General features: G+C 65.3%; 116 protein-coding genes and 2 tRNA genes (1 of these 118 only partly in view). 70 read left to right on the top strand and 48 right to left on the bottom strand.

What is annotated here, in order from left to right:
• Positions 1–264, bottom strand: the 5' portion of a protein-coding gene (locus ACROSR_RS06570; RefSeq protein ID WP_432683294.1) for a hypothetical protein. 15 nt of this gene lie to the left of the window's left edge; only the first 264 of its 279 coding nucleotides appear in the window; its start codon is at positions 262–264; the stop codon falls past the left edge of the window.
• Here ACROSR_RS06570 and ACROSR_RS06565 point away from each other — a divergent pair.
• Complete coding sequence (locus tag ACROSR_RS06565; RefSeq protein ID WP_432683292.1) at positions 263–1,618, top strand: hypothetical protein; 1,356 nt, start codon at positions 263–265, stop codon at positions 1,616–1,618. The two genes, ACROSR_RS06570 and ACROSR_RS06565, sit on opposite strands and share 2 nt — an antisense overlap.
• Before the next feature lie 19 nt (positions 1,619–1,637).
• On the opposite strand, the gene tspO is transcribed toward ACROSR_RS06565, so the two are convergent.
• The 7 genes from tspO to ACROSR_RS06530 all read right to left on the bottom strand — a co-directional run bounded on the left by tspO (position 1,638) and on the right by ACROSR_RS06530 (position 9,963).
• Positions 1,638–2,114, bottom strand: a complete 477-nt coding sequence (gene tspO / locus ACROSR_RS06560) for a tryptophan-rich sensory protein TspO (protein ID WP_432683290.1) — start codon at positions 2,112–2,114, stop codon at positions 1,638–1,640.
• A gap of 143 nt (positions 2,115–2,257) precedes the next feature.
• Positions 2,258–4,762, bottom strand: coding sequence for a translation initiation factor IF-2 (gene infB / locus ACROSR_RS06555; protein ID WP_432683288.1), 2,505 nt, complete (start codon positions 4,760–4,762; stop codon positions 2,258–2,260).
• Between the two features lie 4 nt (positions 4,763–4,766).
• On the bottom strand, positions 4,767–5,390 hold the full coding sequence (locus ACROSR_RS06550; protein WP_432683286.1) for an RNA-binding protein: 624 nt from the start codon (positions 5,388–5,390) through the stop codon (positions 4,767–4,769).
• 24 nt (positions 5,391–5,414) lie between these two features.
• Positions 5,415–7,028 carry a transcription termination factor NusA gene (nusA, locus tag ACROSR_RS06545; RefSeq protein WP_432683284.1) on the bottom strand — a complete coding sequence of 538 codons (1,614 nt, stop codon included), beginning with the start codon at positions 7,026–7,028 and terminating at the stop codon, positions 5,415–5,417.
• A 4-nt stretch (positions 7,029–7,032) separates the two neighbouring features.
• Positions 7,033–7,608, bottom strand: coding sequence for a ribosome maturation factor RimP (gene rimP, locus ACROSR_RS06540; protein ID WP_432683282.1), 576 nt, complete (start codon positions 7,606–7,608; stop codon positions 7,033–7,035).
• Positions 7,609–7,739: 131 nt separating this feature from the next.
• Entirely contained in the window at positions 7,740–8,726 is a 987-nt protein-coding gene (locus ACROSR_RS06535) for a P1 family peptidase (RefSeq protein ID WP_432683280.1), read from the bottom strand.
• A gap of 19 nt (positions 8,727–8,745) precedes the next feature.
• Complete coding sequence (locus tag ACROSR_RS06530) at positions 8,746–9,963, bottom strand: multidrug effflux MFS transporter (protein ID WP_432683278.1); 1,218 nt, start codon at positions 9,961–9,963, stop codon at positions 8,746–8,748.
• Between the two features lie 189 nt (positions 9,964–10,152).
• On the opposite strand from ACROSR_RS06530, the gene ACROSR_RS06525 reads away from it, so the two are divergent.
• From ACROSR_RS06525 to ACROSR_RS06495, 7 genes are all read left to right on the top strand, one after another.
• On the top strand, positions 10,153–11,685 hold the full coding sequence (locus tag ACROSR_RS06525) for an acyl-CoA carboxylase subunit beta (protein WP_432683276.1): 1,533 nt from the start codon (positions 10,153–10,155) through the stop codon (positions 11,683–11,685).
• A 94-nt stretch (positions 11,686–11,779) separates the two neighbouring features.
• The gene (locus ACROSR_RS06520) at positions 11,780–12,115 is read left to right on the top strand and encodes a hypothetical protein (RefSeq protein ID WP_432683274.1); all 336 of its coding nucleotides are present in this window, start codon (positions 11,780–11,782) and stop codon (positions 12,113–12,115) included.
• Positions 12,109–12,510 (top strand): DUF6497 family protein, encoded by a 402-nt coding sequence (locus ACROSR_RS06515; RefSeq protein WP_432683272.1) that lies wholly within the window; start codon positions 12,109–12,111, stop codon positions 12,508–12,510. The genes ACROSR_RS06520 and ACROSR_RS06515 overlap by 7 nt, the downstream gene beginning before the upstream one ends.
• Before the next feature lie 223 nt (positions 12,511–12,733).
• The gene (locus ACROSR_RS06510) at positions 12,734–12,877 is read left to right on the top strand and encodes a hypothetical protein (RefSeq protein ID WP_432683270.1); all 144 of its coding nucleotides are present in this window, start codon (positions 12,734–12,736) and stop codon (positions 12,875–12,877) included.
• An 84-nt stretch (positions 12,878–12,961) separates the two neighbouring features.
• Positions 12,962–13,318 (top strand): hypothetical protein, encoded by a 357-nt coding sequence (locus ACROSR_RS06505; RefSeq protein WP_432683268.1) that lies wholly within the window; start codon positions 12,962–12,964, stop codon positions 13,316–13,318.
• Between the two features lie 106 nt (positions 13,319–13,424).
• On the top strand, positions 13,425–15,425 hold the full coding sequence (locus tag ACROSR_RS06500; RefSeq protein WP_432683266.1) for an acetyl-CoA carboxylase biotin carboxylase subunit: 2,001 nt from the start codon (positions 13,425–13,427) through the stop codon (positions 15,423–15,425).
• Between the two features lie 4 nt (positions 15,426–15,429).
• Complete coding sequence (locus tag ACROSR_RS06495; RefSeq protein ID WP_432683264.1) at positions 15,430–15,948, top strand: hypothetical protein; 519 nt, start codon at positions 15,430–15,432, stop codon at positions 15,946–15,948.
• Positions 15,949–15,961: 13 nt separating this feature from the next.
• On the opposite strand, the gene ACROSR_RS06490 is transcribed toward ACROSR_RS06495, so the two are convergent.
• Complete coding sequence (locus ACROSR_RS06490; RefSeq protein ID WP_432683262.1) at positions 15,962–16,408, bottom strand: DUF4174 domain-containing protein; 447 nt, start codon at positions 16,406–16,408, stop codon at positions 15,962–15,964.
• Between ACROSR_RS06490 and ACROSR_RS06485 the strand changes: the two genes are divergently transcribed.
• The 6 genes from ACROSR_RS06485 (at position 16,407) to ACROSR_RS06460 (ending at position 21,108) form a co-directional block, all read left to right on the top strand.
• Complete coding sequence (locus ACROSR_RS06485; protein WP_432683260.1) at positions 16,407–16,577, top strand: hypothetical protein; 171 nt, start codon at positions 16,407–16,409, stop codon at positions 16,575–16,577. The two genes, ACROSR_RS06490 and ACROSR_RS06485, sit on opposite strands and share 2 nt — an antisense overlap.
• 51 nt (positions 16,578–16,628) lie before the next feature.
• The gene (scpA, locus tag ACROSR_RS06480; RefSeq protein ID WP_432683258.1) at positions 16,629–18,758 is read left to right on the top strand and encodes a methylmalonyl-CoA mutase; all 2,130 of its coding nucleotides are present in this window, start codon (positions 16,629–16,631) and stop codon (positions 18,756–18,758) included.
• A 74-nt stretch (positions 18,759–18,832) separates the two neighbouring features.
• Positions 18,833–19,438 (top strand): VOC family protein, encoded by a 606-nt coding sequence (locus ACROSR_RS06475; RefSeq protein WP_432683256.1) that lies wholly within the window; start codon positions 18,833–18,835, stop codon positions 19,436–19,438.
• Positions 19,435–19,914 carry a GNAT family N-acetyltransferase gene (locus ACROSR_RS06470; RefSeq protein ID WP_432683254.1) on the top strand — a complete coding sequence of 160 codons (480 nt, stop codon included), beginning with the start codon at positions 19,435–19,437 and terminating at the stop codon, positions 19,912–19,914. The genes ACROSR_RS06475 and ACROSR_RS06470 overlap by 4 nt, the downstream gene beginning before the upstream one ends.
• Positions 19,915–19,958: 44 nt before the next feature.
• The gene (locus tag ACROSR_RS06465) at positions 19,959–20,669 is read left to right on the top strand and encodes a TerB family tellurite resistance protein (RefSeq protein ID WP_432683252.1); all 711 of its coding nucleotides are present in this window, start codon (positions 19,959–19,961) and stop codon (positions 20,667–20,669) included.
• A 49-nt stretch (positions 20,670–20,718) separates the two neighbouring features.
• Positions 20,719–21,108: a hypothetical protein gene (locus tag ACROSR_RS06460; protein WP_432683250.1), complete on the top strand. Its 390-nt coding sequence runs from the start codon at positions 20,719–20,721 to the stop codon at positions 21,106–21,108.
• 52 nt (positions 21,109–21,160) lie between these two features.
• On the opposite strand, the gene ACROSR_RS06455 is transcribed toward ACROSR_RS06460, so the two are convergent.
• The 5 genes from ACROSR_RS06455 to ACROSR_RS06435 all read right to left on the bottom strand — a co-directional run bounded on the left by ACROSR_RS06455 (position 21,161) and on the right by ACROSR_RS06435 (position 26,980).
• Positions 21,161–22,696 (bottom strand): Ppx/GppA family phosphatase, encoded by a 1,536-nt coding sequence (locus tag ACROSR_RS06455; RefSeq protein WP_432683248.1) that lies wholly within the window; start codon positions 22,694–22,696, stop codon positions 21,161–21,163.
• Between the two features lie 82 nt (positions 22,697–22,778).
• Positions 22,779–22,964, bottom strand: a complete 186-nt coding sequence (locus ACROSR_RS06450) for a hypothetical protein (protein WP_432683246.1) — start codon at positions 22,962–22,964, stop codon at positions 22,779–22,781.
• A 53-nt stretch (positions 22,965–23,017) separates the two neighbouring features.
• Positions 23,018–25,192, bottom strand: coding sequence for an RNA degradosome polyphosphate kinase (locus ACROSR_RS06445; RefSeq protein WP_432683244.1), 2,175 nt, complete (start codon positions 25,190–25,192; stop codon positions 23,018–23,020).
• Positions 25,193–25,238: 46 nt separating this feature from the next.
• Positions 25,239–25,913: a P-loop NTPase family protein gene (locus ACROSR_RS06440; RefSeq protein ID WP_432683242.1), complete on the bottom strand. Its 675-nt coding sequence runs from the start codon at positions 25,911–25,913 to the stop codon at positions 25,239–25,241.
• Positions 25,913–26,980, bottom strand: coding sequence for an AI-2E family transporter (locus ACROSR_RS06435; RefSeq protein ID WP_432683240.1), 1,068 nt, complete (start codon positions 26,978–26,980; stop codon positions 25,913–25,915). The genes ACROSR_RS06440 and ACROSR_RS06435 overlap by 1 nt, the downstream gene beginning before the upstream one ends.
• 145 nt (positions 26,981–27,125) lie before the next feature.
• Between ACROSR_RS06435 and proS the strand changes: the two genes are divergently transcribed.
• The 5 genes from proS (at position 27,126) to ACROSR_RS06410 (ending at position 33,517) form a co-directional block, all read left to right on the top strand.
• Positions 27,126–28,481 carry a proline--tRNA ligase gene (gene proS, locus ACROSR_RS06430; protein ID WP_432683238.1) on the top strand — a complete coding sequence of 452 codons (1,356 nt, stop codon included), beginning with the start codon at positions 27,126–27,128 and terminating at the stop codon, positions 28,479–28,481.
• Between the two features lie 196 nt (positions 28,482–28,677).
• The gene (locus ACROSR_RS06425) at positions 28,678–29,967 is read left to right on the top strand and encodes a lipoprotein-releasing ABC transporter permease subunit (RefSeq protein ID WP_432683236.1); all 1,290 of its coding nucleotides are present in this window, start codon (positions 28,678–28,680) and stop codon (positions 29,965–29,967) included.
• On the top strand, positions 29,960–30,643 hold the full coding sequence (locus tag ACROSR_RS06420) for an ABC transporter ATP-binding protein (protein ID WP_432683234.1): 684 nt from the start codon (positions 29,960–29,962) through the stop codon (positions 30,641–30,643). The genes ACROSR_RS06425 and ACROSR_RS06420 overlap by 8 nt, the downstream gene beginning before the upstream one ends.
• Before the next feature lie 79 nt (positions 30,644–30,722).
• On the top strand, positions 30,723–31,124 hold the full coding sequence (locus ACROSR_RS06415; protein ID WP_490166893.1) for a DUF4864 domain-containing protein: 402 nt from the start codon (positions 30,723–30,725) through the stop codon (positions 31,122–31,124).
• Positions 31,125–31,225: 101 nt separating this feature from the next.
• Positions 31,226–33,517 carry a glycosyl hydrolase family 28-related protein gene (locus ACROSR_RS06410; protein ID WP_432683230.1) on the top strand — a complete coding sequence of 764 codons (2,292 nt, stop codon included), beginning with the start codon at positions 31,226–31,228 and terminating at the stop codon, positions 33,515–33,517.
• 30 nt (positions 33,518–33,547) lie between these two features.
• Here ACROSR_RS06410 and ACROSR_RS06405 read toward each other — a convergent pair whose 3' ends face one another.
• A complete protein-coding gene (locus ACROSR_RS06405; protein WP_432683228.1) occupies positions 33,548–34,207 on the bottom strand; it encodes a hypothetical protein in 660 nt (219 codons plus the stop codon).
• Between the two features lie 114 nt (positions 34,208–34,321).
• Between ACROSR_RS06405 and ACROSR_RS06400 the strand changes: the two genes are divergently transcribed.
• Positions 34,322–34,639 carry an antibiotic biosynthesis monooxygenase family protein gene (locus ACROSR_RS06400; protein ID WP_432683226.1) on the top strand — a complete coding sequence of 106 codons (318 nt, stop codon included), beginning with the start codon at positions 34,322–34,324 and terminating at the stop codon, positions 34,637–34,639.
• Entirely contained in the window at positions 34,639–34,926 is a 288-nt protein-coding gene (locus ACROSR_RS06395) for a DUF5665 domain-containing protein (protein WP_432683224.1), read from the top strand. Before ACROSR_RS06400 ends, ACROSR_RS06395 begins: the two co-directional genes overlap by 1 nt.
• Before the next feature lie 17 nt (positions 34,927–34,943).
• Here ACROSR_RS06395 and ACROSR_RS06390 read toward each other — a convergent pair whose 3' ends face one another.
• Positions 34,944–35,381 carry a low molecular weight protein-tyrosine-phosphatase gene (locus ACROSR_RS06390; protein WP_432683222.1) on the bottom strand — a complete coding sequence of 146 codons (438 nt, stop codon included), beginning with the start codon at positions 35,379–35,381 and terminating at the stop codon, positions 34,944–34,946.
• A gap of 41 nt (positions 35,382–35,422) precedes the next feature.
• On the opposite strand from ACROSR_RS06390, the gene ACROSR_RS06385 reads away from it, so the two are divergent.
• The gene (locus tag ACROSR_RS06385) at positions 35,423–36,115 is read left to right on the top strand and encodes an NAD-dependent deacylase (protein WP_432683220.1); all 693 of its coding nucleotides are present in this window, start codon (positions 35,423–35,425) and stop codon (positions 36,113–36,115) included.
• Here the strand turns inward: ACROSR_RS06385 and ACROSR_RS06380 are convergent.
• The 3 genes from ACROSR_RS06380 to rpmB form a co-directional block, all read right to left on the bottom strand.
• Complete coding sequence (locus ACROSR_RS06380) at positions 36,112–36,594, bottom strand: copper chaperone PCu(A)C (RefSeq protein ID WP_432683218.1); 483 nt, start codon at positions 36,592–36,594, stop codon at positions 36,112–36,114. The genes ACROSR_RS06385 and ACROSR_RS06380 overlap by 4 nt on opposite strands.
• A gap of 40 nt (positions 36,595–36,634) precedes the next feature.
• A complete protein-coding gene (locus ACROSR_RS06375; protein WP_432683216.1) occupies positions 36,635–36,982 on the bottom strand; it encodes a hypothetical protein in 348 nt (115 codons plus the stop codon).
• 124 nt (positions 36,983–37,106) lie between these two features.
• Entirely contained in the window at positions 37,107–37,397 is a 291-nt protein-coding gene (rpmB, locus tag ACROSR_RS06370) for a 50S ribosomal protein L28 (RefSeq protein ID WP_432683214.1), read from the bottom strand.
• 201 nt (positions 37,398–37,598) lie between these two features.
• On the opposite strand from rpmB, the gene ACROSR_RS06365 reads away from it, so the two are divergent.
• Entirely contained in the window at positions 37,599–37,994 is a 396-nt protein-coding gene (locus ACROSR_RS06365; protein ID WP_432683212.1) for a (R)-mandelonitrile lyase, read from the top strand.
• Positions 37,995–38,009: 15 nt separating this feature from the next.
• Here the strand turns inward: ACROSR_RS06365 and ACROSR_RS06360 are convergent, their stop codons facing one another.
• From ACROSR_RS06360 to ACROSR_RS06330, 7 genes are all read right to left on the bottom strand, one after another.
• The gene (locus ACROSR_RS06360) at positions 38,010–39,056 is read right to left on the bottom strand and encodes a threonine aldolase family protein (protein ID WP_432683211.1); all 1,047 of its coding nucleotides are present in this window, start codon (positions 39,054–39,056) and stop codon (positions 38,010–38,012) included.
• Complete coding sequence (locus ACROSR_RS06355) at positions 39,056–39,535, bottom strand: YcgN family cysteine cluster protein (RefSeq protein WP_432683209.1); 480 nt, start codon at positions 39,533–39,535, stop codon at positions 39,056–39,058. The genes ACROSR_RS06360 and ACROSR_RS06355 overlap by 1 nt, the downstream gene beginning before the upstream one ends.
• Positions 39,532–40,470: a bifunctional riboflavin kinase/FAD synthetase gene (locus ACROSR_RS06350; protein ID WP_432683207.1), complete on the bottom strand. Its 939-nt coding sequence runs from the start codon at positions 40,468–40,470 to the stop codon at positions 39,532–39,534. Before ACROSR_RS06350 ends, ACROSR_RS06355 begins: the two co-directional genes overlap by 4 nt.
• 41 nt (positions 40,471–40,511) lie before the next feature.
• A complete protein-coding gene (locus ACROSR_RS06345) occupies positions 40,512–43,856 on the bottom strand; it encodes an efflux RND transporter permease subunit (RefSeq protein WP_432683205.1) in 3,345 nt (1,114 codons plus the stop codon).
• 5 nt (positions 43,857–43,861) lie between these two features.
• A complete protein-coding gene (locus ACROSR_RS06340; protein ID WP_432683203.1) occupies positions 43,862–45,322 on the bottom strand; it encodes an efflux RND transporter periplasmic adaptor subunit in 1,461 nt (486 codons plus the stop codon).
• Positions 45,323–45,428: 106 nt separating this feature from the next.
• Complete coding sequence (gene moaB, locus ACROSR_RS06335; protein ID WP_432683201.1) at positions 45,429–45,971, bottom strand: molybdenum cofactor biosynthesis protein B; 543 nt, start codon at positions 45,969–45,971, stop codon at positions 45,429–45,431.
• 8 nt (positions 45,972–45,979) lie between these two features.
• Positions 45,980–46,813 (bottom strand): uracil-DNA glycosylase, encoded by an 834-nt coding sequence (locus ACROSR_RS06330; protein ID WP_432683199.1) that lies wholly within the window; start codon positions 46,811–46,813, stop codon positions 45,980–45,982.
• Positions 46,814–46,981: 168 nt separating this feature from the next.
• On the opposite strand from ACROSR_RS06330, the gene ACROSR_RS06325 reads away from it, so the two are divergent.
• The 8 genes from ACROSR_RS06325 (at position 46,982) to mscL (ending at position 52,504) form a co-directional block, all read left to right on the top strand.
• Positions 46,982–47,923: an aspartate carbamoyltransferase catalytic subunit gene (locus ACROSR_RS06325; protein ID WP_432683197.1), complete on the top strand. Its 942-nt coding sequence runs from the start codon at positions 46,982–46,984 to the stop codon at positions 47,921–47,923.
• Entirely contained in the window at positions 47,920–48,450 is a 531-nt protein-coding gene (locus ACROSR_RS06320) for a hypothetical protein (RefSeq protein WP_432683195.1), read from the top strand. Before ACROSR_RS06325 ends, ACROSR_RS06320 begins: the two co-directional genes overlap by 4 nt.
• A gap of 20 nt (positions 48,451–48,470) precedes the next feature.
• Positions 48,471–48,899, top strand: coding sequence for a hypothetical protein (locus tag ACROSR_RS06315; RefSeq protein ID WP_432683193.1), 429 nt, complete (start codon positions 48,471–48,473; stop codon positions 48,897–48,899).
• Positions 48,896–49,504: a YqhA family protein gene (locus tag ACROSR_RS06310; RefSeq protein ID WP_432683191.1), complete on the top strand. Its 609-nt coding sequence runs from the start codon at positions 48,896–48,898 to the stop codon at positions 49,502–49,504. Before ACROSR_RS06315 ends, ACROSR_RS06310 begins: the two co-directional genes overlap by 4 nt.
• A 153-nt stretch (positions 49,505–49,657) precedes the next feature.
• Positions 49,658–50,971 (top strand): dihydroorotase, encoded by a 1,314-nt coding sequence (gene pyrC, locus ACROSR_RS06305; RefSeq protein WP_432683189.1) that lies wholly within the window; start codon positions 49,658–49,660, stop codon positions 50,969–50,971.
• The gene (gene plsY, locus ACROSR_RS06300) at positions 50,971–51,579 is read left to right on the top strand and encodes a glycerol-3-phosphate 1-O-acyltransferase PlsY (protein WP_432683188.1); all 609 of its coding nucleotides are present in this window, start codon (positions 50,971–50,973) and stop codon (positions 51,577–51,579) included. Before pyrC ends, plsY begins: the two co-directional genes overlap by 1 nt.
• Positions 51,580–51,613: 34 nt before the next feature.
• Entirely contained in the window at positions 51,614–51,982 is a 369-nt protein-coding gene (locus ACROSR_RS06295; RefSeq protein ID WP_432683186.1) for a DUF805 domain-containing protein, read from the top strand.
• A gap of 90 nt (positions 51,983–52,072) precedes the next feature.
• Positions 52,073–52,504 (top strand): large conductance mechanosensitive channel protein MscL, encoded by a 432-nt coding sequence (mscL, locus tag ACROSR_RS06290; RefSeq protein ID WP_432683184.1) that lies wholly within the window; start codon positions 52,073–52,075, stop codon positions 52,502–52,504.
• Between the two features lie 15 nt (positions 52,505–52,519).
• Here mscL and ACROSR_RS06285 read toward each other — a convergent pair whose 3' ends face one another.
• From ACROSR_RS06285 to ACROSR_RS06275, 3 genes are all read right to left on the bottom strand, one after another.
• The gene (locus tag ACROSR_RS06285; RefSeq protein ID WP_432683182.1) at positions 52,520–52,903 is read right to left on the bottom strand and encodes a PAS domain-containing protein; all 384 of its coding nucleotides are present in this window, start codon (positions 52,901–52,903) and stop codon (positions 52,520–52,522) included.
• Between the two features lie 232 nt (positions 52,904–53,135).
• Positions 53,136–53,212: transfer RNA gene (locus ACROSR_RS06280), tRNA-Pro, on the bottom strand.
• A gap of 91 nt (positions 53,213–53,303) precedes the next feature.
• Positions 53,304–54,170, bottom strand: a complete 867-nt coding sequence (locus tag ACROSR_RS06275) for a branched-chain amino acid aminotransferase (protein ID WP_432683180.1) — start codon at positions 54,168–54,170, stop codon at positions 53,304–53,306.
• Between the two features lie 169 nt (positions 54,171–54,339).
• Between ACROSR_RS06275 and ACROSR_RS06270 the strand changes: the two genes are divergently transcribed.
• From ACROSR_RS06270 to ACROSR_RS06180, 19 genes are all read left to right on the top strand, one after another.
• Entirely contained in the window at positions 54,340–54,837 is a 498-nt protein-coding gene (locus ACROSR_RS06270) for a MarR family winged helix-turn-helix transcriptional regulator (RefSeq protein WP_432683178.1), read from the top strand.
• On the top strand, positions 54,834–55,535 hold the full coding sequence (locus ACROSR_RS06265) for a response regulator (protein WP_432683177.1): 702 nt from the start codon (positions 54,834–54,836) through the stop codon (positions 55,533–55,535). Before ACROSR_RS06270 ends, ACROSR_RS06265 begins: the two co-directional genes overlap by 4 nt.
• Before the next feature lie 147 nt (positions 55,536–55,682).
• A complete protein-coding gene (locus ACROSR_RS06260; protein ID WP_432683175.1) occupies positions 55,683–55,811 on the top strand; it encodes a hypothetical protein in 129 nt (42 codons plus the stop codon).
• Positions 55,812–55,867: 56 nt separating this feature from the next.
• Complete coding sequence (leuC, locus tag ACROSR_RS06255; RefSeq protein WP_432683173.1) at positions 55,868–57,271, top strand: 3-isopropylmalate dehydratase large subunit; 1,404 nt, start codon at positions 55,868–55,870, stop codon at positions 57,269–57,271.
• Positions 57,271–57,876: a 3-isopropylmalate dehydratase small subunit gene (leuD, locus tag ACROSR_RS06250; protein ID WP_432683171.1), complete on the top strand. Its 606-nt coding sequence runs from the start codon at positions 57,271–57,273 to the stop codon at positions 57,874–57,876. The genes leuC and leuD overlap by 1 nt, the downstream gene beginning before the upstream one ends.
• Before the next feature lie 13 nt (positions 57,877–57,889).
• Positions 57,890–58,963: an endonuclease/exonuclease/phosphatase family protein gene (locus tag ACROSR_RS06245; RefSeq protein ID WP_432683169.1), complete on the top strand. Its 1,074-nt coding sequence runs from the start codon at positions 57,890–57,892 to the stop codon at positions 58,961–58,963.
• Positions 58,964–59,055: 92 nt separating this feature from the next.
• Positions 59,056–60,162: a 3-isopropylmalate dehydrogenase gene (leuB, locus tag ACROSR_RS06240; RefSeq protein WP_432683167.1), complete on the top strand. Its 1,107-nt coding sequence runs from the start codon at positions 59,056–59,058 to the stop codon at positions 60,160–60,162.
• A gap of 205 nt (positions 60,163–60,367) precedes the next feature.
• On the top strand, positions 60,368–60,841 hold the full coding sequence (gene rplO / locus ACROSR_RS06235) for a 50S ribosomal protein L15 (protein ID WP_432683165.1): 474 nt from the start codon (positions 60,368–60,370) through the stop codon (positions 60,839–60,841).
• Positions 60,842–60,953: 112 nt separating this feature from the next.
• Positions 60,954–62,330 (top strand): preprotein translocase subunit SecY, encoded by a 1,377-nt coding sequence (secY, locus tag ACROSR_RS06230; protein WP_432683163.1) that lies wholly within the window; start codon positions 60,954–60,956, stop codon positions 62,328–62,330.
• Positions 62,327–62,905: an adenylate kinase gene (locus ACROSR_RS06225; protein ID WP_432683161.1), complete on the top strand. Its 579-nt coding sequence runs from the start codon at positions 62,327–62,329 to the stop codon at positions 62,903–62,905. The genes secY and ACROSR_RS06225 overlap by 4 nt, the downstream gene beginning before the upstream one ends.
• Before the next feature lie 265 nt (positions 62,906–63,170).
• The gene (gene rpsM / locus ACROSR_RS06220; protein ID WP_432683159.1) at positions 63,171–63,539 is read left to right on the top strand and encodes a 30S ribosomal protein S13; all 369 of its coding nucleotides are present in this window, start codon (positions 63,171–63,173) and stop codon (positions 63,537–63,539) included.
• A gap of 15 nt (positions 63,540–63,554) precedes the next feature.
• A complete protein-coding gene (gene rpsK / locus ACROSR_RS06215) occupies positions 63,555–63,956 on the top strand; it encodes a 30S ribosomal protein S11 (protein ID WP_432683157.1) in 402 nt (133 codons plus the stop codon).
• Positions 63,957–64,070: 114 nt separating this feature from the next.
• The gene (locus ACROSR_RS06210) at positions 64,071–65,087 is read left to right on the top strand and encodes a DNA-directed RNA polymerase subunit alpha (protein ID WP_432683155.1); all 1,017 of its coding nucleotides are present in this window, start codon (positions 64,071–64,073) and stop codon (positions 65,085–65,087) included.
• Positions 65,088–65,224: 137 nt separating this feature from the next.
• Complete coding sequence (gene rplQ / locus ACROSR_RS06205) at positions 65,225–65,644, top strand: 50S ribosomal protein L17 (RefSeq protein WP_432683153.1); 420 nt, start codon at positions 65,225–65,227, stop codon at positions 65,642–65,644.
• Between the two features lie 176 nt (positions 65,645–65,820).
• A complete protein-coding gene (locus ACROSR_RS06200; protein ID WP_432683151.1) occupies positions 65,821–67,128 on the top strand; it encodes a replication-associated recombination protein A in 1,308 nt (435 codons plus the stop codon).
• A 217-nt stretch (positions 67,129–67,345) separates the two neighbouring features.
• The gene (locus tag ACROSR_RS06195; protein ID WP_432683149.1) at positions 67,346–68,953 is read left to right on the top strand and encodes an ABC transporter substrate-binding protein; all 1,608 of its coding nucleotides are present in this window, start codon (positions 67,346–67,348) and stop codon (positions 68,951–68,953) included.
• Between the two features lie 201 nt (positions 68,954–69,154).
• Positions 69,155–70,111 (top strand): ABC transporter permease, encoded by a 957-nt coding sequence (locus ACROSR_RS06190; RefSeq protein WP_432683147.1) that lies wholly within the window; start codon positions 69,155–69,157, stop codon positions 70,109–70,111.
• A 13-nt stretch (positions 70,112–70,124) separates the two neighbouring features.
• Complete coding sequence (locus ACROSR_RS06185) at positions 70,125–71,363, top strand: ABC transporter permease (protein ID WP_432683145.1); 1,239 nt, start codon at positions 70,125–70,127, stop codon at positions 71,361–71,363.
• 5 nt (positions 71,364–71,368) lie between these two features.
• Positions 71,369–73,066 (top strand): ABC transporter ATP-binding protein, encoded by a 1,698-nt coding sequence (locus ACROSR_RS06180; RefSeq protein WP_432683143.1) that lies wholly within the window; start codon positions 71,369–71,371, stop codon positions 73,064–73,066.
• A gap of 397 nt (positions 73,067–73,463) precedes the next feature.
• On the opposite strand, the gene carB is transcribed toward ACROSR_RS06180, so the two are convergent.
• On the bottom strand, positions 73,464–76,775 hold the full coding sequence (gene carB, locus ACROSR_RS06175; protein ID WP_432683141.1) for a carbamoyl-phosphate synthase large subunit: 3,312 nt from the start codon (positions 76,773–76,775) through the stop codon (positions 73,464–73,466).
• A 235-nt stretch (positions 76,776–77,010) separates the two neighbouring features.
• On the opposite strand from carB, the gene ACROSR_RS06170 reads away from it, so the two are divergent.
• Positions 77,011–78,129, top strand: coding sequence for an aminodeoxychorismate synthase component I (locus tag ACROSR_RS06170; RefSeq protein ID WP_432683139.1), 1,119 nt, complete (start codon positions 77,011–77,013; stop codon positions 78,127–78,129).
• A gap of 18 nt (positions 78,130–78,147) precedes the next feature.
• On the opposite strand, the gene ACROSR_RS06165 is transcribed toward ACROSR_RS06170, so the two are convergent.
• Positions 78,148–79,380: a class I SAM-dependent methyltransferase gene (locus ACROSR_RS06165; RefSeq protein WP_432683137.1), complete on the bottom strand. Its 1,233-nt coding sequence runs from the start codon at positions 79,378–79,380 to the stop codon at positions 78,148–78,150.
• A gap of 248 nt (positions 79,381–79,628) precedes the next feature.
• Here ACROSR_RS06165 and aspS point away from each other — a divergent pair, with 248 nt between their 5' ends.
• Positions 79,629–81,404: an aspartate--tRNA ligase gene (gene aspS, locus ACROSR_RS06160; protein ID WP_432683135.1), complete on the top strand. Its 1,776-nt coding sequence runs from the start codon at positions 79,629–79,631 to the stop codon at positions 81,402–81,404.
• Positions 81,405–81,473: 69 nt separating this feature from the next.
• On the opposite strand, the gene ACROSR_RS06155 is transcribed toward aspS, so the two are convergent.
• Complete coding sequence (locus tag ACROSR_RS06155; RefSeq protein WP_432683133.1) at positions 81,474–82,175, bottom strand: response regulator; 702 nt, start codon at positions 82,173–82,175, stop codon at positions 81,474–81,476.
• Positions 82,176–82,324: 149 nt separating this feature from the next.
• Here ACROSR_RS06155 and mce point away from each other — a divergent pair, with 149 nt between their 5' ends.
• Positions 82,325–82,729 (top strand): methylmalonyl-CoA epimerase, encoded by a 405-nt coding sequence (gene mce, locus ACROSR_RS06150; protein ID WP_432683131.1) that lies wholly within the window; start codon positions 82,325–82,327, stop codon positions 82,727–82,729.
• On the top strand, positions 82,729–83,013 hold the full coding sequence (locus ACROSR_RS06145) for a DUF1467 family protein (protein WP_432683129.1): 285 nt from the start codon (positions 82,729–82,731) through the stop codon (positions 83,011–83,013). The genes mce and ACROSR_RS06145 overlap by 1 nt, the downstream gene beginning before the upstream one ends.
• On the opposite strand, the gene ACROSR_RS06140 is transcribed toward ACROSR_RS06145, so the two are convergent.
• Positions 82,979–83,686, bottom strand: coding sequence for an EI24 domain-containing protein (locus ACROSR_RS06140; RefSeq protein ID WP_432683127.1), 708 nt, complete (start codon positions 83,684–83,686; stop codon positions 82,979–82,981). The two genes, ACROSR_RS06145 and ACROSR_RS06140, sit on opposite strands and share 35 nt — an antisense overlap.
• Complete coding sequence (locus ACROSR_RS06135) at positions 83,683–84,261, bottom strand: nitroreductase family protein (protein ID WP_432683125.1); 579 nt, start codon at positions 84,259–84,261, stop codon at positions 83,683–83,685. The genes ACROSR_RS06140 and ACROSR_RS06135 overlap by 4 nt, the downstream gene beginning before the upstream one ends.
• 114 nt (positions 84,262–84,375) lie before the next feature.
• On the opposite strand from ACROSR_RS06135, the gene ACROSR_RS06130 reads away from it, so the two are divergent.
• Positions 84,376–84,630 (top strand): DUF167 domain-containing protein, encoded by a 255-nt coding sequence (locus tag ACROSR_RS06130; RefSeq protein ID WP_432683123.1) that lies wholly within the window; start codon positions 84,376–84,378, stop codon positions 84,628–84,630.
• A gap of 89 nt (positions 84,631–84,719) precedes the next feature.
• Here the strand turns inward: ACROSR_RS06130 and trhO are convergent, their stop codons facing one another.
• Positions 84,720–85,631: an oxygen-dependent tRNA uridine(34) hydroxylase TrhO gene (trhO, locus tag ACROSR_RS06125; protein WP_432683121.1), complete on the bottom strand. Its 912-nt coding sequence runs from the start codon at positions 85,629–85,631 to the stop codon at positions 84,720–84,722.
• A gap of 106 nt (positions 85,632–85,737) precedes the next feature.
• Here trhO and pncA point away from each other — a divergent pair, with 106 nt between their 5' ends.
• The 3 genes from pncA to ACROSR_RS06110 are packed head-to-tail and all read left to right on the top strand — an operon-like array spanning position 85,738 to position 87,748.
• The gene (gene pncA / locus ACROSR_RS06120) at positions 85,738–86,334 is read left to right on the top strand and encodes a bifunctional nicotinamidase/pyrazinamidase (protein WP_432683119.1); all 597 of its coding nucleotides are present in this window, start codon (positions 85,738–85,740) and stop codon (positions 86,332–86,334) included.
• 51 nt (positions 86,335–86,385) lie between these two features.
• Positions 86,386–86,973, top strand: a complete 588-nt coding sequence (locus ACROSR_RS06115; RefSeq protein WP_432683117.1) for a uracil-DNA glycosylase family protein — start codon at positions 86,386–86,388, stop codon at positions 86,971–86,973.
• Positions 86,963–87,748, top strand: coding sequence for an SseB family protein (locus tag ACROSR_RS06110; RefSeq protein ID WP_432683115.1), 786 nt, complete (start codon positions 86,963–86,965; stop codon positions 87,746–87,748). The genes ACROSR_RS06115 and ACROSR_RS06110 overlap by 11 nt, the downstream gene beginning before the upstream one ends.
• An 8-nt stretch (positions 87,749–87,756) precedes the next feature.
• Here the strand turns inward: ACROSR_RS06110 and ACROSR_RS06105 are convergent, their stop codons facing one another.
• The 10 genes from ACROSR_RS06105 to ACROSR_RS06060 form a co-directional block, all read right to left on the bottom strand.
• The gene (locus ACROSR_RS06105; protein ID WP_432683113.1) at positions 87,757–88,689 is read right to left on the bottom strand and encodes a 2-hydroxyacid dehydrogenase; all 933 of its coding nucleotides are present in this window, start codon (positions 88,687–88,689) and stop codon (positions 87,757–87,759) included.
• 3 nt (positions 88,690–88,692) lie between these two features.
• Positions 88,693–89,832 carry a rod shape-determining protein RodA gene (gene rodA, locus ACROSR_RS06100; RefSeq protein WP_432683111.1) on the bottom strand — a complete coding sequence of 380 codons (1,140 nt, stop codon included), beginning with the start codon at positions 89,830–89,832 and terminating at the stop codon, positions 88,693–88,695.
• A complete protein-coding gene (gene mrdA, locus ACROSR_RS06095; RefSeq protein WP_432683109.1) occupies positions 89,829–91,772 on the bottom strand; it encodes a penicillin-binding protein 2 in 1,944 nt (647 codons plus the stop codon). Before mrdA ends, rodA begins: the two co-directional genes overlap by 4 nt.
• Positions 91,769–92,311 carry a rod shape-determining protein MreD gene (locus tag ACROSR_RS06090; protein ID WP_432683107.1) on the bottom strand — a complete coding sequence of 181 codons (543 nt, stop codon included), beginning with the start codon at positions 92,309–92,311 and terminating at the stop codon, positions 91,769–91,771. The genes mrdA and ACROSR_RS06090 overlap by 4 nt, the downstream gene beginning before the upstream one ends.
• A complete protein-coding gene (gene mreC, locus ACROSR_RS06085) occupies positions 92,304–93,221 on the bottom strand; it encodes a rod shape-determining protein MreC (protein WP_432683105.1) in 918 nt (305 codons plus the stop codon). Before mreC ends, ACROSR_RS06090 begins: the two co-directional genes overlap by 8 nt.
• A 33-nt stretch (positions 93,222–93,254) precedes the next feature.
• A complete protein-coding gene (locus tag ACROSR_RS06080) occupies positions 93,255–94,301 on the bottom strand; it encodes a rod shape-determining protein (RefSeq protein ID WP_432683103.1) in 1,047 nt (348 codons plus the stop codon).
• Positions 94,302–94,454: 153 nt separating this feature from the next.
• Entirely contained in the window at positions 94,455–95,756 is a 1,302-nt protein-coding gene (gene hisD / locus ACROSR_RS06075) for a histidinol dehydrogenase (protein ID WP_432683101.1), read from the bottom strand.
• Between the two features lie 105 nt (positions 95,757–95,861).
• A complete protein-coding gene (locus ACROSR_RS06070) occupies positions 95,862–96,332 on the bottom strand; it encodes a DUF2948 family protein (protein WP_432683099.1) in 471 nt (156 codons plus the stop codon).
• A complete protein-coding gene (gene murA / locus ACROSR_RS06065; protein WP_432683097.1) occupies positions 96,329–97,597 on the bottom strand; it encodes a UDP-N-acetylglucosamine 1-carboxyvinyltransferase in 1,269 nt (422 codons plus the stop codon). Before murA ends, ACROSR_RS06070 begins: the two co-directional genes overlap by 4 nt.
• A 5-nt stretch (positions 97,598–97,602) precedes the next feature.
• Entirely contained in the window at positions 97,603–97,788 is a 186-nt protein-coding gene (locus ACROSR_RS06060; protein ID WP_432683095.1) for a hypothetical protein, read from the bottom strand.
• A gap of 87 nt (positions 97,789–97,875) precedes the next feature.
• Here ACROSR_RS06060 and ACROSR_RS06055 point away from each other — a divergent pair.
• Together ACROSR_RS06055 and ACROSR_RS06050 are read left to right on the top strand one after the other, a co-directional pair.
• Positions 97,876–97,950, top strand: a tRNA-Thr gene (locus tag ACROSR_RS06055).
• 90 nt (positions 97,951–98,040) lie between these two features.
• Positions 98,041–98,337, top strand: a complete 297-nt coding sequence (locus tag ACROSR_RS06050; protein WP_432683093.1) for a DUF6538 domain-containing protein — start codon at positions 98,041–98,043, stop codon at positions 98,335–98,337.
• 142 nt (positions 98,338–98,479) lie between these two features.
• On the opposite strand, the gene glmM is transcribed toward ACROSR_RS06050, so the two are convergent.
• On the bottom strand, positions 98,480–99,820 hold the full coding sequence (gene glmM, locus ACROSR_RS06045; RefSeq protein WP_432683091.1) for a phosphoglucosamine mutase: 1,341 nt from the start codon (positions 99,818–99,820) through the stop codon (positions 98,480–98,482).
• Between the two features lie 347 nt (positions 99,821–100,167).
• Between glmM and ACROSR_RS06040 the strand changes: the two genes are divergently transcribed.
• Positions 100,168–101,016, top strand: coding sequence for a matrixin family metalloprotease (locus ACROSR_RS06040; RefSeq protein ID WP_432683089.1), 849 nt, complete (start codon positions 100,168–100,170; stop codon positions 101,014–101,016).
• Positions 101,013–101,462 (top strand): hypothetical protein, encoded by a 450-nt coding sequence (locus ACROSR_RS06035; RefSeq protein ID WP_432683087.1) that lies wholly within the window; start codon positions 101,013–101,015, stop codon positions 101,460–101,462. Before ACROSR_RS06040 ends, ACROSR_RS06035 begins: the two co-directional genes overlap by 4 nt.
• 18 nt (positions 101,463–101,480) lie before the next feature.
• Here the strand turns inward: ACROSR_RS06035 and ACROSR_RS06030 are convergent, their stop codons facing one another.
• Positions 101,481–103,787, bottom strand: a complete 2,307-nt coding sequence (locus tag ACROSR_RS06030; RefSeq protein WP_432683085.1) for a DNA topoisomerase IV subunit A — start codon at positions 103,785–103,787, stop codon at positions 101,481–101,483.
• Between the two features lie 111 nt (positions 103,788–103,898).
• On the opposite strand from ACROSR_RS06030, the gene ACROSR_RS06025 reads away from it, so the two are divergent.
• The 5 genes from ACROSR_RS06025 to ACROSR_RS06005 all read left to right on the top strand — a co-directional run bounded on the left by ACROSR_RS06025 (position 103,899) and on the right by ACROSR_RS06005 (position 107,699).
• Positions 103,899–104,726 carry an SDR family NAD(P)-dependent oxidoreductase gene (locus ACROSR_RS06025; RefSeq protein ID WP_432683083.1) on the top strand — a complete coding sequence of 276 codons (828 nt, stop codon included), beginning with the start codon at positions 103,899–103,901 and terminating at the stop codon, positions 104,724–104,726.
• A gap of 90 nt (positions 104,727–104,816) precedes the next feature.
• A complete protein-coding gene (locus ACROSR_RS06020) occupies positions 104,817–105,023 on the top strand; it encodes a twin transmembrane helix small protein (protein WP_432683081.1) in 207 nt (68 codons plus the stop codon).
• Positions 105,024–105,027: 4 nt separating this feature from the next.
• Positions 105,028–105,600: a cob(I)yrinic acid a,c-diamide adenosyltransferase gene (locus tag ACROSR_RS06015; RefSeq protein ID WP_432683079.1), complete on the top strand. Its 573-nt coding sequence runs from the start codon at positions 105,028–105,030 to the stop codon at positions 105,598–105,600.
• Between the two features lie 414 nt (positions 105,601–106,014).
• Positions 106,015–106,773: an electron transfer flavoprotein subunit beta/FixA family protein gene (locus tag ACROSR_RS06010; protein WP_432683077.1), complete on the top strand. Its 759-nt coding sequence runs from the start codon at positions 106,015–106,017 to the stop codon at positions 106,771–106,773.
• On the top strand, positions 106,773–107,699 hold the full coding sequence (locus tag ACROSR_RS06005) for an electron transfer flavoprotein subunit alpha/FixB family protein (protein WP_432683075.1): 927 nt from the start codon (positions 106,773–106,775) through the stop codon (positions 107,697–107,699). Before ACROSR_RS06010 ends, ACROSR_RS06005 begins: the two co-directional genes overlap by 1 nt.
• 58 nt (positions 107,700–107,757) lie before the next feature.
• Here ACROSR_RS06005 and ACROSR_RS06000 read toward each other — a convergent pair whose 3' ends face one another.
• The gene (locus ACROSR_RS06000; RefSeq protein WP_432683073.1) at positions 107,758–108,597 is read right to left on the bottom strand and encodes a DUF6473 family protein; all 840 of its coding nucleotides are present in this window, start codon (positions 108,595–108,597) and stop codon (positions 107,758–107,760) included.
• Positions 108,598–108,759: 162 nt separating this feature from the next.
• Between ACROSR_RS06000 and ACROSR_RS05995 the strand changes: the two genes are divergently transcribed.
• The 3 genes from ACROSR_RS05995 to ACROSR_RS05985 form a co-directional block, all read left to right on the top strand.
• On the top strand, positions 108,760–109,635 hold the full coding sequence (locus ACROSR_RS05995) for a 3-hydroxybutyryl-CoA dehydrogenase (RefSeq protein ID WP_432683071.1): 876 nt from the start codon (positions 108,760–108,762) through the stop codon (positions 109,633–109,635).
• Positions 109,636–109,750: 115 nt separating this feature from the next.
• Entirely contained in the window at positions 109,751–110,398 is a 648-nt protein-coding gene (locus tag ACROSR_RS05990) for a hypothetical protein (protein ID WP_432683069.1), read from the top strand.
• A gap of 102 nt (positions 110,399–110,500) precedes the next feature.
• The coding region (locus tag ACROSR_RS05985; RefSeq protein WP_432683067.1) for a GTP-binding protein at positions 110,501–111,120 on the top strand (620 nt) is incomplete at its 3' end.

Below are 111,120 nucleotides of genomic sequence, written 5' to 3'. Positions count from 1 at the left end.
TGGCGTCGCGGGCTTTCTGAAGGGCGGATACCCATGAATGCCGCGCGGTTTAATCATTCCCTCCAAATACGGCGCATCCTCCCACGGACGGGGAAAATGCCAAGTGGCCGCACGAAAGAAAGATAACAGCAGGACCTCGGTATCGCCCAAACGGATCGCGAGACCGCCGGTGTTTTTTTCGCGGACTGTGACAAAAGAGTTCCCCGAACCTGGAAAATCTGCAATCATCGCGAAAAAGGTAATGTGACATGCGATACTGGCCATGACCGATATCTTGGGAACGGTGGGGGATGACAGCCTTCCCGGCACGGAGGGGGATGACGTCTTTCTTCCGGGGGCTGGGACCGACACCATCGACGGGTCTGGCGGCTTCGACATCGTCTCTTACGCTGATGACGATGCCAGCCGGACGCAGGGTATCGTCGTCACCTACAGCAGTAAGGCCACGGCGAATGTGACCGACGGGCTGGGCGGCACCGACGGGCTGACCGATATTGAACTGACAGAGGGCACGCGGTTCGATGATGCCTTCACTGGCGCCGAGGGCACGCAGTGGTTTCGCGGACTGGATGGCGACGATTTCTTTGACGGCGGCGACGGGATCGACTGGGTGTCATACGCGACCGCGGCCGACAATGGCGGCACATCCGGGGTGACCATAGACCTTGGGGCGAACGAAGGCACCGATACCTTCGGCGCGACAGACACGTTCATCGAAATCGAGAATATCGAAGGCTCGATCTATGACGACGAGATCACCGGCGCCCCCGGCGTGGATCACCATTTCATGGGCGGCGAAGGCAACGACACCCTGACAGGTGCCGATGGGGACGACCTGCTGAAGGGCGGACCGGGCGACGATGTCCTGCGGGGCGGTCTGGGCGATGACACGCTGGACGGTGGCGAAGGGACCGACACGGCGCTCTATGCCGGCGCCGAGGGCGATTATGAGATTACGGTCAACGACGGCTCGATCACTGTGTCCAGCAGCACGGCACCGGATGCGGGAACCGACACGCTGATCGGAATCCTGCAAGAGAATATCATCTTCGACAGCCCGCTCCCGCCACCCCCACCGCCACCGGAGGAACCCGACACGTTCAGTGTCGATGTGACCGTGGCGACCCCGTCGGGCAGTCCGGTGGATGCCCTGCCGTTGACCTTCACCCCGGACGCGGGCGCGGATGTGACCGAGCTGACCGATGCGACCGGGCTTGTCGCGTTCGAGATCGACAGCGGCGCGTCGGGACGGATCGACCTTCTGACATCCTTCAGCACGGGGACGTCGGGGATCACGGCGGGCGACGCCTTGCAGGTTCTCAGGATCGCGGTAGGTCTGGATCTGCCAAGTGGTCCGGCATCGCCGTTGCAACTGATAACGGCCGACGTCAACCGCAGTGGTGAGGTGACGGCGGGCGATGCGCTGGAAGTCCTGCGCGCAGCCGTGGGGCTCGAGTCGACCGGCGCAGGCGACCACGTCCTGATCGACGAGTCCGTTGATCGGTCGGGCATGACATCCGTCAGTGTCGACTACGACACCGGCATTCCGATCATGGGGGTCTCGAACGATGTCGATCTGTCCCTGACCGCCGTGCGCCTGGGGGATTTTGGGGCCTGACCGCCGCCAACGCCCGCGATCACCCGGTCACCGTCTCGGGGCCCCCATCGCGATTGCGCTGCCAGACCGAAACATTCAGTGCGAATGCATAGGTGCCCCAGGCCAGATACGGCACCATCAAACCGGCCGCGAGCCAGTCTTGCGTGGCGAATGCCAGTGTCGTCGCCACCACGGCGAGCCAGAGCAGACCGATGATGACCACCCCCGCCAGGATACGGTGGAGGCCAAAGAAAACCGCCGACCACAGCGTGTTGATGCAGATCTGCAACCCCCAAAGCGCGATAGCCACGACGCTGCCCTCATACATGCCGACACGCGCCGCCGCGACCGACATGGACAGGTAAAGCACCGCCCAGATCACCGGAAACAGCCGGTTCGGCGGGGTCCATGCGGGCTTGTCGAGGCCACGGTACCATGCACCCGGCCGAAACATCGCGCCCGCCGCGCCCGGCACGGCGCAGGTCGCTATGAATATGAGGAACAGCACCACGTCCATGCCGGATCTCCTTGCATGAGGTTCAGCCACGCTAACCGCAGGGCACGGACGTATCAATCACAATTCAGTGTCGGGGGCACGACGTGGAAACAACACGGGGCAGCCCCGAAGGCTGCCCCGTGTATCGGTCATGATGGGCCGTGTCAGGCGAGCGTGCGCGTGAATTCCTCACGCTCGAAGATCTCGATGACATCGCCTTCGCGGATATCCTCGTAGTTTTCGAACGCCATGCCGCATTCCTGACCCGAGATCACCTCGGTCACTTCATCCTTGAAGCGCTTGAGCGTTTTCAGCGTGCCCTCGTGGATCACCACGTCGTCGCGCAGCAGGCGCACCCCGGCAGACCGGCGCGCGATGCCCTCGGTCACGAGACAGCCGGCGACCTTGCCCACCTTGGTGACCTTGAACACCTCCATGATCTTCGCGTAGCCGATGAACTTCTCGCGGACTTCGGCGCCCAACAGGCCGCTTGCCGCGGCCTTCACATCGTCCACAAGGTCGTAGATCACCGAATAATACCGGATCTCCACGCCCTTCTGGTTGGCGCTGTTGCGGGCCGGGGCGTTGGCACGGACGTTGAAGCCGATGACCGGCGCGCCCGATGCCTCGGCAAGGTTGATATCCGATTCGGTGATCGCGCCGACACCCGAGTGCAGCACGCGGACGCGCACCTCGTCGTTGCCGATCTTCTCGACGGCCTGCACGATCGCCTCGGCAGAGCCCTGCACGTCGGCCTTGAGCACGACCGGCAGTTCCTTGAGGTTCTCGGTCGCCTTGGCGTTGGCCAGAAGCTGTTCCAGCGACGTGCCGGCGCCGACGGCGGCGCGCTTTTCCTTGGCGGCATTGGCGCGGTATTCGGCGATCTCGCGTGCCTGGGCCTCGGCCTCGACCACGTTGAGAACGTCCCCCGCCTCGGGTGTGCCGTTGAGACCCAGAACCTCGACCGGGACCGATGGTCCGGCCTCGTCCACACGCTCGCCCCGGTCGTTGATAAGCGCACGCACCTTGCCGTACTGCTCGCCGACGACGAAGATATCGCCTTTGCGCAACGTGCCCTTCTGAACCAGAACCGTGGCCACGGGGCCGCGGCCGACATCCAGTTGCGCCTCGATCACGGCGCCCTCGGCGGCGCGGTCGGGGTTGGCCTTGAGTTCGAGGATCTCGGCCTGCAGCGCGATCGCCTCGAGCAGTTCGTCAAGACCCTGACCGGTGACCGCGGACACCTCGACATCCTGCACGTCGCCCGACATCGCCTCGACGACGACCTCCTGACGCAGCAGGTCGGCGCGCACATGGTCCGGATCGGCCGCGGGCAGATCGACCTTGTTGATCGCGACGATCATCGGCACCCCGGCGGCCTTGGCGTGGTTGATCGCCTCGATCGTCTGCGGCATGACCGCGTCGTCGGCGGCGACGACCAGCACCACGATATCCGTCACATGTGCCCCGCGCGAACGCATCGAGGTGAACGCGGCGTGACCCGGCGTGTCAAGAAAGCTGAGCACCGCGCCGCTCTCGGTGGTGACCTGGTAGGCCCCGATATGCTGGGTGATGCCACCGGCCTCTCCGGATTGCACCTTGGCGTCGCGGATCGCGTCCAGAAGCGACGTCTTGCCGTGGTCCACGTGGCCCATGATGGTGATCACGGGTGGCCGCGGGTGCAGCGATTCGGGCGTGTCCTCGACGGCCTCGATCACCTGCTCGACATCGGCGTCGCTGACGCGCACGACGCGGTGGCCGAATTCCTCGATGATCAACTCGGCGGTGTCGGCATCGACCGACTGGTTCTGTGTGACCATCATGCCGTTCTGCATCAACGCCTTGACCACGTCGCTCACGCGTTCGGCCATGCGGTTCGCCAGTTCGGAGACAACGATGGTTTCGGGCAGCTGTACGTCGCGGACCACCTTTTCGCGGTCCTGCGCCCCGCCCATGGCCTTTTGACGCGCACGCTCCTGCTTGCGCTTCATCGCGGCCATGGATTTGTGGCGTCCACCGCCTTCACCGCCCGAAAGCGCCTGATTGAGCGTCAGCTTGCCAGAGCGGCGGGCGTCGTCATCGCCACGTCCCTTGCCGCGCCCCTTGGACTTGGCGTCCTCGTCGCGCTTGCGTGGTGTCGGGGCCTGCTTCGACGGCGTCTGGCGCGCGGGGGCCGGCTCGGATACGGGTTCTGCCTTGGCGGGCGCAGCCGCGGCCTTGTCGGCAGCGTCCTTCTGGCGTGCGTCCTCTTCGGCCTTGGCGCGGGCGCGCTCCTCGGCGTCGCGCTGTTCGCGCTCCTTCGCCTCGGCTTCTTCGCGCCGACGCTGCCGTTCTTCCTCGCGGGCCTTTTCATTGGCCTCGCGCTGCGCGGCCTCTTCGGTCTCGCGCGCCTTGGCCGCCTGAAGCGCCTTCATGCGGCGTTCCATCTCGGCATCGGAAATCCCGGCGGGGCGCTTGGAAGAGCTCGACTGGGGACCGGATTTCCCGGCACCGCCCGCGCCCGTACCGCCGGATGTGCCGGCGGCGGGCTTGGGCGCGACCACGCGCTTGCGTTTGGTTTCCACCACGACGTTCTTCGTCCGGCCATGGCTGAAGCTCTGCTTCACGTTCCCCGGCCGGGATCCGCTGCCACGTACGCCCAAAGGTTTCTTTCCGTCGTTGTCGCTCATGCTTCTACTTTCCTTTCCGGCGCGCAATCTCGCCGTCCGAGACGCGCAGACCTTTCAGTCTTGCGGCGTCCTCTACAACACGTTGTGACAAACCGCCAGCGTCCAGTGCGGCGTGGATCACGGTTTGTCGGCCAAAGGCCCGGCCCAGCTCGGCGGCGGACAGCCAGCCAATGAAATCGCCCCGATAGGGGGTGCTCAGTTTCGACTTGCCCCGTTCGGAGCCATCGCTGGCCTGAATCAGCACATGCGCCTCTTCGCCGGTCAGCTTCGACTTGACCTTTTCGTACCCGCAGACGGCACCGCCACCCTTGCGGGCAAGGCTGATCAGGTTGACCACGCGCTGCGCCAGCAGGGTCTCGACGTGATCTGTCAGCCCCTCGGGCACGGTGACCGCCTGCTTTGCCGCGCGCGAGAAAAGCCGTTTCTGCGCGGCCTTGTCCAGCGCCGCACGGTCCGCCGAAACCCAGATGCCGCGTCCGGGCAGCTTTTCCGCCAGATCGGGGGCGATCTGGCCTTCGGGGCCGATCACGAAGCGGATCAGCCCATTCTTCGGCTGCACCTCGCCCGTGGCGATGCACTTACGCTCTGGACCGTCGCTTCGGTCTTTGGATTGCCCGCCGCGCCCCATCTGATACTTCCGAGACCTGATAAATCAGGCCTCGGCCTCCGCGGTTTCGTCTTCGGTGGTCTCGTCGTCCGTCACCAGATCGTCAGGGTCCACCCAGCCCAGCATGACGCGCGCGGTCATCACCATATTTTGCGCTTCCTCGAGAGAGACGTCAAATTTTTCCAGAAGCCCTTCATCCTTGACACGCTCGCCATTCACCGTCGTCCAGCCGCCGGCGAGTTCCCAGTCGGCACAGGTCGCGAAATCGTCCAGCGACTTGACGTCGTCCTCGGCCAGTGCCTGCACCATCTGCGGGGTCAGCCCCTCGAACTCGATCAGGCTGTCCTCGGCGCCAAGCTCGCGCGCCTTGGCAAGGGCGGCGGCGGTCTGTGCTTCAAGCACGTCACGCGCGCGGGCCTGCAATTCCGCAGCGGTGTCGTCATCGACGCCGTCGATCACCAGAAGCTCGTCCAGCTCTACATATGCGACCTCTTCCAGCGTCGTGAAACCCTCGGCGACCAGAAGCTGCGCGAAAAATTCGTCCAGATCGAGCGCCTCCATGAAGAGACCCGTGCGCTCTTCGAATTCCTTCTGGCGGCGTTCGCTGTCCTCGGCCTCGGTCATGATGTCGATGTCCAGCCCCGTCAACTGGCTGGCAAGCCGCACGTTCTGGCCGCGCCGCCCGATGGCCAATGACAACTGATCCTCGGGGACCACCACCTCGATGCTTTGCGCGTCCTCGTCGATCACCACTTTCGCGACCTCGGCGGGTTGCAGCGCGTTGACGAGGAACGTCGCCTGATCCTCGTTCCACGGGATGATGTCGACCTTCTCGCCCTGAAGCTCGTTGACCACGGCCTGCACTCGGCTGCCCCGCATGCCGACGCAGGCGCCGACCGGATCGATAGAGCTGTCATGGCTGATCACCGCGATCTTGGCGCGGCTGCCGGGATCGCGCGCCACGGCCTTGATGTCGATGATGCCGTCATAGATTTCCGGCACTTCCATGCGGAACAGTTCCGCCATGAACTGCGGCTCGGTGCGCGACAGGAAGATCTGCGGCCCGCGCTGTTCGCGGCGCACGTCCTTAACGTAGCAGCGGATGCGGTCGTTGGGGCGATACGCCTCGCGTCCGATCTTCTCGTTGCGGCGCAGGATGCCCTCGCCCGCGCCGACATCGACGATGACGTTGCCGTATTCCTCGCGACGGACGACACCGTTGATGATGGTGCCCGCGCGATCCTTGAATTCCTCGTACTGGCGGTCGCGTTCGGCCTCGCGCACGCGTTGCAGGATCACCTGCTTGGCGCTTTGGGCGGCGATCCGCCCCATTTCCACCGGCGGCACCTCTTCGGTCAGCGTGTCGCCGACCGATGGGTCCTCGAGGTATTGCTTTGCCTGCTCGACGGTCAGTTCCGCCTGGTAGTTCTCCAGCTCGTCATCCTCGACCACGGTGCGGACGCGGGTGAAGGTGGCGCGCCCGGTCTTGCGGTCGATCTTCACCCGGATGTCCATCTCGGCCCCGTAGCGGCTCTTGGCAGCGCGGGCGAGGCTTTCCTCCATCGCTTCGACCACGAGGGCCGGGTCGATCATCTTTTCGCGCGCCACCGCTTCCGCGGTCTGCAGCAGCTCAAGCTGGTTGGCCGATGTGATAGCCATGGTTTCAGTCCTCCTCGGAACCGCTTTCGGTTTCTGTCTCGTTGGGCGTGTCATCGTCGATGACGCCCGCCGCCTTGCGCTGCCGCAGCATCTCGCGGATCAGATCGTCGGTCAGCACCAGCTTGGCGTCGTTCAGCCAGTCGAATTCCAGCCCGATCGTGCCCTCGGCGACGTTGATCAGCACTTCGTTGCCCTCGACGCCGGCCAGCATGCCCTTGAAACGCTTGCGCCCGCCGACCTGTTCGGCGGTCTCAAGCTTGGCCTCGTAGCCCTCGAACGCCTCGAAATCCTTGAGCCGCGTGAGCGGACGGTCGATGCCGGGGCTGGAGACTTCAAGCGTGTAGGTGTCGGTGATCGGCTCTTCGACATCCAGCACCGCGCTGACCGCCGTGCTGATATCTCCGCACTCGTCCACCTCGATGCCGCCGTCGGGCCGGTCCGCCATGATCTGCAGCAACGGCTCCTTGCCGCCCATGAGCCGCACGCGCACAAGTTCGAACCCCATGTCCTCGATCACCGGGGCGATGATCTCGGCAATGCGGCGATCCATTGCGGCCTTGGCGATCAGGTCGTTGCTCATGGGTTCCAGACACAAAAAAACGGGCGCGCGGCCCGTCACACTCTCCGGTGGGACTTTCGGAGTGGACCCGAAAGCGCCGCTGATGACGGGTCTATACGCCTCATGGGCGGTATCCGCAAGGGGATTCTCGGTCAGCCGAACCGCGCCTGCCACGCGGGCGGGCCGTCGACGGTGTCTGGTGCGGCGGCGAAGATCGCGCGCGCCACGGCGCGGGCCATCACGCAGGCGGCCGCGTGTCCCAGTGTGACCTGACCGGCGATGTCGGGGGCGGGCCGCGCCCCGGTCGCGGCGGCGAATATCAGGTCGCCATCCATCAATGTGTGCGACGGCACGAGCGCGCGGGCGAACCCGTCATGCGCGGCCGTGGCCAGCCGCCTGCATTGCGCCTTGGTCAGCGCGGCATCGGTGGCGACAATCCCGATGGTGGTGTTGGCGTGCGGGGTCAGCTTGGTGGGGGCCGTCATCGGGTCGGGCGCCTCCGGCGCCGGGCCAAGGCCACCGAACTCGGCGTTCTGCTCGAACGGTGCGGCCCAGAAATGCGGCCCGCCGCCCACGGTCGCCGAGCCAAGCGCGTTGACCGCCACCAGCGCGCCGATGGTGGAGCCGTCCGGCAGCATTGCCGAGGCCGAGCCCAGCCCGCCGCGCAAGGTGGCGGTGGTCGCGCCCGTGCCCGCGCCGGTGCTGCCGATCCCGAAATCGGCCGCGGCGGTGTCCAATGCCGCACGGCCTAGCGCCTTCCACGGGTTGTCCGTCCAGCCCGTGTCGCTGCCGTCGCGCAGGTCGAACAGGATCGCGGCCGGTACGATCGGCACTCGCGCGCGCCCCACGGCAAAGCCGCGCCCGGCGGCCCGCAGCCCCTCGGCCACGCCCGAGGCCGCGTCGAGCCCGAAGGCCGATCCGCCCGACAGGACCAGCGCGTCGACCTCCTGCACCACATGTTCGGGGGCCAGAAGGTCGGTCTCGCGTGTGCCGGGCGCGCCGCCCATCACATGTACGCCGGCGGTGAAGGGCGCATCGCCGGTCAGGACCGTGACCCCGCTGCGCAGTCTTGGGTCGCTGGCGTTGCCGATGCGCAGCCCCGCCACGTCGGTGATCAGGTTGCGCCGGTCATGTGCCATCGTCCGGCTCCTTCACGTTTTAGGCCAGCGCCAGCCGGCGTTCGCGGCGGATGACAAGCGAGATGACGACCACCGCCGCCATTGCCGTGGCGAACATGATCCACAACAATGTCAGCGCCCCCGCCCCAGGCGTCAGCAACGCACCGGCCAGGGCCGACAACGCCGCGCCGAAACCGATCATCATCGCGCCCGACAGACCGCTCGCGGTACCCGCCAGATCGGGCCGGATCGACAGCGCCCCCGCCGTGGCGTTGGGGATCACCATCCCGTTGCCGAGCCCCATGAAGGTCATCAGCCCGAAGAACACCAGCGGCGATCCGAACCCGAGACGAAAGAGCGCCACGTTGAGCCCGATGCCCGAGGCGTTGAACAGCGCACCCCACAGCACCATGCGGTTGACACCGAACCTGGTCGAGAACCGGCCCGAGGCGAAATTTCCGAGAAAATATCCGATTGCCGGGGCCCCGAAAAGCACGCCAAGCAGTGCGGGTGACAGCCCGAACACCTGATCGCCGACGAAGGGCGCGCCGCCCAGATAGGCGAAGAACGATCCCGAGGACAGTCCCGCCGCCAGTGCGTAGCCCCAGAAACGGCGCGAGGTCAGCAGGGCGGGGTAGTCGCGGAACTGCTGCATCAGGGTGCGCCCGGACAGCGGCGCGGTCTCGCCCAGGTCGCGCCAGCACAGCGCAAATAGCATGCCACCCAGAATGAACAGCGCCCAGAAATTTGCCTGCCATCCGAACGTCTCGTCGAGGATGCCGCCAAAGGCCGGGCCGATCATCGGCACGACCGCCATGCCCATCGTGACATACCCGATCATCGACGCGGCGCGATCCTGGGGCACCATGTCCCGCACGATGGCACGCGACAGCACCATCGCCACGATGACGCTGGCCTGCAACATGCGGAAGGTCAGGAAGACATAGACATTCGACGCCATGAGGCAGCCGAGCGTGGCCAAGAGGAAAATGCCGATCCCCCACAGGATCACCGGGCGGCGCCCCCACCGGTCCGAGATCGGCCCCATCAGCACCTGCAGGACAGCGTTCACCCCAAGGTAAAGCGCCACCGAAAGCTGGATAAGCCCATAGCTGGTGTCGAAATACGCGACCATACCCGGTAGCGAGGGCAGGAAGATGTTCATGGCCAGCGCCGATAATCCCGCAAGCAGGATCAACGTCGAGATGTGCGGTGGCGTGGTCCGGTCAAGGTATCGGACCCGAGGTTCAGATTTCATCCGGCGCAAGATAGGGGGGCGCTGCGCAAGTGTCCATGTGTTGCCGCGGGCAATCTGCGCGACCCGTCTGGTTTGCGAATTTGCACATATTCATTCGTGAATTCGCATGCTTTTGCAAATTTGCCGAATTCTGTTTGGCCTTGCGCCCTGCAGCCTCTATGGTCCGTATATCAAGGACAGGGGAGTGCCATGAAGGATATTCTGGAGGAACTCGACAGCCGCCGGGCCGATGCGCGGCTCGGGGGCGGTGCGGCGCGCATCGAGGCGCAGCACGGTCGCGGCAAGCTGACCGCGCGCGAGCGCATCGAGCTGTTGCTCGACGAGGGCAGCTTCGAGGAATTCGACATGTTCGTGGCGCATCGCTGCAACGATTTCGGGATGGAAAAGAACCGCCCCTACGGCGACGGGGTGGTGACCGGCTGGGGCACGATCAACGGGCGGCAGGTCTATGTCTTCAGCCAGGATTTCACCGTGCTCGGCGGGTCGGTCAGCGCCACCCACGCCCAGAAGATCTGCAAGATCATGGACATGGCCGTGGAAAACGGCGCGCCGGTGATCGGCATCAACGATTCGGGCGGCGCGCGGATCCAGGAAGGCGTCGACAGCCTGGCCGGCTATGGCGAGGTCTTCCAGCGCAATATCGAGGCGTCGGGCGTCGTGCCGCAGATAAGCGTCATCATGGGGCCCTGCGCGGGTGGCGCGGTCTATTCGCCGGCGATGACCGATTTCATCTTCATGGTGAAGGACAGCTCGTACATGTTCGTGACGGGGCCCGATGTTGTGCGCACCGTCACCAACGAACAGGTGACCGCCGAAGAGCTGGGCGGCGCGCTGACCCATACCCGCAAAAGCTCCGTGGCCGACGCGGCCTTCGAGAACGATGTCGAGGCACTGGCCGAGGTGCGGCGGCTGGTGGATTTTCTGCCGCTCAACAACCGCGAGAAGCCACCGAAACGGCCATTCTTCGACAAACCGGGACGGGTCGAGGACAGTCTCGACACGCTGATCCCCGACAATCCCAACATGCCCTATGACATGAAGGAACTGATCCACAAGGTCGCCGACGAGGGGGATTTCTACGAGATCCAGGCCGAGTTCGCCAAGAACATGATCACCGGCTTCATCCGGCTCGAGGGGCAGACCGTGGGCGTGGTGGCCAACCAGCCGATGGTGCTGGCCGGCTGTCTCGATATCGACAGCGGGCGCAAGGCGGCGCGTTTCGTGCGGTTCTGCGACGCGTTCGAGATCCCGATCCTGACGCTGGTGGACGTACCCGGTTTCCTGCCCGGGACGGGGCAGGAATATGGCGGCGTCATCAAGCATGGGGCCAAGCTGCTGTTTGCCTACGGCGAGGCGACGGTGCCCAAGGTCACGGTGATCACCCGAAAGGCCTATGGCGGGGCCTACGTGGTGATGTCATCCAAACACCTGCGCGGTGATTTCAACTATGCCTGGCCGACCTCGGAGATTGCGGTGATGGGTGCCAAAGGCGCGACCGAGATCATTTACCGCTCGGACCTCGGCGATGCCGAGAAGATCGCCGCGCACACCAAGAGCTACGAGGATCGCTTCGCCAATCCCTTCGTCGCCGCCGAGCGGGGATTCATCGACGAGGTGATCCAGCCGCGCAGCACGCGGATGCGGGTCAGCCGCGCCTTCGCGTCGCTCAGGAACAAGAAAAAGAGCACGCCCTGGAAAAAGCACGACAACATCCCGCTTTGAGGCGAGCGTGGCATGGGGGCGCTGCCCCCGTCGCCCGGAACGGGCGACTCCCCCGGGGTATTTCGGCCAAGAAGAAGACGACACGGAGAAGGATATGGGCCGCGGCCGCTGGCATGAGATCGAGGAGGGGGGGACGCTGACTCTGACGCGGCGCCTGCCCGCGCGCTTCGATCTGGCGGTCGAGGGCTGGCTGCCCGAGGCGCCGCGCCGCCGCGTGGCACACCGGCTGCGGCAGGACATGTGGCGCGAGTTGCAGGGCCTGCGCGGCTTTGCCCCCGCGGTGCAGGTCTGGCGCGTGGCCAGCGGATTGCGGGTTCGGGCGGGCGGCGCCGTGGCGGGACGGTTTGCCCGGGCCGACGCGGAGGCGCGGATCGACGCGCTGCTGCAGGACCCTGCGCGGATGGCGCGCTGGACGGGGGCGACATGGTGAGGCTGATGGTTCTCGTCTGTCTGGCGGTGCTGGCGCGCGCGCCTGCACCCATGGCGCAGGACGGCGCGTTGCGTCTGCCCTCGGGACTGGAGGCCCGGCTGCAGGAGGTGCTGACCGACCAGCGCGCGGGGGGCGGGCTGACCTACCGGTTCCGGTTTGTCGCGGAGGGGCTCGAAGGCGGCGATGCGGCGTTGGAACAGGTGATGGCGGATCTCGAATGGCTGTGCAACGAGTACGCGCTGCCCCGGATCGCCAATATCGGTCCGCAGCCGGGACGGGTGGTGATATCACTGGCTGACAGGCCCTCGACCTTCGGCGTTTACGATCCGGGGGTCGTGCAGGTCTTCGAGGGGTACAGCCCCGATGCCGATCGTTGCAACTGGGAAATGTTTTGATGCGAATGCAATCTCTTGCGATGTGTCCCGCGTCGATACGCCGGACTGCGGCTTTGGGGACACAGGCCCGCAGGTTTGCACGGTGCATGTGTTCAAGCCTTGTAAATTCGGCTAGCCTGCGCGACGGTTACAGTCAGGTGACCTCAGACTCACCCAGATGGCGTGCGTCGGCGTCAAGCCGGCGCGCTATTCACATCGCAGATAAGAGAGACAGGAGTACTACATGTCGAACACCATCAAGAGCGTTCTCGCCATTGGCCTTGTGGCCTTTGTCGCAGCCTGTGCACAACAGCAGGAAGAAGAGTTCGTGGTCGTCGAGCCCGAGCCGATCACGACCGAGCCGGAGCAGACCGGAAAGTACAAGTAAACTCTTCGGGTTTTCTTCGGGGCGGGTCGATGTGCCCGCCCCGGCACCGCGCCGGAGTCCGCCCATTTGTCCGGGGGCCGGATCATGCTGAAGCATCGCGGGTTTCCCGGTCGTCTGCCGGGCACGGATTTCCAGTTCACCATCCGCCGCGCCAACCCCAAAGGGGCCACGCCGCTTGTTGCCCGCGCGCGGTATCGTGATCGGCGGCCGCCGGACAAGCGCGCCGATGCCGAATTCCTGCGCGCCATCTGGGAGTGTTTCGGCGATGCGCCGTTCGAGCGCGGCAATCTCGACGCCGGACGCCTGAGTTGGCTGTTCGGGCGCGAGATCAAGCCCGCCGAGGACCCCTTCGACCCCGAAAGCTACGAGGCGTGTCTGGTTCTGGATGTCGCCGTCGCGCGCGCCAGCTTTCCCGACGTGTTCGCGGGAGAGGACGGATGAGCCGCGCCGTGTCCACTGCGGTGCCCTTTGCCAGTCCGGCCCCGTGTCGTCGCCCCGCGCGCAGCGACCGCGCACCGTTCGTCATAATCCAAGAGGGACAGAAAGCATGTTCAAGAAGATCCTGATCGCCAACCGGGGCGAGATCGCCTGTCGCGTCATCAAAACCGCGCGCAAGATGGGCATCGGCACGGTGGCGATCTATTCCGATGCGGATCGCAATGCGTTGCATGTGCGGATGGCCGACGAGGCGGTGCGAATCGGCCCGCCAGCCGCGAACGAAAGCTATATCGTGATCGACAAGGTGATGGACGCGATCCGCCAGACCGGCGCCGAGGCGGTGCATCCGGGCTACGGCTTTCTAAGCGAGAACCCCAAATTCGCCAAGGCGCTGGAGGCCGAGGGCGTGGCCTTCATCGGCCCGCCCGTGAAGGCGATCGAGGCGATGGGCGACAAGATCACCTCCAAGAAGATCGCCAAGGAGGCCGGCGTCAACACCGTGCCCGGTGTCATGGGCCTGATCGAGGATGCCGAGGAGGCGGTGAAGATCTCCAACGAGATCGGCTACCCGGTGATGATCAAGGCCAGCGCGGGCGGCGGTGGCAAGGGCATGCGGATCGCCTGGACCGACGACGAGGCGCGCGAGGGGTTCCAGAGTTCCAAGAACGAGGCCGCCAGCAGCTTCGGCGATGACCGCCTGTTCATCGAGAAATTCGTCATGCAGCCGCGCCACATCGAGATCCAGGTGCTGTGCGACGGCTTTGGGAACGGCATCTACCTGGGCGAGCGCGAATGCAGCATCCAGCGCCGCAACCAGAAGGTCATCGAGGAAGCGCCCAGCCCGTTTCTGGACGACGAGACGCGCCGCGCCATGGGCGAGCAGGCGGTGGCGCTGGCACAGGCCGTGGATTACACCAGCGCGGGCACCGTGGAATTCATCGTCGACGGCGACCGGAACTTCTATTTCCTGGAAATGAACACGCGCCTTCAGGTGGAACATCCCGTGACCGAGCTGATCACCGGCGTCGACCTAGTCGAGCAGATGATCCGCGTGGCCGCCGGTGAGACGCTGAGCATCGCGCAGTCCGACGTGACGCTGAGCGGCTGGGCGATGGAAAGCCGCCTTTATGCCGAGGACCCGTATCGCGGGTTCCTGCCGTCGATCGGGCGGCTGACACGCTATCGCCCGCCCGAGGAGCTGGATATCGAGGGCGCGGTGGTGCGCAACGATACCGGCGTCTTCGAGGGCGGCGAGATCAGCATGTATTACGACCCGATGATCGCCAAGCTGTGCACCTGGGGGCCGACGCGCGCGGCGTCCATCGACGGGATGCGCAATGCGCTCGACGCGTTCGAGGTCGAGGGGATCGGGCACAACCTGCCCTTCCTGAGCGCGGTGATGGATCACCCGAAATTCGTTGCGGGCGAGATGACCACCGCCTTCATCGCCGAGGAATATCCCGACGGCTTTCACGGGGTGGAACTGCCCGGCGATGTCCTGCGCCGGATCGCGGCGAGTTGCGCGGCGATGCACAGGTTGGCGGAAATCCGGCGCACGCGGATATCGGGGCGGATGGACAATCACGAGCGCCAGGTGGGCGAGGATTGGGTCGTCGCGCTTCAGGGTGAAAGCCATTCCGTGACGGTGAAGGCGGATCGCGACGGGGCCAGCGTGCGGTTCGCGGACGGCACCACGTTGCGGGTGGCCAGTGACTGGACACCGGGGGACCAGCTGGCGCGGCTGGACGTGGATGGCAGTCCGCTGGTGCTCAAGGTGGGCAAGATCACGCACGGCTTCCGCATCCGCTCGCGCGGGGCGGATCTCAAGGTGCATGTGCGGACCCCGCGTCAGGCCGAGCTGGCGGCGCTGATGCCCGAAAAACTGCCGCCCGACACCTCAAAGATGCTGCTGTGTCCGATGCCGGGGCTGATCGTGAAGGTCAATGTCGAGATCGGCGAAGAGGTGCAGGAAGGTCAGGCGCTGTGCACCGTGGAGGCGATGAAGATGGAGAACATCCTGCGCGCCGAACGCAAGGGCACCGTGGCGCGGGTGAATGCCGGACCGGGCGATAGCCTGGCGGTGGATGACGTGATCATGGAGTTCGAGTGAGGGGATGACCGACGTCGCGCGCCATAGCCCTGTGCCGGTTGCCTGTCTGGCTGCGTTCGTGATCCTTGCCGGCTGCGCGCGCGAGGACGAGGCGGCGCAGCGCGCGCGGTTGGCGCAGTGGTTTTCTCTTGGCGAGACGATCTCGTTCACGGCTCGGCGCGACTGCGCCGTCGGCCTGTACGAGGTGGTTGCGCCGGACGTGAAATCGGCGCTGCCGCTCATGCCGGACGTGGTCCAGATGCAGCGCATGATCGACGCGCAGGGGGCGGCGGCGCTGGATGTGACGGCGCAGGGCGCGGACGTGGCGATGGTGGCAATGGCCAATCACGCGCGCCCCACGGGCATGGCGATGCGGCGTGCGGGCCTTGAGGCGCGGGCATGCATGGACAAGCGCAGCGAAGGGGCCTTTCGCCACGCGCTGGATCATCCGGGCGGTATCATGGCGTGGGATGCCGACACGGGTACGCTGATCCTGATGGCCCGCGATGCGGATGTGCTTGTCGCGGTGCAGGGAAACGCGTGATGACGGTCCGCGATCAGCTTCCGGTGCCCTGCTCGCGCAATTCCTGCTGTCGCGTGGGCAGCTTGTCGATCGAGCGGGTGATCTCGCGGATGGCCCATGGCGTGGGTTTGCGCAGGAAGATCGCCCCGTCCTTGGCGATACCCACGAGGCCGAACCCACGCGGCCGCAGCTCGCGGCGTACATCCGAGCGCGCCGCGGGATCGGTGTCGGTTATCACGATCACGTCACGCGCCCTGAGGGCCGAGATGCCCCCCCGGAGATATTCCATCTGCTCGTTGAAGCGCGGGTCGTCGGGCGTGTCGGCGAACACGACAAGCGGCCTTTTGACCCAGCGAAACGTGTCGAGGTCCACATTCTCGGCGCTGACGATCAGGTCGTCCATGGCCTTTTCATCCGCGTCCTGCGCGGCGGCGGCCGTCGTGACAAAGGCCGCCAGAACAAGTGACAAGGCGTATTTCATGATTTCTCCTGTTGGACGGGATATAGGTTCTGCGCAGATGATTGCGAAGGAAGAATACAGCCGGTCGCGAAAAAATGTCGAGTTCATGCCCGGCGCGAATGGATCGGTTCGTCCATTCGTGACCTATCCGGGCACCGGCCTGTTTGACATGGAAAACCGCACCGGATGAGGCTGGGACGCATCCCAGCCCGGACCGGTTGCACGACAAGAGGACAAGGACATGGCATCGAAGAAAGACGACTGGCGCAAGATCGCCGAGGGTGAGCTGCGCGGGCGGCCCCTCGAGGATCTGACATGGAACACGCTGGAAGGCATTCCCGTTCAGCCGCTCTACACCGAAGAGGACGTGGCGGATCTGCCGCATATGGGCACGATACCCGGTGCGGCGCCCTTCACCCGCGGCGTCAAGGCGACGATGTATGCCGGGCGCCCCTGGACGATCCGGCAATATGCGGGCTTCTCCACGGCCGAGGAATCCAATGCCTTCTACCGTCGCAACCTTGCGGCCGGGCAGCAGGGCGTTTCGGTCGCGTTCGATCTGGCCACGCATCGGGGTTATGACAGCGACCATCCCCGCGTCGAGGGCGATGTCGGCAAGGCCGGCGTCGCCATTGATTCGGTCGAGGACATGAAGGTGCTGTTCGACGGGATCCCGCTCGACAAGGTGTCGGTGTCGATGACGATGAACGGCGCGGTGGTCCCTGTTCTGGCCAGCTTCATCGTCGCCGGCGAGGAGCAGGGCCACGACAAGAGCGCACTGGCGGGCACCATCCAGAATGACATCCTCAAGGAATTCATGGTGCGCAACACCTATATCTATCCGCCCGCGCCCTCGATGCGGATCATCAGCGACATCATCGCCTACACCGCCGAGAACATGCCGCGCTTCAACTCGATCTCGATTTCCGGCTACCACATGCAGGAGGCGGGCGCGAACCTTGTACAGGAGCTGGCCTATACCCTGGCCGATGGGCGCGAATACGTCAAAGCCGCGATCGAGGCCGGTATGGATGTCGACAGCTTCGCCCCGCGCCTGTCCTTCTTCTTTGCCATCGGCATGAATTTTTTCATGGAGGCCGCCAAGCTGCGCGCCGCGCGACTGCTGTGGGATCGGATCATGACCGAATTCGGCGCGCAGAACGAGAAATCCAAGATGCTGCGCACCCATTGCCAGACCAGCGGAGTCAGCCTGCAGGAACAGGATCCTTACAACAACGTCGTGCGCACCGCCTACGAGGCGATGAGCGCGGTCCTGGGCGGCACGCAGAGCCTGCACACCAACGCGCTGGACGAGGCGATCGCGCTGCCCACCGATTTTTCGGCCCGCATCGCGCGCAACACGCAGCTGATCCTGCAGGAGGAGACGGGCGTCACCAATGTCGTCGATCCGCTGGCGGGATCCTATTACGTCGAGAAGCTGACGCATGATCTGGCCGAGAAGGCGTGGGACCTGATCCAGGAGGTCGAGGAGATGGGCGGCATGACCCGCGCCGTTGAATCGGGCATGCCCAAGCTGCGCATCGAGGAGACGGCGGCGACCCGCCAGGCGATGATCGACCGCGGCCAAGAGGTGATCGTCGGGGTCAACAAGTACCGCAAGGATCACGAGGACCCGATCGACATTCTTGATGTCGACAACGTCAAGGTGCGGGACAGCCAGATCAAGGGGCTGGAGCGGATCCGCGCCAGCCGCGATCAGGCCGCCTGCGATGCGGCGCTGGACGAGTTGACGCGCCGCGCGCGCGAGGGCGGCAATATCCTTGACGCGGCGGTCGAGGCCGCGCGCGTGCGCGCCACGGTGGGCGAGATCAGTAGCGCGCTGGAAAAGGAGTTCGGCCGCCACCGCGCCGAGGTTCGTACGCTGGCCGGTGTCTACGGCGCCGCCTACGAGGGGGACGAGGGCTTTGCCGCGATCCAGAAATCGGTCGAGGATTTTGCCGAGGACGAGGGGCGGCGGCCGCGCATGCTGGTCGTCAAGATGGGACAGGACGGGCATGATCGCGGCGCCAAGGTGATCGCGACGGCCTTTGCCGATATCGGCTTCGATGTCGATGTGGGTCCGCTGTTCCAGACACCGGAAGAGGCCGCGCAGGACGCCATCGACAACGACGTGCATGTGGTGGGCATCAGCAGCCAAGCGGCCGGGCACAAGTTCCTGGCGCCCCGGCTGATCGAGGCGCTGAAAGAGCGTGACGCGGGCGACATCATCGTGATCTGCGGTGGCGTCATCCCGCAGCAGGATTACGAGTTCCTGCAAAAGGCCGGGGTCAAGGCGATCTTCGGTCCGGGCACCAACATCCCCGACGCCGCACAGGATATCCTGAAACTGATCCGCGCGGCGCGCGGCTGATCCGCATCAAAGACAAGAAAGGGGGCCAGCCCCCTTACCCCCGGGGTATTTGACCCAAGAAGAAGGAGAGGCCCATGTGGCTCGATCATCTGGCGGTGGCCGCAGAAAGCCTCGAGGCGGGGCGGATAAATGTGGAGAAAAGCCTGGGCCTGCCGTTGCAGCCCGGCGGGCAGCATGCGCATTTCGGCACGCATAACCTTCTTCTGGGGCTGGAGGACGGGCTGTATCTCGAGGTGATCGCGGTGGACCCGGACGCGGATGCGCCTGACCATCCGCGCTGGTTCGATCTGGATCGCTTCACCGGTGCGCCGCGCCTGTCCAACTGGATCTGTGCGGTCGACGATCTTGACGCGGCCCGCGCGCGGCACCCGGCCGCGGGCGGTTCCGTCGATCTGGCGCGCGGGGATCTGCGCTGGCGCATGGCCGTGCCGGATGGCGGGGTGCTGCCATATGACAATTGCTTTCCGGCGCTGATCGACTGGCGCGCGGGCGGGCATCCGTCCGAGCGTTTGCCCGCCTCGGGCGCGCGGCTGGACCGGCTGGTTGTGGCGCATCCCGAAGCGGCGGCGTTACGCGCCGAGCTTGACGATCTTGATGATCCGCGCGTGGTGTTCGAACCGGGCGCGCCCGCGCTGCGTGCCGAGATCATGACGCCCAAAGGGGTCAGGGTGCTGGAATGACGATAAGGCCGGCCGTGGCGGCGGATGTTCCGCAGATCCAGGAGATCTGGAACCCGCTGATACGCAATAGCGCGGTCACCTTCACCACGATCGAAAAGACCCCCGCGGGGCTGCAGAGCGAGATCGCGGCGCGCGGCGCCGCGTTCCTGGTGGCCGAAGAGGCGGGTATGATCCTTGGCTTTGCCAGCTATGGCGCGTTTCGTGGCGGACCGGGCTACGGGCATACCGCAGAGCATACCGTGATCCTCGCGCCATCGGCGCGGCGCCGCGGCACAGGGCGTGCGCTGATGCAGCAGCTGGAGGCGCAGGCGCGTGCCGAGGGCCTGCATGTCCTCGTCGGCGGGGTGAGTGGCGAAAACCCGTCAGCCATAGCCTTTCATCGCGCGATCGGCTTTCAAGAGGCCGCGCGTCTGCCCGAGGTGGGCCGCAAGTTCGGTCGCTGGATGGATCTGGTGTTTCTGCACAAATGTATATGACGGTTTGCGCTGACACCGCCGGCGATCGGCGTTAGGATAATCGCATGACGATCTGGACCCGCATATCCGACGCATTGCAGGCCCTTGCCAAGGGCGAAAGCCTGACCTCTGTCTTCGATCATCTGCGCAGCCCGCCCGAACGCAGCGTGGCCTTCACAATCGCAGTGATCGCGCTGTCGGCCAAGATGGCAAAGGCGGACGGGCAGGTCACACGGAACGAGGTGGCGGCGTTTCGCGAGGTCTTTCAGATAGACAGCGGGGAAGAGGCCAATGCCGCGCGCGTCTTCAATCTGGCCCGGCAGGATGTGGCGGGGTTCAAGGAATACGCCTCGCGCATCCGGCGCATGTTCGATGGTGAACCGGACACGTTGTGCGATCTGCTCGAAGGGCTCTTTCACATTGCCATGGCCGATGGTGTCTACCATCCTGACGAGGATGCGTTCCTGGCGCGTGTGGCCGAGTGCTTTGGTCTGGACGAGTCCGATTTTCGGGCGATGCGTGCCCGCTTCGTGTCGGACGCGCCGCCTGATCCGTGGTCGGTTCTGGGCGTGACGTCCGACATGCCGATGGACGAGATCCGCAAGGTTTGGCGCAGGATGGTGCGCGACTGTCATCCCGACCGGATGCAGGCGCGCGGCGTCCCGCCCGAGGCCGTGAAGCTGGCCGAAAAGCGGCTGACCGACATCAATCGTGCGTGGGACGAGATCAACGCGGTGCGCGGCACCGGCAAACACGCGGCCAAACATGCCGATTGACCGGGCTGGGCCCTTAAAATCCGGACGTGGCGCGCTTACATCCAGCGATATGATATACAAGCACATCATATTCGCCCTGCCGGTCGCCGTTATGCTGGCCGCCACCCCGGCACTGGCCCAGGACAGCCCCGAGGAGGCGCCAGAGGGCGAAGGGCGGTCCTTGATGCAGGAAGGCGCACGCCTGTTCTGGGAGGGCATCCGGCGCGAGATGGGTCCCGCGCTTGAAAGCTTTCGCGATCAGGCCGAAGAGATGGAACCCGCCTTGCGCGAGTTCGTCGAGGAGATGGGGCCGGCGCTGCGCGACCTGATGGACAAGGCCGGCGATCTGAGCGCCTATCACGCGCCAGAGGTGCTGCCCAACGGGGATATTATCCTGCGTCGCAAGACCCCGCAGGACAGTCCGGACGAACCCGTGCCCGAGGGCGACATCGAAATCTGACGTGGTCTGTCACGTGTGCATGGTGCCGCGATCCGCCGCGCGGAGGCCTCGTCTAGTGTACGACCGCCTCGGCGTCGAGCGCACTGGCAAGGGCCTGAAACCGGGCCTGTGCGACCTCTCCGAACAGCGGTCCGGCCTCTTGTGACAGGCGCAATTCCAGCACCTTCTTTTTTGGAAACCAGCGCAGCTCGCCCAGACGGGCGTCCTTTTTCAACCAGAGCATTGCCGCGAACCGCATCGCCTTGCCCACCACCTCGGCGTCGTGACATTCGCGTTCCGACAGCAGGCTGCCAAGCTCGGAAAACCGGGTGTTGTCGCGCTTGTTGGCGTAGCGGTGCAGTAGGCACAGACCCAAGAATATCCGTTCGGAATGCTTCAACCCGCCAAGATTCGCGCGCGTGGCATTGTCGAAACAGACTTCGGCGCGGTAATCGGGATGGGCGCGCCAGCTGACATCGTGCAACAGGCATGCCGCGCGGATGATGCGCCGCCGTTCGGGACTGGCGGATTTGAAGATCGGCTGCAGGAAGTGATAGATCACCTTGCCGAAGCCGGGCAGGCGCGCGTCCTTGTGCTCGGCAAAGCGGCAGGCCTCGATCAGCGGGTCGCGGTCGCGCAGAAGCTGCGGCATCTGTTCGTAGAGCAGACCCTCGCGGATGCCGTAGCTCGATACGGCGATGTCGCGGGGATGGAAGGTCTTGACCACTTCGCGCAGAACCTCTGCCGCATGAGGCACAAGCGCGATGCGGCTGGCCGAGACCCCGGATTTCGCGCGCAAGGTGTCGGGATCGGTCGTCTCGATCTGCTTTATGGTGGCGCGCAGATCGGCGGGGGTCATGCGGTATTCATGCAGCACCGACAGCGGGTAATTGCGCCGGGCCATGTCGATCTTGGCGATGGCGCGCCACGATCCGCCGACCAGGAACAGCCGGTTGCGTTGTTCGCCCAGTTGCGTGCGCATGTCGGCGAGCGTGCTTTGGATATGGGCCTTGCGCCCCTTCTTGCCGCCCTTGATATCGGCCAGTTTGAACGGCCCGAGCGACGAGGACAGGCACGTCCCCACCGTGCCCGCGTCCACCGCCGCCAGTTCCATCGACGACCCGCCGATATCGCAGACCAGCCCGTAAGAGCCCGGCCAGCCCAGAAGCACCCCCTGCGCCGACAGCCGTGCCTCTTCCGGCCCGTCGATCACCCAAAGGCGCAGACCGGTCCGCTGTCGCACCTCGGCGCAGAACTCGGGCCCGTCCTCGGCATCGCGTACCGCGGCCGTGGCCACGGTGACGAGCGGCCCGGTATCCATGCCGCGCGCCAGCATCTCGAACCGTTCCAGCGCGGCAAGTGCGCGCTTGCGCCCCTTGGGGTTGAGACGGCCGGTTTCGGACATGCCCGCGCCGAGCGCACACATGATCTTTTCATTGTAGAAATAGGCCGGGCTGCGCGCCGCCCCGTCGAACACCACAAGGCGGACAGAGTTCGACCCGACATCGACCACCCCGACCCGGCTGAGGGCGCGTGCCGTCGGGCTGTCGAAAAGCGGGCGGCCAAACGGGCCACCGTCGGGTTCTGCGGGATCGTGCGTGCCGTCCATGGGCCCCCCGTCGCTGCTGCCCCGTCTATGCGCCAAGGGCCTTGCGGGGTCAATCACCCGGCGCGCGTTTCCGCGTCGGGTGTCACACCGGGTGGCGCGCGTTCAGCGCCCGCACGATCATCGCGAGGATGTAGAGCGCGAGACCGATCACGAAGATGATCTTTGCGATGCTGCCAAAGCCAAGATCCCCGGCGATGCCTGCGACGACGAGACATGGCGTTGCCAGCCGGGCGTGGTCCCGTCTTTGCGGCCACGTCAGGCACGACATGGGCGTTCCGGTCCCGCCTCGCGGATCGCAGGGTTACTGACCTGCCGGCCGGGTCAGTCGCCGGTATGGGTCAGCTTGGGCACATCCGATGCGCCGGCCGAGCCGCGCCCCGACAGCGACGGATTTTCCATGAAGAAGCGGTGGCAGTTGAACGCGAACTCTCCTTCGGGCCGTGTCGCCCGTGAAAAGCTGCCATCGGGCGACATCACCCAGCTTTGGGCGACATCGGCCATGTTGGCCGCCATCACCTGTGACACGATCTGCGCCTTGACTGTGGGGTTCTCGATCTCGACCAGCGTTTCCACCCGGCGGTTGAGATTGCGCCCCATCCAGTCCGCCGACGAGATGAAGACCCGTGCCTTCTTCGACGGAAGTCCGGACCCGTTGCCGAAACACACGATGCGCGAGTGTTCCAGAAACCGGCCGACGATGGATTTCACCCGGATATTCGAAGACAGCCCCTTGATGCCAGGGCGCAGCCCGCAGATGCCGCGCACCACGAGGTCGATCCGGACGCCCGCCTCGGAGGCGGCATAGAGCGCGTCGATCACGTCCGGTTCGATCAGCGAGTTCATCTTGGCCCAGATCGACGCCGGCTTGCCCGCGCGGGCAAGCTCTGCCTCGTGCCCGATCAGCTCTATCAGCCTCGATTTCAGCGTCAGAGGCGAGATTGCAAGGTTTTCGAGGCGCTCTGGCTGGGCGTAACCCGACAGGTAATTGAACACCTTGGTGGCATCGCGCCCGAGTTTCGCGTCGCAGGTGAAAAAGCTCAGATCGGTATAGATGCGCGCCGTGATGGGGTGGTAATTGCCGGTGCCGTAATGCGTGTAGGTCACGAGCGAACTGCCCTCGCGCCGGACCACGGTCGATATCTTGGCATGCGTCTTGAGATCGAGGAATCCATAGACAACATGCGCGCCCGCGCGTTCCAGCCGCCGTGACTGGCGGATGTTGGCGGCCTCGTCGAACCGCGCCTTCAGTTCCACCAGCGCCGTCACCGACTTGCCCTCTTCGGCGGCCTCGCACAGCGCCTCGACAATCGGCGAGTTGCGCGAGGTACGATAGAGCGTCTGCTTGATCGCCAGCACATGCGGGTCGCGCGCGGCCTGTTGCAGGAAACGCACCACCATGTCGAACGTCTCGTAAGGGTGATGCAGCAGCATGTCCTTTTGCCGCACGGCCGCGAACATGTCGCCGTCATGATCCTGCACGCGTTCCGGCACGCGCGGGGTGAATGACGGCCAGAGAAGATCATGCCGCGACTCGAGCACCAGCTCCTTGAGATGCGCCAGCCCGATCATGCCGTCCACCTCGATCACCTCGTCGGAGGTGACGTGCAGTTCCTCCATGATGACGCGGCGCAACCCCTCGGGTGCGCCGGTCGAGATGTTCATGCGCACCACTTCACCCCGGCGGCGGCGTTTCAGCGCCACCTCGAATTCGCGCACGAGGTCCTCGGCCTCGTCCTCGACCTCGAGATCGCTGTCGCGCAGCACCCGGAACCCGCAATGCCCGACATGGCGGTAGCCGGGAAACAGGCTGTCGAGATGCAGCAGCAACAGCTCTTCCAGCGGCAGGAAGCGGTAGCTGCCCTCGGCGGCCGGCAGGGCGATGAAGCGGTCGATCTGGTGCGGGATCGGCAACAGCGCCTGCAGCGGGCGCTTGTCTGACTTGCGCTCCATCTGCAGCGCAAGGCTGTAGCCGAGATTGGGGATGAACGGAAAGGGATGCGCGGGGTCGATGGCCAGCGGCGACAGGATCGGGAAGACCTCGTGCAGGAAGACCTCTGCAAGCATGGTCCGGTCCGCCTTGTCCAGCGCCTCGTGCTTGAGGATCGTGATGCCCTCGCCTTCCATCTCGAGGCGCAGCGCCTCGAAGGTTTGCTGTTGCTGATCGAGCAGGCGGCGCGCGTTCTCGTTGATCAGAACAAGCTGTTCCAGCGGGCTGAGCCCGTCGGCGGCCGGGGTGGTGTTGCCCGCCTTGGCCAGTTCGCGCAGGCCCGCGACCCGCACATTGTAGAATTCATCAAGGTTCGTGGCCGAGATCGACAGGAAGCGCAGCCGTTCCAGAAGTGGCACACGGCTGTTTTGGGCCTCTTCCAGCACGCGCCAGTTGAATCCCAGCCAGCTTAGTTCCCGGTTGAAGAACCGTCCGGGGCCGGTCACGTCCAGATCGGGGCGTTCGATCGGGTCCGGACGGGAGGATTTCAGAAAATCTGCGTTTGTCATGGGAGCCTTGTGGCGTTGACATGTAATGATCAGGTAAAGCGTGACGCTATTCGCCGTGATTGTCCAGAACCTCGCCGGCCAGTCCCCGCGTGATCGACCGGCGTTGCGCCAACGCCGTCGCATCGAGATCGGCGACGATCCGTTCCGCAGCCTCGAACGAGCGTTCCATGCGCTTTGCGAGAAAGGGAATGGTGTCGGGACTGGGCATGAGTTGGCGATCCGCGAAAAGCTTCATCAGAACGGCCGACAACAGCGCGTCATCGGGCGGGTGCAGGGTGATGTGCAGCGTGCCCTGCAAACGGCTGGCCAGATCGGGCAGGGTCAGTCCCCACAGATGCGGCGGTGTGCGGGCGGTCACCAGCAGGGCCCGCCCCTCGGCCTGGATCAGGTTGTGCAGATGAAAGAGCGCGTCTTGGGCCGCGCCATGTCCCGCGACATCCTGGGCGTCCTCGACCACCACGCAGCCCTGACCCAGCTGTGCGACGTCGGATCGGGCGAGATCGCGCGCGGCCACGATCCCGGCCCCCGACAGCCCCGCCCAGACATGCGCCAGATGCGTCTTGCCCGCCCCTGCGGGCCCGGTCAGGATCAGCTTGTGCGACGGCCACCCCTGCCAGCCTTCGATCGTCGCCACGGCTTCGGAATTGGCCGGTGAGACGAAGAAATCCTCGCGCCCGAGGGCCGCGCGCACCGGCAAGTCAAAGCTGAGCTGTTCGGCCATCAGCCGTCGTCCCGGCTGTCGAGCCCGCGATAGAGACGGCTTGACTTGTATTGCGCGATCACGAACCGCGCGATCACGCCAAGGGCCGCGGCCACGGGCACCGCCACCAGCATGCCGACAAAGCCGAACAGCGTGCCGAAGGCGGACAGTGCGAAGATCAGCCAGACAGGGTGCAGCCCGACCGAGGACCCCACCAGTTTCGGTGTCAGGAAGTTGCCCTCGATCACCTGACCCGAGACGAAGATGCCGGCGACCAGAATGATGCTGAACCATTGGCCCCAGAACTGGAACAGCGCGAGACCGATCGCCAGCACGCCGCCGATGATCGCGCCGACGTAGGGAATGAAGGTCAACAGGCCCGCGACAGCGCCGACGACCAGCCCGAATTGCAACCCCACGAGCATCAGCGCCACCGCGTAATAGGTGCCTAGGATCAGGCAGACGGTGCCCATGCCACGGATGAAGCTGGCCAGCGTGCTGTCGATGTCCTGCGCGAGTTTGCGGACGATCGGGGCATGGTCGCGCGGCAGCATGTGGTCGAGCTCTTGGATCATGTGGTCCCAGTCATACAGCAGGTAGACCGCCACCACCGGCGCCACGACCAGAAGCACCACGATGTTCAAAAGCGAGGCCGCGGAGCTGAGCGCGGTCTCCAACACCTGCACGCCGCGGTCGCGGATTGTCTCACCCAGCCCGATGAGGGTCTCGCGCGCCGGCGAATCCGCATCGAAAAGGGACGGGAATTGCGCGGTGAAAAAGCCCTGAAGATCGCGGGCAAGCTGCGGCGTGATCTCGAACAACGCGATGGCCTGGCTGACCAGCGTCGGCACTACGAGGATCAGCAGCAGCGTGAAAAGCAACAGGACCGATAGCGTGATCACGACCACCGCCGTCATGCGGCTCAGCCCCAGGCGCTGCAGCCGGTCAGCCACGGGATCGAGGAAATAGGCGATCGCCCCACCCAGGATGAAGGGCAGGATCACGTTGCCCAGAAACCACAAGGCAAGGGCGAAGACCGCCATCGCGATGCCCCAGTATTTCAGTTGCTGCCTGACCGGTAATGCCATCCGCGTGCTCCTGACCCGTTTCCGTCATCTCGCCTGTGCGCGCGCAGGTTTCAAGAGGGCGGCGCGCGCGTGCCGATGATCCTCCCTTGTCTGGAAGGGTGCAACGCCATAAACGAGGGCAAATGCCCAGACCCAGAGGTTCGTCATGCGTCTCAGCCGTTATTTTCTGCCCGTGCTCAAGGAAACGCCCGCCGAGGCGCAGATCGCCAGTCACCGGCTGATGCTGCGGGCGGGGATGATCAAGCAGGCGAGCGCCGGGATCTATTCGTGGCTGCCGCTGGGGTTCAAGGTGCTGCGCAAGATCGAGAACATCGTTCACGAGGAACAGTTGCGCGCGGGCCATGTCCCGATGCTGATGCCGACGCTGCAATCGGCCGATCTGTGGCGCGAGTCGGGGCGCTACGACGATTACGGCGCGGAAATGCTGCGCATCACCGACCGGCAAGGCCGCGATCTTCTTTATGGGCCCACCAATGAAGAGCTGATCACCGACATCTTCCGGTCGCATGTCGGCAGCTACAAGGACCTGCCGCTGACCCTGTATCACATCCAGTGGAAGTTCCGCGACGAGGTGCGGCCGCGCTTCGGGGTGATGCGGGGCCGGGAATTCTTCATGAAGGACGGCTACAATTTCGACCTGACCCGCGAGGATGCGCTGCACGCCTATAACCGCCACATGGTCAGCTACCTGCGCACCTACGAGCGCATGGGCCTGCAGGCGATCCCGATGCGCGCCGATAGCGGCCCGATCGGCGGCGACGACACGCACGAGTTCCTTGTGCTGGCAGATACCGGCGAATCGGAAGTGTTCTACGATAGCGCGATCACCGATCTGAAACTCGGCGACCGCGTGGTGGATTATGACAGCCACGCGGAATGCGCCGCGATCGTGGACGAATGGACCACGCCGTATGCGCGCACCGACGAAACCCATGACGAGGCGAAGTTCAACGCCGTCCCCGAAGACCGGCGCCGGTCGCGGCGGGGTATAGAGGTGGGCCAGATCTTCTATTTCGGCACCAAGTATTCCGAACCGATGGGGGCCACGGTGCAAGGCCCAGACGGCAAGGCCGTGCCGGTGCATATGGGCAGCCACGGCATCGGCGTCAGCCGTCTGGTGGGCGCGATCATCGAGGCAAGCCATGACGACAAGGGTATCATCTGGCCCGAGGGCGTGACGCCCTTCCATGTCGGGATCGTCAATCTCAAGCAGGGCGATGCAGAGGCTGATGCGGCCTGCGAGGCGCTGTACCAGTCACTGAACCTGCTGGGGCTGGACCCGTTTTACGATGACCGAGACGAGCGCGCCGGCGGCAAGTTCGCGACGATGGACCTGATCGGCCTGCCGTGGCGGATCACGGTGGGGCCGCGGGGCCTGAAGAACGGCGTGGTCGAGCTGACCAGCCGCCGCACCGGCGAGAGCGAGGAATTGGCGCCAGAGGCGGCGGTCGAACGGCTCGCGGACATATATGCGCCGCATGTGTTGCAGCCGGCGTTTTGAGAGGGCTTTCCAATTTTTGTCGATCTGATGTTAGGTCGGTCTCTCCGGGGCGGCCCGGCGATGCGCGGCGGCCTTCAGCCTTGATTCCGCGCATGGGCAAACTGCAAATGTTCACTCCGGTCCCGACCCCGCCACGCCACATTGACGCCGCCCGCCGAACGCCGCACTGAACCCGCGTAGATATCAGGAGGCCGCAATGGCCAGATCCCCCGCCCCCTTTGCCGCGTTCGAGTGGCTTATCGCCTGGCGCTACCTGCGGGCCAAGCGCGCCGAGGGTGGCGTCAGCGTCATGACCTGGATCAGCCTGATCGGCATTACGCTGGCGGTCTTCGCGCTGATCGCCACGCTCGCCGTGCGCTCGGGCTTTCGTGCGGAATTCGTCGATACGATCCTTGGCGCCAATGCGCATGCGACAATCTACAGCGCCGGGGCGATTGACGACGAGACCGGGCGCGTCGACCGCACCATCACCGACTACCGGGCGATGGCCGAGCGCGTGCGCGCCGTGCCGGGCGTCACTCGCGTCGCCCCGCTGGTCAAGGGGCAGGTCATGGCCAGTGCCGAAGGCCGCAATGCCGGCGTGCAGGTTTTCGGCATCGCGCCCGAGGATCTGAGGGCGATCCCGCGCGTCGCCGATCCCGAGACCGGGCGCGGCGATCTGGACCGGTTCGAGGCGGGCATCGCCATCGGGTCGGGCGTGGCGCAGGAACTTGGCGTAACCTTGGGCGACCGGATCAAGCTGATCTCGCCCGACGGGGTCAAGACGCCGCTTGGCACGACACCCCGCATCAATTCCTACGACGTGACCTATATCTTCAGCGTCGGGCGTTACGACATCGACCGGGTGCGCGTCTATTTGCCCTTTGGCGAGGCGCAGAGCTTTTTCAACCGCGACGGGCGCGCGGACGAGCTGGAGGTGACGGTCGCCGAGCCCGAGAACATCGACGACCGGGTGATGCCGCTGCTGCGCGCCGCCGGGGACCGCGCGCAGGTCTGGACGTGGCAGGATGCCAGCGGATCCTTCCTGCGCGCGCTCGAGGTCGAGGACAACGTGATGTTCGTGATCCTGTCGATCCTCGTGCTGATCGCGGCGATGAACATCACCAGCGGGCTGATCATGCTGGTCAAGAACAAGGGCCGCGATATCGGCATCCTGCGCACCATGGGGCTGAGCGAGGGATCGGTGCTGCGCGTCTTCTTCATCTGCGGGGCGTTCACCGGGCTGATCGGCACCGCCGCCGGTGTGATCCTTGGCTGTCTCTTCGCGATCTATATCGACCCGATCTTCTCGGCGGTGAACGTGATGATGGGTGGACAGGTCTGGGATCCGTCGATCCGCGGAATCTACCAGTTGCCGGCGCAGTTGCAGTTGGGTGATGTGTTGACCGCGGTCGCGTTGTCGCTGGGGCTGAGTTTCGTGGTCACGATCTTTCCGGCCCGGCGCGCGGCGCGGATGAACCCGGTGGAGGCGTTGCGCTATGAGTGATCCTGTGCTGCGCCTGTCGGGTATCGACAAGACCTACAACAAGGACCGCCCCGGCGAGGTGCGCGTGCTGGCCGGGGTGGACCTGACGCTGGCACAGGGCGAGATGGTTGCCCTTGTGGCCCCGTCCGGCGCGGGCAAGTCCACGCTGCTGCATATCGCCGGGCTTCTGGACGTGGCCGATGCGGGCCGCGTCGAGATCGGTGGCGCGGACATGACCGGCCTTGGCGATCGCCACCGGACCCGCGTGCGGCGCGGACAGGTGGGCTTCGTCTACCAGTTCCACCACCTGTTGCCCGAGTTCACCGCGCTGGAAAACATCGCATTGCCGCAGCGGGCGAATGGCGTGCCGCGCCGTGTGGCCGAGGACCGTGCGCGCGATCTTCTGGACAGGGTGGGCGTGGCCCCGCGCGCCGGACACCGCCCCTCGGCGCTGTCAGGCGGGGAACAGCAGCGCGTTGCGTTCTGCCGCGCGCTGGCCAACAGCCCGCGCCTCCTGCTGGCCGACGAGCCGACGGGAAACCTCGATCCCGATACCGCCGACCAGGTCTTCGACACGCTGAAGGGGCTGGTGCGCGACACCGGGTTGTCGGCACTGATCGCCACGCATAACCTTGGCCTCGCCGCGCGCATGGACCGGATCGTCAAACTGGATCAGGGGCGCGTCGTCGCGGGATGACGCCGCGCCGTTGGTCGCGGTTGACGGGCTTGCAACGCCACGGCGTTGGCCTAGACTTCCTGTGCATGGAGGTAGTCCAATGCGACATGTCATATTATCCTTGATCCTTGCAGCGGGCGTGGCAGGGACAGCGAGATCAGACGAGGCGGCGATGCAATCTGTGATCTCCGACCAGATCGAGGCCTTCCTCGCCGAAAACACCGAGCGCGCCTTCGACCATGCCAGCCCGTTCATCCAGCGCAAGTTCGGCACGCCCGATACGTTCGGCGATATGGTGCGCAACGGCTATCCGATGGTCTGGCAGCCGTCGGACGTGACCTTTCTCGATATCGAGATGATCGATGGGCGCCCGGTGCAAAGCGTGCGGATGCGCGGGCCGGGGGGCAAGTCGTGGATCGTCGATTACGAGATGGTCGAGATCGACGGCACGTGGCGCATCAACGGTGTGCGTGTGCGCGAGGCACCCGGCCTTAATGCCTGACCTGTGGACAGGGCACCGTCACGGTGGTCTGACATACGGTTAACAGGTTCTGTCTAACCCTTTCCGAGATCACGCGCGGCGCGATAGAGAAAGGGAAAGACATGAACAAGGCAATCACCCAAGGCATCGCTTTCATGCCTCTGCCATTTTCGGCGGGGCTGGACCACTGGTCGAGCGGCGATGGCCGGCCCGGCTCCGACACCTATGACATGGCCCTCAATGCGGCCTTTGTCCCCGCAGATCAGGATTTTGGCGGGGCCTTGGAGCTGCAAAAGACCGACACCGTCCAGCGCCTGCGCTACGTGGGCGAAACCCCGATCCTGCCGGGCTGCTACCTGCGGGTGCGCGCGCGGATCAAGGCGCTTGCGGGCAACCTGCCGGATGTGCGCATCGCCGCCTTCGCCGGGGAGGCGGGCGGCACCCCCCTGCCGGGTGTGACGCTGACCGGGCCGCAGGTCACACTGACCACCTATGGCGAGGTGGTCGAGGTCAGCGCCATCATCGGCACCGGGCAACGGGCGGGCGTCGACATGGCGTGGGGACCTGAGGCCGTCTTCGGCCATTTCGGCATCGACCTGACCGGCCCGTCGGGCGGAGTCGTGCGCATCGACGATATCGAGATCGAGGATGTCAGCCGCTTTTTCCTGCGTGACGTGATCGCGACCGTGGACGTGCGCGACTATGGTGCCATCGGTGACGGCGTGACCGACGATCACGCCGCGTTCGAGGCCGCCGATACCGCCGCGAACGGGCGCGAGATGATCGTGCCCGCAGGCACGTATTACCTTGGGACAAGCACCACGATCCAGAGCCGCATCCGCTTCGAGGGGACGGTCGTGATGCCCGACGCCGCTATCCTCGCGCTGACCCGGAATTTCGACCTGCCCGCCTATATCGATGCCTTCGGCGACAGCGAGCAGGCCTTCATCAAGGCGTATCAGGCCCTTTTGAACAATGCGGGTCACGTCACGCTGGATCTGGCCGGGCGCAAGATCGCCCTGCGCGCGCCGGTGGACATGCAGGCCGCCGTGGGCAATCGCACCACCTACAACCAGCGCCACGTGATCCGGAACGGGCAGTTCTCGGTCTTTCCGACGCCCGATTTCGACACCGATGTCGTCACGTCGCAGGCGACCTACGCGCCCCAGACAAATTCCAAGGAGCTGACCGGCGTGGTCAACGTGGCCAACGTGCCGGTCGGTGCGCTGATCGAGGGTAATGGCGTGGGCCGCGAGGTCTATGTCTCGGCGCGCAATGTCGCGACCGGGCGCATCACGCTCAGTCAGCCGCTCTATGATGCGGCCGGCACGCAGGTCTTCACCTTCCGGCGGTTCAAGTACATACTCGATTTCAGCGGCTTTCAGGACGTGTCGCGCATGGTCTTCTCCGAGGTGGACTTCCAGTGCGGCGCCAATTGCAGCGGGGTGTTGTTGCCGCCCCAGGGCTCGGCCAACCATTTCCGCGACTGTTTCTTCACCCGCCCGAAGGATCGCGGCATCACCAGCCATGGCGAGGGCGATCAGGGCATGATGATCGACCGCTGCCAGTTCCTGTCAGACGAGGGGCCGCTGCTGGTCGGCGACCGCACGACGATCGGCTTCAATGCCAATGCCAACGATCTCAAGGTCCGCGACAACCGCGCGCCGTTCTTCCGGCACTTCGCGGTCATGGCGGGGTCGAGTTCGCTGATCTCGGGCAATCACGTGTTCCAGGGTGATTCGGCCCCGAACGGCATCCGCAGCGCCGGGTTCGTGCTGACCCGCACCAACAATCGCGGCACGATCAACGGCAATTATATCGACAACTGCTTCATCGAATGGGGCAACGAACATGACGCCGCCCCGGATTTCGCCAGCGAATTCTCGTTCAGCGCGCTCAGCATCACCGGCAATGTCTTCCTGGCCAGCGACATGGCGCCGTGGTTCACCTATATCACCGTCAAGCCCTACGGGCCGGGGCATTTCCTGGACGGGATGATCGTCACCGGCAACACCTTCCGCGGCATCGGCACGATCGATCGGGTCGAGACGGTGGACACAAGCTTTGCCGATCTCGATTATGACCGGGTCCGCAACATCACCTTTGCCGAGAACAGCTTTCACAACGTGACCATTCAGGCGGCAAGCCCGCTGGTCATGGCGCATATAGAGGCCAGCGCAAGCACGACCTGGATCGTCCAGCCCGCGCCGCGGCTGCCCTTCGGCGCGTGGGCGCAGACGGCGGTTTCGGTGCTGCCGGAGGGGCCGCTGCGCGACGCCGCGAACACCGTCGTCCACCACGCGCCCTATTTCGAGGCCAGTCAGGGCCCTGAAAAGGACCGCATCCATCTGCGCTGGCCCGTCCCGGTTTCGGGCAAGGTCATCCTGCGGGTCGGCATAGACGACGCCGCTTGAAACGGCCTGCGGTCTCTGCATCTGGCGCGCTCAGAAGGTGCGCCAGATATCCAGGCTGACCCCGCGCAGATCGCCGCCCGCCAGCGGCTGCGTGAGACCAAGCTCAAGATGCGTGCCGGGTTTCGTCTCGTAGACGACCGACGGTGCGAGCGTGGCATAGCCGGTGCCGGTATCGGGTTGCCCAAGCTGAAGCTGCAGGATGATCTTGGCGCGCGCGGTGATCGACAGGCCGGCTGTCAGATCGCTTTCCAGCGTCATGGCCCCGCCGCGGGCCAGCACCACGCGCCCATCCGCGTTCAGCCAGCCGCTCCGATCCCACAACCGCAGGCCGCGCCCGATGGAGAGGCCGGGGCGCAACGCGGTGTCGTCGCCGACCTGGCCCGCGCCCAGTTCCACGGCCAGCTTTGTCTTGCGCGTCTCGCGCCCGAGCGGCAGACGCAGGAACACGACGGCCTTCGAGACGCGCAGCATGTCATGCCCGGCATCCACCCCGAGGGTCAGTCGCTCGGCCAGTCCGTATTCGGCGTAAAGGCCCGCATCCAGCCCGTGGAAGCCGTATTCGTCCGGCTCCGTCACCTGCCCGGACAGTTCGACGAACGCGGTGCCCTTCTCGCGCAACCATGCGCCGGCCCCTGCATCCGGTGCGAGCCCGAGCAGAAGAACGACCGCAAGCGTCAGGCATCGCACCATGGTTACCCCTCGGGCAAGCTTGCTTAAGGAAAGGTAAAGGCTTGGTTAACGCGTGCGTGGAATTTACCCTTCGCGGCGGGCATGATAGGACATGCCACGAAACAGGAGTGGGCAATGCCGCAGATTACCGACCAGTCCGGCCATCAGACCGTGATCACCACGTTCGAGGTGACGCCGGGCACCTGTCAGGACCTGATCGAGCTTCTGACCGGGGCCTATCGCGATGTGATCTCGCAGCAGGCCGGTTTCATCGCCGCCGCGCTGCATGTCAACGATGCCCAGACCCGCATCGCGATCTACTCGCAATGGCGCGCGCGCGAGGATTTTCAGGCGATGCTGCGCAGCGACGAGATGCGCGCCCGCAACCGCGAGATCAACGCGCTCTGCCGCAATTTCGAGCCGGTGATGTATGACGTGGCGGGGTGCTTTTGATGAAGGACGACCACCAGCAAACCGATGATCTGGCCCAAGAGATCCGCGCGCTGCGCGCCGAGGTGAAACAACTCAACAGTCACCGTTTCGTGCGGATCCATAACAATCTGCCGCGGTTTTTCGCGCTCAACTTCGCACGCGGGCTTGCGGTCGGGCTTGGCACGCTTCTGGGGGCCACGGTGTTGTTGTCGCTGATCGTCTGGGCGCTCAGCCAGATCGAGTTCCTGCCGATCATCGGCGAATGGGCCTCGCAGATCGCCGAACAGATGGACAGCGCCCGTCAGTGAGGCGCGCGCGGCAGTGGTCACAGCGTGGCGGCAAGGCCGCGGGCGCAGGTTTCTATCAAATCCAGCGCGCCGTCGAAATCGCGGGTGTTGTAGGGGTCAGGGACGTGATCCATCGCGCGATCAGAGGCGTAGTCCGTGAAAAGCCGTACCGGGGTCGTGGCACCCGCTGGGCGCAGGGCCTCGATGGCCCGACGGTTGGCGGCATCCATCGCGATGATCAGGTCGAAGCGGGCGAAATCCGCGGGCGTGATCTGACGCGCCCGCAGGTCCGACAGGTCGTATCCGCGCGTGCCGGCGGCGTCCTGCATCGGGCCATAGGGCGGCTGGCCGATATGCCAGCTTCCAGTGCCCGCGCTGTCGGTCGAAACCCCCGGGGCCAGCTTGCGAAACACGCCTTCGGCACAGGGGGATCGGCAGATATTGCCGAGGCAGACGAACAGAATCCGAGGAGCCATGATACCTCCTACCCAAACACACTACAGATCAGGAGGGCGCGATGCAAAAGATCGTTATATTGACCGGCGCCGGGATTTCGGCGGAAAGCGGGTTGGGAACCTTCCGCGACGCGGGCGGGCTCTGGGCGCAGCACCGGATCGAGGATGTGGCGACCCCTGAGGGATTCGCGCGCGACCCGGACCTTGTGCACCGATTCTACAATACCCGGCGCGCGCAGGCCGCCGCCGCAGAGCCCAATCCCGCGCACGAGGCGCTGGCGCGTCTGCAAGCCGGGCACCCCGGCGAGGTGGTGATCGTGACGCAGAATGTCGATGCGCTGCACGAGGCCGGGGGCGCGCGCAACGTCATCCACATGCACGGTGAACTGGCGCGCGCGCTTTGCGCGGCCTGTGACACGCGCTGGCCGTCGCCGCCCGAGATGTCGCCCGCCGATATGTGCCCGGCCTGTGCGGCGCGGGCGTGTCGCCCGGACGTGGTCTGGTTCGGCGAAATCCCCTACCGGATGGACGAGATCGTGACGCATCTGGAGGATGCGGATGTCTTTGCCGCCATCGGCACCTCGGGGCAGGTCTATCCGGCGGCCGGGTTCGCGGAAGAGGCCGCCGGCCACGGCGCGCATTGCGTCGAGATCAATCTGGAACCGAGCGCCGTCTCGCGCGCGTTCGCCGAGGTGCGGCAGGGCCGCGCCTCGGACGCGGTGCCGACGTGGGTCGACGAGCTTTTGAACGCCTAGTCGTCGGCGTGTTTGCCGTGGCCCATGGCGTGACCCTGTCCGGGCTTGCGCGCCAGATCCACGGGCACGTCGAGGGTGATCTCGCCGGCGGTCTCGAAGATCAGGGTCATGGGAATCACCTTGCCCTGTTCGAACGGTTCGGTCAGCCCCATCAGCATCACGTGATGGCCGCCGCGTTGCATCCGTATTTCGCCACCTTCGGGCAGGGCGAACCCGTCCTCGACATGGATCATCCGCATCACGCCGTCCTCTTCACGGTGGGTATGCAATTCGACCTTCTGGGCGGCGGGCGAGGCGACGCCGATCAGGCGGTCACCGGTCCCGCTGTGGTTGCGGATCACCATGAAGGCGGCCCCGCTCTTGGCCATCGGGCTGGCGCTGCGGGCATAGGGGTCGTGGATTTCGACCTCTTGCGCGATGGCCGGGGTCGCAAGGACAACGCTTGCGCAGATGGCAAGCAGGCTGGATTTGAGGGACATCGTGTCGCTCCTTCTGATCTGAATTTCACAAGAGTGGGTCTCAGACCGGGTGGGGCGGCGCGCGGGCCAGCATCGCGGGCCGCGCAAGCGGTATCGGGTGTGTCGCATCGGCGAACGGGTGCCGGGACGTCACGCGGGCGGCGCGCGGCCCCGGCAGCGGATCGCCTGGATCGGTGGTAAACAGCGCCAAAAGGCATTCCGGGCAGACATGCGGCGGCGCCATCGGTGTGCCCTGCGTGTCCACAGGCACGCGGCGGGGGCCGTCCCCGGCGCACAACACGATTACGCCAGATGGCTGCGGGGCACCGCGCGCCACGGCAAGCGTCACGCTGGTCAGCGCCAGAAACAGGCAAAGCCCGAAGGCCGTGATTGCGCGCAAGGGTGTCATCGCGCCGTAGCATAGGCGCCGGCGCGGTTGCGCGACAAGCGACAAAACGCAGCACGACCCCTCAAACGCAAACGGCCCCGCCACACAGGGGGCAGGGCCGTATGCATTGTGTCGGGTCGCGGTCTCAGGCCGTGGCGGCCTGCACCTTGGCGATCTCTTTCTTGATCTTCAGGGCCGTCGGCGACAGCATGTCATCCTTGGCCTTCGCAAGAAAGACGTCCAGCCCGCCCCGGTGATCGACGCTGCGCAGCGCGTGCGTCGTGATACGCAGCTTGATACCGCGCCCGAGGGCCTCGGATTGCAGCGTGACATCGTGAAGGTTCGGCAGGTACCGGCGCTTGGTCTTGTTGTTGGCGTGGCTGGAGTTGTTGCCAACCATCGGGCCAGTTCCGGTCAGTTCGCAGCGGCGCGACATGGGATCATCCTCGTTCCGGGTTGAGGGCGCGTGATCGCCCTGACTAACGCATTATGGCGCCGCCCTAGGCAGCACCCTGAATTTGATGTAGTGCGGATAGGCGTAAAGCGGGCGGGCGTCAAGGGCGTCGCGCCGTAAAATGGGGGCGTTGCATCCCGGCGGCCCCGCATCGCTGCGACGTTCACAGGGAAAGGACAGTCCATGGACATCATGACGGCAGACACGCGCGCGTACCGGCAGGGAGAGCCGGCGTATTTCACCGGCAGCGTCTGGCTGGAACCGGTCATCGAGGCGCCCGACCCCGCGCGCGCCCGCGCCCTGCGGGTGACGTTCGCGCCGGGCGCGCGCACGGCGTGGCACACACATCCGCTGGGTCAGACGCTGTACGTGCTGTCGGGCGTGGGGCGCGTCGCAACGCGAGGCGGGCCGGTGCGGGTCATCCGCGCGGGCGACACGGTGTGGTTCGCGCCGGGAGAAGAGCACTGGCACGGGGCCGCCCCCGACCAGGTGATGTGTCATCTCGCCATCCAGGAGGGGCTGGACGGGCAGGTCGCCGACTGGCTGGAGCAGGTCAGCGACGCCGATTACACGGCCTGAGCGCGTCCGCGCCTGTCAGCCTTGGGCGACCTCCAGGAAGGTGGCGATCTCGGCATCGGTGATCGACCAGTCGCAGACCAGGCGCATCATCAGCCCCTCATCGCCCGGCCCCTCATCGACCGGGCCCTCGTACATGGCATAGCGCGCCCCGGCCGCGCGCAGGCGCTGGTGGGTGGCGCGCGGCAGACGGGCGAAGATCATGTTGACGTCGCGCTCGAACACCATCTCGGCGCCCGAAATGCCGCGCAGCCCGTCGGCAAGCCTGGCCGCCTGCGCGTTGGCGGTCTGCGCCGATGTCAGCCACAGGTCGTCCCTCAGATAGCCCAGCATCTGCGCCGACAGGTACCGGTGCTTGGACACCAGATGCGCCGCGCGCTTGCGCCGCAGCTCGAATTCCCACGCGTTTTCGGGGGTGAAGAAGATCACCGCCTCGACCGCGATGCAGCCGTTCTTGGTGCCGCCCATGCTGACCGCGTCGATGCCCGCCTTCCACGTCATTTCCGCCGGTGTGCAGCCCAGGGCGGCCACCGCGTTGGCAAAGCGCGCACCGTCCATGTAGGTCGGGATGCGGTGTGCGCGGGCCACCTCGCACAGTGCCGCGATCTCGTCGCAGTCATGAACCCGGCCGCGTTCGGTGGCCTGTGTCAGCGCCAGTGGCCCGTGCTGGGGATTGTGCACATCGCCGACGGGCCATTCCGCCAGCGCGTCTTGCAACTGGTCGGGCGTCATCTTGTCGTCCGCGCCCACGAGGCTGAGCTTGGCACCGCCGGTGAAGAATTCGGGCGCGTTGCATTCGTCGGTATGGATATGCGCGAGCGGCGTACAGAACACCGTCTGCCACGGCTGCGACAGCGTCGCGAGTGCCAGCGCATTGGCCGCCGTGCCCGTCGCCACGAGGTAGACGCTGGCCTGCGGCGCCTCGAACAGATCGCGCAGTCGGTCGCGCACCTCGTCCATTGCCGCGTCGGTGCCGTAGGACGGCGCGTGGCCCTCGTTGGCCTCGCTCATCGCCTGCATGACCGCCGGAAGGGCGGGACCGGAATTGTCGGACGCGAACTGCATCAGGTGGGCTCCTCTATGATGTGATCTTCCCAGTTCTCTTCGTCGATCTCGAATTCCGGCAGGGTCCGGTGCTGCATCGACACGCCGGCCGCGTGCACGCTGTCGGGCGTGCCAGAGATCAGCGGGTGCCAGTCGTATAGCGGCTTGCCCTCGTACAGCAGCTTGTAGGCGCAGGTCGTGGGCAGCCAGTAGGCGTGACGCTCGATCGTGTGCGGCTTGAGACTTATGCATTCGGGGACGAACTGGTGGCGGATGGGATACTGTCCGCAGCGGCAGGTGGTGTCGTCGAACAGCCGGCAGGCGACCCGTGTCAGCGCGACCTCGCCGGTTTCGTCGTCCTCCAGCTTGTTGAGGCAGCACTTGCCGCAACCGTCGCACAAGGCCTCCCACTCGCGCACGGTCATGCGGTTCAGCGGCGTGGTCTTCCAGAAATGCGGGCGCAGCCCGGTCCGGTCGATGGGATCGGAGGCGTCTGTCATAAGGCCCCCAGGATATCCCGCGCGCGGACACAATCGGCGTCCATCTGCGCGATGAACGCCTGAAGGCTGTCAAAGCTTTCCTCGGGGCGCAGGTACTCGACCAGCGCGACCGACAGGTGCGCGTCGTAAAGATCGCCCGAGAAATCGAACAGGAAGGTCTCTATGTTGGGCATCTCGCCCTGAAACATCGGCCGCACCCCGACCGAGGCCGCGCCGTGATACTGCCCCTCGTGCGGCCCGTCGAGCACATCGACCAGCACCGCGTAGACCCCGAATTTCGGCTTGTGCAGCCCCTCGATGGACATGTTGGCGGTCGGGTAGCCCAACGTGCGCCCGCGCTGCTCGCCGCCCATGACCGGCCCGTCGATGCGGTGCCAATGGCCCAGCATCGCCGCTGCGCCGCGCGGGTCGCCGTCGCTCAGCGCGCGGCGGATCGCGGTCGAGGACACGCGCCCCGTCTCGCCTTCCAGAATATGCGCTATGCTGACCCCAAATCCCATTTCCGCGCCGAAGGCCTGCAGCATCCCGGCATTGCCGGCCCGGCCCTTGCCAAAGCAGAAATCTTCGCCGACGACGACATGCGCAAGGCCCAGCCCGTCGCGGATCACCGTCTCGACGAAGGCACGCGGGCTGAGGGCCGCGAGCGCGGCGTTGAAGTTGATCTCGTACAGGCGTTCGACGCCCAGCTTTTCCAGCCGGTGGGCACGCGCCTCGCGGCCCATCAGCCGGAAGGGGGCCGCATCGGGGGCGAAATATTCGCGCGGGTGCGGCTCGAATGTCAGGATGCCAAGGGGGGCGCCAATCGCCTCTCCGGCGCGGCGCGCCTGCTCGATCACCGACAGGTGGCCCAGATGCACGCCATCGAAATTCCCGATCGCGGCAGAGGCCCCGCGATCGGCGTCATCGACATAGCTGTGGTCCCGTATGATACGCATGCGCGTGGGTTAGCCTTGCAGCGGGGGCGGCGCAAGGGTGATCAGGCGACCCTGCGGCGTGCGACGGCGGTGGCCAGATACACGACGGCCAACGCCACGCCGGCGCCCGCGACAAACAATCCGAGCGCCGCCGCGAGCGGCGCGGCCTCGCCGAAGATGGACAGCGGCGCGGGCAAGGCCCCCGTGATCAGGACCCACCCCATCGTGACCGCGAACCACCCAAGCACCGCCACCGCGCCGGTGCCAAGGCTGGTGCGCAGGCCGCGCACGCGCAGGCCCCGGCGCAGCGCGGTCATCGGCTGCGCGAGATCGCGCCCGATGGCCAGCAGCGCCGGCACCACCAGGATCACCAGACCCATCCCGAAGCCAAGGCCGTAGACCAGCGTGATCACCGTCGGCTTGAGGAACTGCGCCTGCGTGGACTGCTCGAACAGTAACGGCGTCAGCCCCAGCACGGTGGTCAGCGTGGTCAGCAGAACGGCGCGCAGCCGGTCGCAGGTGCCGTCGATGATCGCCGGAATCAGCCCGCGTTTTTCGGCATGCTCGTCGATCGAGGTCACCAGCACGATGGAATCGTTGATGATGATGCCGGTCATGCCCAGCAATCCCACGACGGTGAACATCGACAGCGGCACGTCCCATTGCGCATGGCCCCATATCGTGCCCACAAGGCCGAAGGGGATGATCGCCATCACCACCATCGGCCGGGTCCAGCTGGCAAAGACCAGCGACAGCACGAGGTAGATGCCCAGAAGCGTCCCGATTAGGCCGAGCCGGGCATCGGCCATGAAATCGTCCTCTTGCTCGGAAAGGCCGGCAAGACGGTATTCGACCTGATGCGTGGCGGCGATATCGGGCAGGATCTCGGATTCCAGCGCCTTGGTGATTTCGGCGGCGCGGGCGGGGTCGTCCTCTGAGATGTCGCCGGTGACGCTGATCACGCGCAGCCCGTTCTCGCGCCGCACGGTGGCAAACCCGGTGCGCGACGTGACGCTGACGACATCCGCCACGGGGACGTATTGCCCCGAAGGTGTGCGCAATCGCATGGTCTGCAGGAAATCCGCGGTCAGCTCGTCCTCGGGCAACTCCACCCGCACCTCGGCCGAGCGCGGGCCGTCGGGATAGGTCGCGGCCTCGATCCCGTTCACGCGATCGCGCAGGCTGCGCCCCAGGTCGTCGATGGTGAACCCCATGGCGGCACCTTGCGGGGTCAGCTCCAGGATCAGTTCGGTCTTGTCATAGGCAAGGGTGTCTTCCAGCGCCGACACCTCCGGATAACGCCCGAGCGCCGTCTTCAGTGCTTCGGCGGCCTCTTTCAGCCCGTCCGCGCTGGCCCCGTATAGCTGGACGTCCAGCGCGTCACCCCCCGGTCCGGACCGTCCGCCGCGAAAGCTGAGCGTCTCGGTCAGCGGCAATTGTGTCACCCGGTCCTGCAGGTCGGCGACGAAGGCGAAGCTGGAATAGGGGCGCAGATCCGCATCGATCAGTTCGATCGAGATGCCGCCCAGCAGGTCGGCATCCTTGGTGTCGGTGCCGGCCAGCCCGCGACCGGCCGTGCCGCCGACCTGCGCGATCACATGGGCCAGCGGATTGGTGCCGTGCCGCTCTGCGTACTCTGCGCCGAGGGCCTCGGTCGCGCGCTGCATCTCGCGCATCTGGTCCAGCGTATCGGCGCGGTCCGCCCCCGGCACCATGGCGAAATTGCCCGACACCGTGCCGCGTTCGGGCGCGTTGAAGAAGCGCCACGTCACATCGCCGCGCGTGAAGCTGGCGACCTGCGTGGCCAGCAGCAGCACGGTGGCCGCCACCACCACGTACCGCCCCCGAATAAGCAGCCCGAGCATGGGGCGGAACACCCGTTCACGAAAGGCGGTAAAGCCGCTGTTCACCACCCGGCTGGGCAGATCGTACCAGTGATCGCGCCCCGAATGCGCCAGCGCGTGGTTCATGTGATGCGGCAGGATCAGGAAACATTCCACAAGGCTCGCCGCCAGAACGGCGATCACGGTGAAGGGAATGTCGTAGATCAGGTCGCCGAACCGTCCGCCGATGAAGGCCAGCCCGAAAAACGCGATCAGCGTGGTCAGCGTGGCCGAAAACACCGGCAGCGCCATGCGCGCCGCGGCGCGTTCTGCGGCGACGGGGGGCGGCTCGCCATAGCGGCGGTGGCGCGCATCGGCATGTTCGCCCACGACGATGGCGTCGTCGACAACGATCCCCAGCGTGATGATGATGGCGAACAGCGAAATCATGTTCAGCGTCAGCCCGGCGGCATACATGATCGCGATGGCGCCCAGCATCGCCACGGGTATCCCCGCCGCGACCCAGAATGCCGTGCGCGCGTTGAGAAACAGGAACAATAGCGCCACGACCAGCGCCAGCCCGCTGGCCGCGTTACCCAGAAGCATGCTGATCCGGCCCGAAATCGCCTCGGACCGGGTGCGGATCAGGTCGAGTGTGACACCTTCGGGCGCGGTGCTTGCAAGGTCTCGGGCCACCTCGCGCACCTGTGCCTCGATCTCCAGCGCGTCGCCCCGCGACGAGCGCGCCACCTTCACGGTGATCGCCGGGCTGTCGCCGACGAAATACGCGGTGTCGCGCGCCGCGCCGGCGACCCGGATTCGGGCCACGTCCCCGACGGTCAGGGCCGTGCCGTCGCTTTGCATCCGCAGCGTGATATCCGCGATCTCGTCGGGGCTGCGCTTTTCGCGCCCTGTCCGCACGCGGGTATTGGCCCCCTCCACGTCGCCAGCCGGATCGGTGCTGATCTCGGCGGCGATGGCGGCGGCTATCTCGCGCATAGTGACGCGGTGCGCGATCAGGTTGACGCCCGGCACCTCGACGACGGTTTCGGGTGCGGCGACGCCCTCGATCGTGGTGCGCGTGACGCCGGCCTCGAACAGGCGGGTGACGAACTCGTCCGCCAGCCCGGCCAGTTGTTCGGTGCCGACCGGGCCGGTCAGCACCACGTCCGTCACGGGATCGCGCCATGCGCCGCGCCGCACGACCGGTTCCTCGGCCTCGTCGGGCAACTCTGTCACCTGGTCGAGCGCCGCCTGCACCTCGTTGGTGGCGCGGCCCATGTCCCAGCCGGGCTCGAACTCCAGCACGACCGACGCGCTGGTCTCGCGGCTTGACGCGGTCGAGCTTTCGACACCCTCGACGCCCAGCAGGACCGGCTCGAGGACCTGCACGACGGCGCTGTCCATGTCCTCGGCGCTCGCCCCCTCCCAGATGACCGACACGGTGACATTGTCGATGACGATATCGGGAAAGAACTGCGCACGCATCCGCGGCACGGCCATCAGGCCAAGCGCGATCAGCAGCACCATAAGCAGGTTGGCCGCCGTGCGATGCCGCGTGAACCACGAGATGATGCCAGCCACGGCGCTCAGCCCCCCATGCGGCGTTCCAGCCTCTTGACCGTGCGCGTCGGCACGCGGGGGCGCTCCAGCTCTGACAGGAAGCGCGCCCGTTCAGCCGCGGGCAGGGCGTCGTCGCGCCTCACGTAGGCCTTGAGCCGCGCGCGCCGATCGGGGCTGAGCGACAGGGTTCCGTCCTCGTCGACCTGCGCCGCATCGGCCCCGGATGTCAGGGGGCGCACCTTGATGCCGGGGCCGAGGAGGGGGCTGCGCTCGACCACCACGTCGCGCCCCGGCAGGCCGGCGCCGCGCACCAGGATGTCGTTGCCCTGACGGCGCAGAAGCGTGACCGGCAGACGCTCCAGCCGGTCGTCGTCATCAAGGGCCAGCACCGCGCCATCCGGCCCAAGCGCCGTGGCCGGCAGTCGCGTGACGGCGGTCAGCGGCGGCTCTTGCACGGTGACGGAGACGAAATCGCCCGGCTTCATCGCCGCCGCGTCATCAAGCGTGGCATAAAGCACGCGCCCGCTTTCGCCTTCGGCCACCGCCGCCGATTGCCGGGTGATCCGGCCGGTCGCCATGACGTTCCGGTCGCCGCTGTCGAGCGTGACGGTGACGGGCGCGCGCCGCAGCGCGCCATCCGGGTCCAGCAGCCGGGCATATTGTCCGGTGGAGACGCGGAACGCCACCTCGAGCGCGGTGCCGTCGATCAGGGTTGCCATCTGTTCGTTGGCGGTGACCAGCCGACCCTCGATCACGGTGACATCGCGCAGCGTGCCGGAAAACCCGGCGGTGATCCGGGTCTCGGCCAGCCGCCGTTCGGCGTCGGCCACGGCCAGTTCGGCGCGCGCGGTGGCGGTTTCGGCCTGATCGACGCGCGCCTCGGCGGCCGCGAGCGCCTGCCGGCTGGCCAACACCGCCTGCCGTGCCTGCACGGCGCTCAGCTCGGCGGTTTCCACGGCGGCGGTGGTGCCTGCGCCGCGCTCGGCAAGGTCGCGCTGGCGCGCCAGCGCACGCTCCTGAAGCTCGGCCTGATCGCGGCGCGCGGTCAGCTCGTCGCGCGCCAGATCGAGGGCGCGGGCGGCCTCGCGCGCCTCGGCTCGGGCATCGTCGAGATCGATGCGCGCCCGGTCCAGCGCGGCCTCTGCATCGGCGGGATCGATCCGGGCCAGGAACTGTCCCGCCTGCACCGCGCCGCCCTCGACGAAATCGGCTGCAAGATCGGTAAGGATGCCGGTCGCCTGCGTGCGGATCTCCAGCGTCCGGCGGCTCTTGATCTCGCCGTAGGCGCCCAGGGTCGGGCTGATGTCCTCGGCCGTGGCCGTGACGATGCGCACGGCAAACACACGTTCCTGCCGCTCGGGCGCGCGCGGCTCGTTCGCCATGCGGTCCTGAACGGCGCCGACGACGATCTGCCCGGCATAGGCCAGAAGACCGAGGGTCATTGACAAGAGGAAGAGGCCGAAGAACCCCTGACGGAGAAACCGCATGGCGTGCCACTCTGAACGGACCGGCCTGGCTGGCTGGCGGATGAACTACATTTAACAGCGACGGGCCGAAAACCAAGCCGCGCAAGGGGTCAAACGCGGTTGCGGGTCATTTCCGGCGCTGATGCTCGTCGAGGCGTGGCAGGATCTCGACGAAGTTGCAGGGCCGGTGGCGATAATCCAGTTGCGCCCCGAGGATCTCGTCCCAGGCGTCGCGGCAGGCACCGGGGCTGCCGGGCAGTGCGAATAGGTAGGTTCCGCCCGCCACGCCGCCCGTCGCCCGGCTCTGGACCGCCGAGGTGCCGATTTTCTGCATCGAAACCATGGTGAAGACCGTGCCGAACGCGTCGATTTCCTTTTCGTAGACATCGCGATGCGCTTCGACCGTGACGTCGCGCCCGGTCAGGCCGGTGCCGCCGGTGGAGATCACGACATCCACATCAGGCGACGCGATCCATGCGCGCAGTTGTTCGGCGATCTCGGCACGTTCGTCGCGCAGGATCTTGCGGTCGGCAAGGACATGCCCCGCCGCCGTAAGGCGTTCGACGATGGTGTCGCCCGAACGGTCATCGCCCGCCGCGCGGCTATCCGAGACGGTCAGGACCGCGATGCGGACAGGGATGAAATCCTTGGTCGTGTCGAAGCGGGACATGGGCAGGGTCACTTTCTTGCAGGCCGGACGAGACCTGCCTTGAGTGCCAGCAGATCGGTCCATGCCTCGCGCTTGGCGGCGGGGTTGCGCAGCAGGTAGGCAGGGTGGACCATCGGCAGGGCGGGCCGCCCGAAGCTTTGGGTCCACTGCCCGCGCAGGCGGGTTATGCCGCGTCGGCCCAAACCGGCCTCGCAGCTGATGTTGCCCATTAGCACGATCGCCTCGGGGTCCGCGAGTTCCACGTGCCGCGCCATGAAGGGGCGCATCATGGCGATTTCGTCGGCATTGGGGTCGCGGTTCTGCGGCGGCCGCCAGGGCAGGATATTGGTGATGTAGAGCGCCGTGTCGGGGGTGTCCGCAGCGCGCGCGAGCCCGATCGCGTCGAACATCCGGTCAAGAAGCTGCCCGGCGCGACCCACGAAGGGCTTGCCCTGCAGGTCTTCGTCTCGGCCTGGTGCCTCGCCGATGATCATCAGCCGGGCCGCGGGGTTGCCGTCGCAGAACACCAGGTTGCGTGCCCCGCGCCTGAGATCGCAATGCGGGTAGGCGTCCATCGCCGATCTCAGCGCCTCCAGCGTCTGGGCGGCTTGCGCCGCCGCCTCGGCCGCCGCCACCGGGTCGGCGGGCTGTGCCTTGGCCGGGGCGGCGGGCTCTGCCGTGGCCGTGCCGGCCGGTGCGGATGCCTGTGCCGGGGATGTGCCGGCGGCCGCCGCCGGTTTCGTGGCCTTGTCCGGCAGCGCGTAGCGATCGACCGGCGCATCCCCGATCGCCTCGGTTGCGCCAAGTTCGATCTGCCAGGCAAGGCTGGCCAGCGCCGCCTCGGGGGTGAGTGCCGATTCCATGAGACGCAGGTTATCCCGCAGAGGTGTGGCGTGAAAGGGCGGATGCGCCTCTGCCGGGCGGGCGTGGGGATTTCGAGTATTTTTTGAAAGATGAAGGGCAGGGCCCGCGCCCGGCTTGCCCAAGCGCCGCCGGGGGCTTACAAGACGGCAAACCGGCAGGAGGGCGGCATGGGGTTTTCGCACGCGCATCTTTTGGGGATCGAGCCGCTTTCGGCGCTGGATATCACGACGATTCTCGATCTCGCCGACGAGTATGTCGCCTTCAACCGCAGTGATGCCAAGCATGGCGACGTTCTGGCGGGCCTTACCCAGATCAACATGTTTTTCGAGAATTCCACGCGCACGCAGGCCAGCTTCGAACTGGCGGGCAAGCGGCTAGGCGCGGATGTGATGAACATGGCGATGCAGGCCAGCTCCATCAAGAAGGGCGAAACGCTGATTGACACGGCGATGTCGCTCAACGCGATGCATCCCGATCTGCTGGTGGTTCGGCATCCGCAATCGGGCGCGGTGGATCTTCTGGCGCAGAAGGTGCGTTGCGCGGTGCTGAATGCGGGTGACGGGCGGCACGAGCACCCCACACAGGCGCTGCTGGACGCGCTGACGATTCGGCGCGCCAAGGGGCGGCTGCACCGGCTGAACATCGCGATCTGCGGCGATATCGCGCATAGCCGCGTGGCGCGGTCCAATATCCTTCTGCTGGGCAAGATGGAGAACCGGCTGCGACTGATCGGCCCGCCCACGCTGATGCCCTCGGAGATCGAGAAATTCGGGGTCGAGGTCTATGACGACATGCGCGCGGGTCTCGACGGGGTCGACGTGGTTATGATGCTGCGGCTTCAGCGCGAGCGCATGGATGGCGGGTTCATCCCCAGCGAGCGGGAATATTACCACCGCTTCGGGCTGGACGCGGAAAAGCTGGCATATGCGAAGGACGATGCCATCGTGATGCATCCCGGCCCCATGAACCGGGGCGTCGAGATCGACGGCGAGATCGCCGATGACATCAACCGCTCGGTCATTCAGGACCAGGTCGAGATGGGCGTCGCGGTGCGCATGGCGGCGATGGATCTTCTGGCGCAGGGGCTGCGCGGGCGGCGCGTCGCATGACCGAGGTGCTGAACATCCCCGCGCACGAGGCGCATGTGGTCCGGGTCTTTGCCGTGTCGGAGAGTGACGGCGCCCCCTTGGCCGATCACGCGGTGCTGGATGCGCTGGGCGCGGAGGGCGATCTGCGGACCGATGCGATCGAGGTGGTCGAGATCGCGGATCTGGGCGACATGCCGCTGTCGGCCTATCTGGGTGAGGGCTACGGGATCGCCGAGGCCGAGCTTTCGCAGATGCGTGGCCAGCTTGACGGCCTGACGGAGCGGGTGCTGATCCTGCCGTCGCGCGCCTTTCAGGGTGCGGCGATGACCCTGCGGGTCGGTGGACCGCTACGGCTTGTCGGACGATTGACCGAGGATGTGGCCCCGGTGCATTTCGACGCCCTGCCTGACGGTGGCGCGCAAGGGTCCGGCACGGGCGAGCCGGCCGACCCCGGCAGCACCCCGAACCGGATGCGGAACGCGGCGCTTTTGCTCGTTGCGCTGCTGATCGGGGTGACGGTCCTCGTGGTGGTGCTGGCCTGGTCATGATGGAAGGGCCGCTTCATGCGATGACGCCGACCACCGCGTTGCAGCAGGGCGAGCAGGTGCGGCACAGCTTTCATCCCGACCGGGCCACCTATTGGCGCGATCACGCATGGCTGGCCGTTGGTGCAATGGCGCTGGGCATGGCGATCCTCTGGGCGATGGGCAACAGCCACGTCTGGACCGGGGCTGTGGGCGGTCTCGCGGCGATCGCGGTGCGGGCGTTCTACGTGGCCTCGGATGAATTGCAGGCGCGTTGGGATCTGACCGACCGCCGGCTTCTGGGGCCGCAGACCCGCGCCGTGCGCCTGTCCGAAATAGAGGTGGTGCGACGGCTGGGCAGTGCTGTTCAGGTGGTGACCCGTGGGGGTGACAAGCACCTGATCAAGTACCAGGCTGATGGTGCCGCCACCCGTGACCGTATCGAACATGCGATCCGCGGAGAGACTGTATGACCGACGCCGATACCGACACCTGCAATGCCCGCGCCGGGCGTCCCGATCACCGGCACCGGGCCGGGCGCCTGCTGCGCCGGGGCGTCGTCAGCATCCATATCTTGCAGATCCCGCTTCTGTTCGGGTTGATGCTGGCGCTTCTGGTGTTGACCGCCAGCTTTTTCTACGCGCTGGCCGAGGCCGTGATCTCTCTGGATTTCTTGCACCGCGACAAGTCGATCCTGCTGGTGCTGGACCTGCTGGACATGGTGTTCATCGCCAATCTGATCGTCATGGTGATGGTGTCCGGGTACAACGCCTATTTCTCGGCGATCACCCGCGGGCTGCGCCGCGACCGGCTGTTTGCCTACAGCGACGAGTTTCAGCCGGTGAAGTCGCGCATCGCCGCCACGCTTGTCATCATCACCGGGATTCATCTTGTCCACGAGGTGCTGGCCGGCGATCTTGGCGATCCGGTGGGTCTGCTGATGCTGGGCATCACGCATTTGATCCTGCTGGTCAGTGCCGCGGTGTTCTTTTACGTGGGGCGGTTCGAGAAGCGCGCAGCCCCCGCGCCCCGAGACGAGGCGCCGCCCACGGTTGACGGCGCCGACGATAACGGATGACAGCGGTACGGGCCGAGCCCGTGCGCCGGCCGCATGTCGGAAGAAAGGAAAAGTGATGCAGGAGCCCAAGGATCCGCGAACGTCCGGCAAGGTCGCGATGTATGCGCTCGTGGTGATCGTCGCGCTGACCGCGATCATGGTCTGGGTGGCGGCATGAGCGGTGCGCGCGTGAATGGACATGATAGCAGACACGGCACGCTTTTTGCCGATGCGCGCCTGATCGATCCCGAAACGGGCACGGACGCGCCTGGCTGGCTGCTGGTCGAGGATGGCCGGATCGCCGCAAGAGGCACCGGGACGGACAGGCCGCAGGCCGACCGGGTCGTCGAATGCCGCGGGCACTGCCTTGCCCCCGGCATCGTCGATATCGGCGTCAAGGTCTGCGAGCCGGGCGAACGGCACAAGGAAAGCTACCGCTCGGCCGGGTTGGCCGCCGCCGCGGGCGGGGTCACCACGATGGCCACCCGCCCTGACACGTCCCCGCCCATCGACAGCCCCGAGGTGCTGGAATTCGTGGCGCGCCGCGCCAACGAGGCCGCGCCGGTCAATGTCCTTCCGATGGCGGCGCTGACCAAGGGGCGCGCGGGTGCCGAGATGGTCGAGATCGGCTTTCTGCTGGATGCCGGTGCGGTGGCCTTCACCGATTGCGATCACGTGGTGACAGATACGCGTGTACTGGCCCGCGCGCTCAGCTATGCGCGGTCCTTGGGCGCGCTGGTGATCGGCCACCCGCAGGATCCGGGGCTGAGCGCCGGGGCCGCCGCGACGAGCGGCAAGTTCGCCTCTCTGCGCGGTCTGCCCGCCGTGTCGCCCATGGCCGAGCGGATGGCGCTGGACCGCGACATCGCCCTGCTGGAGATGACCGGCGCGCGCTACCACGCCGATCAGATCACCACGGCGCGCGCGTTGCCGCCGCTGAGGCGCGCGCGGCGCAACGGGCTGGACATCAGCGCCGGCACCTCGATCCATCACCTGACGCTGAACGAGCTCGACGTCGCGGATTACCGCACCTTCTTCAAGGTCAAGCCGCCGCTGCGCTCGGAGGAAGACAGGCAGGCGATGATAGAGGCGCTGCGCGACGGGGTGATCGACATCATCAGTTCCATGCACACGCCGCAGGACGAAGAGTCCAAGCGCCTGCCCTTCGAGGCTGCGGCGAGCGGGGCGGTGGCACTGGAAACCCTTTTGCCGGCGGCGTTGCGCCTGTACCACGCGGATGCGCTCGACCTGCCGACGCTGTGGCGTGCCATGTCGTTGAACCCCGCACGGCGGCTTGGGCTGGCCTGTGGCCGGCTGACCGAGGGCGCGCCCGCCGATCTGGTCCTGTTCGACCCGAACAAGCCGATCGTTCTGGATCGCTTCGCGCTGCGATCGAAATCCAAGAACACGCCGTTTGACGGCGCACGTCTTCAGGGCCGGGTCACGGCGACCTATGTCGCGGGCGACTGCGTTTACGAGGCGGAATGATGCCAGTGCTGGAAAGTACCCCGGTCGTGCTGATCCTTTGGGCCGTGATCGGTTACCTGCTGGGCTCGATCCCGTTCGGCATGGTGCTGGCGCGGCTGATGGGGCTGGGCAACCTGCGCGATATCGGATCGGGCAATATCGGCGCCACCAACGTGTTGCGCACCGGCAACAAGGGCGCGGCCGCCCTGACCCTGTTCCTCGACGGCGGCAAGGGGGCGGTGGCGGTTCTGCTGGCCCGCGCCTTTGCCGGCGAGGACGCGGTCCAGATCGCCGGCCTTGCGGCCTTTGTCGGCCATTGCTACCCCGTCTGGCTGCGCTTTGCCGGCGGCAAGGGGGTGGCCACCTTCCTCGGGCTGCTGCTCGCGCTTGCATGGCCGGTGGGTGTGGCCGCCTGCCTGACATGGCTGGCCACGGCCGCGCTGTCGCGCATGTCATCACTGGCGGCGATGGTCGCCGCGGCGTCCTCGGCGCTGTGGATGCTGATTCTCGGGCCGCGCGCCGCGATTTTGCTGGCGCTGGTGCTGACGGCCTTGATCCTCTGGCGGCACCGGGGCAACATCACCCGCATCCGGGCCGGGACCGAGCCGAAAATCGGACAAAAGACCTGACCCGCGAAACGCCCCGGCGAAAAGGACGAGACACATGGATTTCACCACGGCCATCAAGACGGTTCTCACCGAGAACTACGTCAATTTCCAGGGGCGCGCGCAGCGCTCGGAATTCTGGTGGTTCGCGCTGTTCGTCTTTGTGGTGTCGATGCTGCTGAGCGCCTTCGGCGATGTGCTTGCAGGGGTGTTCGGGCTGGCGGTGCTGCTGCCCGGCATCGCTGTTGCGGTCCGGCGGCTGCATGACGTGGATCGCTCGGGCTGGTGGTACCTTCTGGTGCTGATCCCCGTGCTGGGGTCACTGATCCTGATCTTCGCCTTTTTCGTTCATCGCGGCACGACCGGCGAGAACCGTTTCGGACCAGATCCGCACGACACCACGCCAAGAGCCCGAGCCGGGTCATGACAGGACGCGCGGGCTGAGACCCGCACGCATTCGCCAACCGGTCCGCCCTGGCACGGGCTGCATTGGCTATGCCGCAACACGGAGGACGGAATGCTCGGGGACTTCAGGGATTTCATCGCCAAGGGCAATGTCATGGACATGGCCGTGGGCATCATCGTCGGCGCGGCGTTCACGGGCATCGTCAAGTCTGTGGTGACCGACCTGCTCAACCCGATTATCGGGCTTTTCCTTGGCGGGTTCGACTTTACCAACAATTACGCGATACTGGCCGGCGACGTGCCCGAGGGCGCAAGCCTTGACGCGGCACGCGAGGCGGGCGCGTCGGTCTTTGCCTACGGCGCATTTATGATGGCGGTGATCAATTTTCTGATCATCGCGTTCGTGGTCTTCATGTTGGTGCGTTATGTCAACAAGATCAGGGCGATGGCCGAAAAACCGCAGGATGTGGCACCCGAGGTTCCCACCGGGCCATCGGAACTCGACGTGTTGATCGAGATCCGCGACCAGTTGAAAAAGACCTGAGCGTGATGCGGCGGCTTAACGGGCTTCGCGCTGGACCGCGAGGTAATACTCGGCGGTGTCGTCAGACCCGGCGAAACTGACTTTCCACTCCATCTGGAACGGTGTGCCATCCTTGCGGTAGTTGGTCGCCGTGCCGTGGAAGGTCTCGCCACGCGCCACGGTCTCGTCAAGACGCTTGAGCACGGCAGGATCCGTGTCGGCCCCCTGAAGGACACCCGGTGTCTGGCCGATCACGTCTGTCGGCGCATAGCCCGTCAGATCGGTGAACGCGTCGTTCACATACACGATTTTCGGACCCTCCGCCTTGGTGCTGCGGGTGATCGTTATGGACTCGAACGACATGTCCGCAAGGTTGCCGGTCATCTTGCGCAGTACGGGTTCGGGAAGATCGTCAAACATTATGGTGCCTCCATTAAAAATGTGAACTTTCTGCAGTTCCGCCCGGATCAGGGCGGCGGATGCAGCTGCGTTGTCCTTCATTGACGTAACCGCCAACGGACCAAGTTCAAGCGGCGTGCCGGCAGTCGCAGGGTCCGCATCCCGTAAGCGAGGCCGCAGGACATGCGCGGACCGGCCGGGCGCCCATCGGGTCACACGCAGCGGTGACTGGATCTGCAATTGTGTAGGGTTCTGGTCGGGCTGAGAGGATTCGAACCTCCGACCCCCTGCTCCCGAAGCAGGTGCGCTACCAGGCTGCGCCACAGCCCGACCGTGTCACGTCGCCTATACCGCGTGCGACGGCTTTGCAAGGGGGATCACGCCGTCCGGCGCGCCAAACGGACGCTCCGGACGGGATGTGTCAGGCGCGCACCAGCGCCTCGTAGGCGTCCGCAATGTCGCGGGTCATCTTGCCCACCTCGAACGTGTAGTCGCCGATCTGGCCGACGGGCGTCACCTCGGCGGCCGAGCCGGTGAGCCAGCACTGTTCGAAGCTTTCGAGCTCCTCGGGCAGGATGTGGCGCTCATGCACCTTGATCTGCCGGTCATTGAGCAGGCCGATCACCGTCTGCCGGGTCAGCCCGTTGAGGATCGCGTCGGGCAGCGGCGTGTGCACCTCGCCATCCTTGACGAAAAAGACGTTGGCGCCCGTCGCCTCGGCCACGTAGCCGCGATAATCGAGAAACATCGCATCCGAGAACCCCTTGGCCTCGGCGGCATGCTTGGACATGGTGCAGATCATGTAAAGACCCGCCGCCTTGGCCGAGGTTGGGATGGTGTCGGGGCTGGGCCGCTTCCATTTCGCGATGTCGAGTTTTGCGCCGCGGGTCTTGGCGTCGCCGTAATAGCTGCCCCATTCCCAAGCGGTCACCGCCATGCGGACCGTGTTGCGCGCGGCGGCGACGCCCATGTCCTCGCCCGCGCCGCGAAAGGCCAGCACCCGGACATAGGCGTTGCGCAGGCCGTTGACGTCAAGCACGGTCTGCTTGGCGTCCTCGATCTGGTCGACAGTCCACGGGATCGGCATGTCCAGCAATTCCCCCGATTTCAGCAGCCGCTCGGAATGCGCGCGGCTTTTGAACACCTTGCCGTCATAGCAGCGTTCGCCCTCGAAGACCGAGCTTGCGTAATGCAGCGCGTGGCTGAGCACATGCACCTTCGCATCGCGCCAATCCACCAGCACCCCATCCATCCAGATCTTGCCGTCGCGGTCGTCATAGCCGGCCATGTCCCGCCTCCCTCTGCGCAGGTTTGCATAAGTTGCGCAAATTATGTCCGATCCGGACATGAAGTTGCGTAAAAACTGCGATTCGCTACCAGTCCACCCTTGGAATGTCAATAAAGCTGACATAAGCTGCGGCCATCAAATCGCGCGGCAAGACCGGGGGGCATGACGCATGGCCGAAATTCAGGGTGGCGAGAACCTGCTGTTTCTGACCGATGAGCAACTGCGCCAGGGCATCGAGGCGATGTTCTTTGCCTACCAGGGATTTACGGCCGATCCGGACCGCATCCTCGCGACCATGGCCTATGGGCGCGCGCATCACCGGGCGATGCATTTCATCGCCCGTATTCCCGGAACCACGGTGACCAACCTGCTGGCCATTCTCGACGTGACCAAGCAATCGCTCAACCGGGTGCTGCGCACGCTGATCGAGGACGGGCTGGTCGAAAGCCGCGTCGGCGCATCGGACAGACGCGAGCGTCATCTGTACCTGACCGAACAGGGTGCCGCGCTGGAGCGCAAGCTGTCAGACGCGCAGCGCAGCCGCATGCGCGCGGCCTACCGTGCCGCCGGTCCGCAATCGGTGGCCGGGTTCCGCCGCGTGCTCGAGGCGATGATGGACCCCGAGATGCGTCGACGTTACCATGCGATCCGGGAGAGCGACACATGAGCGAACCCGCACCGCACCTGCTGATCGTCGATGACGACGAGCGCATCCGCGACCTGTTGCGCAAGTTCCTGATCCGGCATGGATTTCTGGTCTCGGTCGCGCGCGATGCGGGACATGCGCGCCGGCTTTTGGGGGGGCTCGCTTTCGACCTGATCGTGATGGACGTGATGATGCCGGGCGAAAGCGGGGTCGACCTGACCCGTGCGATTCGCGACACGCACGACACGCCGATCCTGCTGCTCACGGCGCGGGGCGAGACGACAGAGCGCATCGAGGGGCTGGAAGCCGGAGCCGACGACTATCTGCCCAAGCCGTTCGAGCCCAAGGAATTGCTGCTGCGGATCAATGCCATCCTGCGCCGTGTGCCGGAGCCCGCGCCCGACGAGGCCGAGCCGAAGATCGTGCAGATGGGGCCGGTGCGCTACGACATCGAGCGCGCCGAGCTGAGCCACGGGGGCGTTCCCATCCGCCTCACCGCGACCGAGGTGCAGCTCATGCGGATCTTCGCAGAGAACATGCGCGAGGTTGTGAGCCGCGCGCGCCTGGTCGCGGATCTGGGCCGCGACGGGGGGCACGCGCAGGAACGTGCGGTCGATGTGCAGATCACCCGGCTTCGCCGCAAGATCGAAGCCGATCCCAAGCAGCCGCGCTACCTGCAGACGGTGCGCGGCGAGGGTTACATGCTGGCCCCCGACTGATCCGCCGGGTCTTTCGAAACGGTGTGGCTGCGCCACGCAGGTTGGCCTGCCCGTGGGGGCGCTGCCCCCGTCGCCGCGATGCGGCGTCTCCCCCGGAGTATTTCGGGAAAGGTGAAGCCGTGCCGGGATCCTGTCGGCAATCGGCGCATGCCCCTTGATAGCGGGGCGGCGGCGCTGTATCTGCAAGGGATGACACGGATTTTCGACATCTCTGATCGTGCGCGTCTGCCCTGGCGATTTTTCGGGGCCCTGTGCTGTGTGGCCGCGCTGTCCTGAGGGGCCGTCGCCGGGATCACATTGAACGTTGTCACACGCAAGACGGGAGAGGACGCATGTCCCCCAAGACACTTTACGACAAGATCTGGGATGCCCACCTCGCAGACGAGGGTGAGGACGGCACCTGCCTTTTGTATATCGACCGCCACCTTGTGCACGAGGTCACCAGCCCGCAGGCTTTCGAGGGGCTGCGCATGGCCGGGCGGACGGTGCGCAAGCCCGGCAATACCATCGCCGTTCCGGATCACAACGTGCCCACCACGCCGGATCGGACGGAGGGGATCACGAACCCCGAAAGCCGTATCCAGGTCGAGGCGCTGGACCGGAACGCGCAGGATTTCGGCATCCATTACTACCCGGTGAACGACATCCGGCAGGGCATCGTGCATATCATCGGGCCGGAACAGGGCTGGACCCTGCCGGGCATGACGATCGTCTGCGGCGACAGCCACACGGCCACGCATGGTGCCTTCGGGGCGCTGGCGCACGGCATCGGCACCTCCGAGGTCGAGCATGTGCTGGCCACCCAGACGCTGATCCAGCGCAAGGCGAAGAACATGAAGGTCGAGATCACCGGCACCCTGCCCCCCGGTGTCACCGCCAAGGATATCACCCTGTCGGTGATCGGCGCGACCGGCACCGCGGGCGGCACCGGCTACGTGATCGAGTATTGCGGTGAGGCGATCCGCGAGTTGTCGATGGAAGGCCGCATGACCGTCTGCAACATGGCGATCGAGGGCGGTGCACGCGCCGGGCTGATCGCGCCCGACGACGTCACGTATGAGTACATCAAGGGCCGTCCGCATGCCCCCAAGGGGGCCCAGTGGGAGGCTGCTCTGAACTGGTGGCGCACGCTTCGGTCCGATGAGGACGCGCATTGGGACAAGGTGGTGACACTGAAGGGCGAGGACATCGCGCCGGTGGTCACCTGGGGGACAAGCCCCGAGGACGTGCTGCCGATCGACGGCGTGGTGCCGGACCCTTCAAGCTTCGAGGGTGGCAAGGTCGATTCGGCTCGCCGCGCGCTGGACTACATGGGCCTTACGCCCGGTCAGAAGCTGAGCGAGGTGGAGATCGACACCGTGTTCATCGGGTCGTGCACCAATGGCCGGATCGAGGATCTGCGCGCCGCCGCCGACGTGCTGCGCGGCAAGAAGATCCGCGAGGGGCTGCGCGCGATGATCGTGCCGGGCTCGGGCCTTGTGCGGGCGCAGGCCGAGGAAGAGGGGCTCGCCGATATCTTCCGCGAGGCCGGGTTCGAATGGCGGCTTGCGGGGTGTTCCATGTGTCTGGCGATGAACCCCGACCAGCTGTCGCCGGGTGAACGCTGCGCGGCCACGTCGAACCGCAATTTCGAGGGCCGGCAGGGCCGTGGCGGGCGCACCCATCTGATGAGCCCCGCGATGGCCGCCGCCGCGGCGGTGACAGGTCGGCTGACCGACATACGGGAGATCATGTAATGGAAAAGTTCGAGAAACTCAGCGGTATCGCGGCCCCCCTGCCGCAAATCAATGTCGATACCGACATGATCATCCCCAAGCAGTTCCTGAAGACGATCAAGCGGTCGGGGCTGGGTGTCAATCTCTTCGACGAGATGCGCTACGACGATGACGGGAACGAGATCCCCGATTTCGTGCTCAACAAGCCGCAATATCGCGAGGCGCAGATCCTGATCGCGGGGGACAATTTCGGCTGCGGGTCGTCGCGCGAGCACGCGCCGTGGGCGATCAAGGATTTCGGCATCCGTTGCATCATCGCGCCTTCGTTCGCGGATATATTCTATAGCAACTGCTTCAAGAACGGCATCCTGCCGATCGCCCTGCCGCAAGAGCAGGTGGACCTGCTGATGCGCGAGGCCGAGAAGGGGGCGAATGCCCGGATCGAGGTCGATCTCGAGGCGCAGACCGTCACCACCCCCGAGGGGCAGGTGCTGCCGTTCGAGGTGGACGCGTTCAAGAAGCATTGCCTGCTGGAGGGGCTCGACGATATCGGGCTGACCCTGTCCAAGGGCGACGCCATCGATGCGTTCGAGGCGCGCGCGGCGCAGGAGCGTCCCTGGGTCTGAGGGGTGTACCGTCATGCGGTACCTGATCGCGGTCTGCCTTGTCCTCGTGGCGGGGTCCGCGCTTGCCGAGACCGTGCGCGTCGCGACCTGGAATGTCGGGCTGGACCGCAAGGGGCCGGGCATTCTGCTGCGCGACATAATGCGCGGCGAGGATGCGCAGATCGACGCCGTTGCCGATGTGATTGCCCGCACCGCACCGGATATCCTGTTGTTGCAGAAGGTGGATTACGACCTTGATCTGCACGCGCTGCGCGCGTTGCGTGACAGGCTGGCAGACGGCGGACAGCCCTACGATCATATCTTCGCACGCCGTCCCAATAGCGGGATGCCAACCGGCCTCGACATGGATGGTGACGGGCGGCGCGGCGGTGCGCGCGACGCGCAGGGCTATGGCGCGTTCTCCGGGCAGGCCGGCATGGCGATCCTGTCGCGTTACCCGATCGACGCGGGCGGCGTGCAGGATTTCAGCACGCTGTTGTGGCGCGATCTGCCCGGCGCGCTGTTGCCCACCTACGAGGATGGCACGCCCTTTCCCTCGGCCGCCGCGCAAGAGGTCCAGCGGCTGTCCTATACCGGGCATTGGGTCGTGCCGGTCCTTTTGCCCTCGGGTCCGCTGCACCTGATGGTCTTCCATGCCAGCCCGCCGGTCTTCGACGGGCCCGAGGATGCCAATGGTCGTCGCAATCGCGACGAGATCCGCTTCTGGCAACTTTACCTCGACGGGGCGGTCGGCCCGGCCCCGCAGGACCGCTTTGTCGTGATGGGCGACGCCAATCTCGACCCCGCCGACAGTGAGGGGCGGCGCGAAGCGATCGCAAACCTTCTGGGCGATCCGCGCCTGCAGGACCCGCGCCCGATGCGTCCCGGCCCGGTCGCGGCCACCCCCGGCAAGGCCGGTGATCCGCGACTGCACACCGCCCGCTGGCCCGACCCTGGTGGGTTGCGGGTCAGCTATATCCTGCCCTCGGGCGATCTGCGCGTGGTTGCGTCCGGCATCCACTGGCCGCCGGACGGCACGCCCGAGGGGGATCTGGCCGCGACCGCCAATCACCACCGCCTTGTGTGGGTGGATCTGGGGTTTGACTGAGCGCGCGACGTGGATCGGGGCTTTCTTGACCCCACGCGGGCGGCGCTATAGGCCATGAGGCATTCATTCAGCCACAGCCAAGGATCGCGCGCATGACCACCCCCTCGCTTCTCATTCTTCCCGGTGACGGGATCGGGCCCGAAGTCATGGCCGAGGTGACGCGCATCATCGGATGGTTCGAGGACAGGCGGGGCATACCGTTTGCCGTGACCGAGGATCTGGTCGGCGGGGCTGCGTATGACGCGCATGGCGCGCCGCTGAGCGATGCGACGATGGCGAAGGCCCAGGAGGTGGACGCGGTGCTGCTGGGGGCCGTGGGCGGGCCGAAATACGACGATCTGGATTTCAGCGTGAAGCCCGAGCGCGGGCTCTTGCGGTTGCGCAAGGAGATGGATCTGTTCGCCAACCTGCGGCCCGCGCAATGTTTCGACGCGCTGGCCGATTTCTCGTCGCTGAAGCGCGAGGTGGTCTCGGGGCTCGACATCATGATCGTGCGCGAACTGACCAGCGGGATCTATTTCGGCGAGCCGCGCGGTATCATCACTGAAGGCAACGAGCGTGTCGGCATCAACACGCAGCGCTACACCGAGTCGGAGATCGACCGTGTGGCGCGCGCCGCCTTCGATCTGGCCCGCAAGCGCGACGGCCGCGTCTGTTCGATGGAAAAGGCCAACGTGATGGAATCCGGCATCCTGTGGCGCGAGGTGGTGCAGAAGATCCGTGACGCCGAGTACCCGGACGTGGAATTGAGCCACATGTATGCAGATGCGGGCGCGATGCAGCTGTGCCGCTGGCCCAAGCAGTTTGACGTGATCGTGACCGACAACCTGTTCGGTGACATCCTGTCGGACGTCGCCGCGATGCTGACCGGGTCGTTGGGCATGCTGCCCTCCGCCTCGCTTGGCGCGCAGATGGCGAACGGGCGGCCAAAGGCGCTTTACGAGCCCGTCCACGGCTCGGCGCCCGACATCGCAGGACAGGGCAAGGCCAACCCGATCGCCTGCATCCTCAGCCTTGCGATGGCGCTGCGTTATTCCTTCGGCCTCGGGGACGAGGCCGCGCGGGTCGAGGCGGCGGTGGAGCGTGTGCTGGCCGACGGGCTGCGCACCGCCGATCTGCTGGGAGAAGAGGGCGTGACGCCGGTCTCGACCACGCAGATGGGCGACGCGATCCTCGCGGCGCTGGATGCGAGTACCTGATTGGCGCTGCGGCGCGTAACGCGCCGGGGCCTGAGCGGGCGGCGTTTCCATGCCCTCGCGCTGCGCCCCGGCCATTCCCGCCCTTGATCCCGGCGCGTTCGGGGGCTATAGGCCGGCGGCGGGCACCCAGCCCGATCCAAACCAGACACGCCGCGTTCGGCCACTCCCGTCGCTGGGGGCCGCATCCGGCAAGGAGAGTGCGACGATGAAACTGCATGAACTGCGCGACAATCCAGGCGCGACAAAAACGAAGAAACGTATCGGCCGTGGTCCCGGCTCGGGCATGGGCAAGACCGGCGGACGTGGCATCAAGGGCCAGAAATCCCGCTCGGGCGTGGCGATCAAGGGGTACGAGGGCGGTCAGATGCCGCTCTACCAACGGCTGCCCAAGCGCGGCTTCAACAAGCCGAACCGCAAGGAATACGCGGTGGTCAATCTTGGCCTGATCCAGAAATTCGTGGACGCCGGCAAGATCGACGCCAACCAGCCCATCACCGAGGACGTGTTGATCGCCTCCGGCCTTGTGCGGCGCAAGCGCGACGGTATCCGCGTTCTGGCCAAGGGCGATGTCAGCGCCAAGCTTGACCTGAAGGTCACCGGCGCGTCGCAATCCGCCGTGGCCGCGGTCGAGAAGGCCGGCGGCACGTTGGCTGTCGCGACGGCGCAAGCTGCTGAATAAGAGGTTGTGAGCGGCGGGTCCGCCGCTTACATTCACCTCACGTTTTCCTCTTGACGCCGCCTGAGCTGGAAAGCAGCCCGAGGCGGCGTTGCCACATGAAAGTGACCCGCGCATGGTATCTGCAGCAGAGCAAATGGCGGCCAATACAAGCTGGTCCGCGCTTGGCAAGGCCACCGATCTCCGCAATCGCATTCTCTTCACGCTGGGGCTGCTGATCGTGTACCGGCTGGGCACGTTCATCCCGGTGCCGGGGATCGATGGCGCGGCGCTGCAGGAATTCATGGATGGGGCGCAGGCCACGATCGGCGGGATGCTGTCGATGTTCACCGGCGGCGCGCTCGGGCGCATGGGGATCTTCGCGCTTGGCATCATGCCCTACATCTCGGCCTCGATCATCGTGCAGCTTATGACGGCCATGGTGCCCAAGCTCGCGCAGCTCAAGAAAGAGGGCGAGCAAGGGCGCAAGAAGATCAACCAGTACACCCGCTACGGCACGGTCGGCCTTGCGACACTGCAATCCTACGGGCTGGCCGTCAGTCTACAATCGGGCGAGCTGGTGCAGACGCCGGGGCTGTTCTTCATCGCGTCGTGCATGATCACGCTGGTGGGCGGCACGATGTTCCTGATGTGGCTGGGCGAGCAGATCACGGCGCGCGGCGTCGGCAACGGCATTTCGCTGATCATCTTCGTCGGCATCATCGCCGAGATCCCCTCGGCGCTGGCGCAGTTCTTTGCCAGCGGGCGCTCTGGCGCGATCAGCCCGGCGGTGATCGTCGGCGTGATCGTCATGGTGATCGCGGTGATCGGCTTCGTGGTGTTCATGGAACGCTCCTTGCGCAAGATCCACATCCAGTACCCGCGTCGGCAAGTCGGCATGAAGGTCTATGACGGTGGGTCGTCTCACCTGCCGGTCAAGGTCAACCCGGCGGGCGTGATCCCGGCGATCTTCGCCTCGTCGCTCCTGCTGTTACCGGCCACTCTGGGCACCTTCTCGGGCACCGAGACCGGTCCGGTCATGTCCACGATCATGGCCTATTTCGGCCCCGGTCAGCCGCTTTACCTGTTGTTCTTCGCGGGCATGATCATCTTCTTCACGTATTTCTACACCTTCAACGTGTCGTTCAAGCCCGATGACGTGGCTGAGAACCTGAAGAACCAGAACGGCTTCATCCCCGGCATTCGTCCCGGCAAGCGGACCGAGGAATATCTCGAATATGTGGTCAATCGCATCCTCGTCCTTGGCTCGATCTACCTGACCGCCGTCTGCCTGCTGCCCGAGGTTCTGCGCAACCAGTTTGCCATTCCGTTCTACTTCGGCGGCACCTCGGTGCTCATCGTGGTGTCGGTCACCATGGATACGATCCAGCAGGTGCAATCCCACCTGCTTGCGCATCAATACGAAGGGCTGATCGAGAAATCGCAGCTAAGCGGCAAGGGCCGCAAGAAGGGCCGCCGGGGTGCCGGCCGCAGCGGAAAGGGACGCCGATGAACATCATCCTTCTGGGACCGCCGGGGGCGGGCAAGGGCACGCAGGCACAGCACCTCGCAGAGGCGCGTGACATGATCCAGCTTTCGACCGGAGACATGCTGCGCGAGGCCAAGGACAGCGGTTCGGAGATGGGGCGCGTGGTGGCCGACGTGATGGCGCGCGGCGATCTTGTGACGGACGATATCGTGATCGGTCTGATCCGCGAAAAATTGCAGGGCGACAAGCGCGGCGGGTTCATCTTCGACGGTTTCCCGCGCACGCTGGCCCAGGCCGACGCGCTGGCGGATCTTCTGGCCGAACAGGGCGAACGGCTGGACGCCGCGATCGAGCTGCGCGTCGATGACGATACGCTGGTCACCCGGATCGTCGGTCGCGCCGAAGAGGCCCGCGCCGCCGGGCAGCCCGTCCGCGCCGACGACAATGCCGACAGCGTCCGCCAGCGGCTGATGGAATACTACAAGAAGACCGCACCGCTGATCGGCTACTATCATGCCAAGGGTCAGTTGCTGCCGGTCGATGGCCTTGCCGACATCGATACGGTCAAGGCCGCCATCGCGGCGGCGCTGGATGGTTGAGCCGGCACGGCCGTTGCACACAAAAGGGGTCGCACAGGCAGACCCAACACCGCCGATATGACGTCAATCTCGAAAAGGGTTGACGCCACCTGAATATGATCCTAGGCGGTGACATCTCGTCGTCATCAACGATTCTGTTCGGGGCATGCCCCGGCGGGGTCCGACATCCCGATATCAGCTGCGGCCCGGCGCGCGATTTGCCTCGGGCCTGCGTTGTGAAAAAAGGTTCTGGCGTTACGGAACCGCAACGAAAAGGAAAAGACACTTGGCACGAATTGCCGGCGTAAACATCCCGACCCATAAACGGGTGCCTGTCGCCCTGACCTACATCACCGGTATCGGTCCGTCTTCGGCTCGCGCCATCTGCGAGGCGACCGGCATCGACCAGTCGCGCCGCGTGAACGAGCTTTCGGATGCCGAAGCCGTCACCCTGCGTGAGCATATCGACACGAATTTCAGCGTCGAAGGCGACCTGCGCCGCGAGACCCAGATGAACATCAAGCGCCTGATGGACCTGGGCTGCTATCGTGGCCTGCGCCACCGCCGCAACCTGCCGGTGCGCGGTCAAAGGACCCACACCAATGCCCGTACCCGCAAAGGCCCCGCAAAGGCCATTGCCGGCAAGAAGAAATAAGAGAGGGCATTCGACATGGCACGCGATACACGCAAATCCGCACGGACGACGAAAAAGAAGGTTTCCAAGAACATCGCCACCGGCGTTGCGCATGTGAACTCGTCGTTCAACAACACCAAGGTGCTCATCTCCGATGTGCAGGGCAACGCGATCGCGTGGTCCTCGGCGGGGACCATGGGCTTCAAGGGGTCGCGCAAATCCACGCCCTACGCCGCGCAGCTTGCTGCCGAGAACGCGGGCAAGAAGGCGCAGGATCACGGCATGCGCTCGCTCGAGGTCGAGGTTCAGGGACCCGGCTCGGGCCGCGAATCCGCACTGCGCGCGCTTGCGGCGGTCGGGTTCAACATCACCTCGATTCGAGACGTGACGCCGATGGCGCATAACGGCTGCCGGCCCCCGAAACGGCGCCGGGTCTGATCCACAAGGTATAAAGGCGGGGCCGCGCGGTTGCGCGGTCCCGTTTACGTCATTTTACATCCTCGGGCGTTCTGGGCCTTTGATCATGAAGGCAGAACAGGAATGGAGGGACGCATGATCCACAAGAATTGGGCCGATCTGATCAAGCCGACGCAGCTTGACGTCAAGCCGGGTAAGGACCCGCAGCGTCAGGCCGTGCTGGTGGCCGAACCGCTGGAGCGGGGCTTTGGCCTGACGCTCGGCAATGCGCTGCGCCGCGTGCTCCTGTCCTCGCTGCAGGGTGCGGCGATCACCGCCGTGCAGATCGACAACGTGCTGCACGAGTTTTCCTCGGTGACCGGCGTCCGCGAAGACGTCACAGATATCGTACTGAACCTCAAGGGCGTCGCGATCCGGATGGAGGTCGAAGGCCCCAAGCGGCTGTCGGTCAATGCCAAGGGTCCGGGCGTCGTGACGGCAGCAGACATTTCGGACAGTGCCGGGATCGAGATCATCAACAAGGATCACGTGATCTGCCATCTCGACGAGGGTGCGAGCCTGTACATGGAATTGACGGTCAACAGCGGCAAAGGCTACGTCGCCGCCGATCGCAACAAGCCAGAGGACGCGCCCATAGGCCTGATCCCGATCGACGCGATCTATTCGCCGATCACAAAGGTCAGCTACGACGTGCAGCCGACGCGCGAAGGGCAGGTTCTGGATTACGACAAGCTGACCATGAAGATCGACACGGACGGGTCCATCAGCCCCGATGACGCCGTCGCCTACGGTGCTCGCATCCTGCAAGACCAGCTGTCGATCTTCGTGAATTTCGACGAACCTGAATCCGCCGGCCGCGAAGCCGAAGAGAACGCACTAGAATTCAACCCGCTGCTGCTCAAGAAGGTGGACGAGCTGGAGCTGTCGGTGCGCTCGGCCAACTGCCTCAAGAATGACAACATCGTCTATATCGGCGATCTGATCCAGAAGACCGAGGCGGAGATGCTGCGCACGCCGAACTTCGGGCGCAAGTCGCTGAACGAGATCAAGGAGGTCCTGTCGGGCATGGGGCTGCATCTCGGCATGGATGTCGAGGACTGGCCGCCCGACGATATCGAGGACCTTGCGAAGAAATTCGAAGACGCCTTCTGAGGCGTCCGAGATCGCGTACACAAGCCGCGTACCATGCGTGCGCGGCGTACGCATGACCAGATGGGCAATCCCGCCCCAAGGAGAGCGGCCGACACGCATCGGACCGCCGGACAAAGCAAAATAGACGGAGAAAGACAATGCGTCACGCCAGAGGATACCGCCGCCTAAACCGCACCCACGAGCACCGCAAGGCGCTGTGGGCGAACATGGCCGGCTCTCTCATCGAACATGAGCAGATCAAGACAACCCTGCCCAAGGCCAAGGAACTGCGCCGGATCATCGAAAAGCTTGTTACCCTCGGCAAGCGCGGTGACATTCACGCACGTCGCCAGGCCGCGAGCCAGCTCAAGCAGGATCCGCATGTCGCCAAGCTGTTCGACGTGCTTGGCCCGCGCTACGCGTCGCGGCAGGGTGGTTATGTCCGCGTTCTGAAGGCCGGGTTCCGCTATGGCGACATGGCCCCGATGGCGATCATCGAGTTCGTGGATCGCGATGTCGATGCCAAGGGCGCCGGTGACCGGGCCCGCGTCGCGGCCGAAGAGGCGGACGACGAATAAACGAAATGGTGACATGTTGTCATGATGCACCCCCGCCCCACCGGCGGGGGTTTTTGCATCCGTGGGTCTTGGGGTATTTGAGCCAAGAAGAAACCGGGGCGGTGCTTGCATCACGGTGGTCGCTGCGGATACGTCGGGGCGGGTGTCCCCTTGACGTGCAGCCGGAGGTTTGATGCATGGCGGATCTGTTTGACAGCGGCGACACGCCAAACCCCTCCAGCGCGCCGCGCCCGCTTGCCGATCGGCTGCGGCCCCGGACACTGTCCGAGGTGATCGGACAGGATCAGGTGCTTGGCCATGACGCGCCGCTTGGCGGGATGCTGGCCACGGGCCAGTTGACATCTTTGATCTTCTGGGGGCCGCCGGGTGTGGGCAAGACCACGATCGCGCGGCTTCTGGCGGGCGAGACGGATCTGCATTTCGTCCAGATCAGCGCGATCTTCACCGGCGTCTCGGACCTGCGCAAGGTCTTTGACGAGGCGAAACACCGCCGTGCCAACGGTCGCGGCACGCTGCTTTTCGTGGACGAGATCCACCGCTTCAACAAGGCGCAGCAGGACGCCTTCCTGCCACATATGGAGGATGGGACGATCCTGCTGGTGGGGGCCACGACCGAAAACCCGTCCTTTGAACTGAACGCGGCGTTGCTCAGCCGGGCGCAGGTGCTGGTGCTGACACGTCTTGAAAGGGCTGATCTGGAAAACCTGGCGCAGCGCGCCGAAGACGCGTTGGGGCGGGCGCTGCCGCTTGACGCATCTGCGCGCGCCGCGCTGCTGGAGATGGCCGATGGCGACGGGCGCGCGCTGTTGAACCTGATCGAGCAGATCGCGGCGTGGCAAACCGACGCGCCCCTCGACCGGGCGGCGCTGACCGCGCGGCTGACCCGGCGGGCGGCGCAATATGACAAGTCTGGTGACGCGCATTACAACCTTATCTCGGCGCTGCACAAATCGGTGCGCGGTTCGGACCCGGACGCGGCTCTTTACTGGCTGGCCCGGATGCTGACGGGGGGCGAGGACCCGCGCTATCTGGCGCGTCGCATCACGCGCATGGCGATCGAGGATATCGGGCTTGCGGACGCAGAGGCGCAGACCGTCTGCCTGCATGCGTGGGAGATCTACGAGCGTCTGGGCAGCCCCGAGGGCGAGCTGGCGTTGGCGCAGGCGGTGACATATCTCGCGCTCGCGCCGAAATCCAATGCCGGCTATGTCGCCTACAAGTCCGCGATGCGTGCCGCCAAGAAGACCGGCAGCGAACCGCCCCCCAAGCACATTCTGAACGCGCCGACGGATCTCATGAAGGCGCAGGGTTACGGCGCGGACTATGCCTATGATCACGATGCCGAGGACGGATTTTCCGGCCAGAACTATTTCCCGGACACGATGACGCGCCCGGTTTTCTACAAGCCGGTCGAGCGCGGGTTCGAACGCGACCTCAAGAAACGGCTGGACTATTTCGCCCGGCTGCGTGCGGCGCGCGAATGAGCGCGCCATGTTCCGTGGGTCGAAACGCGGGACGATCCGGCGCATTCAACGGCGCCGGTGGACCCGGATTATTATCTGGAACGCCACGCCGTTTCGTGTTTAATCTGTAAAATGTCGTATTTGAGCAGTCTTCCGAACCATGTGACAAGGAAGCTTTCGCAGAGGGGTCGGAACGCGTCTCTCCAATGACAAGCAAAATGACAAACAGGGATAACTCATGACACAGAAAACCGACAAGGTCCTTCTGGACAAGCTGGCCGATGCGGCGCGTACGGGCGACATTTCGCGCCGGTCCTTCATGCATTACGCCGCGGCCGCCGGCATGACAGCCTCTGCCGCGACCGGTCTTTGGGGCACCGCGGCCAAGGCCGCGCCGCAGCGCGGCGGCACCTTCCGCTGGGGCGTGCATGACGGCAATACCGGCGACACCCATGATCCGGGCACGTACGTCACCCGGCAGATGATCTTTCTTGCACACACGCATCGCAGCTACCTGACGATGATCTCGGCGGACAACTCGCTGGGGCCGGATCTTGCCATGACCTGGGAGGCGACGCCGGACGCGCGGCAGTGGACCTTCGAGCTGAACCCGGACGCGACCTTCCACAGCGGGCGCGCGGTCACCTCGCAGGACGTCATCGACAGTCTGAACCACCACCGCGGCGAGGGCTCGACCTCGGCGGCCAAGGCGCTTTTGACGGATGTCGAGAACATCGAGGCGGATGGCGACACCACGGTGGTTGTCACCCTGACGCGTGGCAATGCCGACCTGCCGTGGCTGATGACCGATTACCACTTTGCGATCTGCCCGTCCAACGGCGACGGGACGATCGACTGGCAGTCCGGCGACGGCTCCGGTCCCTACAGGATCGAGTCGGGTGATTTCGGCATCCAGTGGGCGCTGAACCGCCACGACGGCTGGCACCTTGACGGCGCCTATTTCGACCGGGTCGAGATGCTCGTTCTCAACGATCCCAACGCCCGTCAGACGGCGCTTGTGACCGGGGACGTGGATTGCGTTTCGCTGATCGAACTCAAGACGCTGTCGCTGTTGCAGCGCAACCCCGACATCAAGGTGGACAATATCCCGTCGGGCGGGGCGATCACCCTGCCGATGCATTGCGACACCGCGCCCTTCGACGACGTGAATGTGCGCAATGCGCTGAAGCTTGCGATGAACCGTGACGAGATCATCGAGAAGATCGCCTTCGGCGCGGCCACCAAGGGCAACGATTTCCACCTTTCGCCGGTGCAACCCTATTGGCCCGACGACATCCCGCAGCGTGAATACGATCCCGACCAGGCCAAGTCGCTTTTGAAGAAGGCCGGGCACGAGAACCTTTCGGTGAACCTGTCCGTGGCCGACAGCGTCTATACCGGGGCGGTGGACATGTGCGTGCTGTATGCCGAGCAGGCCAAGGCCGCCGGCATCGACATCAACGTGGTGCGCGAACCGAACGATGGCTACTATTCCGATGTCTGGCTGAAAAAGCCGTTCTCGACGGTGTCCTGGGGCGCGCGTCCGACGCCTGACGTGATGTTCACGCTGGCCTACAAGGATGATGCCGCCTGGAACGAAAGCCGGTGGCAGAACGAGCGGTTCAACGAATTGCTTCTGAAGGCCAAGGGGGAACTGGATCAGGAACTGCGCGCCGAGATGTATCGCGAAATGTGCATGCTGATGCGCAACGACGGCGGCACGCTGATCCCGTTCTTCAACAACTGGGTCTATGCCCGTGGCAAGGGCGTCGAGCGGCACGAGGATGTGGCCGCAAGCTGGAGTTGTGACGGCGCGCGCGCCGCCAGCCGCTGGTGGTTCGCTTAATACCAGAACAAGACCCGGCACCGAACACGGTGCCGGGTTTTTTTGATGGCCGCGTCGCCGCAGACCATGCGTGACCCGGCCCAAGACAGCGCGACGGGTCAGGTTTCCTGACAATCCACCGTCGCGTCACAAAGACTGTTCGCCCGCGCCGAAAACGGCACGCCGCATAACGTCGGCAGGGCACCACAACAGGAGGGAAAGATGGGGGACATCCTTGGGCTCGTTGCCAAAAGGCTCGGTCTCGGATTGGTCATTCTGCTGGTCATTTCCGTAATAATCTTCTTCATGGTCGAGCTTTTACCCGGCGACATCGCGCAGGCGGTTCTGGGGCAGGGGGCGACACCTGAAAACGTGGCCGCTCTGCGTGAGGAAATGGGGCTAAATCAGCCGGCCATCGTCCGGTATCTCGACTGGCTGTCCGGTGCGGTGATGTTCGATTTCGGCAATTCGATCGTGACCGGCGCCAGCGTGGCGGAAACCATCGGGGAACGCTTTGCCAACACGCTGTTTCTTGCCAGCTATGCAGCGGCGATTGCCGTGCCGGTGTCGATCATTCTGGGGATCGTGGTCGCATTGCTGCGCAACACGATCTTCGACCGGGTGGCCAACGTCGCCACGCTGACGGCGATCTCCAGCCCGGAATTCTTTCTGGGCTACATCCTGATCCTGTACCTGGCGGTCAAATCCGGCATGTTCCCGGCCATTGCCAGCCTCAGCAGCGACATGAATTTCGGGGATCTCCTCTACCGGACCTTCCTGCCCGCGCTGACGCTGGTTCTGGTGGTCACGGCCCACATGATGCGCATGACGCGCGCGTCGATCATCAACCTTCTGGCCTCGCCCTATATCGAGATGGCCCGCCTCAAGGGGACACCGCCGTGGAAGGTCGTGGTCAAGCACGCGCTGCCCAATGCCTGGGCGCCGATCATCAACGTCGTCGCGCTGAACCTTGCCTACCTGATCACCGGCGTCGTGCTGGTCGAGGTGGTGTTCGTCTATCCCGGCATCGGCCAGGCGCTGGTGGACGCGGTCAGCAAGCGCGATTTCCCGGTGGTTCAGGCCTGCTGCCTGATCTTTGCGGCGACCTTCATCCTGCTCAATCTTGCGGCGGATGTGGGCGCGATCCTGACCAATCCGCGCCTGCGGCATCCCAAGTGAGAGGGGCAGAGACATGAGTGCTTTCGTCATAATCTACTATTCCCTGCTTCTCGGCGGCTCGTGCCTTGCGGCCTATTACAACAAGCGATCCGCGTTCCTGCTGTTGTTCTCTCTGACGCTGGTGTCGTTTGTCGTCGGTATCGTCGGGGGTGTGGTCGCCTTGCGCGGGATCGCGATCGCGGCCGGGCTACTGGCGCTTGCGGCGATGGTGTCCTACGCCTTCCGCGAGTTCCTGATCGCCATCGCGTCGCACAAGATGGCCAAGGAGTTGCGCACGGCGCCGCTGACCGCGGCCTTCGGGATGTTTGTCATCTTCACCTATGCGGTGGCCGGCATCTTTGCGCCATGGATCGCACCCTTCGGCGAGGCCGAGGTGATCTCGTCGGCCTTTGCCCCGGCGGATGGTGACATGCTTCTTGGTGCCGATCAGCTTGGCCGCGACATGTTCAGCCGGATCATCTACGGTGCGCGCAATACCGTGGCCCTTGCGCTGGCCGGCACGGTGCTGGCCTTCATCCTGGGCGCGCTCGCCGGGCTTCTGGCGGCCGTCAATGGCGGCTGGTTCGACCAGATCATCGCGCGTTCATCCGACGTCATCATGTCGATCCCGTCGCTGATCTTCGCGCTGCTGATGCTGTCGATCTTCGGCGGCGACCTGGCCAACGCCACCACCAGCTTCTGGCTGCTCATCGTCTTTGCCATGGCGGTCGGGCTGCTGCTGGTCTCGGCGATCTTTGAAAGCAGCATCCTTGGCTGGATCATCGGCATCGCGGTGATGGCCGGGGTCGCGGTGGTGTTCGCAGGCTTCATGCTGACGATCTTCAACCCGTCCGAGATCATCCTCGTGCTGGTGGTCGCCGTGATCTACAGCCCGCGGGTGTTCCGCCTGACGCGGGCGGTCGCGGGCAATGTCGTGGTGATGGACTATATCGAGGCCGCCAAGTTGCGCGGCGAGCGGACATGGTACCTGATCCGCCGCGAGATCCTGCCCAACTCGACAGCGCCGCTGATCGCCGAGTTCGGGCTGGAGTTCTGCTTTGTGTTCCTGCTGATTGCCGGTCTTTCGTTCCTCGGGCTGGGTATTCAGCCGCCCACGGCCGATTGGGGGTCCATGGTGCGTGAAAATGCGACGCTGATCTCGTTCGGTGACATGACCCCGCTCATTCCGGCGGCGGCGATCGCGCTGTTGACCGTCGGGATCAATTTCGTGGTGGACTGGATGCTCTACCGTTCCTCCGGCTTGAAGGTGTAACCGCCATGGTCAAGAAAAAGAATGACGTTCTGCTGAAGATCCGTGACCTGAAGATCCAGGGCTATTCGGACGAACAATGGGTCGACATCATCAAGGGTGTCGACCTGACCCTGCATCGCGGCGAGGTGATGGGCCTGATCGGGGAATCGGGTGCCGGCAAGTCGACCATCGGGGCGGCCTGCATGGGCTATGCCCGTGACGGCACGCGGATCGTCGACAGCACGATCGAGTTCGACGGGATGGAGCTTACGAACGCGTCCGAGGCCGAGCGCCGCGCGCTGCGCGGATCGCGCATCGCCTATGTCGCACAATCGGCGGCGGCGTCGTTCAACCCGGCGCACAAGATCATTGACCAGCACACAGAGGCGCCCCTGCAATACCGCCTGAAAAAGCGGTTCGAGGCGCAGGAAGACGCGATGGAGCTTTACGAGAAGCTGCGCCTGCCTAATCCCAAGGAAATCGGCTTTCGCTATCCGCATCAGGTGTCGGGCGGGCAGTTGCAGCGCGCGATGACCGCGATGGCGATGTCGTGCCGCCCCGATCTGATCATCTTCGACGAGCCGACGACCGCGCTTGACGTGACCACGCAGATCGAGGTGCTGTCGGCGATCCGCGATATCGTGGACGAGTTCAACACGGCGGCGATCTATATCACGCACGATCTTGCCGTGGTGGCGCAGATGGCCGACACGATCAAGGTGCTGCTGAAAGGCGAAGAGGTCGAAGAGGCCGAAACGCGCCAGATGCTCGACCACCCGCAGGAGGATTACACCAAGTCGCTCTGGGCGGTGCGCAGTTTCGAAAGCCCGCAGCGCAAACGGCCCACCGATGGCACACCGCCGCTGATTTCGGTGCAGAATGTCGAGGCCGCCTATACCGGCGGCGAGAAGGTGCTCGATGATGTCAGCTTTGACATCTACGAGGGGATGACCGTCGCGGTGGTGGGCGAGTCGGGGTCGGGCAAATCGACCGTGGCACGGTGCATCACCGGGCTGCTGCCGCCGATGAAGGGCGAGGTGCAGTTCAAGGGAGAGCCGTTCCCGGCCGATTACCGCAAGCGCAGCAAGGATCAGCTGCGACAGGTGCAGATGATCTACCAGATGGCCGATACCGCGCTCAATCCCAAGGTCCGGATATCCGAGATCATCGGACGCCCGGCCGCGTTCTATTCCGGCCTCAAGGGCGTCGCGCTCAAAAACAGGATCGACGAATTGCTCGACCTGATCGAGCTTGAGCCGGCGCAGTACTACAACCGCTACCCGCCGGAACTGTCAGGTGGCCAGAAGCAACGGATCGGCATCGCCCGCGCGCTCGCCGCCGAGCCGACCTTCATCGTCTGCGACGAGGTGACATCGGCCCTCGATCAGCTTGTGGCCGAAGGCATCCTGCGCCTGCTCGACCGCCTTCAGAACGAGTTGAACCTGGCCTACATGTTCATCACCCATGATCTTGCCACCGTGCGCTCGATCGCGGACGAGGTCGTGGTCATGCAGCATGGCAAGGTCGTGGATCAGGGGCCGAAGGACGTGATGTTCACGCCGCCGCACCACCCCTATACCGATCTGCTGCTCAGTTCCGTGCCCGAAATGGACCCCGACTGGTTGACTACCTTGCTGGAGGAACGCGGGGTGGACAATGTCGGCGACGCGGCCGCCGCCAGGATCGGCACGAAGGATCGCAAGGTCACTGGCACGTCGGCCTGAAATGTCGGACGCCGCGAACGGAAATTCCCGTTCGCGGCGTCGTCATGCGCAAGCCTGCGGTCTGTGCTGGATCAGAGCATCGCCATCGCTGAAAGAACGAACGTTCCGACGATGGCGCCATAGACGATCAGGACGGCCTGCCAGGAGGCCGAGTGCATACGCAGTTCGCGGTTAAGCTCGTCGCGGGTCATGTCTAGCCTCCGTGATATGAGGGTGATGCAAGGTGACCGCCCTCCGGTCACAACCGCCATTTAAGGACAATTGCCGCCGCCGCAACACGGAATTGCGACGCATTCCATGTTAATTCGACATGCCGATGCGGCGCGTAGAGCATATCACTCAAAAGCGAAGCGTCATGGTCTAAAAACGACCCGTCTTGCCGGTGCCCTACTGGCGGTCAGGCCGCCGTGCCCTGCAATGGCAGGACATCCAGTGGCCCCTCTTCGCGCGCCTTGATCGCCATCGCTGCGGCATGCGAGCCCGCAAGCGTCGTGAAATACGGGATCTTGTCGTACAGCGCGACCGACCGGATTTCGCGGCTGTCCTCGACCGCTTGCGCGCCTTCTGTGGTGTTCATCACCAATGCGATCTCGTCGTCCTTGAGCATGTCCACGATGTTCGGACGCCCCTCGTAGACCTTGTTGACGATCTCGCAGGTGATGCCGGCCTCGTCGAGGAACGCCGCCGTGCCGCGCGTCGCCACGATCTCGAGCCCGAGATCGATCAGAAGCGTGACGGTTTCGATCAGTAGCGCGGTCTTGTCGGAATCGCGGACCGATACGAACACGCGGCCGGTTTCGGGCAGATGCACGCCCGCGCCCATCTGCGCCTTGAGAAAGGCGCGCGGGAACGACACGTCCCAGCCCATCACCTCGCCGGTCGAGCGCATCTCGGGGCCGAGGATCGTGTCGACGCCGGGGAAGCGGGCGAACGGCAGCACCGCCTCCTTGACCGAGAACCACGGCATGTCGGGATCGGCCAGCGTCATCTGATCGGCCATCGGCAGGCTGCCGGGACGGGTGTCGCGCGGGTAGGGGCCGCGATAGGCGAATGTGTCCAGCGTCTCGCCGGCCATCAGCCGCGCGGCGATCGAGGCGATGGCGGAATCGGTCGCCTTGGCGACGAAGGGCACAGTACGGCTGGCCCGCGGATTGACCTCGATCAGGTAGATCTCGTCCCCCTTGACCGCGAATTGCACGTTCATCAGCCCCACGACATGCAGCCCGCGTGCCAACGCTTCGGTCTGGCGCTTGATTTCCGCGATGATCTCGGGTGACAGCGAATATGGCGGCAGCGAACATGCGCTGTCGCCGGAATGCACACCCGCCTCCTCGATATGCTGCATGATGCCGGCGACGTGGACGTTCTGACCGTCACAGAGCGCATCCACGTCGCATTCGATGGCGCCGGCGAGGTAGCCGTCAAGCAGGACCGGGCTTTCACCCGACACCACCACCGCCTCGGCGATGTAGCGTTCCAGATGCGCCATGTCGCGCACGATCTCCATGGCGCGGCCGCCCAGCACGTAGGACGGGCGGATCACCAGCGGAAACCCGATGCTGTCGGCGATGTCCAGCGCCTGCCGGTCGCTGCTGGCGATGCCGTTCTGCGGCTGCCGGAGCTCCAGCTTGTTGACCAGCGCCTGAAACCGCTCGCGATCCTCGGCAAGGTCGATGGCGTCGGGCGTGGTCCCGAGAATCGGGATGCCCTCGGCCTCCAGCCCGCGGGCCAGTTTCAGCGGCGTCTGCCCGCCGAATTGGACGATCACACCGTGCAGCGTGCCGTTCTCCTGCTCGACGCGCAGGATCTCCATCACGTGCTCGAAGGTCAGCGGCTCGAAATAGAGCCGGTCCGAGGTGTCGTAATCGGTGCTGACCGTTTCCGGGTTGCAGTTGATCATGATCGTCTCGTAACCCGCATCCGACAGCGCGAAACAGGCGTGACAACAGCAATAGTCGAACTCGATCCCCTGACCGATCCGGTTCGGCCCGCCGCCGAGAATCACCACTTTCTTCGCATCACTGGGCCGTGCCTCGCATTCCACCTCGCCCATCATCGGGGCCTCGTAGGTGGAATACATGTAGGGCGTCTGCGCCTCGAACTCGGCGGCGCAGGTGTCGATCCGCTTGAAAACCGCATGCACGCCAAGATTGATCCGCGCCCGGCGCACCTGACCTTCGTCGCGGCCGGTCAGATGTGCCAGCCGGGCATCGGTAAAGCCCATCATCTTTAGCCGGCGCAGGCCGCCTTGGGTCATGGGCAACCCGTCGCGGCGCACCTGTTCCTCGGTCTCGACGATCTCGCGGATTCGCGCGAGGAACCATGGATCGTAGGCCGTGGCGGCGCCGATCTCGTCATCGCTCAACCCGTGCCGCATCGCCTGCGCGATGGTGCGCATCCGGTCCGGGGTGGCCACCGACAGCGCGCGCGTGACCGCGGCCTTGCCATAGTCCGGGTCGGACGCGCCCTCGATTTCGACCTCGTCAAAGCCCGACAGCCCGGTCTCCATTGAGGACAGGGCCTTTTGCAGGCTTTCATGGATGCCCCGGCCGATGGCCATTCCCTCGCCCACCGATTTCATCGCGGTGGTGAGGTGCGGCTGCGATCCGGGGAACTTCTCGAAGGCAAAGCGCGGAATCTTCGTGACCACGTAATCGATCGAGGGTTCGAAGCTTGCCGGCGTCACCTTGGTGATGTCGTTGTCCAGCTCGTCCAAGGTATAGCCGACGGCCAGCTTGGCGGCGATCTTGGCGATCGGGAACCCTGTCGCCTTCGAGGCAAGCGCCGAGGACCGCGACACGCGCGGGTTCATCTCGATCACCACCATGCGCCCGTCCTCGGGGTTCACGGCCCATTGCACGTTCGATCCGCCGGTCTCGACCCCGATCTCGCGCAGCACGGCGATAGAGCCGTTGCGCATGATCTGGTATTCCTTGTCCGTCAGGGTCAGCGCCGGCGCGACGGTGATGCTGTCGCCGGTATGCACACCCATCGGATCGACATTCTCGATGGCGCAGACGATGATCGCGTTGTCGGCCTTGTCGCGGACGACCTCCATCTCGAATTCCTTCCAGCCCAGAAGCGACTCGTCGATCAGGATCTGGCTGACCGGCGAGGCATCCAGCCCGGATTTGCAGTAATGGATGTAGTCGTCGCGGTTGTAGGCGACCCCGCCACCCGTCCCGCCGAGCGTATAGGCCGGGCGGATGATCGCCGGCAGACCGACAAAGTCGATCGCCGCCATGCATTCGTCCATGTTGTTGGCGATGGTGGCCTTGGGGTTTTCGATTCCCAGACGGTCCATCGCCTCGCGAAACAGCTTGCGGTCCTCGGCCATCTCGATGGCGGCCCGGTTGGCGCCGATCAGCTCGACGCCGTACTTTTCCAGCACGCCCATGTCCGCCACGGCAAGCGCGGTGTTCAGGCCGGTCTGCCCGCCCATCGTGGGCAGCAAGGCATCGGGGCGCTCCTTCTCGATGATGCGGGCGACGACCTCGGGGGTGATCGGCTCGATATAGGTGGCGTCGGCGAGGCCGGGATCGGTCATGATCGTCGCCGGGTTGGAATTGACGAGGATCACGCGGTAGCCTTCCTCGCGCAAGGCTTTGCAGGCCTGAGCCCCGGAATAGTCGAACTCGCAGGCCTGTCCGATGATGATGGGCCCCGCGCCGATGATCATGATGGATGAGATATCGGTTCTTTTCGGCATATCGGTCCCCGGACAGCTTTGTGGTCGCGCAAGGCCTGTCCTGTGCGCAAATTGGTGGGGTTATATCCATCATCAAGCCCGGTGCAAGGGGGCATCGCCTGTCCCGTTCGATCCTGTCCGCGTGGATGCGGCAAAGGGGGACAGGTGCGCGTGCCGGCCGTGAGGTGCCGTTTTCGAGGGTGTTTTTTATCCCCGTCTGGCCTAGGTCTAACCTGAGCATTCGAAAGGGTGTCCGGTGCAGATTCGACTCGATCATGGGCCCGATGGCGCGGCGTGCCTGTTTGCGCGCCCCGCGCGGTATATCGCGGCCCGTCACGCCGACGAGGTGCCGGCCGCGCTTGCCGCGATGGACGCCGCGCGCGCGGCCGGTCATTGGCTTGCCGGTTTCGCCAGTTACGAGCTTGGTCACGCGCTTGAACCGCGCCTCGCGCCGCTGCTGACCGACAGGCAGCGCCTGCCGCTCTTGCAGTTCGGGGTCTACGACGCGCCCGTCGCCGCAAGCCCGCTTGCCGCCGGTCCCGCCGGGCTGGGCGAGATGCGACCGGCCTGGGATGCGGCGCGATACGAACACGCGTTCCGGACGGTGCATGATTATATCGGTGCGGGCGACATCTATCAGGCCAACCTGACTTTCCCGATCCAGATGACGGCCACCGGCACGCCGCAGGCCCTTTACGAGATGCTGTCGCACGTCCAGCCGGTGCGGTACGGTGCGCTTGTCGAGGCCGAGGGCCTGCCCGCGATCCTTTCACGCTCGCCCGAGCTGTTCTTTCGCACCACGGCCACGGGGCGGATCGAGACCCGGCCGATGAAGGGCACGCAACCGCGCAGTGCCGATCCGGCCGAGGATGCGCGCCGCCGCCGCTTTCTGCAAAGTGATGAAAAAAACCGCGCCGAGAACCTGATGATCGTCGATCTGCTGCGCAACGACATCTCACGGGTCAGCCGGCCGGGCAGTGTCAAGGTGCCGGAACTTTTCGCGGTCGAGACCTACAACACGGTGCACCAGATGACTTCGCTGATCTCGGCGCAACTGGTGCAGGGGGCGCGCCTTTCGGACATTCTGCGCGCGCTGTTTCCCTGCGGATCGATCACCGGCGCGCCGAAACTGCGCGCGATGCAGATCCTCGGCGAACTGGAGCCGGCCCCGCGCGAGGTCTATTGCGGCACCATCGGCTGGGCCGCCCCCGACGGGCGCGCGGAATTCAACGTGGCGATCCGTACACTGTTGGTCGAGGACGGGCACGCGACCCTCAACGTGGGCGGCGGCGTGGTGCATGACAGCACGGCGGCCGGCGAATTCGAAGAGGCGCTGTGGAAAGCCCGCTTTGCGCTGGCCCCGGCCCTTGTCTGAGGCCCGGCTGAACAGGCGTCACTCGGCCGCTTGGGGCGCCGCGTCGGCCGTGCCGTCGCGGTACAGGTAATCGCGCGTCAGCGGCACCGCGTCCTGCTTGGGGCTTATCTGGAACTGGAACACGACCTGGTTGTCGAGCCGGAAGGTCAGCTCGCTGGCGATCAGGTAATACCGCCACATCCGGCAGAATTGGTCGTCGTATAGCGCACGGACCTTGTCGATATTGGTCTCGAACCGCGCACGCCACGCGCGCAGCGTCTGTGCATAATGCAGGCGCCAGATTTCGACATCCGTGGTCACCAGCGCATGCCGTTCCAGCGCCGCTGCGGCCTCGGACAGGGCGGGCACGTAGCCGCCCGGAAAGATGTATTTCAGGATCCAGGGGCTTGTCGCACCCGGCGGCCCGGAGCGCCCGATGGTATGGATCAGCGCGATCCCGTCGGGTGTCAGGCGCTGTTCGACGGTGTCGAAGAAGGTGTCGTATTGCGGCACGCCGACATGCTCGAACATGCCGATCGACACGATCCGGTCGAACTGCCCGGTCACGTCGCGGTAATCCATCAACTCGAACCGCACCTTGTCCGACAGCCCGGCCTTTTCGGCGCGCGCATTGGCCATGGCGTGCTGTTCTTCGGACAAGGTCACGCCGGTCACCTGCGCGCCGTAATCGCGCGCCAGCGTCAGGCCCATGCCGCCCCAGCCACAGCCGATATCCAGCACGTGCATCCCCGGTTCGATCAGCAGCTTTTCGGCGATATGCCGTTTCTTGGCCTCCTGCGCCTCGTCCAGCGTCATGCCGGGCCGCGCGAAATAGGCACAGGAATAGTTCCGGTCCGCATCGAGAAACAGATCGTAAAGCTCGCCCGACAGATCATAGTGATGCGCCACGTTGGACCGCGCCCGCGTTGCCGGGTTGAACTGATCCACACGCCGTTTCAGCCAGCGCAGACCTTCCAGCGGGCGGCGGAACCACGGCTGGCCCTGCGCCGCGATGTTCCTGATCGCGAGGTGCAGGAACCCGTAGACATCGTCATCCGCGATCGTCAGCGTCCCGTTCATGTACCCCTCGCCCACGGCCATGTCCGGCGACAGGATGATGCGCCGCGGCAATGCGGGGTCGTGAAGCGTGACCTCCACCGTCTCGCCGCTGCGGTCGCCGTATCGGCGCACCTGCCCGTCGGCGAAGATCAGCTTCAGGTCTCCGTCGCGAATGAGATGTCGCAGAAACTTGTCGAATATCCCGACCCACATTGGTCACCCCCGTTTCCTGCGCCCGGCTTGGGCGCGATCCTTGGCGATGCTACAGCAGAGTGTCACGGTCGCATTGACGTGGATTAAACAACGATGTGATCAAAGTGTTGCGCAAAAAAGGTTTGCTGTAAACGGTTTTCGCCAGCCGGGCGCACGGGACCGATCCACGGGCCTTGACTTTGATGCGTCGCCCATGTGTATCGGCCCCAACCGAAAATGAGGCCGACCAGAGGCCCGGAGAGGATCGAATGCACAGCTATCGCAGCCATTCCTGCGCGGATCTGACAAAAACCGACGTGGGCGAAACCGTGCGACTTGCGGGGTGGGTGCACCGCATCCGCGATCATGGCGGCGTGCTGTTCGTAGATCTGCGCGATCACTATGGCGTCACGCAGGTTCTGTGCGACCCTGACAGCCCGGTCTTCGACGCGGTCGAGGCGTTGCGCAGCGAATACTGCGTCCGTATCGACGGCGAGGTGAAGGCGCGCGACGAGGGTCTTGTCAATCCGCGCATCCCCACCGGCGAGATCGAGGTTTATATCCGCGACATGGAGGTCCTCGGCACGGCCGGCGACCTGCCGCTTCAGGTCTTCGGCGATCAGGAATACCCCGAGGAAACGCGCCTGCGCTACCGTTACCTTGACCTGCGCCGCGAGGCGATGCAGCGCAACATGACGCTGCGCGCCGACGTCGTCGCGTCGATGCGCCGGCGCATGTGGGATCAGGGCTTTCGCGAGTTCCAGACGCCGATCATCACCGCCAGCAGCCCCGAGGGCGCGCGCGACTTTCTGGTGCCGTCGCGCCTGCATCCGGGCAAGTTCTACGCGCTGCCGCAGGCGCCGCAGCAATTCAAGCAGCTCATCATGGTGTCGGGCTTTGACAAGTATTTCCAGATCGCGCCCTGTTTCCGCGACGAGGATCCGCGCGCCGACCGCTCGCCCACGGATTTCTACCAGCTTGACATGGAGATGTCGTTCGTCACCCAGCAGGACGTGTTCGACACGATCCAGCCGGTCATTCAAAACGTCTTCGAAGAGTTCGGCGAGGGGGCACGCGTCGACAAGATCTGGCCGCAGATCAGCTACCGCGACGCCGCACTCTGGTACGGCACCGACAAGCCCGACCTGCGCAACCCGATCAAGATGCAGGACGTGTCCGAGCATTTCCGCGGCAGCGGTTTCGCGATCTTCGCCAAGCTGCTGGAGCAGGAGGGCACGCAAGTGCGCGCCATTCCCGCGCCGGGCGGGGGCAGCCGCAAGTTCTGCGACCGCATGAACGCCTTTGCCCAGAAAGAGGGATTGCCGGGGATGGGTTACATCTTCTGGCGCGAGGCCAATGACGGAACCGAGGCCGCCGGCCCGCTGGCCAAGAATATCGGCCCCGAGCGGACCGAGGCGATCCGCCAGCAGTTGGGCCTTGGCGTGGGTGACGCCGCTTTCTTCCTTGGTGGCAAGCCCGCCGCGTTCGAGCGGGTCGCGGCCAAGGCCCGCGACGTGATCGGCGAGGAATGCGGCCTGACGGAACAGGATCGCTTTGCCTTTGCCTGGATCGTCGATTTCCCGATGTACGAGGCCGACGAGACGACCGGAAAGGTCGATTTCTCGCACAACCCGTTCTCGATGCCCCAAGGCGGGGCCGAGGCGCTGGACGGCGATCCGCTGGAGGTGCTGGGCTATCAGTACGATCTGTCATGCAACGGCTACGAGCTCGTGTCGGGGGCGATCCGCAACCACAAGCCCGAGATAATGTTCAAGGCGTTCAGGCTGGCGGGATATGACGAGGCCGAAGTGCGCAAGCGGTTTGGCGGCATGGTGGGTGCCTTCCAGTTCGGCGCACCACCGCATGGCGGGTGTGCCGCCGGCATCGACCGGATCGTGATGCTTCTGGCGGGAACCTCGAACATTCGCGAGGTCATCATGTTCCCGATGAACCAGCGCGCCGAGGATCTGATGATGAACGCCCCGTCCGAGCCGTCCAGCGATCAGTTGATGGAGCTGGGCCTGCGGGTCATCCCGCAGGAGTGACATCGGCCACTGTGGCCGCAGGCGAGGGGCGTCACCCCGACCCTGCGCCATGGCCGGGGGCACATGGGCTCAAAGCGCCACGCGCGCCGCAAGTCGCGTTTCGATAAGGTGCAAGACCCGCGCGATCCCGGCCTCTGCCGCGTGCCCCTCCAGCCCCGCCGTGGCCTCGGCCAGCATGTCGTCGCCGGCCGCGCGCGCCACCCCGCCCAGAAATTGCGCGAGATAGCGCCGTGTGCCGGTCTCCGGGCCGTCCGACAGCAACGTCTGTGCATGTTCCAGGTCGTCGCGGTAGGCCAGCAGATCGGGGGTGATCACCTCGTCATTCAGGGCATATGGCCCGCTCGGGCCGCGTTCGGGGGGAAGGTGACGCAGCATTTCCTGCTGGAAGATGCCGAGGCTTTCGATCGGCTTGGACAAGAACCCGTCCGCGCCGGCCTCTATCGCCGCTGTGCGGGTCGCGCCGTCGCCGCTGCAGGCAAGGATCACCCCGACGCGCGGCGTCGCCTGATCAAGCTCTGCAATCAGGTCCAGCCCGGAGCCGTCGGGCAGGCCGGGATCCACGATCACCACCGATGGGCGATAGACCCGCAGATGCCGGTTGGCGGAACCCAGGCAATCGGCCCGCCGCATCCGCGCGCCGCTGCGCAGGCACATCAGGCGCAACGCCTCAGAGGCGTAGCGGCTGTCTTCCACCACCAGTACGGTCATGCCCAGAAGCGGACGTTGCAGGCTGCGGCCACGGTGCGGGGCGAGGTTGTCCAGATCGGTCATCGTGATGATCCCTTGTTGCGCGACATGCGACTCACGATGCCCGGTTTTGGTGAATGCAAAGTTAATGTGCGGCGTGCGCGCCCCTGACGCTTGTCAGCGCCGCGCTAGATCCCCATAACAAGTGAAGACTGCGGGAAAGGAGTGACCTGATGATCGGACGCCTCAACCACGTGGCCATCGCCGTGCCGGACCTCGATGCTGCCGCCGCGCAATATCGAGAGACCCTTGGCGCGACGGTCGGCGCGCCACAGGACGAGCCTGATCACGGCGTGACGGTCGTCTTCATCGACCTTCCCAACACCAAGATCGAATTGCTGTACCCGCTTGGAGAGCAAAGCCCGATCAACGGTTTCCTCGAGAAGAACCCGTCGGGCGGCATCCATCACATCTGCTATGAGGTCGAGGATATCCGCGCCGCGCGGGACCGTCTCGCGGCACAGGGCGCGCGGGTTCTCGGCGATGGCGAACCCAAGATCGGCGCGCACGGCAAGCCGGTGCTGTTCCTGCACCCCAAGGATTTCAACGGCTGCCTTGTCGAACTGGAGCAGGTCTGATGGGGGTGACCACCGGCCTTGTTCTGTACGCGGTGATCTGGTTCATGACGTTCTTCATCGTGCTGCCCATCCGCATCCAGACGCAGGGTGACCTGGGCAGCATAGTGCCCGGCACGCATGCCGGCTCGCCCGAACATCACCACTTGAAGAAAAAGGCGTGGATCACGACCGGCATCGCCGCCGTGCTGTGGATCGTCATCGCCGGCACGCTGATCTCGGGGGCGGTCACGCTGCGTGATATCGACATGTTCAACCGGATGGCGCCCGAGGCCGCGCCTGAATAGCGTGATACATGTGCGTGAACGTCGCCGCCCCCAAGATCGGGATCAGCAGGTTCACGACGGGCACGGATAGCGGCACCGCCATAAGCGTGCCGGCCAGCCAGATCGTGCCGCGATGCTTGCGCCGCATGGCCTTCGCATTGACGCGCCCCACGCGGCGCATCGCCGCAAGCTGGAAATACTCCATCCCCAGCAGGTAGCCGTTGAGCGCGAAGAAGATCAGCGGCGCGAAGGGCGCGAAGATCGCGTACAGGATCAGCGCCAGCGTGTTTGCCCCGACGATCACGCCGAGGAAATTGATGGTGTCGCGCAGCGCCTCGCCGAAGGGCACCGAGACGGCGGGCGGCAGGTCGGGATAATGCACATCCTCGACCGCCTGCGCCACCTCGTCGAGGAACATCGAGGTGATCGCCGAGGCAACCGGCACCATCAGGAAGACCGACAGCACCAGCATCAGGATCAGCGACGCCCCGGTCAGCAGATCGCCGACCCATGTCACCTCGCCGATCAACGGCAGGGTCGTGCTGTCGCCGACGGCCATCTGCAACAGCCACAAAATCCCGGCATAGACCACGATCAGAAGGGCCAGCGTCAGCCCGACCCCCAGGAACAGCACCTTGCGAAAGCGCGGATCGCCAATCTGGCCCACGGATTTCAGGAAACAGGCAAAGATCATTGCGAGACCCAAGTGACGGTTGCGCCCGTGTCCGGGCGCGGCCGGTCCGGTGGGGTGACGGTTTCAGTGCCGATATGGATGAATCCCGCGATCCGCTCGTGCGGTGCGAGGTCAAGCGCCGTGGCGGCAAAGCCCCCGTCATGGCTGGCCCAGCCGGTCAGCCAGTTGGCGCCCCATCCCGCGGCGAGTGCCGCGTTGAGCAACCCAAGGCAGACGCAGCCCGCCGAATAGCTTTGCTCGATCGCGGGGATCTTGGGCGAGGGTTTCGGGCTTTCGATCACCGCGACCGCCAGATGCGCATCGGCGAATTGCGATTGCTGCTTGGCGATCTCCTCGGGCGTCTTGTCGTGCCGTGCGCCCACCTCCGGCACCAGCCCGGCCAGCCGCACAAGGGCGTCGCGTTCCAGCACGATCAGGCGCCACGGCTCCAGCTTGCCGTGGTCGGGCACGCGCAGCGCGGCCTCCAGCAGCGGCTGCAGCGCGGCACGGTCGGGCACCTGCCGGCCAAGCGTCTTGGCGGGGCGCGATCGGCGCGCGCGCAGGAATTCCAGGGCGGCGGGGTTCGGGCTGGGCATGTCGGACGCTCCTTTGCGGCTCGCGCCTCATCTCGACACAGGCGTGTCCGGGGTCAAGACCAAAGCCCGACAAATCTGCTTGGACCGGTCCAGACAGCGCGGTATGTGCGGTGCATGGCGCTGCCGGATCTCAGCCATCTTGCCGTTACCGGCACAATATTGCGCGTCCGGGTGAGCGCGGGCGCGTCGCGCGATCGCGTGACCGTGGCAGAGGCAGGTCTGCGTGTACATGTCACGGCAGCCCCCGAGGCGGGCAAGGCCAACGCGGCCGTCCAGAGGCTTCTGGCGCGGGCGCTTGGCCTGCCGAAATCGAGGCTGACCCTCGTTCGGGGCATGACCGCGCGTGACAAGGTCTTCGCGATTTCCTGACGGGTGGGACGCGGGACGCGCGGACAGACTTGGGTATTTTCGCCAAGAAGAAGGCCAAGGACGGGACATCGCCGTGGTCGTGGCATCCCTCAGGCCTTGCCGACCCCCAGATGCCGGGTGCCGCGTGCGCGGGCGAGGTCGATCTGGCGTTTGCGTTCGCGAAAGCGGGCCTTGTCGGCGGCGCTGGTTTCTTGCGCGCAAAGATGACAGGCCGCGCCGGCCTCGTATTCGGGACGCTCGGTATCTTCGGGCCGAATGGGACGCCGGCAGGCGTGGCACAGCAGATGTGCACCCTGTTGCAGCCCGTGCCCCACCGACACGCGCCCGTCAAAGACGAAACAGTCGCCGTGCCAGAGGCTGTCGCGTGCCGGGATCTCTTCAAGGTATTTCAGTATCCCGCCACGCAGGTGATAGACCTCGGCGACGCCCTGTCCCAGAAGGTAATTGGTGGATTTCTCGCAGCGGATGCCGCCGGTGCAGAACATCGCGATTCGCTGCCTGGCAAAGCGGTGCGCGTTCGCCTCCCACCATGCTGGAAAATCGCCGAAGCTTTCGGTTTGTGGGTCGATCGCGCCCTCGAACGTGCCGATCGACACCTCGAAATCGTTGCGCGTGTCGATCACGGTGACATCGGGGCTGCGGATGAGATCATTCCACGCCGCCGGCTCCACGTAATGTCCGACGCGGGCGCGCGGATCGATATCGGGTTGCCGCATGCGCGCGATCTCTTGCTTGAGACGGACCTTCAGCCGGCCAAAGGGGGCGTCGGCGCTGTGGCTTTCGTGCCAGTCGAGATCGGCGCAGCCGGGCAGGGCACGGATATGTGCCAGCACCCGGTCGATGCCTTCGGGCGGGCCGGCGATCGTGCCGTTGATCCCCTCGCGCGCGAGCAGCAACGAGCCGCGCACCTGCGCGGCCTCGCAGGTGGCGCGAAGCGGGCCCTGCAAGGCCGCAGGGTCCGCGAACCGGGTGAAATGGTAAAGGGCGGCGATGCGGTACATGACACGCGATTTACGCGCGCAGGGGCAACCTCGCAAGAGGCTGCGGCCTGCCATTGACGGGCCGGGACCAAGTACCTACCCCTGAAAGGCAAAGGAGGCCCGATCCATGACATCCGCGCTACTCGTCATCGACATGCAATACGATTTCTGCCCCGACGGGGCGCTCGCCGTGCCCGAGGGCGACAGCATCGTGCCCGGCATCAACGCCGCGATGCGCGACTTTCCGGTCGTGATCCTGACACAGGACTGGCATCCGGCGGGGCATTCGTCCTTTGCGTCCGAACATCCCGGCAAGGCGCCCTTCGACATGGTCGAAATGCCGTATGATCCACAAGTGCTGTGGCCCGATCACTGCATTCAGGGCAGCCACGGCGCGGCGTTTCACGCGGAACTGGACACGACCCGTGCCGACCTGATCATCCGCAAGGGCATGAACGCCGACATCGACAGCTATTCCGCGTTTTTCGAGAACGATCACGCGACGCCCACCGGGCTGCACGGCTATCTTCAGACGCGTGGCCTCACGGAATTGACGCTGGTCGGGCTTGCCACCGACTTCTGCGTCAAGTTCTCGGGCGTTGATGCGGCGCGGCTGGGATACCGCGTGACGCTACGGCAGGACCTGGTGCGCGGGATCGACCTTGATGGCTCTCTCGATGCGGCAATGACCGAGATGCGCGAGGCGGGGGTGCGTTTTGCCTAGAATGGGCTGCGGGCCTTTTACGCAACTGACCCTCGTTCCGCACAGCTTCGGATGAGGCTGGCGCGCGAGATCGGGGACTGTCGGCTTTGTGCGGACCGGTTCGCGACGACGCACACCGCGCATGCGCCGCGCCCGGTCGTGTGGTTCCAGCCCTCGGCGCGGATACTGATCGCAGGTCAGGCGCCGGGGATGCGGGTGCATCGGTCGGGCGTGCCCTTCGACGACCCCTCGGGCGACCGTTTGCGCGACTGGCTGGGGCTGGACCGCGCCGCCTTCTACGATACGTCCCGCGTGGCGATCGTGCCGATGGCCTTCTGCTTTCCGGGCTATGACGCCAAGGGGTCGGACCTGCCGCCGCCGCCCGTCTGCCGCCGCACGTGGCATGACCGGGTGATGCAGGCGCTTGGGGCGATCAAGCTGCGCGTGATCGTCGGTGGCCATGCGCAGAAATACCATCTGGGTGCGCGCACGGGCGTGACCGAAACCGTGGCGGCGTGGCGTGACCGGGCGCCGGGGGTTTTCGCCTTGCCGCACCCGTCCTGGCGCAATACCGCGTGGTTGCGACGCAACCCGTGGTTCGAGGCCGAGGTGGTGCCGGAATTACGTGCTCAGGTTCAGAAGGTTATGGATGATGGATGACACACGGCTCGATACGGCGCACGCCGCGATGGAGGCCGCGCCCGAGGACGCGCAGGCGCGGTTGCGATTCTACGAGACCTTGGCCGCGAGCGAGCTTTACCTGATGCTCAAGTCCGAGCCGCAGGGCGACCGGCTCGACCCGGATGTGTTCGACCTGGGCGATCAGTCCTTCGTGCTGGTCTTCGATCGCGAGGACCGGCTGGCGCAATTCGCCGGGCGCGCGGTGCCCTACGCCGCGCTGACCGGGCGCAGCATCGCGGCCATGTTGGCGGGGCAGGGCGTCGGTCTCGGGGTCAATCTCGACGTGGCGCCATCGGCGATCCTGCTGTCGCCCGAGGCGGTGGCGTGGCTGGCCGAGACGCTGTCCGGAGCACCAGCCGAGATCGAGGCGAAGCCCGAAACGCTGAGCGCGCCCACGGGTTTGCCGGAAACGTTCATCACGGCCCTTGATGCGCGGCTGGCCACGATGACGGGGCTGGCGCGTATCGCCTACCTGGTGGGCGTGACCTACGACACCGGCGCGCAGGGTCACATGCTGGGCTTTGTCGGGGCCGAGCCGGGTGCACAGGCTGCGTTGGCCCGAGCCGTGTCCGAGGTGCTGATCTTTTCCGGGCTCGAGGCCGCCGCGCTTGACGTGGCGTTTTTCGAGGCCTCCGATCCGGTCGCGGCACGGCTGGCAAGCTGCGGCTTGCGGTTTGATCTGCCCGAGCCGCCAGAGCGCACGCCGCGCCCCGCGCCCGGCAGCGACCCCGACACCCCGCCGAAGCTGAGGTAACCTGCGCCTCAGTATCCGTGCGCGGGGTCCACGAGATGCAGGAGCGGCGCGCCGGCCTCGCCGCGGCGGATGTTGTCGGCGATCACCTGCGATGCGGTGTCGGGGCGTGTCTCGGACGCGATATGCGGCGTCACGGTGACACGCGGATGCGCCCAGAACGGGTGTTCCGGGGGCAGGGGTTCCTGCCGGAAGACATCCAGCGTGGCATGCGCGACATAGCCGCGGTCGAGGGCTGCGATCAACGCGTCGTCGTCGATCAGGGGCCCGCGGCCGGGATTCACGATCATCGCGCCTTCGGGCAGCAGTGCGAGCGTGCGGGCATCCAGCAGGTTTTCTGTCTCGTCCGTGAGTGGCAGCAGAAGCACAAGGATATCGGCCGCCTGCAGCGCCGCGTCCAGCCCGGTATCGCCCGAAAGGCAGGTGAGGCCGGGGATGTCCTTGGGGCGCCGGCTCCATCCGGTGACGGGAAAGCCCAGATGCACCAGCATCTGCGCGCAGGCCTGCCCGAGTGCACCCAGCCCCAGCATCGTCACGCGCCGCTGCTGTGCCAGCGGCGGCGCCTCGGCGCGCCATTCGCCGTCCTGGCCAAGGATATGGCGATCCATGCCCAGGTGATGGCGCAGCACATGACCCGTGACCCATTCGACCATGCCTTGCGTCAGGCCGTGATCGACCATCCGCGCCAGCGGGATCTTCAGGGTCGGGTTGCCGACGATGTTCTCGACCCCGGCCCAGAGGTTCAGCACCGCCTTGGCGCGAGTATAAGGCGTGAAATCCTGCACCTCGCTGTTGGGCGCATAGACGATGTAATCGACCTCGTCAGGCGGGGCTTCGGTCGTCAGGTTGGCGTCGACGCCTGCCTCGGCAAGCGCGCGTTTCAGCGGGGTCTCGTAGGTGCGCCAGTGATCGGGGCGCGCAGCGAAGAGGACATTGACGGTCATGGGTCACCTTGGTCTGTGGACATTCGCGCTCTGGATCAGGCCGAAGCCGATCATCAGGACCAGCATGGCGGACCCGCCGTAGCTGACCAGTGGCAGCGGGACGCCCACCACCGGCAACAGTCCCATGACCATCGCCATGTTGACCGCGAAAAATAGAAAGAACGTCACTCCGATACCAAGGATCAACAGCGAAGAAAACCTGTCGCGATTGGCCAGTGCCGCCAGGATGCAGAACACCAGGATCAGCGCGTAGAGCCCCAATATCGTGATGCCGCCGATGAAGCCGAATTCCTCGGCCAGCGTCACGAAGATGAAGTCGGTGTGCTTTTCCGGCAGGAAGTTCAGCCGCGATTGCGTGCCCTGCATGAAGCCGCGCCCGGTCCAGCCGCCCGACCCAAGGGCGATTTTCGACTGGGTGATGTGATAGCCCGCGCCGAGCGGGTCGGTATCGGGATCGAGAAAGGTGTCGATCCGGCGGAACTGATAGTTTTCCAGAAGCTGCCAGTCGGTGCCGCGGCTCTGGATCACCACGGCGACAAGCGTCGCGACGCCAAGGATCACGACCGCGAAATACGCCCAATGCACGCCCGCCACGAACATCAGCATCCCGCCACCCAGCACCAGAAGGATCGAGGTTCCCAGATCGGGCTGACGCAGCACCATGGCAACCGGCGTCAGGATGAAGGCGACGGGGATCAGCACCCAGACCGGGCGCGACACCCGCGACACCGGCAGCCAGTCGTAATAGGCTGCCAGCACCATGATCAGCGTGATCTTGACCAGTTCCGAGGGTTGCAGCCGTATGACGCCCAGATCGAGCCAGCGTTGCGCGCCCTTGCCCTCGATCCCGACAAGCGCCACCGCGACGAGCAGCGCCACCGAAACGAGATAGGCCAGCAGCGAGACGTTGCGCCAGAACCATATCGGCACCATGGCGATGCCGAACATCAGGACCAGACCGAGTGCGAATCTTTTGATCTGCGGTTCTGTCCAGACTGCAAGGTTCCCGCCCGCCACCGAATAGAGCATCAGAAAACCGACACAGGCGACAGCGACTATGAGCACGACGAGAGGCCAGTTGAGATACAGGATCTTTTTCGGTCCACCGGGTGTCGTCTTGACCGTATGTTCGAGATAGCTCACGCGCGGTCCCTCTCGTCGCTGACGGGTCGTGTGCGCTCGCGCTTCAGCTCCTCTTGCTGCGCGCGGATACGCGGCCGGTCCGCTTCGGGATAGGCCGTCAGGGGCGGATCGCCGTCGTAAAGGGCCTGCAACGTGATGTCGCGTGCAATGGGCGCCGCCGCGGTCGAGCCGCCGCCGCCATGCTCGACCACCACGGCCACGGCATATTTCGGCGCGTCATATGGCGCGAAATCGACAAACAGGGCGTGATCGCGCTGCGTGCGTGGCAGGTCGCGGTTGCGCACCACCCCCGTGGCCCGCTCGCCCGAGGAGATGTTGCGCACCTGGCTGGTTCCGGTCTTGCCGGCCATCCTGAATGCCTCGTCGACGATGCGGCTGCCGTAAGCGGTGCCGCGATTGCTATTGCTGACGGCGTACATCGCGCGGCGCACCTCGCGCATGTGGTTTTCGTTCAGGCCGAGATCGTCGCCGCGACCCAGAGGCTGTTCGACCCCGTCGATGGATTTCACCAGCCTTGGCGCAACCTGCCGCGAGGTCGCCAGCCGCGCGGTCATCACCGCCAGTTGCAAGGGTGAGGCCAGCACGAATCCCTGTCCGATGGAGGCGTTGACGCTGTCGCCCACCATCCACGGCTCGGCCCGATTGGCGAGCTTCCATTGGCGCGTCGGTGCCAGTCCGCTTGCCACGCTGGACATCGGCAGATCGAATTGCGTGCCAAGGCCCAGACGTGTCGCCATGGACGAGATGTTCTCGATCCCGGTGCGCAGCGCCAGTTCGTAGAAATAGACGTCGCAGCTTTCGCGCAGGGCGCGGTGCAATTCCATGTTGCCATGTCCGCCGCGTTTCCAGCAGTGAAAGCGGCGTCCGCTGATATCCTTGTGACCGGGACACCAGACCGTTTCGGTGAAGTCGATCTCGCCGGCCTCCAGCGCCGCCAGAGCGGTGATCATCTTGAAGGTCGAGCCGGGCGGGTAAATGCCCTGCACGGCCTTGTTGGGCAGCGGGCGGTACTCGTTTTCCAGAAGCGCCCGGTAATCGGCCACGGAAATGCCCCGCACGAACAGGTTTGGGTCGTAACTGGGCGACGAGGCGCTGACCAGGACGTCGCCGCTGTCGCAGTCGATCATCACGGCCGCCGCGCTCTCACCCTTGAGCCGCGCATGTGCATAGGTTTGCAGGGTATTGTCGAGAGTGAGCTGCAGATCGGTCCCCGGTTGTCCTTCCTGTCGATCAAGCTCACGCATGACGCGTCCGGCGGCATTCACCTCGACCCGGCGGGTGCCGGCGGTGCCGCGCAACAGGTCTTCCTTGCGGGCCTCCAGCCCGATCTTGCCGATCTGGAACCGGGGCAGGCGCAACAGCGCCTCGGGCGCGTCGATCCGTTCGAGATCCTTGTCGTTCGGCGCGCCGACATAGCCGACGACATGGGCATAATCGCCGCGCAGCGGATAGTGGCGCGACAGACCGACCTCGGGCATGATGCCGGGCAGGGCGGGGGCGTTCACGGCCACCCGGCTGATCGCCTCCCAGCTGACGCGATCGGCGATCGTCACGACGGTGTCGCCGCGCAGCTCGCGCAATTCGCGCCGCGCCCGTTCCAGCGCGCCCTCGTCCAGTTCGAGCAGACGGGCGAGCCGTGCGATGACCTCGTCCACGTCGCCGGCCTGTTCACGGACCATGGTGATGCGATACGACGGCACATTCTCGGCGATGACCCGCCCGTTGCGGTCGAAAATGCGCCCGCGGGCCGGTGGCAGAAGCTGAATGTTGATGCGGTTTTCATCGGCCAGCAGGCGGAACTGATCGGCCTGTTCGACCTGAAGGTGGCGCATGCGCAGCGCGAGGGCTGTCATCACCCCGGCCTGCACCCCGCCAAGGATCAGACCCCGCCGTGTGATCAGGCGCTGGCCTTGGGCGGTGTCGCGTGTCGGTCGTCTCATATGCGGCCCCCGCGCACGGGCTCTATGTCGCCGGGCACACGCTTGCGCACCCCCAGAAGCGCATGCGACACCAAGGCAACCAGCGGATAGACTAGCACCGTCGAGACAAGCTGCATGAGGCTGAGCCCGAGAGGCGCCTGATCGACCACGAATACCGTGAGGATGATCCGGTAGGTCAGGGTCATGACCACCAGTGTGCTGGTCACCGCCGCCCATTCCGACAGAAAGGTCAGGTCGCGCAGGGCGGATGCGCGGTTGCGTATCGTCTCGACCCCCAGCACGGTGATCGCCGCCCAGAGACCGGGCGGACGTTGCAACAAAAGGTCCATGCCAAGCGCCAGCACCGCGACCAGAGCGATCGGAAGATAATCGGGCCGCCGCGCGGCGAAGGCGAATGTCAGTGCAAGAAACAGCTCGGGGCCGGCCCAGCCGGGCGGTACCGTGCTGATCGGCAGAAGCTGCCAGAACACTATTCCCGCGCTCAGCGCGAGGTAAAGCGCACGCATCAGCCAGGCGCGGGGCAACAGGGTGTCAGTCATCGGTCGACCTCGCCGCGTTTGCCTGATCCGCGGCGCGCGCGCCGGGGCTTTGGACCGGCGCAATCAGCGCGCCCGGATCGTCTATCCGGTCGTTCTGATAGCTGCGCAGCACGCGCAGGAACTCCAGCCGCTCGTAATCGGCGGCGATGCGCACGCGCATGCGTCCGCTCCGGTCCTCGATAAGCTGGCCGACCAGAAGGCCGGCGGGAAACACACCGCCATCGCCCGATGTCATCACCCGGTCGCCGGGGCGCACCTGATCGGGGGTCTCGATGAAATCGACCAGCGGCGCGATGGAATTGTCACCGATGACCAGGGCGCGCTGTCCCGAGGGCTGGGTCGTCACCGGGATACGGCTTGACGTGTCGGTCAGCAGCAGAACCCGCGCGGTGTTGCGCCCGACACCAGAGATGCGCCCGACAAGGCCAAGCCCGTCCATCGCCGCCCAGCCATCCATGATGCCGTCTCGCGATCCGACGTTGATCAGCACCGATTGCCGGAACGGCGAGCCGCTATCGGCCATCACCACGCCGGTCACGTAGGTCAGTCTCGGGTCAAGCTGCACATTGTTGAGATCGAGCAGCCGGGCGTTTTCCTGTTCAAGCTGCAGCGCCGCCTCTTTCCACGCCTTCATCTGCTGCAACTCGCGGCGCAGATCCTGATTCTGCTTGTACATGCGCTGATAGCTCTGGAAATCGCGCAACACGTTCACCGCACCCGTCACCGGCGCCATGGCCCAGTCGAACGAGGGCACGACCCGGTCCACCACCTGCGCGCGGAACCGCTCCACACGCGGACTGTCGATCCGCCAGACGAGGAACAGACCCAACAGGCACAGCACAAGTACGCCCAGAAGCAGACGCTTGAGCGGGCCACTGTAATCTTCGCTTTGTCCGCGATCGCGTGCCACAGACCCCTCGTTTCACGTCAGAAGATGGGCGAGTCAGCTTTCGTAGTCAATCGCGTGGCGCAACTGCTTTTCGTACTCAAGCGTCTTGCCGGTACCAAGCGCCACGCAGTGAAGGCTGTTATCGGCGATGGACACGGCCAGCCCGGTCTGCTCGCGCAGCGCGAGGTCGAGATCGCCGAGCAGCGCCCCCCCGCCGGTCAGCATGACGCCGCGATCCACGATATCGGCGGCCAGATCGGGCGGTGTCGCCTCCAGCGCGGTCATCACCGCCTCGGTGATCTGCTGGACGGTCTCGGCCAGCGCCTCGGCCACCTGGGCCTGGCTGATCTCGGTCTCTTTGGGCACGCCGTTCAGCAGATCGCGCCCGCGCACCTGGATCGAGGTGCCCCGCCCGTCATCGGGCATGCGCGCCGTGCCGATCGTCGTCTTGATGCGCTCCGCCGTGGCCTCGCCTATCAGCAGGTTCTGCTGGCGGCGCAGGTAGTTGATGATCGCCTCGTCCATCCGGTCGCCGCCCACGCGGACAGACCGTGCATAGACGATATCGCCCAGGCTGAGCACCGCCACCTCGCTGGTGCCGCCGCCGATATCGACGACCATGTTGCCGGTGGGGTCCGTGATCGGCATGCCCGCGCCGATAGCCGCCGCGATGGGTTCCGCGATCAGGCCCGCCCGCCGCGCGCCGGCCGACAGCACCGACTGGCGGATCGCGCGCTTTTCCACGGGCGTCGCCCCGTGGGGCACGCAGACGATGATCTTCGGCTTGGAGAAGGTCGAGCGCTTGTGCACCTTGCGGATGAAATGCTTTATCATCGCCTCGGCGGTGTCGAAATCGGCGATGACCCCCTCGCGCATGGGGCGGATCGCCTCGATGCTGCCGGGCGTGCGGCCCAGCATCAGCTTGGCATCCTCGCCGACCGCAAGCACGGTCTTTACCCCGTCCTTGACGTGATAGGCCACGACCGAGGGCTCGTTCAGGATTATCCCGCGACCCTTGACATAGACCAGAGTGTTCGCCGTCCCCAGATCGATCGCCATGTCCGATGAAAAGAGGCTGGGAATTCTGTCAAAGATAGCCATTCACGGTTGCGCCCTGTCGCCAATTGAAAATACGCCCCCCGACTCGGGGCCAAGGGGCTGGCTGCCCTTATAGGTCGCGGCCGTCACCGGCGAAAGGGGCTGTTTCCGAACGATCAGCACCAAACTGCCGTCCGGCCCCGTCCGGCGGCCGCGTCACCCGTTGAGATGGTCGAGTCGCGCGCGCACCGACAGGCCGTGTGCCTGCAGGCTCTCGGAGCGGGCCAGCGTCTCGGCGGCCGGGCCGATGGCGCGCAAGGCCTCGGGTGTCATCTTGGCTAGCGTCGTGCGCTTGAGAAAGTTCATCACCGACAGGCCCGACGAAAATCGCGCCGACCGCGCCGTGGGCAGCACATGGTTGGGCCCGCCGACGTAATCGCCTATCGCCTCGGGCGTCCAGGCCCCCAGGAATATCGCGCCGGCATGGGTGATCTTTCGTGACAGCGCGTCGGGATCGTCCACGCACAGTTCCAGGTGTTCGGGCGCGATGCGATTGCTGATGGCCGCGGCACTGTCCAGGTCCGGCACGGTGATGATCGCGCCGAAATCGCGCCAGCTGGCCCCCGCGATATCGCGCCGGTCCAGCGTTTTCAGGTGGCGCTCGATCGCGGCACCGACATCGCGCGCGAGATCCGCGTCATCGGTGATCAGGACCGCCTGCGCGCTTTCGTCATGTTCGGCCTGGCTCAGCATGTCGAGCGCGATCCAGTCGGGATTCTGCCCCCGGTCCGCGATCACCAGGATTTCCGACGGGCCGGCGATCATGTCGATCCCGACCCGGCCGAAGACCCGGCGCTTGGCGGCGGCGACAAAGGCGTTGCCCGGCCCGGTGATCATGTCCACCGGCGGGATCGTCTCGGTGCCATAGGCCAGGGCAGCGATCGCCTGCGCGCCGCCGATGCGGTAGATCTCGTCGACGCCGGCGATCTGCGCAGCCAGCAGGACCAGCGGGTTGGCGTGCCCGTCGGGGGTCGGCACGGTGACTGCCAGCCTTTCGACCCCGGCCACCTTCGCGGGGATCGCGTTCATCAGGACCGAGGACGGGTAGGAGGCCAGCCCGCCGGGCACGTAAAGCCCCGCGGCACTCACCGGCGACCACCGCCATCCAAGCGTCGCGCCGCTTTCCTCGGTCCAGCTTGCATCCTCGGGGATCTGGCGCGCGTGATAATCCCTGATGCGCTCGGCCGCCAGTTCCAGCGCCGCACGCTCGGCGTCTGGCACCTGGGCCACCAGATCGTCCAGTTCGACGGGCGAGACGCGCAGGCTTTCGGGTGTCAGATCGAGCCGGTCGAATTTCGAGGTCAACTCGATCACCGCGGCGTCACCGCGCGCGCGCACATCCGCAATGATGGCCGCCACGGTGTCGTCCACGTCGGGCGTGTCCTCTCGCTTGGCCCCGAGAAGGCCAGCGAACTTGGTTTCGAAATCGGGCGATGTGGCGTCGAGCGTGATGGGCATGGCGGCTCCTTTCGCGGGGACATAGCGGGGCGTCATGGCCGCCTCAAGCCCCGGCTTTCTTCTTGGCACAAATACCCGGACAGACTGACATGCGCCGCACGCGCCTCAGATGTCGTGGTGCGGCACCTTCCCCGAGGCGGCGCGATACGGGCGTGTCACGTCCTTCAGTGTGACATCCAGCGCCTCGATCTCCAGCCGGATCGCACCATCCCCCGCGAGGGTCAGCAGAAGATGACCCGTGCCATCGCCCGTCGGCTCGAAGCTGAGTGCAAGCAGCGACAGGACGGTGTCGGAGTCGGTGCGGTCGATCCCCTGGCTTGCCACCCGCAAGACGTTGTCGATCACGAGCACCGACTGCACGCGCTCTGGCGCGTGCCGTGCGCGACCGTGATCCTCCCACCTGAACCGGTTGAGCAACAGCGCAAACCGTCTGTCGGTCGCCTGCCATGTCATCTCGGTGATCGGAAAGACGGAATCCTGCGTCAGACTGGCGATCACCTGCAGATCCTCGACGTCCATCGCCCCGAGGTAAAGCGGTCGCTCGCTCCCGTCCTCGAATGTCGCATCGTCGGTCATTGGCCGCTGATCCTCTCGATTGTGGCGCCCACGTCGCTCAGCTTCTGCTCGACGCTCTCATACCCGCGGTCCAGATGGTAAACCCGGTGCACCGTGGTCTCGCCCTCGGCGGCGAGCCCGGCGAGGATCAGCGACACCGATGCCCGCAGATCGGTGGCCATCACCGGCGCACCTTTCAGCCGGTCCACCCCGGTCACCGTCGCGGTGCCGCCATGAACGTCGATCTTCGCGCCCATGCGCATCAGTTCGGGCGCATGCATGAAGCGGTTCTCGAAAATGCGCTCTTCCAGAACGGATGTCCCGTCGGCGGTGCACATCAGCGCCATCATCTGCGCCTGCAGATCGGTGGGAAAGCCGGGAAACGCCTCGGTGACGACGTCCACCGCCCGGACCGGTCCATCGCCACGCGTGACCTTCAGGCCGTCGGCGGTCTCCTCGACGGCGATGCCTGCCCGCTCCAGCGTGTCGCAAAACGCCTGCACCAGGTCGCGCCGTCCGCCAAGGCATTCCACCTCGCCACCGCAGATCGCGGGCGCGATCATGTAGGTCCCCAGTTCGATCCGGTCGGGCACCACGGGATGCGTCGCCCCGCCCAACCGGTCCACGCCCTGTATCGTGATCGTGCTGGTGCCTTCGCCCTCGATCTGCGCGCCCATCTTGCGCAGGCAGCGCGCAAGGTCTGCGATCTCGGGCTCGCGCGCGGCGTTTTTAAGCACCGTGGTGCCGCGCGCCAGCGTCGCGGCCATCAATGCGTTCTCGGTGGCCCCGACAGAGACGAGCGGAAATTCGAACGTGCCGCCGCGCAGCCCGCCGGGGGCCTTGGCGTGCACGTAGCCGTCACGCAGGTCGAGCTCGGCCCCCATGGCCTCAAGTGCCCGCAGATGCAGATCGACGGGCCGCGCACCGATGGCGCAGCCACCCGGCAACGACACGATGGCTTGCCCGTCGCGCGCCAGCATCGGCCCCAGCACGAGGATCGAGGCCCGCATCTTGCGCACGATCTCGTACTCGGCAACATGCGTGTCGAGCGCGTGAGACGACAGTGCCAGCACCCGCCCGCCCTGCATCTGCGCGACCTCGGCCCCAAGCGATTGCAGCAGCGTGCCCATCATCCTGATATCCGACAGGCGCGGCGCATTCGTCAGCGTCAGCGGTTCTTCGCTGAGCAGGGATGCGGGCATCAGCGTCAGGCAGGCGTTCTTGGCCCCGGCAATCGGGATCTGGCCCTTCAGCGGGCCGTTGCCGGTGACGACGATCGAATCCATCCGCGCTATTCCTTGTCCGTGTCGGTATCGGTGGGCGTGTCGACCGGGCCATCGCGACCCTCATCGCTGTCGCCCCGCGCGCGCATCTGCGCCTTACGCCTTGCAAGATTGGCCTTCAATGCCGATTTGAGCCGGTCCTCGCGGCTCCGGCCCGTATCAGCCCGCGTCTTGGGTGTGGTTCTCCTGTCCATCGGCGCTGTCTTACAGCAGTGACGAAAAACCGTCCAGTTCCCCCTTGCACGCCTTTTGTTAAGTGTCTAACCAGCATCTCGATATTGGCTGCTGTAGCTCAGAGGTAGAGCACTCCCTTGGTAAGGGAGAGGTCGAGAGTTCGATTCTCTCCAGCAGCACCATCCTATCCCTTTGAAATCAAACAAACCCCTTGCAAACAAGGGCCTTTGCCCATTCTGTGGTTACAGTTTTGGTTACAAAGGGTCATCGGCATGGCAGGCAAGATCAGGAACATGGTGAACCGCAACGGGCGCTACCACGCCAGGCTGGTGGTGCCGAAAGACTTGCGCAGAATCGTCGGCACGACCGAGCTGCGCACCCCGTTGGGTGGCGACTACAAGCAGGCGCTCAAGCTGTTGCCCGGTGCGGTGGCCCAGATTCAACACCAGATCGCCCTTGCCGAACAAAAGGCCGGTGCAGGCAAGCCGAAGACCGGCCCGGCCAATCTTCTCGGTGTGCAGATCGAGCGTTTCTGCGCCGCTTGCAGCTCAATCCGCATTCAAAACTGACCTACCCTCGAGGTGGCAAAGCCACCTGATGATCATGATACGCAAGCCGCGATCACCTTCGACCAAGCGCTTGGCCGTAACGTTCCTAATTGCCTGACGGCTTGGAACAGGCCCTGCGCGACAGTCTGCCTGTTAGGCCGTCTCAACTTTCCTGTCGTACCGCGCCCACGATCTTGTCCATCACGCGGCTCAGTACCGCCGGGTCCAGCGCCTCTGCCATCACGCGGATCAACGGTTCGGTCCCCGACTCGCGGATCAGCAGGCGCCCGTCGCCGCCGAGGTCCCGCTCGGCCTCGGCCATCGCGGTCTGGACCACATCCGTATCGAGCGGGGCCTTTCCCTTGGCGTACCGGATGTTGATCAGTTGCTGGGGCACGGGCTCGAAGATCTGCGACAGGCTGCTTGCCTTCTGCCCGGTCTCGACCATCGCGGCGAGGAATTGCAGAGCACCGATCAGGCCGTCGCCGGTGGTGGCGTAGTCGGTCATCACGATATGGCCCGATTGCTCGCCACCCAGATTGTGCCCGCCCGCGCGCATCGCCTCGACCACGTGCCGGTCGCCCACCGGCGTACGCTTGAGCGCGATGCCTTGTGTTTCGAGATACCGTTCCAGCCCGAGATTGGACATCACCGTCGCCACGAGGGTATCCCCGGCAAGCCGGCCTTCGCGGGCCCAGCGTGTTGCGATCAGGGCCATGAACTGATCGCCGTCGGCCACGCGACCCTCCTCGTCGATCAGGACGACGCGATCTGCATCCCCGTCGAGACAGATGCCCAGGTCCGCGCGGGTGTCCAGCACCTTGCGCGCCGCGGCCTCGGGGCGGGTGGAGCCGCAATCGAGGTTGATGTTGAAGCCGTTGGGCTCTACCCCCATCGGGATCACCTCGGCCCCGAGTTCCCACAGAACCTCGGGGGCGGTCCGGTACGCCGCCCCGTTCGCGCAGTCCAAGACGATGCGCAGGCCGTCGAGCCGACGACGATGGGGAAAGGTCGTCTTGGCGTATTCCACGTAGCGTCCGCGCGCGTCATCCACACGCCGTGCCCGCCCGATGAAGTCGGGCTCCGACAGGGTCACACCGTCTTCAAGCAGTTTTTCGATCGCCGCTTCGGCCTCGTCGCTCAGCTTGAAGCCATCCGGGCCGAAAAGCTTGATCCCGTTATCCGAGGCCGGGTTGTGGCTGGCCGAGATCATCACGCCGACATCCGCACGCAGGGAATGCGTCAGATACCCGATTGCCGGGGTCGGGACCGGCCCCAGCAGAAAGACGTTCATGCCGGTCGAGGTGAAGCCGGCGGTCAGCGCATATTCCAGCATGTAACCGGACCGTCGCGTGTCCTTGCCGATGACCACGCGGTGCTCTTGCTTGTCCTGCCGGAAATACCGCCCGGCCGCCGCGCCGAGGCGCAGCGCCATGTCGGCGGTCATCGGCCACGTATTGGCCTGTCCGCGCACACCGTCGGTGCCGAAAAGTTTCCTGCTCATGCGAAAGGTCTCCTGCGTTCTCATCGTGACCGGCGGACACTCCGGCCCCTGCGCCATAGCGCGATGCGACCGCCCTGTCCATTTCCCCGGACCAGCGCGGTGTTGCCGGCCGCGACAATCACAATGCTGCCGTCGAGCCCGGCGTGGGACATACGCAGGGCGGCGTGAGATTGCCCATTGCCTGTAAGTAACTTGAAGTTGATTGTGATGTCATAATACACGTATCAAGGTAGCTCGGACTCTGACAAGCAAATGCCTGTCGCATCGTCATTGGCCGGGTAGCAGCGTTGCGGTCCTTGGTGGTTTCTTTAAAACGCGTTCGACCCGATCTTGAAGAAGGAAAACGAATGACCAAGCACCATGGCTCGACATTGGTTCTGACTGCCGGGCTTGTCCTGGTCCTGGGCGGACCCGTCTGCGCGCTCACGATCGACCCGCAAAGCGATACGCCGCTGAGCGGGGATTTCGTTCTTGGCCCCACAGAGCCCGGTAAATGGGGGGACCCGGCGCTTGGCACCGGCGCGTCGGTCACCTACAGTTTCATGTCCTCGGGGCTTCGGGTGGACGGCACGTCCAGCGACGGTGGGACTCTCGTGGACGCCTCTGTCGCCCTGTCGGACTTCATGCCTGTAGGATACAAGGCCGAGATCGTGGCCGCCTTCGACGTGTGGCAGAGTGTGGCCGACATTACCTTCAGCGAGGTGACCGATCCCGGGGTCGACTGGCAGGCCAGCGGGGCGGCAGCCGTGGATATCCGGATCGCGGGGCATGCGTTCGATGGGGCTGGCGGCGTTCTGGCGCATGGCTTCTATCCACCCCAGAACGGCGGCCCCGCCGCCGGTGATATTCATTTCGACCCTGATGAAAATTGGAAGATCGGGTTCGGCGGGTCGGGCTTCGATATTTTCCAGATCGCCGCGCACGAGATCGGTCATGCCATCGGTCTGGCACATGAATGCGGCGACAGCGGCAATGACACCCCCTGTGAAACCGCACTGATGAACCCGTTCTACACCGAATCCTTTCGCGGTCTGCGCGACGATGACATCGCAGGCGCGCAGGCGCTTTATGGGGCGGCTGCCATGGCACCGGTGCCGCTGCCATCCGCGCTGCCCTTGCTCGGCAGTGTCCTTGCCTTGCTGGGCGGGCTTGGGCTGCGGCGCAAGCGTCGCGGCGCGGTGGCGCCGGTCGCATGAGCGTGGTGCCCCGTGTCGTGCATGGGCTGGCATGCACGCTGGCCCTTTGCATGGCATTTGCATCGACAGAGGCGCGCACGATGGTGGCACGTCAGTCCATCGCCGAGTTGCAGGCGAGCTCGGACCTGATCGTCACCGGTCGCGTTGCGGCTGCCGCGCCGGGCCCGGTCCATGACGTTCCCGGCAAGGATGTCGTGCCGCTGGTGATCGACCGTGTGATCGCTGGCAAGGTGGACGGCGACACCGTGCCGCTGGCGGTGCCGGCGCAGGGCGGGCCGATCGGCAGTGACGATATCCCGTATGTCGAAGGCACCTCGGGTCTGTGGTTCCTGCGCGCGCTGCCGACCCCGTCGGGTCGGGTCTACCTGGCCGATACGCCACAGCGCTTTGTGCCCGCCGCCGAGATGGACGAAATCATGCGTGCGCTCGGGGCCTTGCGGGACTGAGGGCGGCGCGGTCCCGGATCAGGTAAAGCGGTTGTCGCGCGGGAATCCGCGCGGCGCCATGCGACCCGAACCTGCACGTTTGCCCGTCCATTCGGCAAGGTCGGTGACGGTGCGCGTGCGCCCGGCCGGATCGCGCCATGTCAGCCCGGCGGCACGGCGGAAGGTGATCGCGTCCGACAGCCCGCCATCCTTGTATTTCTGCAACCGCACGCCTTTGCCGCGGGTCAGTTCCGGCAACTCGTCGAGGCCGAAGACCAGCAGCTTGCGGTTCTCGCCCACGCAGGCCACGTGATCGCCGTCCACCGGCCGGCAGACGCGGGCGCTGGCGGGCGCGCGCAGGTTCAGCACCTGTTTGCCGCCCCGTGTCTGTGCCACGATCTCGTCCTCGGCCACGATAAAGCCGTCGCCCGCCGTTGATGCGACCAGCAGCTTGCGGCCGGGCTTGTGGATCATCAACTCGACGATGTCGGCCTCGTTGGGCAGATCGACCATCAGGCGCAGCGGCTCGCCCATGCCGCGCCCGCCTGGCAGATTGGCCGCCGACAGCGTGTAGACCCGCCCGTTGCTGCCCAGGACCAACAGCCGGTCGGTCGTCTCGGCATGGAACATGAAGCGCGGGCCGTCGCCATCCTTGAACTTCAGCGCGCGGTTCAGGTCGATATGCCCGGTCAGCGCGCGAATCCAGCCCATCTGGCTGCAGACCACGGTGATCGGCTCGCGGTCGATCATCGCCTCTATCGGCACGTCCTCGGCGCGTCCGGCCTTGGCGAAACCGGTGCGGCGGGCGCCGATGGGGTGGGAGGTGCCGAAGGTCTTCTTGACCGCCTTTAGTTGGTCGGACACGGCAGACCATTGCCGCGAGACGTCGTCGAGCAGATCCTCGAGCCCCGCGCGTTCCTCCATCAGGGTGTCGCGTTCGGCGCGCAATTCCATTTCCTCGAGCCGCCGCAAGGAGCGCAGGCGCATGTTGAGGATCGCCTCGGTCTGCACCTCCGACAGACCCGGCGTGTCCGAGGCGGGCGGGGACACGTAATCGGCCTCGGACGTCGCACGCTCGAACGTCCGGTCCCATCTCTCGCGCATCAACGCGGCCTTGGGGGCGTCGTCGTAGCGGATGATCTCGATCACCCGGTCGAGGTTCAGGAACGCGACGATCAGCCCTTCGAGCACCTCCAGCCGGTGATCGATCTTTTCCATCCGGTGCCGTGACCGGCGCAGCAGGACATCGCGGCGGAAGTCGAGAAAGGCGCGCAACACCTCTTTCAGTGAACAGACGCGTGGCGTGACCCCGTCGATCAGAACGTTCATGTTGAGCGAAAAGCGCAGTTCGAGGTCCGAATTGCGATACATCAGCCCCATCAGCGCGTCGGCATCGACGTTCTTCGAGCGCGGCTCGAGGATCAGGCGCACGTCGTCGGTGCTTTCGTCGCGCACATCGGCGAGGATCGGCACCTTGCGCGTCTGAATCAGATCCGCGATCCGCTCGATCAGCTTGGATTTCTGAACCTGGTAGGGGATTTCGGTGACCACGATCTGCCACTGGCCGCGCCCCAGATCCTCGATCTCCCACCTGCAGCGCAGCCGGAAGGCGCCCCGCCCGGTGCGGTAGGCCTGCGCTATGCTTTCAGCCGGTTCCACGATGACGCCGCCGGTCGGGAAATCGGGGCCGGGGACGTGGTTCATCAGCGTGTCGTCGCGCGCATCGGGCGACTTGATCAGGTGCAGGCAGGCATCGATCAATTCGGCGATGTTGTGCGGCGGGATGTTGGTGGCCATGCCCACGGCGATTCCCGACGATCCGTTGGCCAGCAGGTTGGGATAACTCGCCGGTAGCACCACGGGTTCGCGCAGCGTGCCGTCGTAATTGTCGCGGTAATCGACCGCGTCCTCGGCCAGCCCGTCCAGCAGCGCCTCGGCGAAGACGGTCATCCGCGCCTCGGTGTAGCGCGGGGCGGCGGGGTTGTCGCCGTCGATATTGCCGAAATTGCCTTGCCCGTCGACAAGCGGGTAACGCACCGCGAAATCCTGCGCGAGGCGGGCCATCGCATCGTAGATCGCGGCATCGCCATGCGGGTGATAATTGCCCATCACGTCGCCCGAGATCTTGGCGGATTTGCGGTAGCCGCCGGTGCTCGACAGCCTGAGTTCGCGCATCGCAAAGAGGATACGTCGATGCACCGGTTTCAGGCCGTCGCGGGCGTCGGGCAGGGCGCGGTGCATGATGGTCGAGAGCGCATAGGTCAGATACCGCCCGCCGATGGCGTGGCGCAACGGCTCTGACGTGGCCTGGGGCAGCATGTTGGGGTCGTCGACTGTATCGCTCATGGATCTGGTGATACTGATCCGGCCCGGCCACGTAAAGCGGTGATCGCCCGCCCAACCGGACCGAGCGCGTCGGGGCTTGCATCGCCGATGCGGGCGGGCCAGAACGCGAGCATGGGCGACAGGATCATCCTCATCACCGGCTGTTCGTCGGGTATCGGCCTTGACGCGGCGCATACCTTGCGGGCGCGTGGCTGGCGGGTCTTTGCCAGTTGCCGCAAGGCCGAGGATTGCGCGCGTTTGCAGGCCGACGGATTCGAGGCCCCGCGCATCGACTACGAGGACGAGGCGAGCATCGCGTCGGGCCTCGCGCAGGTGCTGGAGGCCACGGACGGGCGCCTGGACGTGCTGTTCAACAACGGCGCCTACGCGATTCCCGGCCCGGTCGAGGATGTGCCCGCCGACGCGATGCGGGCGATCTTCCAGGCCAACCTGATCGGCTGGCACGAGCTGACGCGGCGGGTGATCCCGGTGATGCGCGCGCAAGGGTCTGGGCGCATCGTGCAGTGCTCGTCGGTGCTGGGTCTCGTGGCGATGAAATGGCGCGGCGCCTATGTGGCGACGAAATTCGCGCTGGAGGGGTTGAGCGACGCCATGCGGCTGGAACTGGCGGGGTCGGGGATAAAGGTCGTGATCATCGATCCGGGCCCGATCGAGACGGCGTTCCGGCAGAACGCGATTCGGCAGTTCGAGAAATGGATCGACTGGGAACGCTCGGCGCGCGTCGAGGAATATCGCGCCAGCCTGCTGGATACGCTCTACAAGGGCAGCAGCAAGGGGCCGCAATGGCCGGCATCCGCCGTGACCAAGGCGCTTGTTCACGCGGTCGAGGCCCCGCGCCCCAGGTTGCGCTACCACGTGACGACACCCACCCGTCTCATGGCGACATTGCGCCGTCTCTTACCTGCGCGCGCGCTGGATTGGGTGCTGAAAAAGGGTTAGCCGGCGCGCAAGAGGTTACATTTCCTCTTTCGCCTTTCATGTCATCCCGCCTAGGTATGGGCGAAGACACCGACACCGAAAGGAGCCTTCATGCTGCAAGACCCGTTATTCATCATCGCGGCGGTGGCGTGCGTTGTCGTGGCGGTCATCCTCATTCGCGGCATCTCCACCTTCGGCAAGGAAGGTGTGGACAATGCCAAGCGCGCCAACAAGTACATGCGGTGGCGGCTGATCGCGCAATTCGTGGCGGTGGTGCTGATCCTCGTATTCGTCTATTTCCGCAGACAAGGAGGCTGAACCGATGGTGGTTCTCAACAAGATCTATACGCGCACGGGTGACGCGGGCGAGACCGCGCTGGGCAACGGCACGCGGGTCGCAAAGCATTCGGCGCGCGTGACCGCCTATGGCACCGTCGACGAGCTGAACGCGACGCTTGGGCTGGCACGGCTTCAGGCGACGGGCGAGACCGACGAGGCGTTGGCGCGCATCCAGAATGATCTGTTCGATCTGGGGGCGGATCTGTGCCGCCCCGACATGGAGCGCGATGCAGAGGCAGAGTACACGCCGCTGCGCATGGTGCCCTCGCAGGTGGACCGGCTCGAGGCGGAAATCGACGCGATGAATCAGCAGCTGGAGCCGCTGCGCAGTTTCATCCTGCCGGGCGGCAGCCCGCTGGCCGCCAGCCTGCACCTGTGCCGCACCGTGGCGCGGCGTGCCGAACGTCTGACGGTAGAGCTTTCGGCGCTCGAAAATGTCAACGAGGCGGCGGTGCGCTATCTAAACCGGTTGAGTGACTGGTGTTTCGTCGCCTCGCGGATGGCCAATGACAACGGCCGCGCCGACGTGTTGTGGGTTCCGGGCGCGAACCGCTGAAAGCGGCGGGGCGTCCTGCGGACGGCCCGGCGACCGGAAGGGCGGAGCCCCGGGCCTTAGGCCGGGCGCGAACCGCTGAAAGCGGCGGGGCGTCCTGCGGACGGCCCGGCGACCGGAAGGGCGGAGCCCCGGGCCGTAGGCCGGGCGCGAACCGCTGAAAGCGGCGGGGCGTCCTGTGGACGGCCCGGCGACCGGAAGGGCGGAGCGCTGGAACCCCGTTCGGCCGCAAGCCGCCTGAAGCGGCGTCGCGTCATTCCGACCGGCGGACCCGGCGCAGAGGTGAAAACGCGACGTCCCCGGACCCTGGCGTGACGATTTTACCCTGTTTCCGCCGCGCGTTCCCCGATATCAAGGCGCCAGACTGATTGCCTGAAGGGCCTCGTGGGTCCTTCGCCACCAAAGGGAGACCATGCAATGAAGGTGCTCGTGCCTGTCAAACGTGTGATCGACTACAACGTGAAAGTCCGCGTCAAGGCGGATGGCAGCGGTGTCGATCTGGCCAACGTCAAGATGTCGATGAACCCGTTCGACGAGATCGCCGTCGAAGAGGCGATCCGCCTGAAAGAGGCCGGCAAGGCCGACGAGGTGATCGCGGTCTCCATCGGGGTCAAGCAGGCGCAGGAGACCCTGCGCACCGCCCTTGCCATGGGGGCCGATCGCGCGATCCTCGTCGTTGCGGCCGAGACGACGCAGACGGATATCGAACCCCTGTCGGTTGCCAAGATCCTTGCCAAGATCGTCGAGGAGGAACAGCCCGGACTGGTGCTGTGCGGAAAGCAGGCGATCGACAACGACATGAACGCGACCGGGCAGATGTTGTCGGCGCTTCTGGGCTGGTCGCAGGCGACCTTCGCCTCGAAGCTGGACATCGACGGCGACTCGGCCCTCGTGACGCGAGAGGTCGATGGCGGTCTGCAGACGATTCGGGTCAAGACACCGGCCATCGTGACGGTCGATCTGCGCCTCAACGAGCCGCGCTATGCCTCGCTGCCCAATATCATGAAGGCTAAGAAAAAGCCTCTGGATGAAAAGACAGCCGCCGATTACGGCGTGGATGTGACCCCGCGCCTGGAGGTGACCGGCACGGCCGAACCCGAGGCGCGCAAGGCCGGCGAAATCGTGGGCTCGGTCGACGAGCTCGTGTCGAAACTCAAGGAAGCGGGGGCCGTGTGATGGCTGTTCTTCTACTTGCCGAGGTCACTGATGGCGACCTGAACATGGACGCGACCGCCAAGGCGGTTTCGGCCTGTGCCAAGCTGGGCGATGTGACCGTGCTGTGCGCCGGCGCCAAGGCGGCCGCAGCCGGCGATGCGGCGGCAAAGATCGCCGGTGTCGCGAAAGTTCTTGTCGCCGAGGACGCTTCGCTGGGTCATCGCCTGGCCGAACCGACCGCCGCGCTGATCGTGTCGCTGGCCGACGCCTACGATCACATCGTCGCGCCCGCTACGACGGATGCCAAGAACATCCTGCCGCGAGTTGCGGCGCTTCTGGATGTGATGGTGATCTCGGACGCGTCCGACGTGGTGGATGCCGACACGTTCGAACGCCCGATCTACGCCGGCAATGCCGTCCAGACGGTGAAATCAAAGGATGCCAAGAAGGTCGTGAGCTTCCGGACATCGACGTTCGAGGCGGCGGGCACGCAGGACGCCGCACCCGTCGAGACCGTCGCGGTGGGCGACAATCCGGGCCTGTCGGAATGGGTCGAGGACAAGGTCGCCGAAAGCGATCGGCCAGACCTGACCTCGGCCGGGGTTGTCGTATCCGGCGGTCGCGGTGTCGGCAGCCAAGATGATTTCGCGATGATCGAGAAACTTGCGGACAAGCTGGGCGCGGCCGTGGGCGCGTCGCGCGCCGCGGTCGATTCGGGCTATGCGCCGAATGACTGGCAGGTCGGTCAGACCGGCAAGGTGGTGGCCCCCGAACTGTACATCGCGGTCGGTATATCGGGCGCGATCCAGCACCTCGCGGGCATGAAGGACAGCAAGATCATCGTTGCGATCAACAAGGATGAAGAGGCGCCGATCTTTCAGGTGGCCGATTACGGCCTCGTGGCGGACCTGTTCGAGGCGTTGCCGGAGCTGACCGAAAAGCTGTGACCCCTATGTTCGGCGGCATGCCGCCGATGACCCGCGCTGGAAACCGGCGCGGGTCTTTTCATGACAGCGGCAGCACTGTCTGCACTGCGGGCAACAGCGCGCGGGCGGCTTCGCGATGCGCAAGCGGTCCGGGCAGTCGCGCGCTGTCTGCACCCTCCTTTGTCGATGGGTTGACGGGGCGCGGTGTGTTTTCGGCGCGCGCGTCGGGGCTGATCACCACCTCGACAACCTGGTCCGCACCGGGACGCACCGCTTGCAGCATGTCGCGGCTGACAAAGGCAGGGTCATCCGAAATCTCCGCCGATAAGGTGCCGTCGCCGGGGGGGTGATTGCCGAACCACAACAGCACGACCGGGGGGGCGATGCGCGCCAGAAGGGCCTGCATCCGGGCTATCCAGACATCCTGCAATGCCTGCCGCAACTGCGCGAAGCGGTCGGGCGCCAGTGTCGAAAGCCGTCGCATCATGTGTCGGGTGAAATGAAACTCTGTGAAATCGACATCGGGGTATAGGGTGCGCAGCTTTGCCGTGCCGCACAGAAAACGGTCGTTTCTGCGCGGATGGACCGTATAGTATGGGTTCGACAGGTTCATCGTGGGCAGGATCTGCAAGATCACCGCATCCGCACCGTTCGCAAGCGTCATGATCCCGTCGTCGTTCAGGAAGGCGTCGGGCCCCGCATTGGGCCAGCCGAAATTCACGCAAGGCAGGCCAAGACCGTCCTCGAGTATCGTCGGCCAGGGCGCGTCGATGTCAGCCCCACGGGTTTCCGTGCCGCCCAGACACGCGATGTACCTGCCAGACAGATCGCGTTCGGGGCCACGAAATGTCAGTTTCGATGTGCCATACCGCACCGGCGGATGGCCGGGGGCGTAGGGCCCCGGATGTTTGAATGCCATATGCCGACCCTCATTCGGATATACACGTAGTGGAGATAATCCGAATTTCACTTACGATCGCTTAACCGTCGAATTCGCCGACAAGTTTCCGTATCCGTGGCCCTTGCGGCAGGGCCGCGCCGGGGCCTATGGTGACGCCGCATAATGACGAGGATCGCGGTCATGGACATCAAGACAATCGGCGTTGTCGGCGCAGGGCAGATGGGCAACGGGATCGCCCATGTGATGGCGCTTGCCGGGTACGAGGTGGCACTCACCGACATCAGCGCCGAGGCGCTGGAAAAGGCGATGGCGGCCATCCGCAAGAACATGGAGCGTCAGGTCAGCCGCGAGAAGATCGGCCAGGACGAGATGGACGGGGCGCTTGCACGCATCGCGACGACACAGACCCTGACCGATCTCGGACCGAGCGACCTGGTGATCGAGGCCGCGACCGAACGCGAGACCGTCAAGCAGCAGATTTTCGACGACTTGCTGCCGCATCTGGCACCGCACACGATCCTGACCTCGAACACCTCGTCGATCTCGATCACCCGTCTGGCAAGCCGCACCGACCGGCCCGAGAAATTCATGGGCTTCCACTTCATGAACCCGGTTCCGGTGATGAGCCTTGTCGAGCTTATCCGCGGCATCGCCACCGACAAGGAAACCTTCGATGGCTGTCGTGCCGTGGTGGACAAGCTGGGCAAGACGGCGGCCAGCGCAGAGGATTTCCCGGGCTTCATCGTCAACCGCATCCTGATGCCGATGATCAACGAGGCAGTTTACACGCTGTATGAAGGCGTGGGCAACGTGCAGTCCATCGACCAGTCGCTGAAGCTGGGGGCCAACCATCCGATGGGTCCGCTCGCGCTTGCGGATTTCATCGGTCTGGATACCTGTCTGGCGATCATGAACGTGCTGCATGACGGGCTCGCGGATACCAAGTACCGGCCCTGTCCGTTGCTAACCAAATATGTCGAAGCGGGCTGGCTGGGTCGCAAGACCGGACGCGGCTTTTACGACTATCGCGGCGACACACCTGTCCCGACGCGGTGACGTGTCGCGCCGTTTCGGCCGGTGCCGGATCGACCCGCGAATCGGCTATGCGATTGCGCGGGGTCGGGTGTTGCGCTATCGAGCCGGGACCTGCTTCCGTCGAGGTCAATCCCGAATGCCGCGTTTCCTTGCCCTGTTGGGCCTGCTGACCATTGTCGCCTGCACCAATCCCCATGATCTGGATCGGCAGCCCGCCTACCTGGGCAATTTCCAGTTGGGCCATAATGTCGTCGTCGCCCCCAATCTCACCAAGGGGCCCGCATCGCGCGAAGCCACCGAGCGGGAATGGGTCGCGGCCATGACCGATGCGATGGCCGATCGTTTTTCCAGGTATCAAGGCGGGAAGCTGTATCACCTTGGGGTCAGTCTTGAAGGGTACGTGCTGGCAGTGCCCGGCATACCGCTTGTCGCCGCGCCGAAATCGGCGCTCATACTCAACGTCACGGTGTGGGACGATGCGGCCGGGGCCAAGCTCAACCCGGAGCCGCACATGGTCACGGTGGTCGAGACCGTGTCCCCCGCGACTGTCATCGGGTCCGGGCTGACCCAGAGCCGAGAGACCCAACTCGAAAATCTCAGCCTCAACGCCGCGAAGCAGATCGAGACATGGCTCAAGCGCCAGAATGATACGCTTGGCTGGTTCGAGGATGATGGCGTGCCCGCCTCTCGAAAACCGAAATCGGCGCGATCCGGCCCACGCGGGTCGGGTACGTCGCAAATCCCGGCAGTGACGGACGAGGCCGGGCAATCGGCCACGCGATGATGCGCAACCTATGGCTTGATTTTCCCGTGCGACCTTAATAAACCGCGCGCGGAGCACTGAACGGGCCATGCCGGCCCCCCAACTGACAAGGTCCCCCGCAAGATGGCGAAGCAAAAGTTTGATCGTTCGAAACCGCATGTGAACATTGGCACGGTTGGTCATGTTGACCACGGCAAGACGACGCTGACGGCGGCGATCACGAAGTATTTCGGCGATTTCCGGGCGTATGACCAGATTGACGGTGCGCCCGAGGAGAAGGCGCGGGGGATCACGATCTCGACGGCGCATGTCGAGTACGAGACCGAGAACCGTCACTACGCGCACGTGGATTGCCCGGGCCACGCCGACTACGTGAAGAACATGATCACGGGTGCCGCTCAGATGGACGGCGCGATCCTGGTGGTGAACGCCGCCGATGGCCCGATGCCGCAGACGCGCGAGCACATCCTGCTGGCGCGCCAGGTCGGCGTTCCGGCGCTGGTGGTGTTCATGAACAAGGTCGACCAGGTCGACGACCCCGAGCTTCTGGAGCTTGTCGAGATGGAGATCCGCGAGCTGCTGAGCAGCTACGATTTCGCGGGCGACGACATCCCGATCATCGCGGGCAGCGCGCTTGCGGCGATGGAGGGCAACAACCCCGAGATTGGCGAAGAGAAGATCCGCGAGCTGATGGCGGCGGTCGATGACTGGATTCCGACGCCCGAGCGCGCGATCGACCAGCC

It is taken from the genome of Roseovarius tibetensis (genome assembly GCF_050896375.1).
In the GTDB taxonomy this organism is placed as follows: Bacteria; Pseudomonadota; Alphaproteobacteria; order Rhodobacterales; family Rhodobacteraceae; genus Roseovarius; species Roseovarius tibetensis.
This window is presented reverse-complemented; position numbering and strand designations above follow the sequence as displayed.

Coding starts and splice junctions, on each gene's coding strand:
- murA (WP_432683097.1), bottom strand. CDS start 97,597: ATGGATTCGATCGTCGTCACCGGCAACGGCCCGCTGAAGGGCCAGATC.
- infB (WP_432683288.1), bottom strand. CDS start 4,762: ATGAGCGACAACGACGGAAAGAAACCTTTGGGCGTACGTGGCAGCGGA.
- ACROSR_RS06395 (WP_432683224.1), top strand. CDS start 34,639: ATGAAGGACGACCACCAGCAAACCGATGATCTGGCCCAAGAGATCCGC.
- proS (WP_432683238.1), top strand. CDS start 27,126: ATGCGTCTCAGCCGTTATTTTCTGCCCGTGCTCAAGGAAACGCCCGCC.
- ACROSR_RS06320 (WP_432683195.1), top strand. CDS start 47,920: ATGACCGAGGTGCTGAACATCCCCGCGCACGAGGCGCATGTGGTCCGG.
- trhO (WP_432683121.1), bottom strand. CDS start 85,631: ATGTACCGCATCGCCGCCCTTTACCATTTCACCCGGTTCGCGGACCCT.
- ACROSR_RS06390 (WP_432683222.1), bottom strand. CDS start 35,381: ATGGCTCCTCGGATTCTGTTCGTCTGCCTCGGCAATATCTGCCGATCC.
- ACROSR_RS06330 (WP_432683199.1), bottom strand. CDS start 46,813: ATGGAATCGGCACTCACCCCCGAGGCGGCGCTGGCCAGCCTTGCCTGG.
- ACROSR_RS06270 (WP_432683178.1), top strand. CDS start 54,340: ATGGCCGAAATTCAGGGTGGCGAGAACCTGCTGTTTCTGACCGATGAG.
- ACROSR_RS06355 (WP_432683209.1), bottom strand. CDS start 39,535: ATGACAGACGCCTCCGATCCCATCGACCGGACCGGGCTGCGCCCGCAT.
- ACROSR_RS06260 (WP_432683175.1), top strand. CDS start 55,683: ATGCCCCTTGATAGCGGGGCGGCGGCGCTGTATCTGCAAGGGATGACA.
- ACROSR_RS06340 (WP_432683203.1), bottom strand. CDS start 45,322: ATGCGGTTTCTCCGTCAGGGGTTCTTCGGCCTCTTCCTCTTGTCAATG.
- ACROSR_RS06005 (WP_432683075.1), top strand. CDS start 106,773: ATGGCTGTTCTTCTACTTGCCGAGGTCACTGATGGCGACCTGAACATG.
- ACROSR_RS06455 (WP_432683248.1), bottom strand. CDS start 22,696: ATGGACGGCACGCACGATCCCGCAGAACCCGACGGTGGCCCGTTTGGC.
- leuB (WP_432683167.1), top strand. CDS start 59,056: ATGACCACCCCCTCGCTTCTCATTCTTCCCGGTGACGGGATCGGGCCC.
- ACROSR_RS06265 (WP_432683177.1), top strand. CDS start 54,834: ATGAGCGAACCCGCACCGCACCTGCTGATCGTCGATGACGACGAGCGC.
- ACROSR_RS06025 (WP_432683083.1), top strand. CDS start 103,899: ATGGGCGACAGGATCATCCTCATCACCGGCTGTTCGTCGGGTATCGGC.
- rpsK (WP_432683157.1), top strand. CDS start 63,555: ATGGCACGCGATACACGCAAATCCGCACGGACGACGAAAAAGAAGGTT.
- ACROSR_RS06000 (WP_432683073.1), bottom strand. CDS start 108,597: ATGGCATTCAAACATCCGGGGCCCTACGCCCCCGGCCATCCGCCGGTG.
- ACROSR_RS06275 (WP_432683180.1), bottom strand. CDS start 54,170: ATGGCCGGCTATGACGACCGCGACGGCAAGATCTGGATGGATGGGGTG.
- ACROSR_RS06285 (WP_432683182.1), bottom strand. CDS start 52,903: ATGTTTGACGATCTTCCCGAACCCGTACTGCGCAAGATGACCGGCAAC.
- ACROSR_RS06475 (WP_432683256.1), top strand. CDS start 18,833: ATGTGGCTCGATCATCTGGCGGTGGCCGCAGAAAGCCTCGAGGCGGGG.
- ACROSR_RS06535 (WP_432683280.1), bottom strand. CDS start 8,726: ATGGCACATGACCGGCGCAACCTGATCACCGACGTGGCGGGGCTGCGC.
- ACROSR_RS06505 (WP_432683268.1), top strand. CDS start 12,962: ATGCTGAAGCATCGCGGGTTTCCCGGTCGTCTGCCGGGCACGGATTTC.
- carB (WP_432683141.1), bottom strand. CDS start 76,775: ATGCCGAAAAGAACCGATATCTCATCCATCATGATCATCGGCGCGGGG.
- ACROSR_RS06450 (WP_432683246.1), bottom strand. CDS start 22,964: ATGTCGTGCCTGACGTGGCCGCAAAGACGGGACCACGCCCGGCTGGCA.
- ACROSR_RS06190 (WP_432683147.1), top strand. CDS start 69,155: ATGGGGGACATCCTTGGGCTCGTTGCCAAAAGGCTCGGTCTCGGATTG.
- ACROSR_RS06155 (WP_432683133.1), bottom strand. CDS start 82,175: ATGACCGATCTGGACAACCTCGCCCCGCACCGTGGCCGCAGCCTGCAA.
- ACROSR_RS06225 (WP_432683161.1), top strand. CDS start 62,327: ATGAACATCATCCTTCTGGGACCGCCGGGGGCGGGCAAGGGCACGCAG.
- ACROSR_RS06410 (WP_432683230.1), top strand. CDS start 31,226: ATGAACAAGGCAATCACCCAAGGCATCGCTTTCATGCCTCTGCCATTT.
- ACROSR_RS06415 (WP_490166893.1), top strand. CDS start 30,723: ATGCGACATGTCATATTATCCTTGATCCTTGCAGCGGGCGTGGCAGGG.
- ACROSR_RS06060 (WP_432683095.1), bottom strand. CDS start 97,788: ATGGACAGGAGAACCACACCCAAGACGCGGGCTGATACGGGCCGGAGC.
- ACROSR_RS06185 (WP_432683145.1), top strand. CDS start 70,125: ATGAGTGCTTTCGTCATAATCTACTATTCCCTGCTTCTCGGCGGCTCG.
- nusA (WP_432683284.1), bottom strand. CDS start 7,028: ATGGCTATCACATCGGCCAACCAGCTTGAGCTGCTGCAGACCGCGGAA.
- ACROSR_RS06090 (WP_432683107.1), bottom strand. CDS start 92,311: ATGACTGACACCCTGTTGCCCCGCGCCTGGCTGATGCGTGCGCTTTAC.
- ACROSR_RS06035 (WP_432683087.1), top strand. CDS start 101,013: ATGAGCGTGGTGCCCCGTGTCGTGCATGGGCTGGCATGCACGCTGGCC.
- glmM (WP_432683091.1), bottom strand. CDS start 99,820: ATGAGCAGGAAACTTTTCGGCACCGACGGTGTGCGCGGACAGGCCAAT.
- ACROSR_RS06460 (WP_432683250.1), top strand. CDS start 20,719: ATGATATACAAGCACATCATATTCGCCCTGCCGGTCGCCGTTATGCTG.
- ACROSR_RS06490 (WP_432683262.1), bottom strand. CDS start 16,408: ATGAAATACGCCTTGTCACTTGTTCTGGCGGCCTTTGTCACGACGGCC.
- ACROSR_RS06420 (WP_432683234.1), top strand. CDS start 29,960: ATGAGTGATCCTGTGCTGCGCCTGTCGGGTATCGACAAGACCTACAAC.
- ACROSR_RS06105 (WP_432683113.1), bottom strand. CDS start 88,689: ATGACCGTCAATGTCCTCTTCGCTGCGCGCCCCGATCACTGGCGCACC.
- hisD (WP_432683101.1), bottom strand. CDS start 95,756: ATGCCCATCACGCTCGACGCCACATCGCCCGATTTCGAAACCAAGTTC.
- ACROSR_RS06310 (WP_432683191.1), top strand. CDS start 48,896: ATGACCGACGCCGATACCGACACCTGCAATGCCCGCGCCGGGCGTCCC.
- ACROSR_RS06110 (WP_432683115.1), top strand. CDS start 86,963: ATGATGGATGACACACGGCTCGATACGGCGCACGCCGCGATGGAGGCC.
- ACROSR_RS06400 (WP_432683226.1), top strand. CDS start 34,322: ATGCCGCAGATTACCGACCAGTCCGGCCATCAGACCGTGATCACCACG.
- ACROSR_RS06180 (WP_432683143.1), top strand. CDS start 71,369: ATGGTCAAGAAAAAGAATGACGTTCTGCTGAAGATCCGTGACCTGAAG.
- ACROSR_RS06380 (WP_432683218.1), bottom strand. CDS start 36,594: ATGTCCCTCAAATCCAGCCTGCTTGCCATCTGCGCAAGCGTTGTCCTT.
- ACROSR_RS06495 (WP_432683264.1), top strand. CDS start 15,430: ATGACCGACGTCGCGCGCCATAGCCCTGTGCCGGTTGCCTGTCTGGCT.
- ACROSR_RS06500 (WP_432683266.1), top strand. CDS start 13,425: ATGTTCAAGAAGATCCTGATCGCCAACCGGGGCGAGATCGCCTGTCGC.
- ACROSR_RS06010 (WP_432683077.1), top strand. CDS start 106,015: ATGAAGGTGCTCGTGCCTGTCAAACGTGTGATCGACTACAACGTGAAA.
- ACROSR_RS06515 (WP_432683272.1), top strand. CDS start 12,109: ATGGTGAGGCTGATGGTTCTCGTCTGTCTGGCGGTGCTGGCGCGCGCG.
- secY (WP_432683163.1), top strand. CDS start 60,954: ATGGTATCTGCAGCAGAGCAAATGGCGGCCAATACAAGCTGGTCCGCG.
- ACROSR_RS06550 (WP_432683286.1), bottom strand. CDS start 5,390: ATGGGGCGCGGCGGGCAATCCAAAGACCGAAGCGACGGTCCAGAGCGT.
- ACROSR_RS05995 (WP_432683071.1), top strand. CDS start 108,760: ATGGACATCAAGACAATCGGCGTTGTCGGCGCAGGGCAGATGGGCAAC.
- ACROSR_RS06145 (WP_432683129.1), top strand. CDS start 82,729: ATGGGGGTGACCACCGGCCTTGTTCTGTACGCGGTGATCTGGTTCATG.
- ACROSR_RS06195 (WP_432683149.1), top strand. CDS start 67,346: ATGACACAGAAAACCGACAAGGTCCTTCTGGACAAGCTGGCCGATGCG.
- ACROSR_RS06405 (WP_432683228.1), bottom strand. CDS start 34,207: ATGGTGCGATGCCTGACGCTTGCGGTCGTTCTTCTGCTCGGGCTCGCA.
- ACROSR_RS06445 (WP_432683244.1), bottom strand. CDS start 25,192: ATGACAAACGCAGATTTTCTGAAATCCTCCCGTCCGGACCCGATCGAA.
- ACROSR_RS06315 (WP_432683193.1), top strand. CDS start 48,471: ATGACGCCGACCACCGCGTTGCAGCAGGGCGAGCAGGTGCGGCACAGC.
- pncA (WP_432683119.1), top strand. CDS start 85,738: ATGACATCCGCGCTACTCGTCATCGACATGCAATACGATTTCTGCCCC.
- ACROSR_RS06350 (WP_432683207.1), bottom strand. CDS start 40,470: ATGCGTATCATACGGGACCACAGCTATGTCGATGACGCCGATCGCGGG.
- ACROSR_RS06360 (WP_432683211.1), bottom strand. CDS start 39,056: ATGCAGTTCGCGTCCGACAATTCCGGTCCCGCCCTTCCGGCGGTCATG.
- ACROSR_RS06295 (WP_432683186.1), top strand. CDS start 51,614: ATGGATTTCACCACGGCCATCAAGACGGTTCTCACCGAGAACTACGTC.
- ACROSR_RS06375 (WP_432683216.1), bottom strand. CDS start 36,982: ATGACACCCTTGCGCGCAATCACGGCCTTCGGGCTTTGCCTGTTTCTG.
- pyrC (WP_432683189.1), top strand. CDS start 49,658: ATGAGCGGTGCGCGCGTGAATGGACATGATAGCAGACACGGCACGCTT.
- rimP (WP_432683282.1), bottom strand. CDS start 7,608: ATGAGCAACGACCTGATCGCCAAGGCCGCAATGGATCGCCGCATTGCC.
- rplQ (WP_432683153.1), top strand. CDS start 65,225: ATGCGTCACGCCAGAGGATACCGCCGCCTAAACCGCACCCACGAGCAC.
- ACROSR_RS06050 (WP_432683093.1), top strand. CDS start 98,041: ATGGCAGGCAAGATCAGGAACATGGTGAACCGCAACGGGCGCTACCAC.
- ACROSR_RS06080 (WP_432683103.1), bottom strand. CDS start 94,301: ATGGCTATCTTTGACAGAATTCCCAGCCTCTTTTCATCGGACATGGCG.
- ACROSR_RS06520 (WP_432683274.1), top strand. CDS start 11,780: ATGGGCCGCGGCCGCTGGCATGAGATCGAGGAGGGGGGGACGCTGACT.
- ACROSR_RS06425 (WP_432683236.1), top strand. CDS start 28,678: ATGGCCAGATCCCCCGCCCCCTTTGCCGCGTTCGAGTGGCTTATCGCC.
- leuD (WP_432683171.1), top strand. CDS start 57,271: ATGGAAAAGTTCGAGAAACTCAGCGGTATCGCGGCCCCCCTGCCGCAA.
- ACROSR_RS06325 (WP_432683197.1), top strand. CDS start 46,982: ATGGGGTTTTCGCACGCGCATCTTTTGGGGATCGAGCCGCTTTCGGCG.
- ACROSR_RS06245 (WP_432683169.1), top strand. CDS start 57,890: ATGCGGTACCTGATCGCGGTCTGCCTTGTCCTCGTGGCGGGGTCCGCG.
- rpmB (WP_432683214.1), bottom strand. CDS start 37,397: ATGTCGCGCCGCTGCGAACTGACCGGAACTGGCCCGATGGTTGGCAAC.
- leuC (WP_432683173.1), top strand. CDS start 55,868: ATGTCCCCCAAGACACTTTACGACAAGATCTGGGATGCCCACCTCGCA.
- plsY (WP_432683188.1), top strand. CDS start 50,971: ATGCCAGTGCTGGAAAGTACCCCGGTCGTGCTGATCCTTTGGGCCGTG.
- ACROSR_RS06210 (WP_432683155.1), top strand. CDS start 64,071: ATGATCCACAAGAATTGGGCCGATCTGATCAAGCCGACGCAGCTTGAC.
- aspS (WP_432683135.1), top strand. CDS start 79,629: ATGCACAGCTATCGCAGCCATTCCTGCGCGGATCTGACAAAAACCGAC.
- ACROSR_RS06070 (WP_432683099.1), bottom strand. CDS start 96,332: ATGACCGACGATGCGACATTCGAGGACGGGAGCGAGCGACCGCTTTAC.
- ACROSR_RS06440 (WP_432683242.1), bottom strand. CDS start 25,913: ATGGCCGAACAGCTCAGCTTTGACTTGCCGGTGCGCGCGGCCCTCGGG.
- ACROSR_RS06040 (WP_432683089.1), top strand. CDS start 100,168: ATGACCAAGCACCATGGCTCGACATTGGTTCTGACTGCCGGGCTTGTC.
- ACROSR_RS06510 (WP_432683270.1), top strand. CDS start 12,734: ATGTCGAACACCATCAAGAGCGTTCTCGCCATTGGCCTTGTGGCCTTT.
- ACROSR_RS06030 (WP_432683085.1), bottom strand. CDS start 103,787: ATGAGCGATACAGTCGACGACCCCAACATGCTGCCCCAGGCCACGTCA.
- ACROSR_RS06020 (WP_432683081.1), top strand. CDS start 104,817: ATGCTGCAAGACCCGTTATTCATCATCGCGGCGGTGGCGTGCGTTGTC.
- ACROSR_RS06525 (WP_432683276.1), top strand. CDS start 10,153: ATGAAGGATATTCTGGAGGAACTCGACAGCCGCCGGGCCGATGCGCGG.
- ACROSR_RS06565 (WP_432683292.1), top strand. CDS start 263: ATGACCGATATCTTGGGAACGGTGGGGGATGACAGCCTTCCCGGCACG.
- ACROSR_RS06385 (WP_432683220.1), top strand. CDS start 35,423: ATGCAAAAGATCGTTATATTGACCGGCGCCGGGATTTCGGCGGAAAGC.
- scpA (WP_432683258.1), top strand. CDS start 16,629: ATGGCATCGAAGAAAGACGACTGGCGCAAGATCGCCGAGGGTGAGCTG.
- ACROSR_RS06115 (WP_432683117.1), top strand. CDS start 86,386: ATGAGGCTGGCGCGCGAGATCGGGGACTGTCGGCTTTGTGCGGACCGG.
- ACROSR_RS06485 (WP_432683260.1), top strand. CDS start 16,407: ATGATTTCTCCTGTTGGACGGGATATAGGTTCTGCGCAGATGATTGCG.
- ACROSR_RS06015 (WP_432683079.1), top strand. CDS start 105,028: ATGGTGGTTCTCAACAAGATCTATACGCGCACGGGTGACGCGGGCGAG.
- mrdA (WP_432683109.1), bottom strand. CDS start 91,772: ATGAGACGACCGACACGCGACACCGCCCAAGGCCAGCGCCTGATCACA.
- ACROSR_RS06130 (WP_432683123.1), top strand. CDS start 84,376: ATGGCGCTGCCGGATCTCAGCCATCTTGCCGTTACCGGCACAATATTG.
- ACROSR_RS06465 (WP_432683252.1), top strand. CDS start 19,959: ATGACGATCTGGACCCGCATATCCGACGCATTGCAGGCCCTTGCCAAG.
- ACROSR_RS06435 (WP_432683240.1), bottom strand. CDS start 26,980: ATGGCATTACCGGTCAGGCAGCAACTGAAATACTGGGGCATCGCGATG.
- mscL (WP_432683184.1), top strand. CDS start 52,073: ATGCTCGGGGACTTCAGGGATTTCATCGCCAAGGGCAATGTCATGGAC.
- ACROSR_RS06365 (WP_432683212.1), top strand. CDS start 37,599: ATGGACATCATGACGGCAGACACGCGCGCGTACCGGCAGGGAGAGCCG.
- ACROSR_RS06470 (WP_432683254.1), top strand. CDS start 19,435: ATGACGATAAGGCCGGCCGTGGCGGCGGATGTTCCGCAGATCCAGGAG.
- ACROSR_RS06165 (WP_432683137.1), bottom strand. CDS start 79,380: ATGTGGGTCGGGATATTCGACAAGTTTCTGCGACATCTCATTCGCGAC.
- mce (WP_432683131.1), top strand. CDS start 82,325: ATGATCGGACGCCTCAACCACGTGGCCATCGCCGTGCCGGACCTCGAT.
- ACROSR_RS05990 (WP_432683069.1), top strand. CDS start 109,751: ATGCCGCGTTTCCTTGCCCTGTTGGGCCTGCTGACCATTGTCGCCTGC.
- ACROSR_RS06135 (WP_432683125.1), bottom strand. CDS start 84,261: ATGCCCAGCCCGAACCCCGCCGCCCTGGAATTCCTGCGCGCGCGCCGA.
- ACROSR_RS06140 (WP_432683127.1), bottom strand. CDS start 83,686: ATGATCTTTGCCTGTTTCCTGAAATCCGTGGGCCAGATTGGCGATCCG.
- ACROSR_RS06530 (WP_432683278.1), bottom strand. CDS start 9,963: ATGAAATCTGAACCTCGGGTCCGATACCTTGACCGGACCACGCCACCG.
- rplO (WP_432683165.1), top strand. CDS start 60,368: ATGAAACTGCATGAACTGCGCGACAATCCAGGCGCGACAAAAACGAAG.
- ACROSR_RS06200 (WP_432683151.1), top strand. CDS start 65,821: ATGGCGGATCTGTTTGACAGCGGCGACACGCCAAACCCCTCCAGCGCG.
- tspO (WP_432683290.1), bottom strand. CDS start 2,114: ATGGACGTGGTGCTGTTCCTCATATTCATAGCGACCTGCGCCGTGCCG.
- moaB (WP_432683201.1), bottom strand. CDS start 45,971: ATGTCCCGCTTCGACACGACCAAGGATTTCATCCCTGTCCGCATCGCG.